The organism is Nostoc sp., assembly GCF_036917935.1.
GTDB lineage: Bacteria > Cyanobacteriota > Cyanobacteriia > Cyanobacteriales > Nostocaceae > Nostoc.
On record NZ_JBALEL010000058.1, the window covers coordinates 1 to 113,663 of the forward strand.

A 113,663-nucleotide genomic window follows, 5' to 3' on the forward strand; every position below is an offset into this window, starting at 1 on the left:
AGTATATTCTAAGTTCCCTTCATCTGGCACAACAGTAATTGCCAGTTCTGCCGAAACAGCGATCGCATTATCTAAGGTAATTGCGGGTTCTGCTGGAGCAGTATATTCTAAGTTCCCTTCATCTGGCACAACAGTAATTGCCAGTTCTGCCGAAACAGCGATCGCATTATCTAAGGTAATTGCGGGTTCTGCTGAGGCAGTATATTCTAAGTTCCCTTCATCTGGCACAACAAAGGTAGTAGGGTTGCTGTATTTAGTAATTGCCAGTTCTGCCGAAACAGCGATCGCATCATCTAAGGTAATTTCGGGTTCTGCTGGAGCAGTATATTCTAAGTTCCCTTCATCTGGCACAACAAAGTTAGTGGGGTTGCTGTATTTAGTAATTGCCAGTTCTGCCGAAACAGCGATTGCATTATCTAAGGTAATTTCGGGTTCTGCTGGAGCAGTATATTCCAAGTTCCCTTCATCTGGCACAACAAAGGTAGTGGGGTTGCTGTATTTAGTAATTGCCAGTTCTGCCGAAACAGCGATCGCATTATCTAAGGTAATTTCGGGTTCTGCTGGAACAGTATATTCCAAGTTTTCAGAAATAGTATCTGAGTGATCGGGTGAATTTTCTACATTCTCCCTCTGCTTCCGCTCTGCCACCAGGGAGAAGACTTGCAGTTGGACACTGTATTGCCAAGATTTACCGAGTAGCTCCGACATCAAATCGCCGGAACAGCGCAACTCCCAAGCTCCCGCCTGGAAGTAGGTAAAAGGAATTACCGCCATTAAGCCTTCTGAGTTAGTGCGACGCGATCGCTTGAAAATTCGCCGCGTTGGTTGAACTGACTCGGTTGAAGAGTGAGTTACCCGCACTTCCACGTCTGTATTATGAAGGTTAGAACGAGCCAAAACTCTATACTGCCCTTCCAAAATTTCCAAATTTGGCGATTCTAGGATATGCCATGAGCGAGCGCCTTGTTCCTGTATCAGAAATTGCCAGTGTTCCATTGTGAGTGATGCCCAGACCGACGAGCCGCTGAGTAATATTGTGTATTAACTTGCTTGCAAGTTTACCTCAGTATTTTGGAAATGCATCACTTAAATGGCTATCAAATTAACTCAGTTTTACTGACTTGACTCCTCTGGCTTTAACTAGTCACGTCAAGGTAATTTCAATGGGTCGCCGTCTTGCTTATGCATAAAGCTTTTGTTGTTTTCTGAATATTAAGTTTGACACACCGTAGTGCTAAATTAACAAGGATGCAATGGATACTGTTAGTTGTCTTTGCTCAACTTAGTGCAAATAATTTTGTATTATTTTTTACTAAAATTTCAACTTTGTAATAGACACAACTTACAATAAATTAAGATTCAGTTGAGAATTTTTATTGAATCGTAATTGCTCACATTTTTGCTACAAAGAGGTAGGATGTGGCTCTTAAGTGTCCTCTGCGATCGCCCAAGGTGGGCGCAAAGCCCATCGCAAATTACAACACTTAACCGCGCAAAACGCATCTAATCTATCTGAAGTGGCTCTTTAAAGCGCTACAAAACATGTCCTCCCCTGAGTGAAATGTGGGTTCACAATGAGGATTTACAGGAGGGATTCGATGCTAGTCATTTTAATGGACGAGCAAATCCTTGCCCCTGAGCAAGTTTGCCAGTCTTGTTTACTCGCTGATGGGAGCGGTCAACCCCGTTGGCGTGGGGGTCAACTGCGCTGTGGTCAAGCCATTCGCAAACTTACTCAACAGCAGCCAGACCAGTATGAATGCATGATGGGTTTTCGCATCGCCCATATAGAATAGGTGAATTTGTCAGCAAGACCTAGCAACTGCGTTATCCTAAGCTCAAGTAACTATTGAAATTTAACCACAGGAGAACGCATAATGTCTTGGCGCGGGTCTACAACGGTTTCAGATCGGATTTTTGCTTCCTTGCCTTATTTGCTTCCTCTGATTGAGGTTTTTGTATTTGGTAGATATTTGCTCTCAGAGTTTCCAGCGCTACAACTGCTGTTTCTGCCGCTTCTGCCATTATTAAAAATTTACTACGGCGTGCGTTATGCAGGAATGATTATTTTCTTTGCTTTATTTTTGCTGGTAGTGAGAAACGAAAAAATTAGTCACTTTATTCGTTTCAACACCATGCAAGCAATCCTTTTGGACATCATTATCTTTTTGTTTGGCATCCTAACTGATGTTGTGGGACTAGTTCCGGCTGGTGGTTTTGCAATTCAAACCCTATCCACAACAATTTTTATCGGCATAGTGGGAGCAGTTGCATATTCAGTCATCCAGTCTGTGAGCGGGCGTTATGCGGAAATTCCAGCAATTTCCGATGCAGTGTATATGCAAGTGCGTTAGAAGTTAACGGGTCGCTACGGTGTTTTCCAGGCGACCAATACCTTCAATTTCTACGCGGACGCGATCGCCTGGATGCAAAGCACTTACACCCTCCGGTGTACCTGTAAGCACCAAATCACCGGGTAGTAGCGTCATCACCTGACTGATATAGGCAACTAAAACATCGGGGGAAAATACCATCTGATCGATACAGGCAGATTGGACTGGATTAATGTCGTCATTTACAAAAGTCTGCAATCTCGCTCCTGGATTTAATTCCCGCACAATCCAAGGGCCCAAAGGACAGAAAGTATCAAAACCTTTAGCTCGCGTCCATTGACCATCTAGTTTTTGTAAATCCCGCGCTGTTACGTCATTCGCGATGGTGTAGCCCCAAATTTTGGTTTGGGCTACCTCTGGTGTACATTCAAAGGCGTAATCGCCAATTACTAGTGCTAACTCTCCTTCATAGTCAACTCTTTGCGACTGGGGAGGATACTTAATTTCCCTCTCAGATGGAATGATCGACGTGGGTGGCTTAAGAAAGATTAATGGCTCAGAAGGTACTGGAGTTCCCATTTCTGCTGCATGATCTGCATAATTTTTACCCACCGCCACAATTTTTGAGGGAGCGCAAGGAGCCAGAATTTGGTAATTTTCTGGTGTCAAAATTAAATCAGTGGGTTGTCCATCTAACCAGGGTGGAGCATCTAGCACCTGCACATTTAGGGATAGCTGTAGTAACCCATAGTAAATCTGTCCTTCTGGATTTTGAATTCGCACGTAGCGCTGCGCCATAACCTTGATGAATATCCTTTTATCTGGATTAGAAGCTGTGAGCAGGTAGCAATCGTCAGTTAGCTGTTTAGCAAACCGATTGAGCCTTGAGCAAAAAAGCGATCGCTATAGATGCCCTTAAAGAAAGATACCCTTTAGCGAAGCTGATAGCTTGATCAATCTTGTTAAAGAAATATCGGGGTTGCCTCCCAACCTAGTTTTCATTAGGGACATCCAAAAAATCCCAACTTCGGCGATTTGGCTAATGATTCAAATTGAAAACTGGTAAGATTATAGTTCCTTGTTGCTTCAGATGTTAATCGATACGGGTATTTTTAATTAAATTAAGGTATAAATTAACATCAGCAGCCACTTATGTCCATGAGGAAACTGAAAAATATGACTACAAATTACGAAACAATGTACATTCTGCGTCCTGACTTGGGAGACGAGCAGGCAGAGCTAGCAATTACTAAATATCAGAATTTGCTTCGCGATCAAGGCGCCCAGGAGATCCAAATTCAAAATCGTGGTAAGCGGCGTCTGGCTTACGAAATCAAAAAACACCGCGATGGCATCTACATCCAGTTAAACTACACTGCGCCTCCAACTGCGATCGCCCCTTTTGAACGCGCTATGCGCTTGAGTGAAGAAGTGATTCGCTATTTGACAATTAAGCAGGAAATTGAAGAGGAAAAACCCCCTAAAGAGGAAAAGGAAAAGCCAGCTAAAGTAGCTGCAACGGTCTAAGGGACTAGAGATTGGGGAAGGTGGGGCCCCCTCTGGGGATAAGGGGTAATGGGGACTAGGAACTAGTAATTAAGGAAGAAACTTAATGTCCAATCCCCAATCCCATTCAATAAAATTTTGTCTTTTTCTTTTCTTGTGACTTATCTGGGAATGCTAAATTAACAAATACTTGCCAAAGGTAGTACTCCCGCAGTTATACCTAAGAGTGGACAAGATTCTGAATGGGAGCTTTAAGCTACTGTGAGCCAATCTGATACACCCAATATTCAAGTTCTCTCGACGGAAGTATCGCAGCTACGCCAGGAGTTGCAACTTCGCGATCAATTAGTGCAACAACTATCTCAAGAACTCTTCCGACTGGTAAAGGGTAATACTAGTTTTATGCCCCAGCAGCCGGAGCTTGAGCGCGATCTGACCCAGTTACACGCTTTACAAGAACAACTCCAAGCTGTAGAGCAGCAGGTGGCGTTCTACCAAGAGCAAATTACAACTCGTGACTCCGAAATTTACCAATTGCGACAGTCAGTCCAAGAACTCACCGATCGCACTCGGATGTTGGAGCAAGTAGTACAAGAGTTGCCTCAAATTTACCGTCGGAAGTTTGAGGAGCGGATGACGCCAGTCAGAGAAAAGGTAGCAATGCTACAACGAGAAAACCGCCAACTGCAAGCAGAACTGCAAAGTGTGAGTTACCGTTTAGCACTCAAAACTCGCAATGCTAGTCACAGCGGTATTGATTTGCCAAATTTTCCTCGCCCAGAATCCGAACAAACTAATTTTTCGACTCCCCAGAATGCGTAAAGTTACCATTATGGTGGAATCTAAGAGGTAAGAAATTGGTGCGGCAAAGGATATTGGAGGCATCCAAGTAGTAGATAAAGGCAAAAATAACTATAGAGTTAGAAATAAGTAAAGGCTGATATTCTAACCTTTCTTACCTCCTGCTTCCTTTCAATAGTTAGGTTGGATATACAACAATTAGCTTAGATTAATTTAAAAACCCTGTATTTAAAAGGCTGGGGAGTGTTACAAACAATTGCATTTGCTTTGATCGATTTTGGTCATTTCTGACTTGACTGCTTTAGGTGGATGACTTTCAGCAAGCAGATTTATTGATCTGCCATTCATACTACCTAGCTCAAAACCATAAGTTTTCCTCAACATTCTTCTCTAAACAAAAAAGAAAATCAGTCTGCTAGCACCAGACTGTGATCTTAGAAAATATGAAAAAATGCAAATATTGCTTGACTCCACCATCCTTCTATAGGTAGATTTATTAGCTAGCCTGCTAGCACCAGACTGTTATCTTTGACGGTGGTAAAAATATCTTGGTAAGTGTGAAAAATTTCAAACACTGTATCGAGTTGGGTAAGTTCCAAAATTAACCGTACAGGAGCTTGCACGTTGCATAGAACCAAGCGGCAACCACTCTGACGTGCAGCTTTTAACCCTTTTACTAAAGGGACTAACCCAGAACTGTCCATGAAATTAACTTCTGCTAGGTCGATAACCCAGAGTTGATCGGCTTGAGGCACTACTTTAGCCATCTGTTCACTCAAAGCCTTACCGCCTTCCAAATCTATGCTTCCTTGGGGTTTAAACAAAATCACTTGAAATTCTTGTGTGAGAGCCATGAATTTAACAGGGTAATTGGAACACTTGACAAAAAATTGAAAAAGACATCAATACTTTTTCTCTTTCAACGGCAAAATGACTGTTTTACGCAAATATTTGGGCAATTGCAGTCTTACAGTTGAGATAGATTATTTCAGTATTCATGTCGTATAATTTGTGATAACTTTCATCAATATAGGCATAAGCGCCTAACAATTTCGGTATCAACCGTATCTTTTACAAGATTTTCACAATTTAAAGGGATATTTATAAATTTTCTATAAATTTTTTAATTTTTTTTTAATAAATATGAACTTGTGGTAAAAGTTCCAAAAATTGGATAATTAATAGTCAAAAATTAATAGTTACCATAGACTAGAAGCTATGGATTATTCAGTATTAAGCTAATGACTTAATGACTCTATGTATTGGTTTGATTGACACTCCACCCAAAAACAAGCAAAGATATAGTAAAAGTAAAAATTTGTAAAGACGGCGGTGCGGAATGTCTTTAGAGCTGATTTCCCTAGAAAATATCCAGGAAGTTGCTCATAATTACGGGTATTGGGCAATTTTTTTCGGAATTTTGCTAGAAAATTTAGGCATTCCCCTTCCTGGTGAAACCGTGACCTTAGTGGGCGGGTTTTTAGCTGGCAGCGATGAACTAAATTTCTGGCTGGTTCTCGGTGACGCAATCATGGGTGCTGTCATAGGTGGCACTTGTGGCTATTGGATTGGTAGAGTTAGTGGTTGGGCTTTTCTGGTAAAAGTTGGCAGCATATTTCGGATTTCGGAAGTGCGGCTGCTGAGTATTAAAGATCAATTTAGTCAAAATGCTGCTAAAGCGGTGTTTTTTGGACGTTTTTTGGCATTGTTACGAGTTTTTGCTGCACCACTAGCTGGTATAGCTGAAATGCCCTTTGGAAAATTCTTTTTATACAACTTGTTAGGAGCAGTTGCTTGGGCTAGTTTAATGGTGACATTAGCTTTTTTTGCTGGCAAAATTGTCTCTTTAGAACAGTTGGTTGCTTGGGTGGGTCAATTTGCGATCGCAGCATTACTAATCCTCGCTGCCTTAATTGTTGTCCCCCTGTGGTTGGAGTCTCGCCAAGTTAAGGGTGCAGCAGAAGAGTAAGTAATCGAAGTGGGGAGATGAGGGAGTCGGGAGAGATTCTGCCTCATCCCTTTCATCCCCCTTATCTTCCTAACCTCTAACCTGCTGTGACCAAATGCGAGTCGGTAGTCCCCAAACGTAAATAAAGCCTTCAGCGGCTTTGTGGTCAAATTTGTCTTCGGCTCCGTAGGTTGCCAAATCGGGAGTATAGAGGGAATGATCGCTCGAACGCCCAACTATCGTAGAGTTGCCCTTGAACAACTTCACTCGCACAGTTCCAGAGACTCGCTCTTGTGTCTTCTGAATAAAGGCATCCAGTGCAACTTTGAGTGGACTGTACCACAAACCGTTGTAAACGATTTGGCTGTAAGTTTCTTCAATCCCACGTTTGTAATGGGTGACATCTGCCGTTAAAGTCAAGCTTTCTAAATCCCTATGTGCCTGAATTAGCACCAACATCGCGGGTGATTCGTAGATTTCCCGCGATTTGATCCCCACCAGACGGTTTTCAATCATATCGATCCGGCCGATGCCGTGATTTCCTACTGCCTGATTGAGTTCTTCAATTAGCTCAACTGGCTTTTTGGCTATACCGTTGAAGGTTATGGGAATACCACCCTGGAAACCGATTTCGATGTACTCTGGCTCATTGGGAGTGTGAGCGATCGCTTTGGTCATCTCATAAATTTCTTCTGGTGGCTCAAATGACGGATCTTCGAGTAAACCAGCTTCAATACTACGACCGAGCAAATTCTTGTCAATACTATAGGGAGAAGATTTTTTGACTGGTGAGGGAATACCAAACTTTTCACCATAAGCGATCGTTTCCTCACGACTCATCCCCCATTCTCTAGCTGGTGCGAGGATCTTCAGGTTGGGGTTTAAGGCTGTGACAGAGACATCAAAGCGAACCTGATCGTTACCTTTGCCGGTGCAACCGTGAGCGATCGCATCAGCACCATATTTTTCGGCTGTTTCTACTAATACCTTGGCAATGAGTGGACGAGCCAGGGCGGTTCCTAGAGGATAACGATTTTCATAAAGGGCGTTGGCTTGAATCGCTCCAAAGGCGTAATCTTTAACAAAGCTGTCTTTGACATCTGCCACTAGGGATTCACTTGCACCCGATTTCAGAGCTTTTTCTCTGATTGGCTCTAATTCATCTCCCTGACCTAAATCTGCTGCTAGAGTAATCACCTCTTCCACACCCCACTCCTGTTTGAGGTAGGGGATGCAAACTGAGGTATCTACTCCGCCAGAATATGCCAGGACAACCTTTTTGGCGCGACCCATTAATTTCTCCAGTTAGGACAACAAAGAATGAGTCATTATTATATCTAAACTAATCCATGTATATTTTATTCATGCAACAACCTATAGGAGGATTTAGGAGTTAGGAGTCAGAATTACAGTTCACTCTCAATACGGTTCGGTTAAGCTCTAAGAGGATGTTTGAAAAGTCCTTAGTGATGTATCAAATACTCTTATATCCCCCTAAATCCCCCGATAAATTGGGGGACTTTGATTCCGTTTCCCCCCTTAAAAAGGGGGGCTAGGGGGGATCGATAAGTGCCTGATATCACAGCCGACCACTTTTCAAACAACCTCTAAGCAGTATTGAGTATAGAGAAAGAAAATTTTTCTAAAGCTTGCTACGCGTAGCATTGATCGTAGAAGAAGGCCCGATCATAAATGGTAAAAGGATTAGGGCGAGTTTACTTATGTAAGCTCGCCCTAACTTGTATTTAATGTTAACTTTGTATCGGAAGTTTTGAAGTCCTTGTACAGGCTAGGGTAGCGTGTAGAGAAAATAAGGAAAATCTTACCGAGCTAGGATTGAAATATTTAATGAGACTGCCTTACACTTTGCAACTTCTCATTCTTGCGCTTGCGTAGAAACATACCACCTACAGCTAGCATACCCAAAGTAACACCAGGCTCAGGAACAGACTTAGGGTCAAAACCTGTAAATTTGTCAGTTCCTAGATGGAAAGAATGATTGTCGCTTTCAAACCCACCACCACCAGCTTGGGTAATGACAATCTTGTTGAAAATATCGTTGCTACTATCTGAGTAGAAGTGAAGGTAGCCATTTCCTTCACCACCATGCTGTGACGCATGAATTGGAGCAACTGGGTTCACATCCTCAGTTGTAAATGATTTTATCAGAGTATCGCCATTGTAGAAGGAAAAAACGTTACCAGAACTAATAGCACCCCAGTCAATACCGAAATAATTGAGGGAACTTGCAAGGTTAATTGTGACGTTATCACCGTTGAAAACTGCCAAATACTTACCATTATTGACCTCACCATTTGCCCCAGCAGGTGCCCATACATCTGACCTAACACTGCTGCTTCCACTGTTGTTTTCAAATGAGTACTTAGCGAAACCAGTGGTTGGTGCTTGACCATTATTGAAGTTAACAGTTGTCGTACCGGGAAGTTGAGTAAACTCAGAAAAAGCACCTTGGTCAGTATCTCCATTAGGGGCTGCAATGCCAGTGGTTACTTTGAAGGAAATAGCCTGGGCAGAACCTGCATAGATAAATGATGAGATAGCAGATAAAGATAGAGCAGCGATACAAGCAATTTTTGTAAGAGACATAATTTGGAGATTCGGTATTTCTAGTTGTTGAAAAATTCGTTGTGCGATTTGAGTTCATTATGTAATGTCTTCCAGAAAAAAGAATAGGATGAAACTACTGGATTTGTATTTACTGAAAAATCCATATATTTGGTAAATAGCTTGCTCTATTCTCGAAGATAAACAAGTAGTTTTACTTGCCGAAAAAGTGGATAGAGGAGCTGTTCTTTATCTGAAGATAAAAAACTTGTAAAGTTAGATCATATATATTAAGAATTTGTATCTTCAGATGTTGTCCTGATTAAGGACTAATAAAGACAACACTGGCCATTGCTATTGGTTTTGATATTCTTCCCTTGCTCTATCTACTCGTCTTTCTCCAGCCAACTATGCCACCTGAGTTTTTTTGACATAGCTAGCAACATGAATTAAACTAAACTCTTGCAATCAACAAAAGAATCTCGATCGATGCATCCAACTGAAAAAGCTGCTGTCCCTACTCGCGTTATCGGTTTAATTAGTGGCACATCCGTAGATGGCATAGACGCTGCGTTGGTAGAGATTTCCGGCACAGAATTGGATCTCAAAGTTGAGTTACTAGCCGGGGCAACATATCCTTATCCAGCCGAACTCAGAGAAAGAATATTAGCAGTTGGTGCAGGCGTTGCCATCTCAATGGCAGAATTGGCAGAAATAGATGATGCGATCGCCGTTGTCTTTGCTCAAGCCGCTCAAAATATTCAAATTGGTCATCAGCCTGCCACTCTCATTGGCTCCCACGGTCAGACGGTTTATCATCGACCACCCAAAGGGGGAGCAGGGGAACAGGGGAACAGAGGGAGAGAAATGCTCACTCCTCACCAGCTAAACGTCCGGCTAACAGCATTGGGCACTCCCTTGGGTTACAGTCTTCAACTAGGGCGCGGTGCATTAATTGCCCATCTTACGGGCATTGCAACTGTGAGCAACTTCCGCGTTGCTGATATTGCTATAGGTGGTCATGGTGCGCCTCTCGTGCCCAGAGTCGATGCTTATTTACTCAGTCATCCTGAAGAGGGGCGTTGTATTCAAAACATTGGTGGTATTGGTAATGTTGCTTATATTCCGCCTCGGCATGGTGACTGGCTCTCAAAAATTCGGGCTTGGGATACTGGCCCAGGAAATAGTCTGTTGGATCTAGCGGTGGAGCATTTAAGCGCTGGTGCTAAAACTTATGATGAAAATGGCAATTGGGCAGCCAGTGGTACTCCTTGCGATCCATTAGTAGAAGAATGGCTCGACCAAGACTACTTTCATCTACCGCCGCCCAAATCCACTGGACGCGAGTTATTTGGTGTAGCTTACCTGCATGAGTGTTTAAAAGATGCTCAAGCATACCAACTCAGTGCTGCCGAGTTACTGGCAACTCTCACAGAACTTACCGCTGCTTCAATTGTTCACAGTTACCGCACTTTTTTGCCAGAAATGCCACAACGAGTACTATTATGTGGTGGTGGTAGTCGCAATCTCTATTTGAAAGAAAGGTTACAGCTGTTATTGACATCAATACCAGTCTGCACTACAGATGAAGTCGGCTTGAGTGCAGATTTTAAAGAAGCGATCGCCTTCGCGGTTTTAGCGTACTGGCGACATTTGGGTATTCCTGGCAACCTACCTACTGCCACAGGTGCACCTCAAGAAGTACTTTTGGGAGAAATTCACCAAGGTCAGTCCTGAGTTAGGAACAATAAACAAGATAAAAAATTTCTTCATTCTTCACTCGCAACTCAGCACAGGCTAAACGCCCCGCTATCGCTAACGCAACTTAGCACTGCTATAACTGTAGTCTTGGCGGCACTCGAGCAAGACAGGGAATAAAAGGTGGCTCATACTTTTTTATTGGAACCAGGACGGTGGGCAATGGAAGGAAATTGGCTGGAACGTAATGGTATGCCAATCAGCGTCAAGGGTATGACCTTGGTCGCTTGGAATCGAGATAACTGGTTCACTATGGCCACAAAACTGATATTCCCAGGTAGCGATCGCTCCGAAATCTCTCTTCAATACAAGGGGAGGTTGCATTATGGAGAGCGTCAGTATACTTTTTTACTAAAACATAATATTTTGGGGCAGGTTGAAGGCGAAGGCTGGATTGGTCTGGACACTATCGTACAGCGTTACTGGGTACTAGGCGATCCTCAGCGTCGTAGTGGCTTTGAAACCCTACACCGGATTTCCGAAGATACATACTACCTCAGTAGTGGTATCTTAGCTGGTCATTTTTTAACTAACACAATGGAAGCTAGCCTAGAGCGTCAGTCAACCTAAAGGCAGCGTTGCCTCACCGCTTTGCTGTTCTTCTAAACCAAAAGCCGCCGTTCAAAAACTTTGGCAATGCACTGGTTTCCCAAGGCCTAATATCTCCTGTCCAACTTTAACCAATCATTGTTTATTCTTATCGACCGACTGAGTTGTATAGTAAAAAAGAAATGATCAGATTATGGTCAGGATTTTAGCATTTTACCTAACCGTGTAGTCAGGAGTTGAGTTTCGTGAATCCTAAAGTCTCCGTTATTATCCCTGCTTACAATACTGAAACTTATATTGGGAAGGCAATAGAGTCAGCCTTAGAGCAAACACTCACTGACATTGAAGTTATCATGGTCGATGATGCTTCAAGTGATAAAACTGTAGAAGTCGCTAAAAGTTTTACCGATCAACGTCTCAAAGTGATAGTTAATCAGCAAAATCTTGGAGCGGCGGCTGCACGTAATCGCGCCTTCAGAGCAGCCCAAGGAGAATGGATTGCTGTGCTTGATTCAGATGATTGGTATGCTCCCGATAGATTGGAAAAGCTTGTATCTCTGGCAAATGAAATCAATGCAGACATGATTGTTGATGATGTTTATTTTATCAAAGACGGTGCAACATCTCCTTGGAGTACATTGATTCAAGAAAGTGGAGAACGTATAGATAAAATTCTCCAAATTGATATCGTTTATTTTGTAGAAACTGATGTCTTTGGGGAACCAGGATTGCATCTTGGCTTAAGCAAACCTCTATTCAAACGAGAATTTCTAGTTAAGCATGGCATTGAGTACGATGATGAAATTAGGATGGGTCAAGATTTTTGGCTTGATATGAAATGCTTAATCAAAGGAGCTAGGTTTTTTATTGAACCAAAACCCTATTATTTCTACCGTTCACGCCCTGGTTCTCTTGTATATCAAAGCCAATTACCACGTCTAAATCAATCTTGCAAAGCTGCTAATTCTTTCATGCAACAAGAGGTTGTGAAAAAAAATCCTGCTCTCATGCGTGCTCTATCTTATAATCTTGCAGTCTATAAGAAAAATCTAGCTTACCTTCAAGTTGTAGAACCTATAAAACAAGGAAAATGGTTAACAGCATTCACCGAAATAAGGAAAAATCCAGGCTTCTTTTATGATTTCATGTCCCGATTTAATAGTATTCTCGAACGTCGAATTCAATACTATGTAATGAATAATAAATCTAGTTTTGATATATATCCTAACCAACAGAGAAAACGAAAAACTACCACTTAGGCGATCACAGTTTTATCAATCAATAATGCATTCTTAATAGTAAAAATGAACCTGAAGGTTAAAAATATTGTTAGGTAATCAGAAAATGTTTTAAAAGTATTGGGCGAATATAATTCGCTATTACACAAGCAAAGTCTATCTCCGTGGACTAATGCAAATTCAAGGGTTTGTTAACCTGCAAAGGCAGATAAAGTCTCGTGTAGCCAAGCCAGCCCGGTCTTCTCCGAACACGAATGAGCGTCTCTAAGAGTTGGCGAGACGCCAAGGGTGATAGCGCATTAGTCAAAATTGGGCAAACTAAAACTACACCACAATTAAAGTGCAAAATGGTACAAAGCGTCATTATAAATTTACTCTTTCTGCTTGTTTGATTTGGTATATTGCACCAGTTGCAATAACCGTCTCGGTTGCAAACTGGCAGATCGTGGTTTCAATCTTCTAAAAGAGGACTGAAAAAAGCTAGTATAGCACCGCGTAAATAGACTAACTATTGGAAATCGCACAAAAGCCTAGCCTATAAGCTTTTTGCCTTTTGACTTCCATTTATCCCTTGCAGTACCAGCCGAGAAAGGACTTTCTAGGCGCAATAAATCAGATATCAGTTTGAATGCACTTGTCCTCCCAAACACTTACAACCTGCTTTTGGAGTCGAATTTTCTATGTCAGACCCCAACATTGGTCGCTTACTCAGCAAACGCTACCAACTCCAAGAGTTAATCGGTACTGGAGCAATGGGTCGGGTTTATCGTGCTAAAGATACATTGTTGGGAGGTGTACCTGTTGCGGTTAAGTTTCTGGCGCTATCAATCCAAAATGAAAAGATGCGATTGCAAGACCGCTTTGAACGAGAAGCAAAAACCTGTGCTTTACTAGGGCAAAAAAGCATCCACATTGTTCGAGTTATGGACTATGGCGTAGATGAGAATAACACCCCGTTCTACGTCATGGAATACCTACAAGGACAAAGCCTAAACAATATTATTCGCAAGCAACGATTGCCTTTACCAAGATTTCTCAGTATGGCGCGTCAACTCAGCCTGGGGTTACAGTGCGCCCATGATGGCATCCTGGTTGATGGCGCTATTTGCCCAATCATCCATCGCGATGTCAAGCCAAGCAATATGCTGGTGATTCAAGATCCCAGTTTTGGAGAATTGGTCAAGGTTCTGGATTTTGGTATTGCTAAGTTATTACAGTCAGATGGCGACCATACAAAATTCTATTTGGGGACATTGGCTTATTCTTCTCCCGAACAGATGGAGGGTAAGGAATTAGACAACCGTGCTGATATTTATAGTTTGGGCGTCATGATGTTTGAGATGCTCACAGGCAAAATGCCACTGGTGGCACCAACTCACTCTTTTGGAGCATGGTATAAAACACATCACTATCAAAAACCACGTTCTTTTGCTGAGGTTGTGCCTGGATTAGAACTACCAAAAGAAATCGAAAATTTGGTGATGAGTTGTCTAGCTAAAGTAGCACGCGATCGCCCTCAAAGTATCACTGAAATCCTCAGAGTTCTAGCATCTCTAGAAAAGCCTGAGCATACACGCAAAATTAAACAAGACAGCCATAGCCTAGTTCCTGCTACTACAGTTAGTCCTGAGTTTGAACAAAAGACAAAAGCCGATTTGCGGGTATCCTGGTCAAACGATGAAATCGCTCGTACCATTTCCTGGCCCCAAAATAAACCAATTGCTGATATTGTCTTTCCCCAGCCCATTCATACCAATGGGGAGGTTTTACCAGCTTTATGGGTGATGCTACCGCAAGAGGAAATTCAAAAACGCTTACTCTGTAATCGTTATAACCAATTTCTGTTCATCTCTATCCCCCATCCTATGCTGCTATGGATTACTGTCATCTACAACCGCAAGCATGGTGCTAAATGGCTGCCTTATTACCTTGACCTCAAAACCAGCCTTGGTCAAGAAATTACCCGGTTACTACAGCAGACAGGTTACTACCGCCTGTTATTCTTTGCCCGAGAAGCACCAAATCGCTGTACCCATATCTTAGTTTCCAGCGTCGCTTCTGCCCAGCGCCAACGACTGCAAGAGTGGGTCGCAATGAGCAATACGTTAATGTCCTCTGCCGACCCGCAAATCAGTAAAAGTTTACTCAAAAGCGAGTACGAAAAGATTAAGCCTCAAATTCTAACAAAACTGGAAAGTATTGATACAGATTCTCCATACGATCTTTCCAGCTAGGCATAATTTCTTAATGTTACGTATTTTATATGGAACTAAGGGGTGGACACTCAAAGAATGTAAACTTTTATAAACAAAGTATATATAAAGATGTAAGTTCTAGTTATATGTATAAAGAGTGAAGTCACTAGCTCCTTTAGCAGTGGGATAAAAATTCTCTCAGAATCTTCCTGTAGAAATATTCCAGTAGATTGTAAGTTTATGCAGGTGTGGTTCTCAGACTAGACTAAACAAAAAAAAGTTTGGCTAAAGCAAACAATGAATTTAGTGTACAAAGCTAAACTTAAGTCTAGACTCCAGCAGATATGCCGTAGACAGTGTTTACTCATTCTTAGTTAATTTCGGGAATTCAACTTTTTCGCTGCTCTTGTGGAATTACTTATCGAAGTTGACGCCCCGACATCCCCAGCTCTTTTCCTCCTTGGAACCAAGCAAGAGAAGGAGGTCGCCCACTGCGACATCAGAACGACTCTATGCCATAGTGGAACCGGAATCTAAGCCCCACTGGTGCTTAAGAAGCTCTTGATAGGTTGCCTCGCGCACGACCATTTGCTCATAGAGCTTGACTAAAAAGTCTTTAGCTTGATCGTGGCTCATATTTTGCACCTGAGTAGCAAATGAGCAGATACTGAATTGCTGTTCCAAGGATAGTTTCATTGGTTGATTCATAATTAACTCCGAAAAAACAACGCGTAAAGGTGATATCGCTCAGAGAAGTCCAAATGGGATAATATTTGGACTTATATCTGTCCACATTTGTTCCTCCGTATTACGAAAGATAACAATTGTTTGACAGATTGCCCACATCCAAAATGTGGAGTTTTTCTGCTCTGATATCTTGCACCTAATCCTACTGATATACCACCCAAGTCAGGTGAACCATATTCCAGAAAATAGGCTCTATTTGGACTCAAATAGGTATAACTACCTTCCTCATTCCTTCCTGCTTTGCACAACTCTCCTTTGAGGAGAAGATCAGGTGGTATGCTTAACCGTCTTAGTTTTTCTGTTTAAAAAACCTAAGATGCTATATCCTCCAGTATGGAGGAAGCTTCGGAGGGCAGAGATTTTAAGGAGGTTGGAGAATAAATGGTAATAAGCGTGAATTATAGTCGCTCTAGCTTATTACGTGCAAGATGTCAATTTACCAATTTATGCAAATTTAGCCTCTTTAGGTCATTTTAGAGGCTAAAAATATTTGTATCAAATTGTAAAAAGGAAAAATGCTCACGCTGAACAAATTACTGAGTATATTTACCGGATTATTTATTTGTCCTTTGTCCTTTGTCCTTGGACAACAAGCAATGACTAATGACTATTTTCTTCGAGTGAGACGATGACAACTGTGATGTTATCGTGCCCTCCGTGGTCTTTAGCAGACTCAACTAGAGAGATGGCGGCTTTATCAAGCCAAGGACTATCTTGGAGGCAGCTAGCAATCTTCTGTTCGACAAGTTCTTCTGTAAGACCATCACTACATAACAACAAGCGATCGCCAACTTTTACATCTAGTGGTTGTAAATCAATCTGATGCAAGTCTTCACGCCCCAGACAGCGCGATAATACATGACGAAAAGGATGTAATCGTGCTTCATCTAAGGTGATGTCACCGATTTTGATTGCTCGTGCTACCCAAGTGTGGTCTTCTGTTACCTGTTCTAAGTGCGACTCTCGGAAGCGATACAGCCGCGAATCGCCAACATGAGCGCACCAAGGCGACTCTGGGTAGCGAAAAATTACCGCCACAACCGTTGTACCCATATCGGCGCGTTCGGGATGACTTTGCTGATCGTGCAAAATTGCTTCATTGGCACCCCACAAAGCTTGCTCTAGCAACTCTTGGGAAGACTTAGAAGTTTCCCAATTTGCGACCAAATACGCCTGAATTTCTCCAGTGGCAATCCGACTAGCCTCCTCACCTCCGGCATGACCACCCATTCCATCAGCGACAACGAAAAACCGCCCTTCTGGGTCGATATAGTAAGCATCCTGATTATTAGAACGAATAAGTCCCGGATCGCTATAACCCGTGAAATTAAGTTTCATAAATTTTTTTGCAACAATTAATACATGCGATCGTAACGGTCGAGGCGTGAAAGTAGTCGGATCAGGATCACTGAAAGCCCTGCTGCAATTAAACCAGGCACTAGTGCCCACCATTCATGATTGCTAACCACTAAGATCGTAGCTGAAAGTGTGAAACCACAGATTAACAGAGCATAACTTATTGAGAGTTGAATACTGCTCTGTCGCCGCAGCAGGCGTTCCGTTTCTATAGATCGAACACGCAGGCGCATATCTCCCTGCTCTAGTTTCTCTAGTGTATCCTCTAATCTACGTGGCAGACCAAACGCAGTACTACTTACCTGAGCTGCTTGGCGACTTAATTCGTTCAGAAAGCTATTCCCCTCAGAACCATTCATATCGGTCATAAGTTGCATTGCATACGGTTTGGCAACTTCCATAAAGTTAAACTCTGGATCTAAGCCTTTGCCTACCCCTTCTAGGGTAGAAAAGGCTCGCATCACAAAAGTGAAAGTTGCTGGAAATCTAAATGGCTGATTATAAGCTATTTCGTAAAGGTCGTCACTGATTGCCGCGACTGATTGGTTTTCAAAGGGCTTATCCATGAAATTGTCCAGCATATACTGGACGGAACGCCGCACTGGCCCCATGTCATCGGTTGGGGCGATCGCGCCTAAATCGATTAGAGACTGAATAACGCGATCGCCATCTTTTTGGGCAATACCAAACAGTGTTTGCATCAATCCTTCGCGGACATTGGCTTTAATCCGCCCCATCATGCCGAAATCGTAGAATATTAAAGCACCACTTCCACTAACGGCAATATTACCTGGGTGAGGATCGGCGTGGAAAAAGCCACTATTGAGCAACTGAATTAAATAGGCTTGAGCGCCTTGACGAGCGATGACTTTTCGATCCAAACCCGCTGCTTCTAAAGCTTCGTATTGGCTAATTTTAATTCCAGGGAGATATTCTAAAGTCAGCACTCTAGAAGTGGCGTAACGCCAGTATATTCTGGGGACGTTCACCCAATCGTAGCCGCGAAAGTTCCGGCGAAAAGTATCGGCGTTACGACCTTCGTTAAGATAATCAATTTCTTCCCAAAGAATGCGACAACATTCTTCGTAAATACCTAACCAATCTCGCCCCCGTCCCCATTTAGGATGGTTTTGAAAGTAGCGGGTGATTCCCTTGAGAATCTGTAAATCTATTTCAAATAACTTCTTTAGTCCAGGACGTTGCACCTTGACAACAACCGATTCCCCAGAATGCAGCACAGCTTTGTGTACTTGTCCCAAGCTAGCAGCAGCTAAAGGAATAGGTTCAAAATTATGGAAGAGTTCAGGAATTTTCTTGCCTAGTTCTTTCTCAATGGTTGCTTCTACTTGCTCATAGCTAAATGCTGGCACTTTGTCTTGTAATTTGGCTAGTTCTTCTACATATTCACCAGGGAATATATCAGCACGGGTAGAAAACAGTTGCCCAACTTTGATGAAGGTTGGGCCTAAATCCAGTAGGGTATTGCGAATCCAAACCGCTTGGGTTTTGCGTCTTGCAGCTTGCTTTACTTCAGTCACACCACCCGAATAACTCCAAGGTTTCTTGTATAGCCAAAGTTTGAACAATAAGGTTAAGACAAAAGACCAAATGTCCACAAAACGCCGTCTGCTAGAGTATTTTTCCCGATTCCAACGGTATGCCTTATCTGAATAACCTTGTTCCATATACTTTGTGTACCGTTGGTTTGCAACCGAATCACTTGGAAGAAAAGACACTCTGAATTCCTAAACTGTTTTTTTCTTAAGTGTCCTTTGTCATTTGTCTTTTGTCATTCGTGAATAATTTTTGACTAATACTTCGACTGCGCTCAGGGCAAGTCGCTCAGTACGAGTGACTAATGACCAATGACTAATGACTAAAATTTATGCAGAAGTTCGGCGATAATGTTGCAATTCTGTTCGTAACAGGGCAATTTCTGCTCGTAATTCGTCAATATCTGCTTGCAAGTCACCGGAATCAGAACTGGCTTGCCCAGTACCTGCGGTAGCTTGACCAGCATTAGCTGATTCTGCTGCCCGATTTGCCCGCTCTAGGACTTCTTCTGTAAACTGGCGCAGCTGCTCTCTAGCTTCCGCATCAAATTTGCCCAGATCGCTCAAAGCATCGGTCAAGGCGACCTCTAAACGCTCATTAACTACTTCGGCTACCGCTCTGCCTACGAAAAAGGCTTGCACAAGGGGATTACTCATAAATTTTTGTTACGTTGCACCGCAAGAGAATTATAACTTGCCTGTATGCTTTGCGGCTTCTGTTGTTGAGCTAGAAATTTACAAGAGGCGATCGCTTTATTTATGACATTCCAGCAACTCTCGATAATATTGCTCTGGTGTACTCGGTAAATAAGTTGTCGTTTGCAAAGTTTGTTCCCTCAATTTGAAACCTTGGGTAATATTAATCCGGCTGAGGAAATCGATATCGTGGGAAATTACCCAAGTAGCTCTTTGGTAATCATTGATACCTACTACCGTTTGTTCAACAGTTTCAATATCCAGATTATTAGTTGGCTCATCGAGAATCAGCAGATCGATTTCTGAGATACTGATTATAGCGATGGCTAATCTTGCCAACTCACCCCCACTGAGCACAGAGGCGCTTTTGTGAACGTCATCATATTTAAAGAGAAAGTGTCCTAGTTGTTGACGCAAAAGCTGATAGTTGAGATTAGGATTGGCAGCTTGCATATTTTCCAAAAGTGTGTATTTTCGATTAACCAATTCGTAGGTTTGATCGAGATATACAGCTTTCATCGTTGGTGTGAGCAAAACCTCACCTGATTCTAAAACCGCTGTTTGGTTTTCCCTTCCCAAAATTGCTTTTACTAGACTCGATTTACCAGAACCGTTTGCGCCGATAATGGCTATGCGATCGCCAGATGATATATGCAGTTGAATATTTTGAATCAATAGACGCTCTGATATCCTAAGATTCGCACCCTGGATATTAATTAGATTTCGGCGCTTTTGATTTTTTTCTTCTAGCTGAATACTCATTACTTTGGTAGTTTTGACCTTTGTCTCTGCAACTTTTTGATTAGCCTTTGCTACTGCTGCTTCATGTTTCTTTTTCGCAGTTCCGGTAGACACCTCAGCTTTGGTTTTAATCAGCCCTGCTGCCATCCTATCGATACTACCATTAAGAAACTTGGCGCGACCGTTGCGACTAGATTGGGCTGCGCGTTGCTGCTCTTGCATAGCTGTGGCTTGGGTACGTTTGAGTTCCTTTCTGGCGGCTTCGCGTCTACACAATGCTGCCTCTAACTCTATTTCTTTCTGTTCTCGATAGTACGATAAATTACCACCATATATTTTCAAGCCAACAGATGTAAGTTCCCAAGTAATATCTGTCACTTGGTTTAGGAAAAAAGGCTTATGCGAGACAATTACAAAAGCACCTGCAAAATCTTGAAGAAACTGCTTTAAGCTTTCTAATGCTTGCAAATCCATCTGATTGGTTGGCTCATCAAGTAACAGCAAGTTTGGTTCTTGAGCTAAACCAATTGCCAAAAATAGTTTTGTCAGTTCTCCACCACTCAAGTTAGCAATTGGTAGAGAGAAGTCAAGATTTGTACCAAATTGTGTTTGCAAAATTTCCTCAATCTTCCACCATTCATCAGAGATGTAAATTAAAAAAATAAGTACTGAATCTGCTGTAATTTCTTGTCTGATAGTGCTGATTTGTGGCAAATAGTAGACAACACAATTACGCCAAGTGGAACCTGCACTGGGGTCTATTTGACCTGCAAGTATCTTTAATAGGGTTGATTTTCCTACCCCGTTGCGACCGACTAAAGCGATGCGATCGCCCGCGTCGATATTCAGATGAATCCCTTGAAACAAAGTTCTATCTACGCTGAGTTTATATGCTAAATTATCAGCTAATAATATTGATTTTTTCGGCATTATTCTCAAAGCTCAATTCGCAAACTTAACACCCGCGTATTTCCAAAAACTTCGGGTAGATTAGACACAAAAAACCAGCCTTAGACACTGGTCAAGCGGTTTTATGTAAATAGGAGTGATGACAATATTTTTAGTGCATGACTATGTGAAGTAACCCTGTCAAACTGGTTGCGTTTATTCTTTGTTGACATTTGTTGCTTTGGTGCAACAGGTGTTTGGTACTACTTCATTTCAGCTATCTCGCTGGAGTTGTGATGAGGTTTGATATTGACTACAGTGTAGCACGAAGGTATTTCGGAAAGGGAGGATGCGATCGCCTGTTTTTGCCAAGCGTTAATGTAGCGCGGTAAGCCATAGCTATGCCGTCAGACCGATCGCTAACTACGACAGTGGTAAAATAAATTAATAACTACTTGATGCCGTATCCATTCTATGACCATTGCTCAAGAATTAGATTCTCAAGAAGGCATCTGCCAAGATGTTATATTTCCCCCTGGTGATTTATATAGTGACGAACCTCCCTTGGAAAGCGAACTGCATTTACGGCAAATAATCCTACTTTTAACATGTCTGGAATGGTTGTGGCGAGATAGAAATGATTTCTATGCGGCGGGAAATCTAACTATCTACTACAGTCCCCGCCAACGCAAATCAGAATACTTCCGAGGGCCAGACTTTTTTGTTGTGCTGGGAACTGAACGTAAAACCCGCAAAAGTTGGGTAGTCTGGGAAGAAGATGGCAAATATCCGAATGTAATTCTAGAAATTTTGTCTAACTCAACAGCTAATACTGACAAAGGTTTAAAGAAAACAATTTATCAAGACACTTTCCGCACACCCGATTATTTTTGGTTTGACCCTTACACACAAGAATTTGCGGGATTTCATTTAGTAGATGGAGAATATCAACCTCTACAAGCAAGTGAACAAGGATATTTGTGGAGTCATCAGCTAGGGTTATATTTGGGAGTTTATGAAGGTTTATTGCGGTTTTTTACACGAGATGGGCAACTAGTACCAACACCGGAAGAAACGGTAGAACAGGTACAACAAAAAGCAGAACAAGCTGAACAAAAAGCAGAACAAGCCGAACAAAAGGCAGAACAGTCACAACAAAAGGCAGAACAGTCACAACAAAAAGCAGAACAAGCCGAACAAAAGGCAGAACGTTTAGCAGCAAAACTGCGGGAGTTAAATATCGATCCAGATACAATTTAGACCACAGCTATAGGAATCATATTTGATTTCTGAAAAAATCTCGGTAGTCTTGTAGTGAACTGTCATGAGTGTAGGTTGGGTGGAGCGGAGCGCAATCCAACATCCTGATATATGTTGGGTTACGCAAAGCCTCCACCCAACAAAAGTCTACGTCTAATGCACTATTAAAGCCTAGACAGTCCACTACGTGCATTTCAAAAATCAAATACTAGTCCTATATTTCATTTAGGATAGTGTTGCGCTAAAAACTCCTCAGCTTCAGTCTTATCTTTAATTACTCCATCTAAGGTAGCAGCAAGCATATCATCTAATATTTGCCGATACTGCGGCCCTGGTTTGTAACCAAGTTTCTTTAAATCATTGCCATTCAGTAGTGGCTGCACATTAGCCCAAACAGTTAAATATTCCCAAATTTGATGTCTAATCTCTTGCAGACTTTGCACCGCGATTAAAATCAGCATTGGTAAATCGTATTGTCGCAACAACTGCACTACCTGACTGGGACTTTGATACTTCGGCAAAGATTCCATTACCTCAGTTTGGGCAGAAGCCAAGTTTTGTAAGCGTTTAATGCTATCCTCTTGCAGTTGCAGATTCTTTACCACTTTTGCCCGATATTCTGGTGTTAGATGGGCGATTAACGCTTCTAAGCGCATTTCCCAATGGATGAGGGTTGGTTGCGGGTCAAATCGCCGCAAACAGCGTTCTAGCAAACGTAATTGTCGTAGGACTTCCACATCTAGCTTCAGAGTAGGATGGATGCATTGCAATGCCCCTAAATTATCGAGTAACTGTAAAGCTGATTTCCAGTAGGGGGCTTCTAGGATGTGTTTTAGTTCTGTTTTCAGTCGAGTTTGCAGGGCTGGAGTTCTGCTATTCTCTTGGGAAGTGCGATCGTAAACACCACTGTTAATGGCATAGCGGATAAACTCTTCAGTTTGCGGTTCAATCTCAAATCCGAAGCGCACTGCAAAGCGCACACCACGAAAAATGCGGGTGGGGTCTTCGATAAAGCTATTGGCGTGCAAAACCCGAATTTGCCTAGCTTGTAAATCTAGTAATCCACTAAAGAAATCGAGTAATTCACCAGCACGAGGAGAAGTCAGGCGCAAGGCGACGGCGTTGATGGTAAAATCTCGACGATACAAGTCTTGACGAATAGAACTCGCCTCAACTTCTGGATTTGCGGCTGGATAAGGATAGAATTCTGTTCTAGCGGTGGCAATATCTACCCATAGAGAATCTAATTCTGGGTCTTTGTGCCACAACAAAGCCGCAGTTTGAAAAGCCCCGTGGATTTCTAAGCGAGCCGTAGGGTAAAGTTGTTGGAGTGCCTTTGCTAATTCTACACCAGCACCCACATCTGCTGATTTATGAAAGCCATCAACTACGAGGTCAATATCTTTAATTATCAAGGTGTCCGCTACTGCTTCTGCTAATAGCAAATCCCGCACCGCACCGCCCACTAGATAAAGATGCCAACCCCGTTTTTCTGCCTCTTGCGATGCTGTGGTGAGTAATTGCCACAATTGAGGAGCAAGTTTATTCTGCAACTCCATCCTAAGTCCTAAGTGCTGGTTTGTGAGTAATGATTGAGACTCAGAGCTCAGCACTGGGAACGGGCTAAACGCCCCGTTACCGCTAACCGCACTGTTTTGATGTAATTCCCGTAAGACATCAGTACGGGTGACTATGCCCATTAACTGTTCATTTTCCAATACTGGTAAGCGTCCAATATCATAAGTCACCATCATCGACTCAATTTGTGGCAATGTCGTATCTGGTGTAATCGTTTTGAGATTCTTGGTCATGTAGCCCTTGACTGGTGCATGACTAAATCCGTGGTGTAAGGCGATATCAATATCCCGCCGCGAAATAATACCTACTAGTTGCCCTTGAGTATCGACTATAGATAAACCAGAGTGTCCATAGCGTAATAAAATGCGCTGGGCTTCGGCAATTGTGGTTTCAGGCAGAATCGTGCGGACAGGAGAAGACATCAAATCCCTAGCTGTGGGGGGATGGGGAATTTGTGCTTTTACCCCGTCAAGGAGTTGTTTTAATATTGCCTGCGAATCTACTTGGCGTAAGTTTAACGATGCGGCCTGCGAATGACCCCCGCCACCCAAGAGTTGGAATAATAGGTTAAGATTTGTCTTGGGAATTTGCGATCGCCCAATTACAGTTAAGCGTGAATCACTTTCACCCACAGCATATTCATTAGCCAACAGTAGGGCATCAATTTCGGTTAATTCCACGAGTTCGGATGCCAAACTCGATAACCCTGGTACAAAACCCTCAGTTTTTATAGTTACCCAAGCAAGCGTATATCCATGTAGGCAAAGATATTCTAAATTTTCCAGCGCCTTAGTTAATAGCTGCTGCAATTGCAAAGACAAGCCAGGGTCACGGTAGGTAGAAATTACTGATAAACTCGCACCTTGTTCCATCAACCAAGCCAAAGCTAAAGCATCCCGTGGTGTGGACTGGTCAAAGGTCAAGGAGCCAGTGTCAACGTGGATACCCAAAGCCATCACAGTTGCTTCAGCAGGAGTGAGAGAAATTTGCTGTTGTTGCAATCGCTCCACAATTAAAGTTGTTATAGCTCCTACTGCGGAAATATCCGATCGCGTGGCGGAAATATCTGATTCTTGTCCTAAGTGATGGTCATAAACTATAATCTCTTTTAGATTGGGTAAATCTAACCACTCAGCAGCTTTACCCAAGCGATCGCGCTTTTGTGTATCCACCACAGTCAAAGAGCGAATTTTTTCTGGATTCACCGAACGGCGTTCAATCAGCGGATATTCATCCCGATGCAATGCTAAAAAATCCCGTACAGGAGGATGAGAACCGCCAGTCAGCACAATCTTGCTTCCCGGTAGTAGGCGCGTTAACCCTACTGCTGCTCCTAATGCGTCAAAATCAGCTGTCGTGTGGCAAAGAATTAAATCCATAGTTAAGTAGTCATTAGTCATCGGTACTTAAACAAAGGACTAAAATGTTGTAATTTCTGGTAGCTTAAAAACAAGAAAAAAGTGTCAGTGTCGCCCTTTAGCTAAAATGGGCAGAAGCCTCACCCTTAAGCCCTGAGAGTCAGCACTTTAATTGTCAAATATTCTGAATATAGATGATCGGGGCGTTGTATGATTTAATTGGTTACTCGCCGCCACGGTCGTTGATACACCTCTAGACAGCCCTCTGGGAAACCTACGTGAAACGTTGGACAACGTGAAACGAGTAGGCATCCTTTCAAAGAATGCAAATTTACCATTGGTTGACACATCAGTGCAAAAGTCATAAGCAATTCATCCTGTGTCGTAAAATTTGTGGGGTACGAAAGGAAGAAAAAATCAAATTGTCTCCGTTGGGGTATCACGGGGACATAAAACTAAAGCTCAGGAAATGTCCTATGCGATCGCAGGAGTCACTGAGAAGCCTACACTGTACAGCTTACTGTTAATGTAGGACATATCACTATTTCGCTGTATTGGGAGAATCAAAAATGACCATAATATTCCAATTTGCCTTGATAGGTCTAGTCCTGTTGTCCTTTGTCCTAGTTGTGGGCGTTCCAGTTGCTTACGCCACTCCCCAAAATTGGGGTGAATCTAAAAAACTGCTCTGGGTTGGTTCTGGTGTCTGGATTGGTTTGGTATTTTTAGTTGGTTTGTTAAACTTTTTTGTCGTGTAGGCGACGGCTTCGCTCTGGCGCAGGCACATAATATAAGAACTAGAGGGGCAGAAAAGCCAAGGTCAAAGGTTAAGGGAAACAAGAGATTTTTTTCTTTTTCCTACTAACTTAATTTTGACCGCGCTTTCCTGCTCCTCTACATTTAAATAAGAAATGTATATTGGCCAGAAGTATAGTTGATAAAGAGGCAGTCATGGCAGTTTTCGAGGGAACTTTTACTCAAACGGAACCTTTGCGTTTTGCAGTGGTTATTGGTCGATTCAATGACCTCGTTACCGGAAAGCTGCTAGAGGGTTGTCAAGATTGTTTGAAACGCCACGGTGTAGATCCTAACCCGCAAGGTACTCAGGTGGACTATGTTTGGGTGCCAGGAAGTTTTGAAGTACCTTTAGTAGCTCGGCAACTAGCACTTTCCCATCGTTATGATGCTGTAATTTGTCTAGGTGCAGTTATTCGAGGACAAACACCGCACTTTGATTACGTATCCGCCGAAGTTTCTAAAGGCATTGCCGCCGCTAGCTTTCAAACTGGGGTGCCAGTAATTTTTGGCATTTTGACAGTAGATACTATGCAGCAAGCCTTAGAACGGGCAGGCATAAAAGGTAATCATGGTTGGGATTATGCCCTGAATGCCCTAGAAATGGCAAGCCTCATGCGGCAACTGCGTTCTAACCTGGCAGAGCCATATTCTCGTAATAGCCAGTCTTTGCCAGCCTCTTTTCAAAGTGCCAGCATCGGCAATTTAACTGCGGAGTCAGAAGAACTAGGCTAAGGCGTCATTAGTCATTTGTCCTTTGTTATTCACTAATGACCAATGACTAATGACCAATGACTAAAATAAATTAAGGGGTTGACAATAAGGGATAAATCTGAGATATTTGTGTATGGCAATTGATTGCGGGTGTGGCTCAGTGGTAGAGCGTCACCTTGCCAAGGTGAATGTCGCGCGTTCGAATCGCGTCACCCGCTTCCAACTAAAACCTCTTAGAGTTAAAAATTCTAAGGGGTTTAGTGTTTTTAGGGTGCATTTCAGTGTTTGTCGATTCACTCTCCACTCCTGTGGACAGATCGAGCAAACAAATCGTCTAATCTCCCAATTTGGATATTGCCCACTCAAATTGTGTTACCCACTTGCTAAGAAATATAAAACCCAGCTTCACATTAGTTTAGATATTCATTAGCTTGAGTACAATCTTTATAGGTGTAATCAATTTGTTTCGTATAGGGTGTATTACACTGGACTAAAGGTGGCTACTTCTAATGTTGTCAGGTGCAAAACGTCTTTTCGCAGTGAAGTTAGCCATAATCTATTTGGGCAAAGAGTCACACACGCTCTGGATGTTTTGGCAATTCCCGCTCTGGAAACGCTTGTAAACTGCAAGGAATAGAAATTGGACATAATCCCGATCTATCCTTGATAGCTGGATAGTAATATATAGTAACCCAAAGGAAAATCTGGGGTTTGTTGATGTCTGTTGTTTATGAGCGTAGCCTTCTCAAACGATTTGTTTTAGGAGCGATCGCCACGTATTCTTAAAATTGTACCAGGTGTGTCAGCATAATAAATGCCCAAAAACGCAACCACATTACCTTGAAAGCGACAGATGAAGAGAAGGAAATTTGTAAACAAGATTGCCAGCTACGGGGAAAGACTAAAAACAGATGACTCCGTAGTCAGATTAATTTACGATACTTAGATTTGGCTAAATATACTGTTTGCAATCATGTCGATGTTTGCATCGCCTGTCCAGGTATATAAAGAAAGAAGCCTTATCAGGGATTTACCAAGTGATTATATTCTCGCAGTTCGTGTAAAACACGCTCAAGTTATTAGAACGCTTGTGCAATCTCAAAAACCCGAAAGAATCGATTTCAATGCCGAATACCCCTGTCCCTGTCGTCGCCGGGGTCAGTTAATTCCGATTACGTTGACAGAAGCATTTGGTTGCGATCGCTGTCAGCAAATCTTTGTTGTAGAAGATAATGGTCATGTCCTAGAACAGCTTTCTACCACCTATCCCTACAAACGGGCTTGGCGTTGGATGGGAAATAGTTGGCATGTTGTCCATCCCCGCTTGGGAGAAAGCTATCTGCCTATAGCACTTGGCATTATTTTCGTGCTAGTGATTATATGGCTGCCATTAGCACTGCGATTAGCAAATGGTTCCAGCATTATTGCTTGGGCAATGGTGGCGGTGCTATTGGCTATTCTGCCAGCGCTAATGGTCTGGCTTACCTACAGACGTTAACTCAATGACTGTTGAAGTTTTGGATGACCACCCCGAACCGATTACTAGCGCCCAACGAGCCTATCAAGCTTCCCTAAAGTTGGGGATCACAAAGGGAGCAGACCGGAGTCGTGCAGTATTGGCGATGGCACAGGCGCTTGAGCGCTCATTTGACGACATTTTAGAAGCCAATACCTTGGATTTAGAAGCGAGTCGAGAAATGGCAGTGCCAGAGTTGATATTGGACTGGCTAAAGCTGACTCCCACCAGGCTAGAGATGACAGTAGACATTTTACAACGGTTGGGGGAATTATCAGATCCGCTGCGACGCGTCAGAACCGCTGATTATCAACTGGAAGATTCCCAGAGTTATACCCAGTTAATGCCTTTGGGAGTGATTGGATTTATTTATGAAGCGTTTCCCGATTTAGGGGCGATCGCAGCGGGTTTTTGTATTAAAACTGGCAATAGTATAATTCTCAAAGGCAGTACTGAAGCTAGCCATTCCAACGCCGCCATCGCTGAGGCATTGCAAAATGCGATCGCAGAAGTTGGACTCCCACCAGGTTGTGTAGAACTGATCACAGCCGAACATCGTGCTTCGATTCGGGATTTAGTTACCCAAGACCAGTACGTGAATTTAGTGATTCCCTACGGACGTTCTAGCTTAGTGCAGCAGGTAGTCCGACAGTCAACTTGCCCAGTTTTAAAGTCAGCGATGGGTAACTGTTACCTTTACTGGTCGCCCAATAGTAGCTTAGAAATGGTGCGCTGGATGATTCTTAATAGTCATCAAAGTGAACCAGACCAAGTTAATGCTATTGAAAAGGTACTCATTCATCGTCAAGCCTTGCCATCATCTTTAGCCGTTCTGTGGAACAGCTTGATGGAAAAAGGCTTTGAAATTAAAGGGGATGCAGAACTAGTAAAAGCCTTTCCCCAGTTGCAGCTGGTGAAGGAAGGCGAATGGGGAAACCCTTATTTAACCAGGACAGTAGCTTTTAAACTGGTGGATAGCTTAGAGGCTGCGATCGCTTGGATTAATGAACACAGCAGTGGTCATGCCGACTCCATCGTTACTGAATCCTACCAGGAAAGTCGGCAGTTTGCTTTGGGAGTTAACAGTGCCTCTACCTACATCAACACTTCCCCGCGTTTTTCCCGCAACCCTTCGCGGGGAGATTCAGTATTTCTCGGTATGTCTAACCAAAAAGGTCATCGTCGGGGATTTATCAGCCTGGAAACTTTGACCACCGTTAAGCACATTGTTCAGGGAAATGGTAGGTTTTAAATAATTCGTAATTTATAAGCATTCTGAAGTAAAACTATCTCAAATCACCGTGAAAAATTAAATTCCCCACACCTCAACAGTGCTGTCTCCACTCCAAACAAATAGTCTCTGTCCATCTGAGCTAATTGCAAGACCAGTAATTGACGATGAATGACTTGTGAGACTACAAAGTTCATGTCCTGTCCGAATGTTCCACACTTTAATGGTTCCATTTTCTCGACTACCACTAAGTAAAAAGCATTGATCGCAACTGACAGTAATTACAGGCATATACCCTGAAAGACTTAAGGTACAAATTACTTGTTGTGTTTGCCAATCCCATATTTTATATTTTTGGTCAAGGTCTTTTTCTTCAGTTACTAAAACTTGCGAATTTGAATAGATAAAATTATGACCTAGATCGGACATATAAATATAGGAAATTATACCTTTTACTTGTAGATCCCACAATTCAAAATTTTCTCCGTCAACAGCATTTAAAAATGATTGACCATCTGGGCTAAAGGCAATATACCAAAACCAATCTGAACGTCTATGTGTATTAAAGATTTTTTCCTTTGTTTTTATATCCCACACTTCAGCATAATCATTACAATTCCAAAGTCCTAAAACGCGATTGTTGGGTGCGATAGCGATTTGATCAAATTCCTTCGTTGCTTCTGGCTGGAATGTGCATATTACTTGTTGCGTTTTCATATTCCACACTTGAATTATGTTGTTATAATTACAAGTAACTAAGGTTTGCAACTCTTGGCTTATATCTACACAAGCTATACTGCGAACTTCATCTGTATACCTTTCAATAGTAAAAAGATACTCAAAAAATAAATATGGGTTGTATAGCTGTAATGCCAGTTTAGTTCTTGGCTCTGTACTTTCCTGAAGTAGCCAATAAGCTGATTCTTGAACATCAACCTCTGAGTTTTGTAAAGCTTGAATAATCAAGTTTAAGCCAGCTTCCCCATACTCAAAAGCATCTAGAAGGGCATCAATTTTTTGTTCAACCTTTCCATGCGCCAGCAATTGCTTAACTCTTTCAATCCCTCCCAAAACTGAATCGTTAACTGTCATAAATTCTTTACTATTTTGATGGTGCGTCTAAGAGGTTGTTTGAAAAGTCCTCTTGTCGGTATCAAAACATTTTAGATCCCCCTAAATCCCCCTTAAAAAAGGGGGACTTTGATTCTGGTTCCCCCCTTTTTAAGGGGGGTTAGGGGGGATCAAAGTGCCTAAAATCACAGCCAAATACTTTTCAAACATCCTCTAAATGCGCCACAAATTTCTCCCAGTTTCAATGCCCAATCCCCTAATTCAATTTTAAACTTAACAAAATCTTAATTTCTACTTGATCCTGGGTTGGTAGGTTCCTTGTGTTTGGTTGAGCAGCAATTGGGAAACAAGTCAAATCAAGCCATTATTTGTGCTTTTCACAACTGACCCTCCTAAAATTTGCCAACTGTATTTACATCTGGGAAGGGGTGAATATGGAACTTATGGATGGTACGCGCCTACTAGCAAATCGTTGCAGACGGCGGGATTTTTTGTTGGGTGCAGGATTCTTAACGGGGTTAACAGTAGCTAGCCAATTGCATCCAGTATTGGCTAGCTCAAGGTTTTCTGGCTATCCGTTCAGTCTTGGTATTGCCTCTGGCGATCCTTTGCCGGATGGTGTTGTTATCTGGACACGACTGGCTCCAAATCCACTCTCTGGAGGTGGAATGCCACTGGTAAATGTCCCAGTGCGGTGGCAAGTCGCCCTCGATGAAAACATGAAACGAGTTGTGCGGCGAGGAACAGTACTAGCGACACCAGAGTTAGCACACTCAGTCCACGTTGATGTCCGTGGACTAGACCCTGACCGTTGGTACTGGTATCAATTTCAAGTAAGTAAGGAAGTTAGCCCCATTGGACGGACTCGTACAGCACCAGCATTTTATAGCTATACCCAGCAACTGAACTTTGCTTTTGTCTCCTGTCAAGACTGGCAAAATGGCTACTATACGGCTTATCGGCATTTGGCTGAGGAAAATCTCGACCTTGTGGTTCATCTGGGTGATTACATCTACGAATACGGGCCACAGTCTGGTGGGCCGCGCCAGCATAACAGTCCAGAAATCATTACTCTTAAAGACTATCGCGATCGCCACGCTCTGTACAAAACTGACCCAAATCTCCAAGCTGCTCATGCGGCTTTTCCCTGGATTGTCACTTGGGACGATCATGAAGTTGACAACAACTATGCCAACTTAAGCCCCGAAGACAACCAAACCCAAGAGGCTTTTAGAAAACGGCGAGCTAATGCTTACCAAGCTTACTACGAACACATGCCTCTACGTCAGTCTTCATTGCCCAAGGGCCCAGACGCGCTGCTTTATCGGCGATTGACTTTCGGTAATTTAGCTGAGTTCAATGTACTAGACACGAGGCAGTACCGCACTAATCAACCTTGTGATGATGGACTTAAGCCTCGCTGTCCCCAAGCTTTTGATACAAATGCTACGATGACAGGCTCAGAACAAGAGCAGTGGCTGCGAAAAGGTTTAGATCAGTCGCGATCGCGCTGGAATGTGATTGCTCAACAGACTATGCTAGCCGAGTACAATTTCAATAGTAGTCCAGGTGTAGGTGTCTTCAATATGGATCAGTGGGATGGCTACGTGGCTGCACGTAATCGGCTCCTGAATTTTCTCAACCAACGTCAACCTTCTAATCCTGTGGTGATTAGCGGAGACATCCATTCTAGTTGGGTACACGACTTGAAGCTTGATTTCAGTAACCCAAACTCACCAACTGTAGGCACTGAGTTTGTCGGAACATCAATTACCTCTGACTTTCCCACCTCATTCATCGCTCCATCTCAAGCTGCCCTAACTAATAATCCCCATACTAAGTTCTTTGACGGTGCTTACCGAGGATACGTCCGCTGCAACCTGACCCCAAAACGCTGGCAAAGTGACTATCGCGTTGTATCAAGCATTGTTGACTTGAATGCCTCAGTCAAAACCCTAGCTTCCTTTGTAGTCCAAAACGGACAACCAGGGGCACATCTAAGTTAAGCAAATCTCACAACCAATCAAACAAACCCTCCAGATTCTATTTGGAGGGTTTCAATATAGTATTAAATATGATTTCGACCATAACAATATCCTAATTCAGATGTTTTTATCCCACATTTTGCGAATGTTCGGATATAGCAATGCTATCTGAGTTACCAAAACTGCAAAAGACTTAAAAAAGGCAGATAATATGAGAAATTCAGGTGGAGTGTAGACTATTCAAGTCGGAAGCGTAGGCATAGCCCGTCGTAGACATCGCCTGTTAAGGCTTATACTAGATTAATTTTTCTTTAGAGTTATTTTGGCATTTATTTGCAATACTTAACTAACCTCTAATTAACAAAAGTAAACATAGATTAAAAATAATACCTAACATCATAATTTATTAAGTTCATCAGACTAAATTGAGAGTATGCTGAATAGTTGAAGTCTAGTTGAAAGTTTAAGTAACTAAGTGCAAATAAACTTAAATATTTGTTTAGTTTTTTATCCTTGGTCATTTATTTGAGTGTTAAATACTAAAAAACAAAGTTTATTTGTGCCAACTTACTAACTAGGTTGTCGAGCAAGGCGGTGAAAATCCGACCAGAGCCAAGTACTAACAGCGAAAACAAAAGTAAACTTCACAAAAATTACGTAAGATGATCAGAAGAATTTTGCTGGCTGTATCGGGATTGGGACACGCAGAAGAAATGCTCAAAACCCTGAAAGAAATCCCTTCAATTCAATCTGCAAAAGTGACAATTTTGCATGTTGTTCATGCACAAAATGCTGCTGCTACCATGACGGCTAAATGGGAAAATGGTGGTAAAATTCTGGCGAATGCCATTCAAACTTTGAATTTAGATCCTAGCCAAGTTTCTTCAATTTTGCGTGAAGGCGACCCTAAAGATGTGGTTTGCCAAGTAGCTGATGAAATCGACGCTGACTTGATTATTATGGGTTCACGCGGACTGAAGCGACTGCAATCGATTTTATCGAACTCAGTCAGTCAGTATGTTTTCCAACTATCTTCTCGCCCCATGTTGCTGGTAAAAGATGACATTTATGTTAAAAAAATTAAGCGCATTATGGTGGCAATAGATAACTCTGACTCAGCAAAAAAATGCTTGAAATTGGCACTGTTTTTACTCCGAGATATTCAAGGTGGCGAGTTAATTTTGGCAAATATTAGTACAGATTTTGGCGGTAAAAAATCGGAAATAACTAAAGTTAATTCAGACAAAAATCCAGTTTTAGCAGCCGCAGTTGCAGAAGCTGAAAAACTAGGCATCCAATCTCGTTCTTATATCAGCAGTGGCAAACCTGGTGAAGAAATTTGTCGATTGGCAGAAGAGTTAAATATAGACTTATTATTGCTCGGTTCTCCAGATCGTCGTCCATCGATCGCTAAGAGTTTTGTTGACATAGACAGACTCATCGGTTCTTCCTTGTCTGACTATGTTCGAGTCAATGCCACTTGTCCGGTATTGTTGGCGCGGACAATCGCTTAAAGTAAACAGTACTGAGTATAATAATTGTTGTAATAGAAGAGTAAAGTAAGATTTGTCTTGTCTTTGCTACTCAGCGCTAAGTTGCTGGTTGATAAATAAAAACCCCTACACTATTGGTGCAGGGGTTATTTATTTTATACACAAACTCTTAACTATCTTTTCCACCTTCGCGGCTAGCAGTTTGGATGTACAGAATTAGTAAAAACACAGCGGGGACAAGTACGAACAAAATGCTCGCTATGAACCCCAGGTCATTAACTTGCATGGCAAGAAAGCCTCTCTTAAATATTCCAGTCAACAACATTAGGATAGCATCATCGATGACCTAGTTATACCAATTCAAAATTCTTGCATTCAAAATTCAAAATGTTCGCATAGCGTCTCGTAGAGAGAAAACTTAATTTTGGTAAGTATTTTGACTACTGACTGGATACAAATTGAAGCAATGGCAGATTTGACAACTTAAGGCTTCGTGACTAGGCTGACTGAGCCATTCACTAAAGTTTGACAGGCAAGACGGTAATTTTCCGGCTTTTTTTTGAATTTCCGGTTTTCTACGTCTGTGCGGGGGGAAAGATTTTCTAGTCCTTCGACTATCTCCACAACACAAGTACCACACTGGCCATTACCACCGCAATTGGTCATCTTGCCAATCAATGTATATATATCAATACCATTTTGTATCGCTTTGAGCCGAAGATTTGCACCATCCGCCGCCACTACTTCTTTATTTTCTTTAACGAATTTGATATTACCCATAACTGATTCCTCCTTGACTGTAAGCTTGGCTTTCAAGGCTTCATATTGACATGGACTGATTAACATCTTATTTATTATAATAATTCATTGCAAAATATTAATAAATATTAACTTTATAAAACATGGCGCTACAAAAAAATAGGACAGGTAGAGTACCTGTCCTAGAAATTGAAAAATAAATTAACTTACCTAAATCCCACGGCTGCTTGCCAAACGAAAGCAAGCAACAAGAAGAATACGGGGATAACTGGGAGAACGTCTACCAAAGGATCGAAGATTTGGTAAGCTTCAGGCAGTTTTGCTAATAAAAGTGCTGCTTCCATGTTTGTTTAAATCCACCTATCCAACATAGCTTTCATAATTGAGAAGTATCTTAACATGGTTTGGGTCTCGAGCATTGGTCAATAGTCATTTCTAATTTCACCCTCATCTGGTGCTGATTCAGATGAGTTGAGCCAGTGACCAAATTCTGCGACAAAACGATCGCTTAATATTGCTTCTCTAATTTTTTGCGTAAAGCGAATTAGTTCGGTAATGTTGTGAATGCTTAACAAGGTATAAGCCAAAATTTCCTGCGATCGCACTAAATGAGATATATAAGCACGGCTAAAATTTTGACAAGTGTAGCAAGGACAAGTTTCGTCTAAGGGCGTAAAATCTTCACGAAACTTAGCATTTTTTAAATTCCAGCGTCCGCCTTGGACTATTGCCGTCCCATGTCTGGCCCAACGGGTGGGAATTACGCAATCAAATAAATCTATACCAGATGCGATCGCGATCGCCATTTCCCGATAAGTACCCACACCCATTAAGTAACGCGGCTTATCGGGTGGAAGAAGTGGCGCTGTCACTTTTACAATCTCAGCCATCAATTCTGGCGGTTCTCCCACACTCACGCCACCAATGGCATATCCGGGCAAATCCAACTTAGCCAAAGCTTCCGCCGCACGGCAACGCAAATCAAAATATACGCCCCCTTGCACAATCCCAAACAAAGCCTGCTCACTGTGTTGATGAGCCGTTATACAGCGTTCTAACCAGCGGTAAGTACGCTCAGTTGCAGTTTCTACCTCTTGGCGAGTCGCTGGGTACGGCGGACACTCATCAAAGGCCATGATCACATCTGCCCCTAAAGTATTTTGAATCTCAATGGATAGCTCTGGTGTTAAATTAATAATTTGTCCATCATGGGGTGAACGAAAAGTTACGCCTTCTTCAGTAATTTTTCGCATCTCGCTTAAGCTGAAGACCTGAAACCCACCCGAATCTGTGAGCATTGGGCCGTTCCAACCCATAAATTTGTGCAAGCCACCACCTCCAGCCACGATCGCTTCTCCTGGTTGGAGGTGAAGATGATAAGTATTAGATAAAATCATTTGCGCCCCAGTATCTCGTAGCTGGGCTGGGGTAATAGTTTTGACATTTGCCAGCGTTCCCACGGGCATAAATCTGGGGGTTTCGACAACACCGTGAGGGGTGAAAAACACCCCGGCTCTAGCTTTTGTCTGACTACAGCAAGCAAGACATTCAAAAGAAAAATTCGCACTCATGCCATTTTGGATTTTAGATTTTAGATTTTGGATTGTGAAACACTAATTGGTGAAGAGTTTCAGAAATCCATAACTAGCAGCCATAAAACCAAATGGTATTAGGGCAAAATTAATATTATTTGGCTAAATTATGGACAAAAATAAAAACTGGTAATTGAGTTTTAGCGAATACTTAAGCATTCACTACTAACCTAGTTACCAACTTTACGAGTATATACTGGAATAATTGTTATTTAGAAAGAATCAGAACAGTCATCGTCAATTTCTGCATCCCATCTGGCTGAGAGAACTTGCTCCATCATCGCTTCTATGGCGCTGACATTGAAGGTTCGCTCTCGTCGCTCTTGTAGGGGCGTTGAGCGGGGAATCAACCGCAGACACACTCCTTCTTGCATCAAATCGAAGTAGGTTTCTTGTTGCGACGACTGTTTTAGTTCCAAGTAATCAAAACTACAAACATTCAGATATAGTGCGCGGTTAGCCACTAAGGTAGACCTTTGCGGATTGGCAAAAACTTCCATCACATCCCCTTCACCCTCGCTCAGTACCTTATCTTCTTGGGTGTAGATGTAGTGGACTCGACCTAAATCTGCCAGCAATCGCCGGATGTCGAGCTTATTCACAATGATGCCCGTGTTAATAATGCACGGAGCTGGTATCCTGGTGTCGGGTAGATGGTGACTCATAGGAAAATAGCGATTGAGCTAAGGAGAGCGACAACATAGCTAAACTGTCAGAATTGAATAGCTTGTTTACTCCCTACATTTAAAAAAATATCAATTTTGTGGGGCAATCGTCTAATAATTTGCAGTAAGTTTTTAGTTAAGGAATACAAAATACAAATTTTGCTCCCTGATGGAATTTTAACTTCCTAAATCATTCGCTTTTTGTATAAAAAGTACTCAATATTACTTACTTACCACTTAGACCAGGATAACAAAATTTTCAAGGAGAATGTCTGATAGAAGTAAATCTTATCTAAACTTTTAAAGTCTGGTCATGTCGGTTGTACCGAAATCAAGGCTATTATCCAGCAGTTTACCAAATATTAATGTAATTCAGATGACGAAACAGCAACAGTGGTGGAAAAAGCTGCTGTTAAAGCTGGCAGCTAGTATTATATTTTACACTAGTATTCCACTACCGTATTTAAACGGATTGGACTTTCGGGAAGTGGCACGTCTTGCTTCGCTTGTCGGGTTGATAATTGGGGGCATTTTAGGGTTGCTGGATACGGGGATGGATTATATTGGTATGCCCGTACTAACTCGTAGTGCATTGGTAGTAAGTGTTTGGATTGCCATCACTGGAGGATTGCACTTAGATGGGGCAATGGATACTGCCGATGGTTTAGCAGTGGGAGACCCAGATCGGCGATTGGAGGTGATGGCAGATAGTGCTACAGGTGCTTTTGGGGCAATGGCAGCGATCGCCTTGGTGATACTAAAAATAACAGCTTTGACGGATCTGCCAGAAAACCGTTGGTTATTGCTGATGGCTGCTTGTGGCTGGGGACGTTGGGGACAGCAACTAGCGATCGCCCGATATCCTTATCTGAAAGCAACTGGTAAAGGTGCATTTCACAAACAAGCCATTCGTTCTTACAAAGATTTGTTACCGGGATTGTTGTTGTTGTTTGGTTTGAGTGGTTTACTTGTGCTGATAGACAAACAGCAAGTATTTCTCGCACTGACAATGATAGTTGTTGGAAGTGCGATCGCCACTTTAACTAGTGCATGGTTCAACCACAAACTAGGCGGACACACTGGAGATACTTACGGCGCAGTCGTTGAGTGGACTGAAGCCTTATTTCTCTGCATATTGACTGTCTTTTAAGAAATGGGAAGTAAGGAGTGGGGATGAGGGAGATCAGGGAGAGAAGGAGAATAACCCATACCCCATACCCCATACCCATTACCCCTTATCCCCAGAGGGGGCCCCACCTGACCCAATCCCGACTTCATTTAATCGGTTGCAACTTTGTCACTTTGAGTTTAAAAGCCCCAACCCCAGTTTCCCCAAAAGACCGGACACGAATAACATAATTCCCTGTCTCTACGATGCGAGTAAATAGTAAGGAATTGCTACTACCATCAGGGCCATCATCATTTTCTGCCAAAGTCGAACCATCAGGTGCCAGCAGTGTGATGATACTGTCAAAGTTTTCCGATGATAGGTCAACTGCTAAATTCTCGCCCTTCTGCAACTTCACAGTGTAATCACGGGCAAATCCACCTTGACCTGTAGGAATGTCTTTGTCTGAGAGGGTATCGGAAAGTTCAGTACTGTTAGATAAAGGGATTGGACTATACAACTTATTTTGAGCAAAAGCTGCACTTGTACTTATGCCTATTGCCAGCAACGTGGCAGGAATGATGATGAGTTGTTTTAAACCCGCTGCAAAAGCTTTATTCATAACACTTCAAGGAATTTTTTCCAAAAATACGGTAAATTGGTCAATTCATCCACTTTTAAGCCAAAGCTTGCCATTAATTCTTGAACTATCCGTCTTTGACGGCAGTGGCTACAGCTACTAATCCTAAGACCACAATTCCATACTGACGAAGTGTTTGCACAGCAGACCTGGCAGTAGCACCAGTAGTATAAATGTCGTCCACTAACAGCACTGGGACATTTGGGGGACAATGGCGAAATTCTTGCCCAATAGCAAAAGCTTTGTCCAAGTTTTTTTGTCGTTTAGATACCGACAAACCAAACTGCGCTTCCGTTTCTCGCACTCTTGCTAAACCGTTTAGTTTCAATTTTAATCCGGTTATTTCGCAGAAGCTTTCTGCTATCAGTGCGGCTTGATTGTATTTACGTTGTTTTTGTTTGCTAGCGTGGAGTGGGATGGGAACTACTACAGGTTGGCTATCCCGCATCGGTGAATTTAACAACCATGCTTCTCCTAACCATTGACCCAAAGGACGAGCTATTTGGGGTTGATTGTCATATTTCATCGCCGCGATCGCTCGTTTCACCGGGCCACCATACTCCCCCCAGCCAAACACTGGTATAGGCCCTTGCCATAGAGAAATCGGGTCTTTACGTTGACATTTTTGCAGTTGTTTGGTGCAGTTATGACAGAATTCTTGAGAAGTTGCGCGTTGACATAGGGGGCAATGGGATTGGAGAAAAAGATTGAGTAAGCCTGTGAGATTTTTAATCCAAGTGTGCATTTAAGGCTGGTTGAAGAATTTAACATACACGCGATCGCACCTTGTTGTTTCTACTCCCGTTGCTGGAGTATAGCCGTTGCTTTCATACAGCTTGACTGCTTCCACCAAAACGCTGGCGGTTTCAATCCAAATTTGCTGAAAACCACGCTTTGCGATCGCTGCTTCTAGCTGTTGTAACAAATATTTCCCTAATCCCAAACCCCTGATGCTGGGCAAAAGATACATTTTGCGGATTTCAACAGCTTTTTCGCCTCGACGTATGGGGTAGTATGCTCCAGTACCTACTAACTGACTTTGGTGTTCAATTACCCAAAACTCTCCCCCAGTAGCTAAATAACATTCCTCTACTCGCACCACATCTCGGTCAGCACCCTTTGGTTCCCAACCCAGTCCGTATTCTGATAATACATAACTGATCACTTCGGCGGCTCTTGTGCGATCGCTTTCCACCCAATCACGAATTAAAAAATCTTGATAATAGTTTTTCATTACCATTTGCTGGTCAAGTTTACACAGAAAAATTTTCCGCATCTATATCCCAATTTAGCCAGCAAATAGCAATTCTGGCAGAGTCCATTTCCGGCTGTACTCTCAAGGCGTGAATTGTGCCAGTACTGAGAAAAGTCATCTTTAACAAAGAAATCGGCTCTACATCTACCTATCTCATCAATGCACAACTAGGTGTATTCTTGCCAACTATTACTGATTGACAAATTGTTTATGACCTTAACCCGTCAAGAATGGTACATAACAGCAACTATATTGTGCGATTTATTACATTCCTTTTTCCGAACATAGCGAGGTAACTTGATGATGTATTTCCTCAATACCCGTATAAGCCGGAATTTGCTTTTTGTCAGTAATTATGAGATATTTTGTTTGAGATTAAAAATAAGTAGGTAGGCACAAATAAACCTAACTATGTAACGAAAAGTAAAAGCGGTGAAAACCTTGCGATTGCTTGTCTACGACACGCTACGCGAACACTCCACTCCGTTGCGTACCCTGCGGGAACGCCAAGGGCGAACGCAATGACATAGTTATAAATTTTCCCGCCCACCTACTTACTGTATTCCTATATATTTACTGATAATCCTACTAAGTAGCAGGATGTATAAACTTTTTGAGATGAATTTAAGTTTTTTGAGAAAGCATCCACTGTTGTTTGTCATCATCATTTTCTTTGGGCTTTTTTTCAGTAGTACAGTAGTTGCTGCAAAGTTAAAATTATATTTCGCTGCCCAGAACTCTGGGTCAGTAAAATTAGTAAATCCCCAAGCTATTACGGGGGCAGAAGAACAAAGACCTGTAGATAAATTACTAAAATTGATCCAACAGCGATTGTTAATTGCACATGATGTAGCCCGTTGGAAATGGAATCAAAAACGTCCGATTGAGGATCGAAAGCGCGAACAAGAGTTACTATTAAAGGTTAGGCAACAAGCTACAACCCATAGTCTAGAACCCGATAGAGTTGCAGGATTTTTTCAAGCACAAATAGAAGCAGGAAAACTCATCCAAACCGCTGATTTTCAAAATTGGCAAAAGCAAGGCATTAAATCTTTTGCTAACGTGCCAGACTTAAACCAGACATTGCGACCATCGTTAGATAAATTAAACACAGAATTTCTCTTTGCTTTAACAGAACTGACTTCTGTTCTAGGTTGCCCACAGATACAGGAATTAATTCAGTCACGTTCCCAAGTGATTATTCAGGGAGATGGGATTGATCAGCAAGTGCAGAACCTAGCAATTTCACCGCTGCTGCAATTTAAAAGCGCTTCTTGCAAAGTGGTTTCCTTCCCTAAACGATCAATTCGATAATTATTCTAAAAATTAGATTTTAGAACTTACGCACTGTACAAATGCATCGTGATGTGCATTAACTAAAATAGGTTATTTCAGGCTTTTCTTAATTATCCTGCGATCGTAAATAGACCATGCTGTAGGGGCACAGAAAAAGCTCATTGGTGTCAACTTAAGCTGAAACTCCTTTAAAACCTCGTTTCCAGCCAGAGGCTGGAAATGCTGCTCCTGGTGGCTCTGCCGCCAGCAAGGGAGGCAGAGCCTCTAGGACGGCATTCCCAGCCAGAGGCTGGGAACGAGACAATATCTAAAAGCTGGTTCTAGGCTGGCTTTCACGTTAAGTTGACACCAATGAGCTTTTTCTGTGCCCTTACAAAAGATGTGGTTTTTAAACTTATTCATATTTAGTATTTCTTGTCAATGCGTAAGTCCTAGATTTATGTAAAAAATAGTTCAAAATGATTTAAGATATCTCCGACAATGAATGTAGAGACGTTATATTTAACGTCTCTACAAGGGTTTCAGGTAACGCATCATTAATTTCACCAGATGTCTATTGAGCTAAAGTAACCGCGCCGAACACCTAGCGAAGTCCACCCGATATGTACAGCGTTTCGCCGGTGATCCATGCTGAATCAGAGGATGCGAGGAAGACGACGGCAGGTGCGATGTCCTCTGGCTGTCCAATGCGGCCAAGGGGGGTTTGCGCTTCAGTCTGTTGGCGGCCTTCGCTCTTGGCTACGGTTATTCCTGCTGTGTGCGTGCCCTCCGTTTCCACCATACCAGGATTGATGGAATTGACACGGATGTTGCGTGAACCCAGTTCTTTGGCTAGCGACTTCGTGACGGCATCGACAGCCGCTTTAGTGGCGCTATAGACCGAGCCGTTAGCGGGCGCAAGGGTGCTAACGATTGAACTGATATTGATGATGCTGCCGCCCGCCGCTCCGAAGTGCTTTACTCCTTGTTGTGAGGTGAGGATTAATCCCAGCACATTCAGATCGAACTGCTTGTGGAAATGCTCTTCAGTGATGTCTTCGATTGGGGAAAATTCATAAATTCCGGCATTGTTGACCAAGATATCCAGCTTGCCAAATACCTGCTGCGTCTCTGCAAAAAGATGTTCGATCTCTGCCTTTTTTGCAACATTTGCCTGTACTGCGATCGCCTTACCGCCCTCGCTGAGAATCTCGGCGACAATGCGATCGGCTCCTTCTTTGCTAGATGAATAGTTGACGACAACTGCTGCACCTTCGGCTGCCAGATGTTTGGCAATAGAGGCACCAATTCCTTTGGATGCACCCGTAACGACTGCAATTTTTCCTTCTAGTTTTTTCATGATTATGAGTGCCGTAGTTGTTGAGTTTGAAAAAGTTGTCCGAAACGGGCTGCGAAAAAACGAGAACGCACCTGTTCGGATCTTCGACATTGATGTTTTAAATTGGTGGCTCGGTGTCACCCCTTGAGGAACGACAACAGGTCTGCGTTGAGCCTGTCTGCATGAGTATTAGTGAGACCGTGTGGTGCGCCCTCATAGACTTCTAAACGGGTATTCTTGACGATCTTGGCTGAAGCCAGCCCCGCAGCCCCGATTGGCACGATCTGGTCATCGTCACCGTGGATAATCAGGGTTGGCACATCAAACCGTTTGAGATCCTCCGTGAAGTCCGTCTCAGAGAACGCTTTGATGCAGTCGAGTGCGTTCTTGTGTCCCGACTGTAGCCCCTGGAACCAGAAAGAATCGATTAGACCTTGGGAGACTTTAGCACCTGGTCGGTTGAAGCCAAAGAACGGGCCGCTGGCGAGATCCTTATATAGCTGCGAGCGATCGGCGAGGGAACCAGCACGAAGCTTATCGAAGACCTCGATCGGCAGTCCGCCGGGATTGGACTCCGTTTTCAGCATCAGCGGCGGGACTGCGGAAATCAGCCCTGCTTTGGCTACCCGTGCTGTGCCGTGGCGACCGATATAGCGGGCGACTTCACCGCCACCTGTGGAAAAGCCGATCAGAATAATACCATTCAAGTCGAGTGTTTCGATCAGCGTAGCGAGGTCGGCGGCATAGGTATCCATCTCGTTACCATTCCAGGACTGGCTCGATCTGCCATGACCACGGCGATCGTGGGCGATGACGCGATAGCCGTGCGATGCCAAGAACAGCGCTTGGATTTCCCAGCTGTCAGCGTTAAGCGGCCAGCCGTGCGAGAGGATGACTGTGGGCCCTGTTCCCCAGTCCTTGTAGTATATCTGCGTACCGTCCTTGGTAGTGATTGTACTCATTTGACTCCTATGTATATTGAGAGCTAAGACAGCTGCTTAAAAGCGATCGCCCATATTGAGTTTGTTGAAAATTACAATAGGCAGTTTTTGCTTCCATAATTAAAAGCTTCTGTGATTGGGTTAGTGATGTTGGTTATGCTTCATTCTTCAGCAAGACTCAATCCAGAACACTCAAGTTATTTGAGTTAAGTGAAGAGTCAGAAACCCGACGGGCAAATTTCCAATAGAATTGGGACAATGCTGTGGATGCGTTAGTGTGTTATGGTCGCAAGACAGAACTGGCGAGGCTTGGAGGCTATCTAGAACATCGAAGCAAAACACCAATTGGCATCTAGGTCTTGTGGCAAGGATTGACCTTTCACAGTATTTGGAAAATCTTGATATTAAACAATCGATCGCAACAGAATTTAATAAATAAATAAATAAATAAATAAGAGGGGTAAAGGGTAAAGGGTTGATAATAGTCGCCCACCATACGAGCAATAGCTTTTTACCCTTCCCCTTGCCCCTTACCATTCCTTATAAATAACTCATGATACACTTCCTGCTCCTACCTTCTTGTATTAGGGCAATGTCGCTTCAGAAATGCTCAAAGTGTTGTTGGCGTCAGCTTTCGAGGACTCGTTTGCTGGAGGAGATGCAGTTATCTCCCCAGTGGCACTGTCGCTTGTCTCGCGATTAGGACGCAAGGCACTTAAAGCAGTCTTAATTACAACAGCGGTAGGTACTGCCACAATTACACCCAACAGTCCACCAATTCTTGCCCCTGTTAAGACCGAAATTAAAATCCAAACTGGATTTAAACCAGTAAAACTGCCTAAAATTCGGGGGGCAATTAAGTTTTCAAGAATTTGCTGTACAATTACTGCTGCTATCAAGACTCTCACACCCATTGAAAAATCTTGCAACGCTACCAATAGTGTAGTCAGGGCGATGCCTACAGAACCGCCAAAGGGGACGAGAGCCATCAGACCAATAGTGAGACCGAATAGCAGACCAAATGGCACCTTCAGCCACAAAAAGGTAGGAATGAGGGCTGAAGCCATACAGGTAGATAAAATCAACTGGGTGATGAAGAAATTTTGGAAGCTGAGGCGGACTGTTTTGGAGAAAGGATCGCGAAATTTATTAGGTAGCCATTCGACTAAACTTTGCCAGAGTTCACCCCCATGCTGTAAAAGATAAAAAGTCAAAACCATCGTCAAGAGAATATCTAGCAGACTAGTAACTGTGAGTACAGCCAGATTTAAAACTTGTCCAGCGATCGCTTGTAATTGTCCCTTGACGCGATCGTTGATTTGCACTACCAGAGCATCGAGGTTAATCGGTAAGCCAAAAGTCTCAGCTTTTTCGTTTAATATCATTAACTGAGAGCGTCCAGAGTCGATCAACTCTGGTAAACGAGCCACCAGTTGTTCAGCTTGGGTAAGAGCCAGGGGAAAAAGTGTCACACCCAAGGCCAATAAAATCGATAAAGCCAAGAGAAATACTAAAATAGCGACTTGCTCTCGCCTAGCACCATGATGCTCCATCCAGCTCACGGGGTAGTTGAGCAGAAATGCTAGCACTGAGGCTCCGACTAAAATGACTATGAGAGAATGGAAATAATCAAAAAATACCGAAATTGCCCAACCATTGATAACTAGCAGCGGAGCGAATAGCGCGATCGCCCCGATTCGCGCTATTGGAGTGAATGTTTGCCACCAGTCGAGTAGCTTACGTGTCTGCATTTTGAGCTGATTGCGGAATAGAACTAAATGAAATTTTTCTTTACAGCTTATTATCTCTAACTATATGAGTCTTATTCATCCTTCTAGTTTAGGAGTTAGACTAACCTCAATGGAGAATTTTGAACCGAAAGAGAGTGAAGACTGGGGACTGGGGGCCCCACCTGACCCATTATCTCTTATCCCCAGAGGGGGCCCCACCTTCCCCAATGCCCCATGCTCAATGCCCAAAATACAATTGCTTTTAAATTTAGTTCCGATCATCGGCTTTTTTCCATCGTTGTGGACGCTCTATCGGGGCCAGGGTAGTCGGGAACAACTTGCTATTAGCCGTCTGTCTATTACTTTGGCACTTACTTGGCTGTTGAGTTATTTATTATTGGCTACCGGAGCAGCAACTTCAGATTTTTTTCCGCTACGTCTATTTATCCTGAATAGCTTTCTCACTTCGGGTTACTTTTTAGTAAGTGTCTGGTTGATTTGGCGTCTGATGCAGGGCAAATCTGGTCGTTTATCAGGGTTTAGTACTCTAGCAGAACGAGTGCTTGGCAAGTATTTATCTTAATTGTTTCGGATGATAATTTGTCGGTGTTTTTACTGATTTTATGGAAATTTAAGGCTAATTTATCCATATATCTAGTCAAATCCAGTTTATTATTGCCATACTTCAGTAAAACATCTCCAGGTTGCCCAAAAGAAGAATAAATGCTGCTATAAGTGTTGTGGTTGACACTACATTAAAAAAGTTAGCACCGATAATTAAGAGTTAGTTATTATGGGTTGATTTGTTTGCATGTTTTTAGTCTGCAAAATTACCGAATTTGATTAGTGAGTAAGTGTGAGGAAGTCTGTGACCATTCAAAGAAGTTCGGCGGAAGAAAACCAGTCGGGAAAAGCCTTAAAGTCCAGTAAAAAAATTTCCCAGAACTCGACATCAGGACGTTGGCTGTGGTTTTGGGTAGGTATGAGTGGTATTGCAATGGTGTCAGCAACAGCAGGGGCGCTTTTGGCGGTGTCTTTGACTAGTACGCCTTTGCAACAAGCCCAGCTAACTCCAAAGGATGAGGCGGCCTTTGATAGCGATCGCATTTCTGGAGGTGTGTTGCGATTTTCAGAATTAACTCGTCCGGTGAATCTTTTGGTGATGGGAATGAGCGTACTTCCCCCAGATATCCAAAACCCTCCAGAAGAAACCAAAAATCTCAAATACTTGCCCCAAGTCAACTCTTTTGATGGTCTTTCTGATGTGATGCTCTTGGTCAAATTTGATCCAGAGACGAAAAAAATAAATATGCTCTCCATTCCCAGAGATACCCGCACCCAAATAGAGGGGTATGGAGTAAAAAAAATTAATGCTGCCAATGTTGACGGTGGGCCAGCTTTGACTGCTAGAACCGTCAGTAATCTCTTAGGTGGGGCGGGGATTGATCGCTATATCCGAATTAACGTTCTAGGAGTTGCCAAGCTGATTAATGCTTTGGGTGGCGTGACTGTCTACGTCCCTAAAGATATGAAATACCAAGATGATTCTCAGCATTTGTACATCAATTTGAAGGCGGGTAAACAGCATCTTAACGGCGATCAGGTACTGCAATTGCTGCGTTTTCGCCATGACGAACTCGGTGATATTGGTCGGATTCAGCGGCAGCAAATGGTCATCCGTGCTTTGATGGAGCAAACACTCAACCCGGCTACTGTTGCTCAATTACCTAAAGTTCTTGATGTAGTGAAAGAACACATTGATACTAACTTGACGGTTGAAGAGTTAGTGGCGCTAATGGGTTTTGGGGTGCGGACAAATCGCTCTAATATGCAAATGTTAATGCTGCCTGGTCGCTTTAGCGAGAAAGGCGAGTTTGATGCTAGCTATTGGTTGCCCAACAAAAATGGTATTGCAAAACTGATGGCTCAACACTTTGGTTTGGACTCAGAACAGGAACAACTGGCGACTACGACTGATCCACGCTCTTTGCGTGTAGCAATTCAAGATAGTACAGGTGGCGATCGCTCTAACCTCCAACCGTTAATTAGAGCCTTGGAAAAATCTGGATATCGCAACATCTATGTGGCTAAGGCATGGGGTGAACCTTTAGATGTAACTCACATTGTTGCCCAACAAGGAGATGGTGACAGTGCCGAATCAATTCGCAACACTCTCGGATTTGGAGAAGTGCGTGTGGAAAGTACTGGCAACCTTGGCTCAGATATCAGTATCCAAGTAGGTCAGGATTGGTTGCAACAAAAATCTATTTTGGAGAAGTCGCTGACAAAATAATTCCTAATTCGTAATTAATTAACGTAAATTCGACTGCTTATATAGTGTCCGTCTAATTAGCCCAATTAAAAGACCTTTCCCTGATTTTACTACGTAAAACCGTCCCTCTCCGAGTCGGAGAGGGAAAGACTTGAACTTTAGTTCAAGGCAGAGAGAGGTTCATAAAACTCACGTTATTACCGGAATTAATGGGTTTAAAGCCCCGCCGTTCTAGGGCGGCTTTGAAAATTGAGCTATACATTTTCTAAGAACATCAGACATTCCCACGCCTTGTTTTTCTGCTTCTTTCTTCAGCTGCTGAAGTTCATACTCAGACAATCTAACTTTAATCGATTTTTCTCTAGACATGGGGCACATTTGAGGGTACAATATTAATTATGCCATAGGTAGAATAACCGCGCTTCTCAAATGGATAACCAACCCCAAAACGACTGGCTAGGAAAAAATAATGGATAGTGGGTAGCGAGTAAACCACGATAAACATAGCATGGATGCCAACGCGCATCTAAACCAGTAAACCTAAAATTTTGAGGAAATTAAACGTATCGTGGGGCGCACGAGAACGAGAGAATAAATTCTCTAACGCTTAGGGAGATGAAGCCCACTGGGGTCAGCTAAATTAAACTAGAAGCTTTGTTTTATAAACGGGTTTCAGGTTTAAGTATTGCCGAAAGGATAGATGATTTTAAGGCGCGTCTATGAACTAAGAATCCTTGGCATTTATGCCGAGGAGCGTCAATACCTGTCTCAGTTCTTGGAGTTTAGCTGCTACTACACCATTGGTTAATAATTCTTCTGCTTTAGCTAAACCCTCTGCCATATTTGGACAAATACCACTCCGCCATAGATAAAATCCGCCATTCCACAAGGCTGTTTGCATCAATTCACCTGGTTTACCTGCCAAAACCTCTTGAATATCCGCCACCAGTTCTTCAGTAGTTCCAAGGGGTACGTTCTTGGTAGTAAAGCCGTAATCACGCGGTACGAGGTGCAATCGCTCTACCTCTTGCGATGCTACGGATGAAGATAAGCTGATGATTGCAGTGCGATCGCGCGGTAAGTCGCAACTACCTTCTAATCCTTTGACAAATGTAAATTTTGTTACTCCTCGCAGTTCTAGAGCTATCTGAAACATCCCTTCTGTCGGCGGATGGACAAACCCAGCAATTACGTGAGCATCCCCAGCATAAGGACACCAAATTAGCTCCATTGTCGCCAAGGGCGGACGTTTGCCAAGCTGGTCGCGGTACTCCCAAATACTTGTAGTTAAGGGAAAATGCTGAGGTAGATAAATAAAGCCGATTGCCGTTTGCTCAAACACTTGTTGGGTTTTTGCTAGTGGTAAGGTAGTCCAATCGACTCCTAAACCCTGCCAAATATCTATCAGGGGTAAGCCGTACTTCGTTGGTAGGCGATCGCCACCGTGCATTACCACTGGTTGTCCGACTGCGGCGAGTAGTAAAGCTGTTACCGGACTAATTGGTGCTGTGCGTATTCTGCCATCATAAGGTATGCCAAGAGCGATCGCTGGTCGCCCAGAGACTATTGGTTGCAGTTTTGGCCCCAGTTCCTCATAAGCATCCAACATTCCCGCCAACTCTTCCCCTGTAGGGCGCTTGATTCGATGAGCAATCAAAAACGCTCCGATTTGGGCTGGTGTCGCTTCACCCAGCAGCATCATTTTAGTAGCGGTGGCTGCTTGGGCGCGAGTTAAATTCTCGGCGGTGTGGTTTCCGCTGCCTACTTTTTGCAGGAATTCCCGAAATACATTGCTCATTTGTCATTGGTCATTGGTCAATTCTCAAATAAGGTTTTTACTACACAACATATACAGTAAAGTTAACTAGGTTATCCTGACCAAATCGCAGTGAATCACCGTTTAACAGGCGATATTGCATACCAGGAGTTAGAGGATTATTGTTTAAATAAATACCATTTGTACTCATATCAACAATCATATATGAGTTTTGCGACCAGTCCCAATCGACTCGCGCATGACGACGAGAGACTATTCCCTCACTAGGAATGCCAGTCAAGTCGATTTCTGGCGGCGCTATTCCTGGACTCTGACTGCGGCGACCAATATAACCTCCTTCCCCAACAAGGTTAAATTCTCTGCCGGTGCTATGAATCAGCTTTAAGGCTGGCGCTCTTTGAGACGGGGGGGTATAAACAGGCGGCGTTGGTTGATAGGAAACTCGTGGCTGATAGACTGTTGAATAATCAACGGGAGTTTGTTGGGGAACCTGGTAATTAGATTGGTCTGTTGCTGGCCGCTGATACTGAACAGGCGGTTGTTGATTGGGCGATTGTTGATTGGGCGATTGTTGATTGGGCGGTTGTTGATTGGGCGATTGTTGATTGGGCGGTTGTTGATTGGGTGGTTGTTGATTGGGTGGTTGTGGTGTAGGAGAAACTACATTACCCACAGGAGTGGAACACCAGGGACAAACCTTAGCATTGTTAGGCAGGGCGCGGTTAAAATATTCGCAACTGGGATTAGGGCACCGATTTGCAGGCATAGGAATTTATATCATCAGGCATAGGTTGTAAAGCTACAAGACCTACTTTACTAAGTAAACACTGACCCTGACGAGTAGTTAGCATCTGGGCAAATGTAGAACCACCAGGCAGGCGGCTGCTGTCTTTAGGGTACACTACAAAAATAGGGTATCCCAGAGGGTAGCTTTGGAAAGTTGTGACATCAACATAATAATCATCATGCTGACACAAGTCATCTGAGGGATTAATTGAGCGGCGATCGCGTCTTTGAAATAAAGGTTGAATCGCTGACTTTTTACCATCTGCGATCGCTAGGGGATAGCCAGTACACTGACTCGAAGTTTTACTGATAATGCCAAAACTGATAATACCAGTGCTTCGCCCTTCTAAAGTCTCACTGCGTATCAGGTTTTGGGTTTTTGTTGTATCAAGTTTAGTAACTTTTGCTGCAAATAAAGCTTCGTCTTGAGGGGCATTTTTCAGAACTATTTCTTGAAATTTACTGATTGCTTCCGGTTCAGTTGGGGCAAAAGGTTTCACAGGCAGATTGGGAAGTTTGGGACTAATTTGCTGCCAATTAGTAATTTTGCCTGTGTAAATTTGACGCAATTGTTCAAGATTGATTTGCCCCCCAAGAGCATTAGCAAGATTTGAGTCTCTTTTATTAAATGCTACAAAAACAAGTAACCCGTCATTAGCAACTGGTTTTTTAGCAAGTTTATCTGTGATGTTGTCTACCAAACTAGTAATTGCAAAATCTTTTTTGCTTGCTTGGACTTCTTCAATACTTTTAATCGGATTATTTACATTAGATGACAAAACAGATTTATAGTCAAATGTTGCTGTTGCATCTGATTTTGGTCGGGTCAATAAATCTCCTAAACGACTGTTGTCTACAGGTTGCGTTAAAACATAACTCCATGTACTGTCTTTTTCTCCCGTGTAAGTAAATTGTCCAGAAGGAACGTTGGAGACTTCTGAAAAATTCCGCACAAGTCTAGACCATAGTATATATTGATTAGGACTATCTGTTTTTCTGCCCCAAAGCCAATACCAAATTCCCCCACCAAGTAGTAATAAAACCAGAATTAATAGCAAAAGTAAGGGCATTGGCAAAGACTTTTTTATTTCTTGAGAACCTGGCGATCGCACTGAACTTGAACTTTTGCCACGATCTTCTTTAGGAAGTTCTAGCAGTGCTTGACGAGCCGCTTCTGCACTCTCAAAAGGATTTTCCAGCCCAATTAAACGATAAATAAACTGCTTTAAATGGCTATCGGTATCTGGCCATTGTTGATTATCTCTAGGATCGAGAGGCTGGTTAGATAAAAAATTAGTTGTCCGCCCTACCCATAAAGAAAAGGCTAGCAATCCTAATGATTCTAAATCTTGCTCAGGTCTGGCGGGGGCGGGTTGAGCAATATTTGGTGGAATAAATAAGTTTTCCCAGATAGCTAAATCACAAAAGTATATAGAAAACTTTTGATTATTTTCTACCTTAATTAAGGTACTATCTAAATTGATGTTCCCGTGAGTTATACCCAGTTGTGTTTGATTGGAGGGAAAACGCAGCTTTTGGGTGTGGAGAAACTGGAGAGTTTGTAAACCTTGATTAAGTACCTCACGCACATCAGGAGATGTCATTGCTCCCTTTTCTATGAGATACTTACCTAAAGTTTGGGATGACTCTATTCCTTGAGTAATTAAATAACAGCGTTCTCCTTTTTCATCTGCGATCGCTTCTTTCGTTTCCACAAGACGGAAATTTTGAATTCGACTATCGGCTAAACTTACCCCACCCACCCGTTTAAAAGCATCTTTCCGCTTTTGAGTCTCGGTTTCATTAAAACAACGATTGGGTAGTAGGTATTCTTTGATGATTACAGGTTGTTTGTCCTTAAGTTGGATACCTGAGTATAAGCGGCCTAAACCCCGCACACCAACAAAACTAGCTATTTGATAAGTCCCCTGATTTCCTTTAATCTCAGCTTCCTGCGGTAAAGTTGCTGGAAAACCACATTCCAAACAAAACTTAGCGCCCTTGATTTGCTGTGCCGTTTGGAAGGGGCGATCGCAATTTAAGGGAGAATTGTACGAGCAGGGGTATTGTTGATAAAAAGATTCAAATGAAGGCATATACAAAGAGTTTTGTGAATTGCGCCGATTACTTCCCTGGCGCTCAAGCGTGAACTAATCCTAACTTCAGGGCAGCCACAATCGCTTGAGTCCGGCTAGTAACCTTCAATTTTTCAAAAATACTGGTGAGATGCGCCTTAACAGTAGCAACTGTTACATATAAATGTTTAGCTATTTCTTCATTAGAAGCTCCTTGAGTTAACCAGTATAAAACTTCTTGCTCTCTTTCGGTTAAATGCACCTCATGACATGCTTTCACACAAGAGTCTGAATAAGCCTGAAAAAACCGAAAAAATCGACTAGCAACTTCTGAAGGTAGATAAATTTCCGACTTTGTAACAGTGTCGATAGCTTCACATAGTTGTGTCGCTACGCGATTTTTAAACACATAACCTGCGGCTCCCGCCTGCATTGCTCTAAAAATCCAGTCGTCTTCTTGATGAGCCGACAATACTAAAACTTTGCCAGTGTAAGCAGCTTCTTTCAGACGTGTCAGAACTGTAATTCCATCACATCCTTTCAATTGCATATCCAGCAAAATTAAATCTGGACACTTCTGGGCTGTAAACTTTAAAACCTGCTCAACAGAATCTGCATCACCCATAACTTCTATAGGTAATGCAGAATTAATACTATAAAAATTCAGGAGAGTACGTAACCCTTGACGAAAGCGTTCTTCGTCATCTACCAGCAAAACTGAAAGTTTTTTATTATCATTAATCATCTTATTAATTATGAATTACGTTAGCGTAACGGGGGGTAGCCCATTACGAATTACTTATCCATTCCTTCGTCGAGGTAAAATTATAGAAAATTGTGCCCCACTTTCTGGCAAAACTTGCGCCCAGATACTTCCTTGATGATCCAGAATAATTTTTTTAGCAATAGTTAAACCCAGTCCTGTGCCTCCTTTACGCCGAGAATAAAATGGAGTAAATACTTTTTTTAAATCTTCTTGAGACAATCCTGGCCCTTGATCGGAGATTTTAATTAAAACTTCATCTTGAAAAATTTGCCAGCTACAGGTAATAGTTCCTAAATGAGGACTAAAATGAACAGCATTACTGAGGATATTATCAAATACTTGCTTCATTTGCAATCTGTCTATCTTCAGTATTGTTGATGTATCAGGAATCAATATTTTAAGTTTTTTCTGATTAATTAGAGGTTTTAAATTTGTGATACTTTCAACTACCAAACTTCTTAAATCTTGAAGTGTTACCCTTAATTTTGCACTTTGACCGCAATCAATCAGTTCATTTAAATTAGTATCTAAATCTTGTATACTTTCGCCGATGATTGTTGCTTGCTCTTGCCAAGGGCTATCCTCTAAACCTAAGCAGAGATTATGTGCATACAATCCTATAAGTCCTAGAGAGTTACGCAATTGATGGCCTATTCGATGTAGGATATCTTCTAGGAGTTGAATTTCAGTTTTTTGTCTTCCATAGTCCAAGTAAATATCTACATACTTACTCAGGAGCATAGCAGAGCGTTTTACGTATAGTTGTAAACTCGATGAGAGAGGTTCATGAGTAATGATTTGAATGTATTCAGGTTTTTGATTTCTATAGGATATAGGGCAAATGTAAGAAATGGATGAAAAATCCTTAAGTTTAAATTCGTGTAAAGTCAAAGCAGGCGGAAAATCTGTCAGCCATGTTTCTGAGCGCAAATAAGCTAAAGTTTTTGGAGAAAAAGGAGCTTGGTCTTGACCATAATTTATAACCTCTTGATTAGCTCTCAATAATGAATCATGATAGACAATCCGAGCGAAAAAAATTGGATACTGACTAGCTAACTGCTCAGACTCTAGCTGACAAAAGCTTTGGATGTCTGAGGAACTCAAATAATTCGAGCCATTCTCTAGTTTTTGTATAGAAAAGCCTAGTGTCATAGCTTCACTCGCTTTTTGTAACCAAATGTTTTTACTATTCTGCTGATCAGTATAAAATTATGCAGTCTCAGTAATGTTTATTTTTTTGTTAAGTTATCTTGATTAGATAATTCATACAAAGAATTATTAAAATTATTAAGCTTATATTTACAGTTTCTTATCACTCCCCTAAGTATATATAAGTATGTGATAGATTTTATTTGTAACACTTAAACGAGTAATGCTCTAGCAAGGCAATAATGCTTGGTTCGTAGTGAGCGCTACCCTACGGAAATCCATCACACTTCACAAGAAAAAATCTAGTGCGTCCAATTAAAAACTACTCCAGACTTATCTACAAACTGAAGTTACTGCTTTTCGGATTATTGAAAATATAATATCTTCCAGCCCTTTCGCTCATGATTCTGGGGGAGATGAGTAGGACAAGGAGAATAACCATGCCGAATGCCCCATCGAAAAATATCGACAAAAGTCTAATTAACTTTAGAAGACTGATACATATACTCTAGATGCATCTGGATTAGCTACCAGCAGAACACCTTCATGCTTATCTTCGTTCTTCAAACTTTAGCCGAAATTCTCGCTGGAGGAACCTCACTTACCAGTACAGAGCAAATTGACTTTAGCCATCCTGGTAATCGAAGGGAAGAGGGAGCAGGCCCGACTCTCAATTTATACATTTTTGATATACGTGAGAGTAAGCAGGTACAACATTCTGGTAGGCAAGTTGAACGCAAGCTAACACGCGCTCTACAACCTGCTACTGTAAATTGGGCACCCGCTTGGTTTGATGTTTCGCTGCTATTAACAGCCTGGGATAGAACAGCTTTAGGTGAGCATCACTTTATCAGTGAGGCGTTGACTGTGCTGTTGCGCCACCGCACCTTAGAAGAGGAGTTTTTGGTTCCTGAATTACGGGGCTATGGTAATTTGAACATGACAGTTGCGCTAGAGCCGCCAATTGAGATTGGCTCTTTATGGAGCGCTCTGAATGTGCCATTGCGTTCAGCCTTATATTTGACAGTTACAATCCCCTTCGAGCCACAACCTACTCCAGTGCCTTTAGTTTGGGAGCGAATTTTCAATTTGCGAAATCAATTGTCTCGCGATAGTGACAGTCTAGTATTAACCAGGCGAGTTGCGATCGCGGGTATTGTCAAAAGTGCGGTGACAAATCTGCCGTTGGTAGCGACAGAAGTAGCTGTGAGGGGAACTGAAAAGTCTCTATTAACCACTAAAGAAGGGCTGTTCTTCTTTGAAGACCTTCATTTAGGTAATTATGTTTTGATTCTGAATCATCCTGGCTATTTACCCCAAAACGTCAACGCATTGGTAGATAACCAAAGTAATACTTTCAAAGAAATATTTCTAACTCCTGAATAATTAGATTTTTACTGACTTGGAGAGACTTTCATGGCTAGACTTGATTACTTTGCTCCTGGTGTCTACATTGAAGAAATTGACCGAGGTAGCCGACCGATTGAAGGTGTTAGCACGGCAGTTGCCGGATTTGTCGGCTTTACAGAAGACGTTCGCGGTGGGGCTGAACTATATAAGCCCGTGCTAGTAACCAATTGGACGCAATATCTCAATTACTTTGCCCGTCTCAATTCTGATGGGTTCACCGACTTCAACGCCTATTTACCCTTTTCAGTCTACGGCTACTTTATGAATGGTGGCGGTCGCTGTTGGGTGACAAGCATCGGTACTCAGTTACCAGGCGCACCCAAACCCACGACTCCAGAACCCGCTAACTTACGAATCAACGCTCGAGGCAATCGTCCAGCCCTGCGCTTTACTTTGCGCCCTGAGCAAGCAGCAGGCGGATTAGTAAATCTCATCATTATTGATGGTTCGCCCCGCGCCTTACCTGAAGGTACTGAAGGAGAAGCGCCTCCAAATACAGGCGAATACTTCACAATTCAAATTCGTCGGGGAGATGAGCTTTTAGAGGAATATGAAAATTTGACGATGAACCGCGAGCCTGGTGCTCAAGCCGCAACTTATGCGCTGGCGGCATTGAGAAATTCGATGTATGTCACTGTAGAAGACATAACTCAAAGTGGACAGCCTTTAGCTCGTCGTCCGGTTAATGGTCAATATGAACTAGCACCGCCCATTGTCGCCACTCCACCCGATAGATTTTCGCAAAATTTAGAAGGGGTTCGAGACGATCGCACCGGGGTACGCGGTATCTTTGAAGTTGATGAAATCACAATGCTAGCCTGTCCTGATGTGATGCGGGCTTATCAAGAGCAAGTACTGAATTTAGATCAAGTCCACGGCATCATCGAACTGATGATTAGTATGTGCGAGGGTTCTGCCAGTGGCGATATTCCCAATCCGCCTAACCGCATGGTTGTACTTGATTCGCCACCGGAAGCCGTTAAACCGCAGCAAGTAGTGGAATGGTTGAATAGATTTAACCGTCGTTCGATGTTTGCGGCCCTTTATTATCCTTGGATCAAAGTACCGAATCCACGCGATCGCGGTAATCCAATTTTAGTACCTCCTTGTGGTCATGTGATGGGTGTTTGGGCCCGCACCGACGAAACCAGAGGAGTTTACAAAGCCCCTGCAAATGAAGTTCCCAGAGGCGTAATTGGTTTGGGCTATGACACAAACTTCCGCGAACAAGAACTATTAAACCCCCTGGGGATAAATTGTATTCGCAGCTTCCCTAACCGAGGTATCCGCATTTGGGGGGCACGCACTTTAGTTGAACCAGATAAAACAGAGTGGCGTTACATCAGTGTGCGTAGACTAATTAGCTATATCGAAAAATCCTTAGAACTGGGGACTCAGTGGGTAGTTTTTGAACCGAACGACCAAGATTTATGGGCGCGTGTAACCCGCACCGTCAGTAACTTCTTAGAGCGCATCTGGCGTGAAGGTGCTTTGTTTGGGGCATCTCCAGCCCAAGCATTCTATGTGAAGTGTGATGAAGAATTGAACCCACCAGAAACCAGGATTTTAGGACGTTTATACATCGAAGTCGGTGTTTGTCCCGTCAGACCAGCGGAGTTTGTTGTTTTCCGCATCAGCCAATGGAATGGCATTGAAGATAGCGAGTAGGGCATTGGGCATTGGGCATTGGGCATTGGGCATTGGGCATGATTATTCTCCCCCCAGTCCCCATTCCCCAAATTAATCACACACAAAGGAGTCTAAAAGTATGGCAGGCGAATTTTTAACCTCTTGTAAATTTTACTTTGAGGCTGATGGAATTACTGATAAATTTATCAAAGAAATTAGCGGGCTAGGTGTTGAGAATACACCAGCACAAGAAGTTCACGGTTCATCAAAGGGCGCTAAACTAATGCGTCAAGCTACACCAACTGTTGTAAAATTTACCAACATCACAGTAAAAGTCATCGCCACTGATGATATAGACCTTTATAAATGGTATCAAGATTGTAACGAAGATATGGGCGATCCTCGTAAGTGGTCACAAAATCGTAAGACTGGTTCGGTGGTTGCTTACGACCAACAAGGCTCGGAAAAAGCACGCTGGAACATTGTCAATTGTTATCCTTGTAAATACACTGGGCCTACCTTAACAGCCTCTGGTGGTGATATGGCAAATGAGACGGTTGAATTGGTTCACGAAGGAATTAAACGGATTAAATAATTAGCTTATCCAGTAATTAACAGTGGTACAATCCGCAAGCCGAATTCCAGAAGTTCTTACAGCCCATCGGTTCTATTTAGAACTGAAACTAGAAGGTCAAAACGATGCCAATTGCTTTTTTTTGGAGTGTCAAGGCTTCAAAAGAACACAAGAGGTAATTGAAATTTGTGAAGTTACTTCTCAAACCTGGGGTACAAAAGGGCAGTCAAAAGGTCAGGTGGTGAGAACTAAGCTTCCTAGCAATCCCAAGAGTGGTAATCTCATTCTGCGTAGAGGTACCACCAAATCTATGGATTTTTGGAAGTGGTTTGAAAAAGTCCAACAAGGTAATTGGTCTGAGCAACGTAGACTTGTTGCTTTGTCTATTTATAATCAGGCAAGTGAAGAAGTAGCTAGATTTGAATTAGCCGGTGCTTGGCCCGCAAGTTACAAAATTGCCGATGTCAGCGCCCGCAGCCATGACATTGAAATTGAGGAAGTGGAGGTCGCTTTTGAGGAATTTAAGCGCGTGAAATAATTAGGAGGATTATGTTTCCTACAGAGTTTGAATTTATACTGCCAAAGGGGTATCTAGACTCTGAAGGCAACCTCCACCGCAAAGGTATAATGCGGTTATCAACGGCGATAGACGAGATTGCACCCTTGCGTGACCCACGCGTTAAAGCTAATCCTGTCTATGCCACAATTATTATCTTGTCGCGAGTGATTACGCACTTGGGTGCTTTATCAGAAGTGACTCCTGCAATCGTGGAAAACTTTTTTGCCCAAGATTTAAATTATCTCCAAGATTTTTACCGTCGAATCAATGGATTGGAAGGCGAAACTTCCATAGCGGAAGATACAGTAAATTCTCCCGAAGCACTTCTTCATAATTGAGTCGAGCATTGGGCATTGTGCATGGGGAATGGGAAGCAGGAAGCAGGAGAGCAGAGAGCAAAAACTCATTAATGGAGTTCAAAGACTCATCCCCTATTCTCAATGCCCAATACCGAATGGCACTAACAAAAGCCCAAAAGCCTGTGTAATCTCGTTCCCAGCCTCTAGGCTGGGAATGTATTCCGAGAGGTTCTACCTCTCGTCAAGAAATAGGAGGCGGAGCCTCGCAGAATGGGTTCCCAGCCTGAAGGCTGGGAACCAGTCAGAGACTCATGCCCAATGCCCAAATAAAATTAACCTATGCGCCGTAAGAAAGATACTCTCTGCACAGAATTTGCCTTCACTCTTCCTAGAGGGTTGAGTGATAGTGAACACCGAATACATCGTCATGGGGTGATGCGTTTAGCCACCGCCAAAGATGAAATTTTGGTGCAACAAGAGCGCAAAGTTCAGGAAAATCCAGCTTACGGCGTATTGGTGATGCTTGCACGGGTTATTACACGCTTGGGCAGTTTCAACTCTGTTAGTCCTGATTTACTTGAAGAACTGCTCCTACATGACATTGCCTATCTCCGAGAGTTTTACAATCGAATCAATCAGCAAGGCAATGTACACATTTCGACACAATGTCCCCACTGTAATACTCAATTTTCAGTGGAGCTAGAACTAGCGGGGGAGTCGTAAGCTACCCCTCTGATGCTTTATATGAGGAGGTAGCTTTTATTGCTTATCATTTCCACTGGTCACAAGATGATATTTTAAATTTAGAACATACTACCCGTCAGCGCTGGGTGGCAGAAATCAATAAAATTAACCAAAAAATAATATGAAAGTAAAAGTTAGCTACTCACCAAATCTAAGTGAAGTCAATGAAGTTGACCTTAGCATAGAAAATACAACGAGAGGAGAATGGCTAATAGGTCGTTCTCCTGATTCTGATTTAGTCCTAGACAGCCCTGATATCAGTCGGGTACATGCTAAGTTTTTTGTTAAAAGTGGAAATTACTACTTCTGTGACCTTGGCAGTAGAAATGGCTCAATATTTAACGGGAAACAAGCTGAAAAAGATCGACTATATTCTTTGAGCGATGGAGATGTTATCAGGATTGCAGATTACGTTTTGATTTTGGAAGCGGTTGCTCCCGCTTATCAGCAAGCAGAGACAGTCTTTAGAATTATAGATCCTTCACTGTTTTCTCGATCGCGATCGCCTGAAAATGTCAGCGCTGCCAATGTTGTTAATCCAGCCCCAGAGGTAGTAAACGAAGTTCCAACGCCAATTAGTCAAGAAGTAGAAACACCTGAAATTAATTCTCCTTCCCCAGAAATCAGCGAAATCTCAGAAGTTGTTTCGACTCAACCTGATGATGTCATACCGGTTGTTGAGATAATCGCCCCTGAAAACATCATTCAGCCACCAGAAGCAGTTAGCGAAGTTTCACACGATACTCGCGATGAAATTGTGGATTTGCCTACATTAGTTACAGCAGAAGTCAGCGAAGCCTCAGAAGTTTCTTTCACTGAAGCTGATGACGCAATAGCCGCACCTGAAAACATCATTGAAACTCCTGAAGAAGAAAGTGTCCTTCCAGAAGCTAACCACGATGAGGCTGTAGGCTTTGAAGCAGCACTGGCTACAGAATCTACTTTCGTACAGCAGCGTGACATAAGCGCTATTCCCAAAACTACCGACGACGAGTATGCAGAGTTAGAAGCAGCACTTGAAGCAGAAGTCACCTTTGTACAGCCGCGTGATATTTTCAACGAAGTTCCTGCACAGAATGCCATTCCAGAAGCTACCGACGATGAGTATGCAGAGTTGGAAGCAGCACTAGCAGCAGAAGTCACCTTCGTACAGCCGCGCGATATTTTCCACCAAGTATCTGAGGAGGAGAGTGAGATTCCCGAAGCTACTCATGATGAAGTAGTAGATTTGGATACGCCAGTCGCAGAAGAAGTCAGTGAAGTTGTTGAAGACGCACAGATTCAGCCGCAAGAAACATTGAACCAAGTTACACAAGATATCACTGATGAAGCGGTAGATTGGGATATGTCAGTTACAGCAAAAGACAGCGCAGATGTTAACGAAGTAGAACCTAGTTCTGCTGTTGATGAAACAGTCAATGAAGTTCCTGAAACATTGACTGCGCCTGATGAGAACATTGCAGAAATTTTCAGCAGTCAAGATATTGATTTGAGCAATACCAGGACTGAAGAAGTCAGTGTAGATGTTGATGATGTTTCTTTTCAAGTAAGTGAAGTTTCTGACTCAGCTGATATTCAATCTTTGGAAACAACAGAAACGGAATATCCTGAAAGCCTCAGTCAAACTATTGAAGAAGTTTCGGAAGTAGAAGCAACTCAACCTGATGAAATTCCAGAAGAAACAAATGTCAGTGAGCCTCCTCAAACTATCATTGAAAGAAATATAGTACTCATCGCTCACGAAAGCAAGAAATCAGAACTTGCTGAATTTGTTTCTCAGCATCAAGAATTTTTTGCAGAAAGCTTTACAATTACCTGGCCATCTGTTAGCGAAGTCTTACATCAACAGGCAGGAATAACTATTAGTCAACAAACCCCCGCACCAACTTCTGGAGGATATCAAACAATTGCGTCATTGGTTGGAGCCGGAGAAATTGTAGCCGTTATTTTCCTGCGAGATTTGCTGCAATCTCAGCCTGGTCAAGCAAATGAAGAAGCACTGCTGAGATTATGCACTATTAATCAAGTTCTATTGGCTACTAATTTGCCAACAGCAGAGGCGATTGTGCATTATCTGAAACATATATAGCAATTCTAAATTAGTTATGAACAAAAAGATACCCGACTTCTTAAAGAAGTCGGGTATCTGAGCATTTCGGTGTTTGCAAGTAAAATATGATTGCTATATTTTTGGAAAAGTTGCAAATTACGTAGAATAATTTCAATAATAAAAATTAATCTAAAAATATACGTATATTTTAAAGTAAAATCTATTTAAGAAAATGGTTGTAAATTTTAAAAGTTTATTTAGACAGCCAGTTATTCTTTCAAGTGCGATCGCTACAATTTTACTAGTAGGCATTCAAAAACTTGGGGTTTTCGAGCCTCTGGAAATGAAAGTCTACGACCAAATGATGCAATTACGTGCCGACTCAGGCCCAGACTCCCGTCTGTTGATTGTTGCTTTAAGTGAAAAAGATATCCAAAAATGGAATTGGCCCCTATCTAGTGAACTTCTAGACCGACTGTTAGGCAAACTTGAAGAATATCAACCGCGAGCCATTGGTCTAGATATTTTTCGTGACTTACCAGTACAGCCAGGTCATGAGAAGCTACTGCAACGCCTACAACAGAGCGATATCATCATTCCTATCTGCAAACATTCTGGTTCTAACAATCCGGGAATAGCGCCCCCAAAGGGCGTTGAAGCAGAGCGAGTCGGATTTAATGATGTCGTAGAAGATACTGATGCTACAATTCGCCGCAATCTATTATTAGTAAGTTCAGAGGAGTCTGATTCTTGTCAAAGTACTTATTCCTTTAGCTTACAACTAGCACTTAAATACTTAGAAGTTGGAGGTATCCAACTAGAATTTACCCCTAAAAAGGAACTACGACTACGTAATACTATATTTAAACCCCTGCAAAGTAGCGCTGGCGGTTATCAGAAAGCGGATACAAATGGCTACCAAATCCTGCTTAACTACCGTTCTGGTCATCAGGTCGCCCAGCAGGTAACTATTACAGAAGTACTTGCAAATCAGGTTAAACCAGATTTGGTAAAAGACCGCATCGTTTTGATTGGTTCAACAGCTAATAGTTTAAATGATATTTTTAATACGCCCTTTGCTAGTGGTAAGTCAGATAATTCTGGCAAGATGGCCGGAATTGAAATTCATGCCCACAGCGTTAGTCAAATTCTCAGTGCTGTTCTGAACAAACAGCCTCTATTTTGGTTTTTGCCTGAGTGGGGTCAAGTTCTTTGGATATGGGGATGGACTGTAGTTGGTGGGTTGCTGGTATGGCGGATTCAACATCCACTAGTCTTAGGATTGGCAGCAGCAACAACCCTTGCAGTATTATTTGGAGCTAATTTTATCATTTTTACCCAAGCTGGATGGTTCCCAGTCATACCTCCGGCATTGGGGTTTGTATTTACCGTCGGCAGTGTCCTTGCCTATAGTGCTTATCAAACCAAGCAAGAGCAAAAAGAAATTACCCAACGGGTTCAAGAACATCAACAATTAATTGTGGAATTGCAAGGTCTTTTACGGCAGCGTGGCAATGCCTCAAACGAAGCACCAACGGTAATTGCTGATTTCATCGGGCAAGAAATTGCACTAGGGACGGTACTAAACAACCGCTACAAAATTACTCAACCCTTGGGTTCTGGAGGATTTAGTAATACTTATTTGGCTGACGATATCCAGCGTCCTGGTAATCCGCAGTGTGTGGTTAAACAGTTGCGACCTCCTCGCCAAGATACAGAATATTTAAATGTTGTCAGACGCCTATTTGACGCGGAAGCAGAAATTTTAGAAATTTTGGGTAAGCATCCACAAATTCCTCAACTGCTAGCTTTTTTTGAAGAAAATCGCCAATTTTCTTTAGTGCAAGAATTTGTTCGAGGGCACGCTATGGATAAAGAGCTAACCTCTGGTAAGCGACTCAAACAAGCTGAAGTTGTGGAGATGCTCAAAGAAGTTTTAAACGTGCTTGTTTTTGTTCACAGCTATGGCGTAATCCATCGAGATATCAAACCTAGTAACTTGATTAGGCGAGAATCAGATCAGCACATTGTTTTAATTGACTTTGGCGCTGTTAAGCAAATTCAACCTCAGCAGCAAGAAGCTCAGACCATTGCAATTGGTACTCCTAGTTATGCACCTTCTGAACAAATGAGCGGGTTGCCAAAACTCAACAGCGATATTTATGCATTGGGAATTATGGGGATACAAGGTTTAACTGGAGTAGATCCCAGAGAATTTAGTAGAGATACAAATAGTGGTGAAATAATTATCCAAGGTGAATCTGATGCTAATCACCAGTTTTGGCAACATTGGCGCGAATTAGCTGACGCTACAAATGAGTTAGTTATGATTTTAAATAGAATGGTACATTTCGACTTCACTCAACGATATCAGTCGGCAGCAGAGGTGCTGAAAACTCTCGAAAATCTCTAGTACTTTTTTCTCAGCACTTTAGTGTTGAGAAAAAAGCCTGGTCACTCGCATGACCAATTCAATTGTAATAAACCAATAAATCTGCTGTTGAAGGGGATAGCGCAGAAATGCGATGCCTACAACTGAGTAACAGCGCTGCATAAATTTTTAGATAACCTCAGTTAAATACATATCTGTTCAAGTTTGTCTTGAACTTAGCCCCCGATTTATTAATCAACACAGCATCAGTGATGAAACTGTTTCCCTCACTGAATTTTGCACACATTGTTGATTCTAGTGTCCTACCTAGAATCGCTAGGACTCAAATAGCAACTCATGGCAAGAGTTGCAAAACAGTCAACACAGCTATCAAATCGAATACTTTACGCAACTATTCCACAAATATCAATTACCTCAAACCCTTTGATACTGATGTTCTTGCTTATCAGATGATGGATCTTAGAGGATGTTTTAAAAGTATTTGGCTGTGATTTTAGGCACTTTGATCCCCCCTAACCCACGCCAGTCGCTCATGGGGGAAACCCCCAAGACCGCGCTGGCTCCCCTTAAAAAGGGGGGAACCGGAATCAAAGTCCCCCAATTTATCGGGGGATTTAGGGGGATCTAAAATGTTTTGATACCGACAAGAGGACTTTTAAAACATCCTCTTAGCAACTTTGAATTATCCATAGGATGCGCTCAATTAGCTCACCCGAATGGGTGAGGAGCAAATCAACCGTTCAGGTGAACTGAGTGCAGGAAGTTGAACCTGATAAAAAATAAGACTCTATTACTCAAGAACACTAATTGCACTTTACTCTAACTAAGGATAATCCGATGAAACTCTCTGTCTTGATAGATTCTGTACTGATTGTTGCTTCTATTGCTTTATTGCCTGTAATCGATGGCGCTCAAACAGCTACTCACAATAGTGGCGAACCTATAGCTATCAACTCTAACATTCGACAAGACTATAGCGGTTCTCGCTTGAGTGAGATACAAGAACCCCACCCCCAACCCCCTAAGAGCAAGCGATGAGGGGACTATAATGTACCTTATATGATTAGGAAACGCTATAGTAATTTATCTCACTAAACATAGCGTTGCAGAGGTTCGGAACGGATTTATGAAATGCTGTACTATCATCTCGTTGCTTTGATAAGAGAATTCATCACAAAGGAGGAAAAGCTGCTATATTCCACTAATCTCCATCCCATTACCGAAAATTACTTTAACCCCTCCAACACCTTGGAGGGGTTTTTAGTTGGTGCTACGGTTGCTACTTGCTCTAGCGTCGCCCCCTTGCCCTAAAACACCTTTTCGAGAGGAAAGCGGGGAGAAAGTGCGATCGCGGAATCTACAGTAGCACTGGAATGCTTTCTGCTACCACTAAGGTGCGTAGGCGTAGCCCGTTGAAAACATCGCTTCCACAATGGCATAGGCTATCACACTCTTAGAAAAAAGGGTTGGGTAATAAATTATTTACTGTTCTATCCAATTAACGTTGTTAAGTTACTCAGCAGGTGTAGTTTTCACCTCCAGGCTGTGTTAAATATTGTGACGCGAAACAGGAGTATAGATACGTTGCTAAAGCTTTCTCCAGAATCTCCTCTATTTATTGTGTTAATCATTATTAGTTTTCTAGTAGTAACTTTGTCAACTTGGTTGTCATCTAAACCATTTGTTTTAAAACCATTTGGGGTTAATGATATTGTCCAATTGCTCACATTACAATTATTCATTTCTTTGTTATTAGAGCGTTCTTTAGAAGTTTTTATAACTACTTGGCGGGGCCCATTCGTCGAACAATTAGATATTAGTATTCAGCAAAAAAAGGATCTACTGTCTGAGAAGATAAGACTTATGGAAGTACAACAGAACCAATTCACTTCTTTAGAATCCAATCAAATCAGTGGACTCCCACCTGAAGGAATGAGTTTAGAACAGCAAATCATCCAAAATTTTACGCAAAACCAACAAGAACCATTAAAAATATTCAAGCCACAAATTGATGATATAAATGAAAAAGAGCGCCAAAGAGCAGCCTATAAATCTGATACACGAACAATTGCTCTATGGACATCCCTTTTATTCGGTCTTTTAATGAGCGCAATAGGTATTCGCTCAATTGAACCACTTGTAATTATTGATTTAGATAATCCCATACAAGTAGTTATTTTTCGTTGTTTAGATGCATTGCTGACAGGAGGTTTAATTGCCGGAGGTAGCGAGGGAATTCATAAGCTCATAAAAGTTTTTATCGACTTTATGGAAGCTACATCTAAACAAATCAAAAATCAGGGATCATCTTGATGAAACCCGGAATGCAGGATAATATTGCAAATCTTATGAAAATTACAGTAAGTAGGTGGGAAAATTTACAAGTATGTCATTGCGAGTGAAACGGAGTGTAACGTTCGCGTAGCGTCTCGTAGAGAAGCAATCACAAGGACTTTGACGGTTTTAGATTTTGTTACATAGTTAGAGGATGTTTTAAAAGTTCTTTGGTCGGTAACAAAACGTTTTAGATCCCCCTAAATCCCCCGATAAATTGGGGGACTTTGATTCCGGTTCCCCCCTTGTTAAGGGGGGTTAGGGGGGATCTAGAAGTGCCTAAAATTACATCTGACCACTTTTAAAACATCCTCTTAGATTAATTCGTGCCTACCTACTTAATATCTATTCTAAATATAGAGTCCCATCTTCCCAGAGATAATCTTTAATAGCTACAAAATTTTTGTTGAAGTTTCTCAATAAATCTGCCTCAGAGAAAACCTTAATCCCTTCATTTTCTAACTTATTTTGTTGTTGGCTCACATAAGTTATCAAATAACCTTTAGAGTCTAATATTCTATGTACCGGATAATCAGCAGCCGAAGTTTTTTTCAGGTATATAGGAATAGCTCTTAGATAGCTATTATCTACTCCTATACCTTTGATTATCTCTTTATATGTAACTATTTTTCCACTGGGGATTTTGATAATAAAATTTAGAAATCGTTTATATGGATTTTCAGATAATGGTGGAAATTCATTGGCTTTAACTTGAAAGTTACTACCAACCTGGATTTGACCTGATTTAATAACTACACCTAAAATTCCTCTTTTATCTTGGATGCTTTTTAATGATTCTAGCAAGTGGGCTATTCGCTTACATGGTTCGCAGTGAAAAGTTAGCCGAATTGCTGCACCACTTTCAAAGGTTAGCAGAGAGCCAGGGATAAAATTATCAAATTCTATACCTTTAACTAGAATATTTTCTCGCAATTCTCCTGGTTTAATTGATAAGTCAAAAATATCTTCGTACCTAACAATTAAAACTTGCCTGGGACTTATAGGATCGGCATTAATATCTCCTTCTATACCATAATTTACCTTTAAATTTAATGTCTTAAGCTCTACCATCGCCGAGCCTAGTTTTACTTTGGTGAAAAGATGCATGATTGAGAGAGCCATATTCATTCAGTGGCGCGAGCAATTTCAAATTGAAGAGGTAAAGTCAGGTAAATCATGAGATTTCCTAAGAATGAATAAGCTTCCATCTCCTCCACGTCCAATTCTTAAGGTTTCATCTAAGTAGGTAATGTCTAATGTAGCAGTTCTGCTAGTAGGATTATTAGCTGGGACAACCTTAAATGGGTTGAGTTGGGGGGTATTAATGCCAACAATCTTCTGAATCGATAGGTAGCGTTTATCAAAATAGACGTTGATACGTTTGTTCTGTAGAGGCTCTAAATCTTCTTTGGCTGGCTCAAAGCTAGCTGTCACTTTCACATATCCCGATACTATCCCCAGAGAATGTTTAACTTTAGCTAGATTAAAAAACAATTTATTTGCAACATCAATTACTTGATAAACTTTACCCAGTTTTAATCCCAATGGGAGGGAAACTAAAGAACGTATTTCTCTGGCTGTGGAGTATTGCAGCTGCCAAGCTCCCTCCAGTAAAGAAGTAGCGTAGAGAAGAGGATTGAGATTGGGATTGACGCTCTCTAGTTCCGTCGTCAATTGTTCAATTTCTGCGGCTAAAATTTTGTCTAGCTGTAAATCGGTAATAGGAGAGCCATCGCTCTTGCTTTGAATATCCTCAAGCTTTGCTTGTAATTTTTCCTTAATTAAAAGTTGATTATTCAATGGTTAAAGATTTTCCTTTATATATCCTATTTATTTAGTTCAACTTTTATGCACTTACCGCATAAAAGTTGAATTATCTAGATGAGATTAGTCAATGAGTTGTGGGGTAGGAATTTGCGTATCGATATCCGCTTGGGAAAAAGTAGGGAGAAGCCAGCTACTCTCACCCGCCTTAAATACTTTCGCAGGTTCAACATTCAATTCAATTGCACCAGTGGCTAGATTGGTTCTAGCAAGAGACTGTGTGCCATCGACAAACTTAACGGCGATGGGTTGAGTCAGTTCTTGTGGTTGAGCATTCGGGCCTAAAACTACTTGAGAACCTGCGGGTAAGTAAATGCCATCGCAATCCCAATCATCATCCGTGATTGTTCCTGCGCCCAGAAAGTAGAGTTGGGTTGGGGATTTTTTTGGTTTATTGGCATAGACAGCCAACGTCTTTCCAGTTTCATTGCGGCACTGTGCCCGCTTTCTAGCTGTTTCTATGACATTTTTCTGAGACTGCAATTGTGCCAGTCGCTGCTGGAACTGCTGAGGTGTATAGCCAGCTTGCTCAGGTGTATCCTTTACAGTTAGAAGTTGATTGAGCGCCTGAGTTACCTCAGCATAGTCAGCCCCCTTAGTAAAATCCTTGCCTGCCCAAGAGGGTTGAGCAATTAGCAGGTTCACCATCAACACGAGAGCGACAAGAACAATTTTGAGAAACTGCATATTGTTCTCCTTTTTTTGAAATTAATGTTCAGTACCTCTGAAAACTTTACCAGATTTCAAATCCTTGAAAATTTTGATCGCGATCGCAACAATAGCCATAAGATTAATTAATAGCCCTACATGCTCTCCTCAATATCCACTAAACAGTGGTAGCAGTTAACTAGTAATATCATGTCCGCTTAATAACTTACGATAGTCGTTGCGAGTGCAACGAAGTGGAACGTTCGCAATGACAACTAATCAGCCGGACATGATATAACTGATGGCTGATATCAAACTCTTAACTGGGTGACGGCGATATTGCCGGAAAAGCATACATCCACATCACTACCAGGAATGCGATCGCGTTTGCCATATTCCCCTACATAATAAAAATTATCGCCTTCAATTCGATAGTTCACGGGCAAAGGTTTGGTACAGGATTGGCAAAACACCACTTGCGGATCTGGTTCTCCTGGTTGCAGATGCGGCAGATTCACATTCCAGAAGCTTCCCGGTTCTAGGGGACGCTTGAGTAAATCCGCTAAAACTTCAGCTGTGAATTTGGCGGCCAGATCCCAATCAAAATTCTGCTTGGCTTTGCGATACTGGGAAATGGCAACTCCCGGAATACCGTGCATTGCGGCTTCTCGCACGGCGGCCACTGTGCCAGAAATGTAGGCATCGACTCCCAAGTTACCTCCAGCATTGATACCTGAAAGTACAAGTTTGACATCTGCGGCAATTTGTGTAATTGCAATTCTCACACAATCAGCGGGAGTACCTGCGATCGCATACTCAGTCTGAGAACGTCGCTGGAGGTTAATAGCACGAGTGGTAGTAACTTGATGTCCACAGCCAGACTGATGATCGGCAGGAGCAGCGATAATAGTATTTTTGCCGTTTACAGCTTTCAGCAGCGCTCGGATACCGGGGGCATCAATGCCATCGTCGTTAGTTAAAATTATGGTCATGTATATATTATTGATATAGATTTAGCTAAAATGTCAGAAAAATGCAGATATCACCCATCAAGAGACATCTCTATAAATTAAATATGCATTATCCAGAAACCTTGTAGAAAGGTAGCATTGTAACGTCTTTACATTCTTTTTCACTCAGATATCTAATGGGTACGGCAGGAAAAGCTGCTTGCAGATATGAAAACATATACTTGATTCTGCCAAAAATATTGATCGTGCGATATGATTTCTAGATGGTTTGCAAATTCCGCCCTAAGCATTTGGGTTAATTCCCAAAATGGGCGGTGTTTCTTGCGACTAGTAAGGGCTTTAGCGTCAGTTTAATGCTTGCAGTCGCCCTCAGAACAAGTTTGTGCAATCAAAAATCCAGTACAATACATATTTGCTGGGAATATCAGAAATTTCACACTGGAGAAAATCGGGAAAGAGGTGATTTTTGCAGTGGTTCTGTAGTATTTTTGGTGCAAGTCTGTCTTAGGGATCACACGATGAAACATCTCCTCAAACAAGTTTTTAGCGGTCAAAAACACCTCATCCGGCTAATTCTACCTTTGGTGACGGTTATTTTCGCAGCCTCGCTGTTTGCCACACCTGCTTTAGCCACAGGTGTGTATCAAATACCCAATCTCATACCGGGGAATACCTGGGTTTTGGATCAAGGTGAAGTCATCAGCCGTCTGAATGAAGGCAAGATTAGCAGCACTTTTAAGGATTTGGCAAAGCAAACAGATAATGAAGTAAGAATTGTTACTGTTCGCCGACTCGACTACGGTGAAACACCAGAAAGCTTTACTAAAGAACTGTTTGAAAAATGGTTTCCGACAAAAGCAGCCCAAGCTAATCAAACCTTATTGGTTCTTGATACAGTTACCAATGGTACCGCCATTATTACTGGGGATCAAGTCAAGCCAATACTTACTGACTCTATTGCCGAGAGTGTAGCTACTGAAACAGTAAGTGTACCGTTACGTAATGGTGACAAATACAACCAGGCATTTCTCGATGCAAGCGATCGCCTTGTCGCCGTTCTCTCTGGCAAAACCGATCCAGGGCCACCCAAAATAATTGACAATGTGCAGGTTGGAGGCACTTTCAAGAAAGCAGAAGAAACCAACCAAGGTAATGCTACTGCTTGGGTAGTAGGATTGTTAATCGCTGCCACCGTTATTCCAATGGCAACTTACTATATCTATCAGATAAATCAGCCTTCATCTAATGGGTGATGGAAGTGGGGAGTGGGGAGTGGGGAGTGGGGAGTTAGGAATTTTAACTTTTAACTCCTCACTCCTAACTTTAATCTTGAACATACTCTTGCTTTGTGACTAAAGCCACCTCAGCCCGAACAAATTCTCGACCCAAATAAGCTGCATGATCTAATAGAGTTATTGGAGGGGGCTGAGTTTCTTCAAAAATCTTCACGCAAAGTTCTTTCGCCGTCCTCGCGCTAAAAACTGTTGTGTAAGTTCGTTCTACCTTTTCTCGCGCCGGAATTACCTTTCCTGTTTCGGGATCGACAGCTAAACCGCGATCGTCAATCACATTTGTAAAATGCTTGGCATAAATTAACCCTGCATCCCGATCCAAGTAAATAATAAAATATCCACCGGGATCAAGGTCAATATGACGCTGGGAAAGTTTATCATCAATTGCCGTTAAATTTTCAACCATCAAATCCATAAGCATTCTAAAAAGGAAATTTCTTTTTTGAGGGTTTTTACCGAAAAATTGGGTTTAAAGCCCCGTCGTTCTACGACGGCTTTCTTTCAATTAATTAGTGTACCAATATACTATACTAATGATAGTGGAAAGGTAATCAACCACTTAAAAAACCTAGCTGTCGAAAGACAAAGCACTGAACCTTGACAATTAAATCTATGCGGTTCTACTGCATTGTTCTAGTTTCCTCCTAGCAGTAGGTAAAAGATTTATAGGAGCTAGACGACTCAGATTTTTGGAACTATTTGTTTCAAACTAAACAGGACTTGCACGGCAGTTGCAACAAGAGTGGCTCGCCGCCCAACGCACTGCCTCAGCAATGCAACTAGGGTAGGGCATACCCAAAGTTAACGCCTGGGGAGAGTCCCACCTCTGGGCTAGGTAACGCAAGGAACCTAGTTTAAGTGGTCTCATTGAACCAAGAATCCCCGTCGATTTATCGTGGGGAGTGTCAAACTCTATATCAAGTGTAATTCCTCTCTTCCTTAGTATTATTGATACAGCACTTTCGGCGGCTATGAGGTACATCCTCAAAGCTGAAAGCTATGATAGGAAAGGGGTAAGAGGAAAACTGTATTGCATAATAGCCGGAAGCGCTGTATCTTTCAGATATTTTTGATTCCTTTTACTTAAAAGCTAATTTCTCTGATTTGCTATAAATTGTACTTTGCTCATCAAATGACATCTCGATCGCCAACAGTATAATTTCACAATTTTGAAAATAAGGAAAATTTGCATCTGTTTGCCGAATAAAGCTTAATTATTCGGCAAACTATGCTATGAAAGTAGTTCATTTTCTTCAAGCATTTTTCTCACTAAATGGCAACTCTGCATTAATTGCCTCAATCTGCTGCTGTTCGAGTTGATTCACTTCCTTAATATAGGGACGGATAATTTGTCCTAAACGATTATTGTAAAAGCGGTGCAGACTGTGATTGGGCATAGCGGGGAAACCGCGCCGTTTTTTGTGACGCCCGCCCGCGCCAGGGTCAAAAATTTGGATGCCGTTAGCGATCGCCCACTCAATCGGTGCATAATAGCAAGCATCAAAATGTAAGCAATCTATTTCTTGAAAACTCCCCCAATAGCGTCCATAGAGTTTGTCACCTTTAAACAAACAAAAGGACATTCCTAAAGGATGAGAGTTATCTTGTTCGCTATATGCGGCAATAAACAAGACTCGATGGCGATAATCGGTGTGTAGCTGCTCAAAAAACCTCCGTGTGAGATACTTGCTACCCCACCAGCCAAACTTATCACAGGTGTCTGCATAGAATTGGTGCATCAAAGGAAATAAAGACTGAGGAATTTGATCGCCACTGAGCGGTTGCAATCGTAAACCTGCTTTCTCCACAGCTTTGCGTTCCCGCTTGATATTGCGGCGCTGATTGGCGTTAAACACCTTCAAGTAGTCATCAAAAGTTGTAAAGCCAGCATTTTCCCAGACGTAGCTGTGGTGTAGCCAAGTTGTAAAGCCATGCCGTTCCAGCATCGGACGCCATTGAGGATCGACGTAGAGAAAATGACACCCAGAAATTCCATTTTTGGAGCAAAAAGTGTCAATTTCATGCACCATCATCGCTGTGATTTCATCCTCATCTTCTCCTGGGGCGATTAAGAAGCGATAACCTTCAGCTGGAGTAAATGGTGTCATTCCCAGCAATTTTGGGTAATATTGGACTCCGATGCGATCGGCTAACTCTGCCCATTGGTGATCGAAAATAAATTCACCAGAACTATGTCCTTTAAGATAAAGTGGCGCAGCAGCAATCAGCGTTCTATCTCGCCACAATGTCAAGTGATTTGGCAACCAACCAGTTTTAGCCGTAGCACTCTGGGAGGTTTCGATATTGTTCAGCCACTCCCATTCTAAAAATGGCGTTTTGAGTGGCATTGCCAAAGCATTCCAGGCATTTTGGGGTACTTCAGCGATTTTGTTCGTCCAAACGACAGAATAGCGAGGCTTAGGTTGTTCCACTTTTTAGGGGGACTGGGGATTAGGGATTGGGGACTAGGGACTGGGTATTGGGGACTGGGGTATGAGGGAGACAAGGTGGACAAGGAGAATAACCCATACCCAATGCCCAATGCCCAATAACTTAACTTAGCGTAATCTAATCTGTCGGTCGTTGCAGGCGATAGTGCAAAAACACTTCTTGCTCAATTGTATGAACTTCTAAAAGTTGCAACTTGGGAGCCAAATCGGGTAAAAATCCTTTCCCTTCGACGGGTGTGGGTGCGGTATTACCACCTAAAATCAGCGGACAGACAGTCAGCCATAATTCATCAATTAAATCTAGTTCCAGCAAGGAAGCGACTAATTCACCTCCACCCAAGACCACCAAGCGTGTTATATGTAGAGTTGCTAGTTGCTTCAAAGCTGTGAGAATGTCAATTTCTCGCGTTGGTGTTTCAAAAACCAAAATCTGCTCAAATTCTGGAGGGTACTCCTGTACTCCGGTTCCCAGAGTTGAGGGAAGCGTCTGTAAGCGTCTTTTCCACGAAAATTCTCCTGCTGTTGTGGTGAGTAGCCAACGTCTAACTGGTTGCTTAAAAAAGTGAATTTCCGGATTAAGGTTTGCAGAGTTTGTAATCACTATATACACTGGTTGCGGAGGCTTCCCTTCTTGCGCCCGAAGTTGCACTAGAGTTGGATCAGTTACGGTAAGTGTTGTTCCGTAGGCGTTCAGAGTACCAGCACCGAATAAAACGGCATCAGAGGCAGCAATTTGTTTTTCTAAGTGTGCTTTATCAACCCTTGAGCCAAACCTAGCAGGCGATCGCTTAAAATCTGCTATCTTGCCATCTGCACTCATTGCTAAAACAACTGTAGTATGAGGACGATGTTGCAACATTAAATTGATTTGATAGTTTTAAGATTTTCTTTAGTCGTGTGTAAATTCTCAAAATAAACCATACCTGCAAGCTACTGTTTTATAATTTCACCACTGTATTGATATGCAACAAAAATCGCTTCTACATCTAGCATATACGAGTTTTGGTATACCACGTTTCTTTTTGAATTATAGCAATTTGTTATTTTTAAACATTGAAAATAAAATTCTGATAATTTAATAAAATGTCTCATCAAGCTGGTCTAATTGCATATCTTTGGTGTTGTAGTTTGCAGGTGCAAAGTGAGACACTCGATGACTAATTCCCGCCAATCTTCATTTCGTAGAATTTTAGTAACGAGAATATTGCTGCTGTTTGTTCCAGTTTTACTTGTAGGCGAAATTGTTGCCTTAAATAAGGTACGTTCTAGTATATTGGGAACTGCACGGCAAAATTTAACAGAAAGCGCCATCAGTAAAGGGGAGAGAATTGGAGATGCGATCGCAATCTTAAAAGCTAATTTGCTAAGTGTAAGTAAAACAACGGTTATTCCGTCGGGTTCGTCTATACAAGAGCAAGAAATTATCACGCAGTTAAGGCAACAACTTCCAGCCAGTATTGAGTGCATCCAACTAACAAATCTCCTAAACCACAAGATAATTGCTAGTAGCTGTGGGGAGCAAGCAATTGGAGAATTGAGATTACCTTTGCCTAGTGACGGAATTGATGTCAAAACAATCTTCCCGCCAAAGGCAGGAATGACTGGAAAAAGAAATGCCCAAAATCAACTGCAAATAGTTTTATCTACACCAGTTTCCGATAGTAGAAAAAATTTAATTTACAGCTTAAGTATTCAGTCTGCATTGTACCAACAAACCAGAAATCCGCCGGGATCGCTCACAGGCGCTATGGTAGTGATTGCTGAAGATGGCAGAATTTTGGCACACCCATTCACCGATTGGGTAGGAACTAATATCGATCAGCACCCTCATGCTTCCCAAATCAAGAGCATAATTAAAAATGCAATTACGGGAAAAAACGATTCGATAAATTTATCTTTTACAGAGGGAAAAGAATTAGTCGCTGGCTATACAGCTATTGCAAATCCACTCACCCAACAGCAGCAGCAAAAATGGATAGTTTTAGCTGTTACTAGTGTTGATAATGCGCTTTTCGGGTTAGAGGAAATCAAGCTAATTCTCATCGTTTTGACAGTTGGTTTGATTGGCGCAAGTTTGTTAGCATCCCTATATTTAGCTCCTTACTTGGCCCGTCCTGTGGAAGAATTGCGAGACTACGCTCTCAATATTCACTCTCACCATGCCGCACAACCAGTTCCGCACAATTTTCAAATTCGGGAATTCAATCAACTGGCCCAAGCATTAGACCAAATGGTAGAACGGCTGAAAGCTGGATCGGAAGAACTAGAAATAGCTTGGAAAGAAGCAAAAACCGCTAACCAGATTAAAAGCCAATTTTTGGCTACGACTTCCCATGAATTGAGAAACCCATTAAATATTATTATTAACTGTATTCGCCTGGTTGAAGAGGGCTTATGTGATGACCGGGAAGAAGAAATGGAGTTTCTCAAACGTGCCGATGAAACAACGATTCACTTGCTAGGTATTATTAATGATTTGCTTGACATTTCTAAAATTGAAGCAGGTAAGCTTTCGGTCGTCTCCACACCTATTGACCTGCGACAAATATTGTTAGAGGTGATTAATTTACAATCAGTTAATGTTCAACAAAAGGGCTTGCAATTGAAATGTGAATTAGATCCCCAAGCGATACCAATTAAGGCAGACGCGGGAAAACTAAAGCAAGTACTGATTAATGTTATCGGCAACGCCACCAAGTTCACTGACACCGGAAGCATTACCATTACTACAGAAATTCAATCTAGTAGTGGTAAATCTCAGGTGGTAGTAGCTGTCAAAGATACAGGTATAGGCATTGATCCGACTCAACAGCACAAACTATTTCGCCCCTTTGTAATGGTGAATGGCACTACGACGCGCCAGTTTGAAGGTACTGGACTGGGACTAGCGATTTCACGAAACTTAATCGAACTCATGGGAGGTAGCATTACTCTTGAGAGTATGGGACTTCATCAAGGTACGACACTGAAAATTACCTTACCTTTGATTGATATCTCGCTGTTAGCTGTTCCAAATAAAGAAGTAAATGTCGGCGATCTGGGATTTTCTTCTGGGAATGAGGGGGTAAAGGCAAGCCGCTACCCCAGCTTACAGGAGTCTGGGGGAAGTTCCTCTTTGGGGATCAACAAATCTGTGAAAATAGAAGTAGACAAAGAAAATTTCCCGAAGTCCCAGTTACTATTTGGAAATGAGACTTGCGAGATTCGCCTTTCGCCGCTGCAAACTATCTTGGTAAGTCTTCCAAAAGGAGGAGTTTGTGCAAATGGGACTTTCAAGAGGTAATCCTTGTTAGACTCCAATTCAAAATTCAAAAAAATAAATTTGAATCCTCACTCCTCACTCCTAACGGCTATGGTTTTGACCCTGATTTAGAAGTGTTGCTCTTCAAACACTAAACCCAAGCCATTATTAGCGAGAGTATAAGCGCTGGCTGGGGTTCCAGAATTATCTTCTGGCAATGTTAGGGCTTTTTGGAAGGCGGTAACTGCTGCATCTAACTTCTCCTGCCGACTCAGCGCAACGCCGAGATTACTGTAAGCATAAGCATTGTTTGGGTTGAGTTGAATCGCTTTTTGGTAGGCGGCAATGGCGGCATCTAATTTCTTCTGCTCATAAAGCGCATTGCCGAGATTGCTATAAGCATAAGCATTGTTTGGGTTGAGTTGAATTGCTTTTTGGTAGGCGGCAACTGCGGCATCTAATTTATTCTGTCCACATAGCACATTACCTAGACCGTTGTAAGCAATAGCCAAGTTAGGGTTGAGTTGCAAGGCTTTGTGGTAAAGTGCGATCGCCTCCTCTTGTTTACCTTGAGCATTTAGCACGTTCCCTATACCAACATAAGCTTCGGCATCATTAGGGTTGAGTTGTAACGCTTTCTGGTGCGCGGCTAATGCTTCCTCTAGTTTCCTAATCAGATGAGGTGCATCATAGCCCCCTCTCGAAGAGCGGGGAGGGGGTTGGGGGTGGGGTTCTTCTACCTCACTCAACTGAGAACCGCTATACAAACTGGGGTGTCGTAGCCAGAAATAGAGTTAAAAATAAAGTAGTAAATATACGGTTGTGCATAATCATGCTCATACGTTGGCTGATTTTATCAGGACTTACCCGAAAATCGCTAAAAACCGGATTAATTTTTGATAAATACTTGTGAATGAGGCTTTGAACTCCATTAATGAACCTCAGAGCTTCGTGAATGAGGCTTTGAACTCCATTAATGAACCTCAGAGCTTCGTGAATGAGGCTTTGAACTCCGTTAATGAACCTCAGAGCTTCGTGAATGAGGCTTTGAACTCCGTTAATGAACCTCAGAGCTTCGTGAATGAGTCTTTGAACTCCGTTGATGAACCTCAGAGCTTCGTGAATGAGTCTTTGAACTCCGTTGATGAACCTCAGAGCTTCGTGGACTATAGTATAAAGGTGTAGTTGGGAAAACTTTGGATAAGTTTTATCAGAAAATTACGGTTGAGAGCAGTTGGTAAGAAAAACAGGTTTACCGCCTTGCCCAAGAGATACTGTTAGAGCAGCAAGAATTTCTACTAATTCAGTGCCTACCCAGCCAGACGAAACCTCTGAGGGAGTATTGTTGAGAATAGAGACAATAAAGGAGGAACAAACCCGCCCCAATGGTTCGCCTGTTTCTAATTCCAGCGCTATCTGCCTTTGATTCACAGGAATAAATTGATTGCCCTGCTGTTCAAACTCACCATTCAGTAGGGTGAGAGGTGATGATAGTGACATTTCATCAAAAATCAAACTACCAAGGCTACCTACAATCCCCAGCCGTCGCTGTTTATCAGAATTCAGCCAGCACAGATGAATATAAGCTTGAAAGCCATCTGGGTATGTCAGTGTCAGCCATACTAGGTCAGCTAATCCCTGCTCCTCACATCCCTGTAGCCACACCGTACCCGTTGCTTGTACTTGCACAGGAATTTGACCCAGCCAAGCGTTAAAGATCGCAATATCGTGAATAGCTAAGTCCCACAGCGCATCAACATCTTGCCGGACAGGCCCCAAATGGGTGCGGGTAGCGTAGCCATAGCGTAAATCTCCTAATTTACCCGCTTGTACTACAGTTTTTCCTCGCTCAACTGCTGGGTGAAATAAATAAGTATGGTCAACCGTCAGTATCAAATGATGCTGTTCTGCTAAATGGCAAAGTTCCCGACATTCTGCTGGGTTGAGAGTTAGGGGTTTTTCTGCAAAAACATGGTATCCCTGATGGAGAGCGTCTTTAATTAAAGCATAGTGGGTGGTAGCAGGAGTTGCGATCGCCACTCCTGTCAACCCTGGCACTCTCTTTAAATCGTCCCACTGGGTTGTTAATAAAACATTTTCATCTAAGTCAAACTGCTGCTTTACCGCCGCTAATCGTTCGGGATGGGGGTCTACTACAGCAACTACATTCACTTGGGGATGTGCTAAGAAATTCCGCAGCAGATGCACTCCCCAACGCCCAACTCCGATGACAGCAATTTTAATTTTATTTGTCATTAGTTATTAGTTATTAGTCATTTGTCATTTGTCATTAGTTATTTGTATACAAAGGACGAGGGACAAACCACCACTGACAATCAACTGATTATGACTAATCCCCCTTATTTTAAGCTCAGGGTATTTGCGGATTAGAAATTGCTAAAAAAGCTACCTTAGCTGCGGCTTGTTCTGCGGTTTTGATCGAGCGTCCCTTACCAACTCCTAGCATATTTCCGTGCAGCCACACTTCAGCCACGAAACGTTCTTGATTGCGGTGCGGTTGAGTCAGTTCCACAACCCGATATTCTGGTAAAACTTTAAATTGCGCCTGAGTCCATTCTTGAAGAGCAGCTTTGTAATTAAGTCTGGCAGGATCGAGGCGAATTTCTGTCGTTAGTTCTTGGAAATGAGGATCTAGCCAAGAGCGGATCAATTCCAGATTTTGAGTACTTAAGTAAAGCGCACCCAAAACTGCTTCAAAAGCATCTGCTAGTCGTGACTCTAGACCAACTTTATCAGCGGTAGCACTGCCGGCAACTAGTAAGTATAACTCCAAACCATAAACTCTGGCCAATTGGGCAAGGATGCGATCGCTCACCAACACCGAACGAATTGCCGCAAAATCCCCTACTGGACAATCGGGATAATTTTCCCATAACACAACAGCCGACACTAGCCGCACCACTGCATCGCCAACAAACTCTAGCTGTTCATAATTTGCCGAATCAGAGACAGTGGGATGAGTGAGCGCTAAATCTAGCAGTTCCCACTTTATAGGTGCTTCTAGCGACAAACCAAATTTTTGGACTAAACTTTCGAGTTGCCGCTGACGGCGTGGATAGGCAAGGGGCATTACGTGACAAGGGGAAGGGGGTAGGGGGAGCAGGAGGAAACTAATATACACTCCTAACTGCTAACTTTTAACTCAGTACTAAAATAGGGGGAGAAAGCAGGACATAAATACTAGCTATCTATTCTAATAGTTCTCGAAGTAATACTCTAACAACTTTTAACTACTTCCCTTTATTTCTATTTAGCCTCTCTTGGATAGCTTCTCTACAGAATTCAGGAGGGTTATCTTGTTGCTGCACTTCCTCTTTCATAGATTTTGTCATGCGTAAATTCATCTTCTCAGTCAGAGGTTCTTCCCTGCCAGTCTTGAAACCATAATTTTTAATATCTGGATTACCGCGATTATCTTTAGACACTTTACGTTACTTAATAAAGCTGTACTAATGTGGAAGCGTATTGAATAACGATTAATTGGCGGATGAAACTTTCTGAGGGTATGCATCCACCGATTCCCACTTTTACGAGTCGTGATGCGTAAAGCCCCCGTCATTCATGCGGGGGATATAAGCGAATAACCGAATTTATTCGGTCTTGGAAGATTGGATATTTCTGGTTTAGGCAGGGTTGAAATAGATTTTCTGACTACATCAGACATTGAAACCCCTTGCTTCTCTGACTCTAATTTCAATTGTTCGTATTCGTAGTCAGAAACCCTGATTCTTAGCATTCTTTGTCTTGACATATTGCTACATTTGTTGCTACAATTTAATCATACCACAGGTAGAGTAACCGCTAGCACAAATGGATAACCAATCCCAAAACGACTGGCTAGGAAAAAATAATGGTAAGTGGGTAGTGAATAAACCATCTTTTTACAAACATAACTAGGCTGCCAACGCGCATCCATACCAGTAAACCTAAATTTTTGAGGAAGTTAAAACGTATCGTGGGGCACACGATAACAAGAGGATTTATTCTCTAACGCTTAGGGAGATGACGCCCACTGGGGTTGTTTAAATTAGACTCGGCACTTTGTTCTATTGAACGGGTATCAGGTTTAAACACTGCCGCAAGGATAGACAATTTTAAGGCACGTCGATGAACTAAGAATCCCCGTCAATTTATTGCGGGGAGTGTCAAACGCACAGAATTAGAACTTAAATAATGAATTAGCGATCGCATAAAACCCGTACAAAAAATAATAGAGTACAAACCGTTAAAGGTTCATACTCCATTAAAGGGGAGAGAGCAGGACATAAGCCGGGTTCTGTTCTCTTGCGAGGGCAGTTATCTATCTGGGACGCTTGTTACCAAACGCCTCTAGCGGCTCTCATTGAGCGGAACTGGTAAAAGACCAACCGTAGTTCCTATCGCCTTGCTCCCAACCGGGGTTTACCGAGCCAGCACCTCTCGATACTGCTGGTGCGCTCTTACCGCACCTTTGCACCCTTACCAAACAATTTTGGATTTTGGATTTTGGATTTTAGATTCAATCCCTTCGGGTTCAGCAGTCACTCATGGGGGAAACCCCCAAGACCGCGCTGCTTCACCAAAATTTAAAATCTAAAATCTAAAATTGTTTTGGCGGTATCTTTCTGTGGCACTATCCTCACGATCGCTCGCACTGGACGTTATCCAGCAAGTTTGGTCTTTCGGGAGTCCGGACTTTCCTCAAACCAGTGACTATGACTGATCTGCAACCGCCTGCGACTACTCTCTCCTTAGATCCAGTGTAATCTTGGATGGCATTGTGTGTCTGGTTGCTATTGCTTTTTTTTATTCCAAGGTAGAGCGTAAGTCCAAGGTAGCTTTCTGACTGTGAAAGGACAATTGATAATACTAATGGCAGGAAAATCACGACCTGGGGCTAGACCTAAACGCACCTCAGATATCCTGAGTACCAGTTGTAGGGAAAAGTCCAACTCCTTTCTTCTGTTAATAAAATCGTTGTACAACTTTTTTTGCCCTTTTTGTAGCCCGTTGATATCAATTAGTGGTTTTTTTGCTGAATAGGTTCCAGCTACTTGATCGCGCTCGAAAACATCTTCTGCTGTCACCGTTTCAGAAAGTGTTTTCTTGGGAGCAATCAGACTAGGACTTTGGGGTACTGCTAAGTCGCGGGTTAAGTCTGGTGATTTCCGAATTACACGACGCGATTGCTTGCTATGTTCAACTACTAAAGAACTGTTGTCCCAGTCAACGTATACAGCAACATTCTCAGATTTATTTTCAATACTAATTCCTAAATCTTTCAAATCGTCAATTGGATATGAGGATTTGAGTTTAAAGGAAACTCCAATTTTATCATCGAGATTTTGTTCTTTGAGTTGCTCGTCAACGATTCCTTTTTTAAACTCAAATTTAACTTGGTCATCGATGGATTCAACCATGCGGTTAAACACATAAGAAACACCGATAATATAAATCGTCAAAACTACTAAATTCTGGTCGCTACTCCTCATAACTCAGAATCTTAACTCCCGGTGCTAATGAATGTATATTTTACTCATCGCTGTTCTGCATTTTTTAATTGCGCTTGATTACTACAGAATTTTGCAGCCAGCCTCGTCGCCAAAAAAAGAATAGTAACCCAAATGCGATCGCTAACATCACTGCCCAGCAAATAGGGTAGCCCCAATACGAATTCAACTCAGGCATATTATATGGCGATTTTTCAGTATTGAAATTCATACCATATATTCCGGCCACAAAAGTCAGTGGAATAAAAATTGTTGAAACTATTGTTAGCACCTTCATGATTTCATTCATTTTGTTACCCACTGCTGAGAGGTACACATCCATTAATCCAGATGCTAGTTCTCGGTAAGTTTCCACCATATCCATTACTTGCACCGTATGGTCATAACAATCTCGCAGGTAGATTCGCACTTCTTCACTAATCAAATCGGGAGCATCTCGAATTAAGGCATTAATTGCATCTCGTTGGGGCCAGATAGCACGACGTAGTTGCAGTAATTCTCGCCTAATTTGATAAATATTTTGTAGTGTTTGTGGGGTAGGTCTGACTATTACCTCCTCTTCTAACTCTTCGATTCGCTCCCCATAAAGCTCAAGTACCGGGAAAAAGCCATCAATAATTGCATCTAACAGAGCATAAGCTAAATAATCCGCTCCCTGTTTACGAATGATACCTTTGTTTTTTTCAATTCGCGATCGCACCGCTTCAAAGCAATCATGTTCTGGTTCCTCTTGTACTGTCAGCAAATAATTTTTCCCTAATATCAAACTCACTTGTTCGCTGTAAAAACCACATGTTCTTTCCTTTGCTACTACCATGCGGCTAATGAATAGTAATTGGTCTTCATAATCCTCTGTTTTCGGACGCTCCGGTACATTGACTACATCTTCTAAAACTAGAGGATGTAACTTAAAAACGTTACCCAATCGTTGTAATATGTCTTGACTACCTAAACCTTGTACGTCTACCCAAGAAATCGATTCCGCATTAAGATAGGGGATACACTCCTCTGGAGTTGCGATTTGTTCGCGGATGAAATTGGTTTGGTTATAGTCAATTAAAAAAATTATCGGTAGTGGAGCATCTGCATCAATAAAAATGGTTCCAGGTATAGTCCCTGGTTGGTGATAAAACTCATCTTCATACGGCTTGGTGACTATTTTGGGAACGCGACGCAGTTTTCGTGCCATGCAATATTACCTAATAGTGATTAGTAATTTGTCCTTTGTTATTCACAAATGACATAAGGATAACTTACACGTCATTTTACAAAAATTAATATAAAGATGGTAATTTCTAAATTAAGCAATTATTTAGGTTGCTAATTTGGTCATCAGCATTTTGTTGGTAGTCAGTTGTATTTAGAACTAACCACTGAAAAGTTTCATAATTACAGCTATTTTCAGTTGTCGGGGCACAGCAATGCTAATGCGTGTCAACTTAAGCCAAAACCCTTTTAAAATCTCGTTTCCAGCCTCTGGCTGGAAATGCTGCTCATTGCGGCTCTGCCGCCAGCAAGAGAGGCGGAGCCTCTAGGACGACATTCCCAGTCGGAGACTGGGAACGAGATAATATCTAAAAGCTTGTACTAGGCTGGCTTTCACCTTAAGTTGACACCAATGAGCTTTTTCTGTGCCCCTACGATACTTGTGGTTTTAATAGATGAAAACTGCTGTAAGTTTATTTACGTTCAATGAGTTACCAGCAATACAGATAACATATTGCCTCTGAATCAGCAATACTATAAAAAACAGTTTGCCTTGGCAAGACAAACTGCTAAAAAAATATTTTTCTGGGTGAGCAAAAATTAGAACATACCCATACCGCCCATGCCGCCCATGCCACCCATGCCGCCCATACCGCCCATACCGCCCATATCAGGGGCAGCAGCAGCAGATTTCTTCTCTGGCTTTTCAACAACGATCGCTTCGGTGGTTAAGACCAAACCAGCAATGGAACCAGCGTTTTGCAAAGCTGAACGCACGACTTTGGCAGGGTCGATAATACCAGCAGCAATCAAGTCTTCAAATTCGCCAGTAGCGGCGTTGTAGCCAATGTTGAAGTCGCTATCGCGGACTTTCGAGACGATCACAGAACCTTCAGCACCAGCGTTGTCTGCTATTTGGCGCAAGGGGGCTTCTAGCGCTCGTGCGACAATATCAGCCCCAATTCTTTCTTCATCATTTTGTAGGGTTTTTTTAATCGCTTCTACCTTCTTAGCTAAGTGAATTAGAGTTGTGCCACCACCAGGAACAATACCTTCTTCCACAGCAGCTTTAGTCGCATTTAGCGCGTCTTCAATCCGCAGTTTGCGGTCTTTGAGTTCGGTTTCGGTTGCTGCACCCACTTTAATCACTGCCACCCCGCCAGCGAGCTTGGCGATGCGTTCTTGCAGTTTTTCTTGATCGTAGTCAGAATCGGTTTCTTCCAACTGTTTGCGAATTTGAGCAATCCGCTTTTGTACCTCTGGCTTAGTGACACTGCCAGCGACAATTGTGGTGGTTTCTTTGTCAATGGTGATTTTGCGGGCAGTTCCCAGCGCTTCTAGAGAAGCCGTATCCAAACTTAAGCCGATTTCTTCAGAAATCAACTGTCCATCGGTGAGAATAGCAATATCCTCTAACAAAGCTTTGCGGCGATCGCCAAACCCAGGCGCTTTAATTGCAGCCACGGCTAGTACACCCCGCGCTTTGTTCACTACCAAAGTTGCCAAAGCATCACCTTCGACATCTTCAGCGATGATTAGCAAAGGCTGACCAGAACGGGCGACTTTTTCCAAAATCGGCACTAAATCTTGGATGCTGCTGATTTTTTTATCTGTAACCAAGATCCGGGCGTTTTCAAATTCGACGATTTGCCGCTCGTTGTTGGTGACGAAGTAGGGTGAAATGTAACCCCTGTCAATCTGCATCCCCTCAACTACTTCTAGTTCGGTGGTTAGGGATTTGGATTCTTCAACGGTAATTACACCATCTTTGGTGACTTTTTCCATTGCTTGAGCTAACATTTGGCCAACTTCTTCATCGTTACCAGCAGAGACAGTGGCAACTTGAGCGATCGCACTTCCTTCTACTGGCTTGGCTATCCTGGCGATTTCTTGTACCAGTGCCTCAATAGTTTTGTCGATCCCGCGTCTCAAGCTAACTGGGTTACTACCCGCCGCGACGTTCTTCAAACCTTCCCGAATTAAGGCCTGTGCTAAAACTGTGGCGGTGGTTGTACCATCCCCAGCGACATCTTTAGTTTTTGAGGCCACTTCCTGGATGAGTCTTGCACCAGTATTTTCCAAAGGATCTTCTAATTCAATTTCCTTGGCAACAGTGATACCATCGTTGACAATTTGAGGTGCGCCAAATTTTTTCTCTAAAAGGACATTCCGACCTTTGGGACCCAAGGTGATTTTTACGGCATCAGCAAGGGCGTTAACACCCCTTTCTAGAGCTCGCCGAGATTCCTCGTTAAATGCAATAATTTTCGCCATGTTTGATTTCTCCAGCGCTTCCATTAGACAATTTAGCACTCACAGCGCCAGAGTGCTAATCTCTCAAGCGGCTCAAGTTACAAATGGAAATAAAAAAAATTGATTAATATACAGGTGATGCTCATATTAGATACTGGCAGTAATGCTTGAATTGGGAGATGAATCTAGACAACTCCCTTAAGTACCTTGGTATTGCCGACCCTAGCGGCACCGGCTGGTTGGCAGTAGTATTTACGTTCCTCTTGGCTTGGGTTGTAACTTGGCGTTTAATTCCGACAGTACGCAAATTCGCCTTGCGGGTAGGTTGGGCTGACCAACCCAACGCACGGCGACTCAACCGAGAACCTTTACCCAATGCAGGGGGGCTGGCTATCTACGCAGGTGTGATTGCCGCGCTGGTATTAGCTAGCCTTTTACGACCGATCGAACTCCAAAACGTATTGGCTCAAGTGCTAACTATTTTGTTGGGGGGTTCGATATTAGTCCTTGTGGGCTTTATCGATGATCAGTTCGGCTTACCGCCCTCTGTTCGATTGTGGGCACAAATTGTCACAGCGCTGTTGCTGGTAGCTAATGGCATCAGCGTCAAAGTGATGTTTGGCACCCCCATCGACTCGCTGCTGTCTATGTCGCTAACAGTACTATGGGTAGTAGGGATTACCAACGCCATCAACTTGATGGATGGTATGGATGGCTTGGCAGGAGGAATCAGCTTTATTACCGCCATGAGTTTGTTGGCAGTTGCAGCCCAATTTAACAATCGTGCAGCAGCAATCTTGGTACTCGCAGCCTTGGCAGGTGCTGCACTGGGTTTTTTGCGCCATAACTTCCATCCATCACGAATTATTATGGGTGATGCCGGAGCGTACTTTTTCGGCTATGTGCTGGCAGCAACTAGTATTTTAGGTAAACTGCAACAAAACACAGTTTATGCGCTAATTCCTACGGTTTTATTTCTGTTGTTACCAGTACTAGATACGACTCAAGTATTTGTGCGGCGGCTACTAGCAGGAAATAACCCTCTCAGTACTCCTGGCAAAGACCACCTGCACCACCGCTTACTTGATTGGGGACTCTCCCAGCGCAATGCTGCATTCACGCTTTGGTCAATTACCTTAGTTTTCAACTTGCTGGCGATGAGAATACAAGGTATGAGTTTGGCTGTGATGGCAGCTACCGCCAGTAGTATTATCATGCTTTTGGGCTTTACTGTCTGGCAAAGGATACGCCAACAGCCTTAGTTGCTTGTAGGGTGGGCATTGCAATGCTAGCCCTACTATGTTTTATTTCTCCGTATGGAAGCGATGTCTACGAGGGGCTGTGACGCTCGTTCGCCCTTGGCGTCTCCCTTCGTCTCCCTTTGGGAGATGACTTGCTCTAAGCGATCGCGTCGCGTCTCGTAGAGAAGCGAGAAGACTCGCTAAGTCTTCCCGTAGGGTATTGCTCCTACCGCGTGTAGTTTTGCGTAATATCATGTCCGCTTGATTACTTATTAAACCCGAAGAACCCACCCCGCCAAAGCTACGCTTTGTCTCCCCTCCCCGATTGCGGGGCGGGGATTGAGGGGTGGGGTGCAATGACTGTGGGAATCACAACTAGTTAATTATGCGGACATGATATAGCATTTCCTAATCATATTAGGTACATCTTAGCCCCCTCTCGAAGAGCGGGGAGGGGGTTGGGGGTGGGGTTCTTGTACATCACTTGGGCCGAGAACTCGCTATATAAGTCCTATATTCTTTGGAAGCCTCTTATTATGTAGATTTTCTAAGAAATTATGTATGAAGTAGGTACTAGCACTATACTATAAGGTTGATAAAGCTTATCGGCTTGATGTGATTATTAATACTAATACTTAAATAGCTAGAAATTATTGTAAAAATTATACTTTCAGCTAGAAAGTGATTTGTCTTAGATATCTCAAGCTGAAGCTTGGACTAAAGCCCCAGTATTAACTTTTCTTCATCCATAAGTCCTATTTACTTATACATAACCGATGAAAAAAACAACTGTAAAGCTAATTGCTGCTGTTGTGCTGTTGTCAACACTAGGAAGTCCGGCGCAAGCGCAATTCAATCTTAACGAGTCCTGGACGCAGAATCCTTACTACGGTAGTCGGGGAACATTCTTTGCCGATGTTACTGGCGATGGCAGGGCTGATGCCATTGTGGTTAACGACGACAAAGTAACTGTCCGACGCTCCAACGGTTCTAGTTTTACTCTTAACGAGTCCTGGACACAGAATCCTTACTACGGAAGCCGGGGAACATTCTTCGCCGATGTTACTGGCGATGGCAGGGCTGATGCCATTGTGGTTAACGACGACAAAATAACTGTCCGACGCTCCAACGGTTCTAGTTTTAATCCTAACGAGTCTTGGACGCAGAATCCCTACTACGGTAGTCGGGGAACATTCTTCGCCGATGTTAACGGCGATGGCAAGGCTGATGCCATTGTGGTTAACGACGACAAAGTAACTGTCCGACGCTCCAACGGTTCTAGTTTTACTGCTAACGAGTCCTGGACGCAGAATCCTTACTACGGAAGCCGGGGAACATTCTTCGCCGATGTTACTGGCGATGGCAGGGCTGATGCCATTGTGGTTAACGACGACAAAGTAACTGTCCGACGCTCCAACGGTTCTAGTTTTAATCCTAACGAGTCCTGGACGCAGAATCCCTACTACGGTAGTCGGGGAACATTCTTCGCCAATGTTATCGGGAATGGCAGGGCTGATGCCATTGTGGTTAACGACGACAAAGTAACTGGTCGGCGTTCCAACGGTGTTAGGTTTACTGCTAACGAGTCCTTGACGCAGAATCCCTACTATGGAAGCCGGGGAACATTCTTTGCCGATGTTACCGGCGATGGCAGGGCTGATGCCATCGTGGTTAACAACGACAAAGTAACTGTTAGAAGGGCATTTTAGAGGTGTTTGATATCAAAATTTGAAGTCAGGCACAGATCAAATCGGTGCGTTAGGCCGTAGGCTAAGACACCCTACAAAACTCAGGTTCTCAATTGCATGGAATACAGGCTTTGTTGGGTTGAGGAGCGAAACCCAATATTATCGAGGCTTTGTTGGGTAACGCTTACGCTCTACCCAACCTACTATTCTTCTTAACCCAAGCGTATTGCTATTTAAGCCATTACCATGCCGCCATCGACATTAAAAACTTGTCCAGTGACGTAGGCGGCGGCGGGATCGGCGGCGAGGAAGCGCACCATCCCAGCGACTTCTTCAGGCTGACCGAAGCGACCAAGTGGGATGTATTTGAGAATATCTTCGGGGTTGTTGAGATTGCTGGTCATGTCGGTGGCAATGAAGCCAGGGGCGACGGCGTTAACGGTGATCCCGCGAGTAGCTAATTCTTTGGCAACACTTTTGGTGAAGCCGATTACACCTGCTTTGGCGGCGCTGTAGTTGGATTGACCTGGGTTGCCGATTTGCCCAGCTACGGAGGTAATGTTAATAATCCGCCCCGATCGCTGTTTAAGCATAATTTTACTGGCGGCGCGTGTACAAAAGAAAACACCAGTGAGATTAAGGTCTATCACTGCTTGCCAATCTTCTGGCTTCAAACGCAAAAGCAGTGTGTCGCGGGTAATACCTGCGTTGTTGACTAAGATATCCACACGGCTGAACTTTTGCATGACGGCGTTAACTAGTGCGTCTACTTGATCAATTTTAGAAACGTCAGCTTGGATAGCGATCGCCTGACCTCCTGCTTCTGTAATTTCTGCAACAACTGCCTCAGCAGCAGTACTAGAACTGGCATAATTGACAACTGCGATCGCTCCCTGTGTGGCTAATTCAATTGCGATCGCGCGGCCAATTCCTCGCGATGCACCTGTGACAATTGCGACTTTATCTTGTAATAGTGTCATTTAATGTTCCTCAATCTGAGAAATACTGCGCTAATTATCTTATGGTGATTTCGGGAACATCTGAAATATTAGACTTCTTGCATAAATCAAAAAAGGAACCCCACCCCGCCTTTGACTTACGTCAAAGTCTCCCCTCCCGAAGTGCGGGGAGGGGCTGGGGGTGGGGTGTTAAGGGACTTTTGCAAGAGGTCTATTGTCTCGATAAAATCTAACTACTGCGGGGTGACAATCGTGTTGATCGGTTTCAGCTTAAATAATGGTTGAGCTTGGTAGTTCTGTGACAGGTGGTTCTCCCCAAGTTTCAATTTGATTCAAAGTATGACGGCTCAAAGGATAAAAGCGGATACTAGCTTCTGATGATTTTATTTGTTTATTGAGTCTTTTCCGTAGTTCATTATATTTACTTTGATTGAGAATACATTCAAATACTCAATATTCAACTCGTTGACCATATCCTTCTAATAAATCTGATACTTTTTTGCGTCTTTTATCACAAGAAATATCATCTACTATTACATAAAATAGCATATAGCGGTTCTCGGTTGAGTGAGGTACAAGAACCCCACCCCCAAGCCCTCCCCGCAAGCGAAGAGGGGGCTAAGATGCACCTCATGTGATTAGGAAACGCTATAATTTAACGGATCTGATAAGAGTCTCTGAGTTGATAAAATGGATTACTCGTGGATTCTTTTTAGATGACTATGTTAAAAATAGCAGCATTAGTGAGAAGATAACTATTTTAAAAAAGCTAATTTTTCCTGTCAATAGATTTAATGTTAATACAGATAAAGATTTGGAAATTACAAACAAAAATTTTGCATTGATTGCTTGGTTAAAAAGTATAGATAATAATTTTATAGATTGGCATTTATTAAGATGGTGTTGTAGTAGAAGAGATGCTGATGATGATCTGCGTAACCAGTTAATCCACAATTTGCATGGAGTAAAAGATAGTGAAGTAATTGACTATTTATTGGCATATAAAGAATAAGTTTAAAGACATATCTCATTCAAATGCACAAATTAAAGTAATATACGTATTTTATTATAATTATTTAAGATTGCTGGCTAGAAAATTAGTCTATATTAACTAATATAATCTTTTCCCAACAAAAACCTATGAACCTATACCGATTTTATTTTCTAAGAATTACCATTGAAACAAACAATTGAAAATCGGTGTGTGTCATATTATGGCAACTAAAAAGGAATTTAACAGCTTTGAAGAGATGCTGTCTGCTTCTGATGTACCTGTATTAGTAGATTTTTACGCTGACTGGTGTGGTCCCTGTCAGATGATGGTACCAATTTTAGAGCAAGTCAATGCCCAACTTAGCGATCGCCTACGGATTGTCAAAATCGACACAGAAAAATACACAGATTTGGCTACTCAGTATAAAATTGCCTCTCTCCCAACCTTAGTACTGTTTAAGCAGGGTCAACCTGTGGAGCGGATAGAGGGAGTGATGCAAGCACCGCAGTTGGTGCAATATCTACAAACAAAGATTTAAGCTAACACTTAGAATTTTGATTTTGGTTCTTAGAGGCGCGAAATATCGTGTCTCTTTCAGTAAAGAGTAATACGCCGTAGGTAACACAGCTAGCTGTGCTACCTACGAATCAAATCGCTGTTTGATTGAAATTCTAGTAGATTAAACCTTAAGTAAATATTAAGCATATTTACTTATACGTCTAGAGAAAGTAGTTTAGAAATTAATAAGACTATATTGTATAGATATAAAAAATATCTTGAGAATTTAAGCAATGTATGAATAGCAAACACCAACAAGGATCTGACAAAGCCTATATTTGGGTGAATATTGATTTTGATAAGGTTAAACATAGAATCAATGCGGTGACTTGCCAGATTGAGCGGGTTATACAAAAGCACCAACTTTCAAATCAAACTGGTAAATCAGGCAAAAGAAATAATTAGGTTATCTGTAGGGTGATGTCTACGATGAGCTACATCTACGCAGTTTATTTTTAGTGTAGAGCCGCCGTAGGCATAGCACCAATTTTGCAAAGCACATTTTAGCAAAATTAACAATCTCTTACAGTAAGTAGTATTTTTAACAAAACATTTGTAACTACCCTTGCAGTTTATTTACCCACCGCCTGTTATTCTTATAGTTACTTCGGTCTGTCATAGCAGATAGATTATCCTCGATAATGTTTTTATTTATGAGCGCTCATATACCATCCTGGTAATGTGGGTGCTTTTACTTTATGGCTCATGGCAAATAATTTTGAGGCGATGTCTGGTGTTTGGTAGACTAAGCTGACACTGAAGCTTTAACTTGACCAAAACGGCGATCGCGTCTTTGGTAGCTCAACAAAGCCTGATGAAATGCTTCTCGATTAAAATCAGGCCAAAGAATATCGGTGAAATACATCTCTGTATAGGCCATTTGCCACAAGAGAAAATTACTCAACCGCATCTCACCGCTGGTACGAATCAGCAAATCGGGTTCTGGAGTATCTGCTGTGTAGAGATGTTGTTCTAGAAGACTTTCATTCACTTCTTGGGCACTGAGTTCGCCCTGTTGCACGAGTTGAGCTACTTGACGACAAACTCTGGTAATTTCGTTGCGGCTGCCGTAATTGACTGCAACAGTAAAGTGTATTGCTTGATTGTTCAATGTCTCCGCCATCGAACGCTCCATTTCAGTCTGTAGAGACTTGGGTAAAGCCGATAAATCTCCAATAAATGAGATTCGCACTCCTTCCCGATGTATTTGAGCCAACTCGCGGTGTAGTAATCGCTCAAACAAATGCATCAAAAAATTCACTTCTTCAACGGGACGCTGCCAATTCTCTGTTGAGAAAGCGTAGGCTGTCAGCGCTTTGATTCCCCAATCCTTGCAGCAACGCAATAGTTCTTTGAGTGTTTTTGCTCCTTGGCGATGTCCAGCTATGCGCGGTAATCCTCGACTGGTTGCCCATCGGCCGTTACCATCCATGATCACGGCGATATGTTGGGGTATTTTTTCGGGATTTAAATCGGTGGGTAATGTTGATTTGTCATTTGTCATTTGTCATTTGTCCTTTGTTTTTACTAATGAGTTGTTTCAAATAAATTTTGTAAGTACTTTGGTGTGAGGGTATTGTTCCAACTCCACAAGCGATGCATTGTGTAGGTGAAGGTGAAGAGGAGAGTTGTTTTGTTAGTCAATGACCAAGCATTCCAGTTGAGGGTAGCCATCATACGGTGGAGGGTACGCATGAGGTTGTTACGCTGATAGTTTGGCGTTCGCGTTTTGATGAGTGTGCGTCCAATTCGCATCAACCCAGTATCAGGGAAAGTCCAGACCCCAAACCCCCAGAATTTGGTCGTATGGTTGATTTCATCCTGTGCTAGTTCTTCTAGAACATCCTGGAGTGCGCCAGTAGTGTGAGCCATCAGCCAAATATAAAGACAGGTAGCACCGTATTCTGTGGCAATGCGGTGTAAGCCGTGGCGATATAAGTCTTCGTTGGCGTCATCTGTGGGGAGATAGCTTCTAACAGTCCGAAGTTTTGGGGTAATTTTCTCGCCTGTTAATTGGGTGTAGATTTTGATTAATGCAGGTGTGTGCTGACGTTCTTCCTTTTCCCACAAACCAAGTTCCAGCAGTTCGCCATCTTCACCGACTGTTCCACCAACAAACCGAGCCATCTGAGGATGCAATTTTTCCAAATACTGCCGACTGGTTTGGGTATAGCCGCGAATGGGGGCTTCTGTATCCATCGCACCTATCAATATAGATACAAATACCTCTGCGTCTAAGCCGATAATTTGATTGCGGTTAATCGTCTGCCAGTCAATGAGTTTCCAGGGACGCGGTTGGGGATTGGCAAACTGTATCGGTAAATCTTGCAGGCGATCGTGTAGTTTTTCAACTGCAATATATCTGTCTATGAGCGAACGAATGCGGTGCTGTGTTTGCAAATAATGAGGACTAGGATAGCTTTGACCTGCTAAGTCTTCTGTGAGTGGGCTGAGAGTGTTAAGCATTTTTTTATACTTTAATTTTTATCTCTATGCTCAATAGCCTAAGCGATCGCACTTTGTTTTGTCAGTCGGCTGAAGTCGGTAGTTTTGTATAATTTAGTTGGAAGAGTCGGGGAAAACGTCGGATTTGATTGATGGGTTACGTTAGCGAAGAGTCCCGTAGAGAAAAGGTGATCGCGCTTGAAAAAAAATTTAGCGCAATCTAAAAGTTAACCATAGTGTGCTTTTCTATGGCAATTAGGACATACAGCAATAGCATTATCCACCGTATCGTCCCCTCCTTGGGCTAAGAGCTTTTTATGATGAACTTCCAAGTAAGGCGTACCATCAGAAGCGCGAATAAAAGGCGCTGGACTTCTACAGGCTTCACAGATTCCATTTGCTCTATCTAAAACTTCAGCAATAACATCAGGATTTCTCTTGAATACTATTTGATTAATTTGAATAGTTTCAGGTATTTTATGAGCTTTTTCAAGTCGTTCTCTTCTTTCTGACTTACTAATTTTTTGAGAATATCTAACTTTTTCTTCTAATTCTTGTAAATATCCATTTTTCTCTTTGCTGGAATTAGCAATCCAGAAATCACTCAACCTTTTTTTGACCCGGCTTTTCTGAATTGAATCACGAGGGCTAGAAATTCCATAGTTCAGAATTTTTTCTGAGGCCTTAGCGTAAGATTTCCATATATCACTATTCTCAATGATTATTGAAACTATGTCGAAACAATCAGCGTATGCCCAAATTAGTGGAGCTTCATACTTTAGAGTTGATTTAACAGGTCGATAGTCTAATCCATAGACTTTTGGTGGGTATTGATCTACTAAGAGCCATATACCTTCTCTTAAATGAACTGCTGCCAAAAAAATTCCACCTATAACAAGACTGATAACTTCTTTATGAATACCAAACCATGCTTGCTCAGGATAACATGTATTAATAAAAGCATATTCAAAAAAAGTAATAAAATCTTGTTCTAAATTTGATTGAATATTTTTTTTGTGTTTAGATAACCATTCTTTGACTTCTTTTTCCCATTGATAATTGTTCATATTGATATGATTTTCACTTCGAAAAATGTACATTTTATGGTTAAAATTAACTTTTTATCAAAGACATAAATTACATAGAATATAAATTACAATTAACCTTAATATTTTTTAATAGATAGCCAAATTATATAGCGATCGCACTGCTCAACCCTCTGATAGTTCCCCAAATTGCTGACGATAACGCTCAAGTTGTTTTTGCGCTAATTCAAGCTGTTCTTCTGGAGTTTGATAGCGCTTTCCTTGTTCGTCATACCAATACAAAACTTGACGCTGGATATTACCAGATATGTATTGCCCTCTACCGATTCCCAAACCAATTTCTGGCATCCAAAAGGGTTCACCAATTTGCAATTGATAGCTACCATCTACTAAACGATAAACTTCAAAAGGTTGGTGGCGATCTCTTTGCCAATACTCTGGATTATAAATAATGTAGTACAGTACCTCTAACTTGGCATAAATATCTAATTTTTTGTCATATTCTCCACCCGGAGTTAAGGAGACAATTTCTAAAGCCAGGATAGGTACAATGTTATTTTCTTCCCAAACAACATAGCTTTTACGGGATTTACCTTCCTTGCGGCGTTCTACACCTAAGCTCAAAAATCCGTCTGGTACAATCGGCACAAGTGGACTAACCCCTGTGGTATGGTAAACGCCCATATCCACACTGAAAAACCAGTCATTACGGTTTGCCCAAATATATTGCAGCAAGAAGAGAAGCAGGTTAGGAATAAAGTTTTGGTCTTCGTTATCCACAGGGGTATCGTCTGAACAAGGAAGTTCAGCACTGCTAGGCAATTGACGGGGGTCTGATTTCACCATAAGTAATGATGGTGGTGGAGTGACCTAATGAGTTTTATTTTATCAGGAAAGGCAGAGGACAGAAGGAATTTATCTCTGTACCTTCCTTTTGACGACCACAAGAAGGATAATAAAGGCGATCGCCGAGGATTAAATTTATCTCAAAGAGTTTAGGCGCTGGTTTATGAAATATCGCCATTAATATAACGCTGATATGTTTCCTCGCATATTCTTGAAACTGCTACTCCTTTTCGGGTAATTGAATTTGCAAGATAATCTCTTGCCATATACTTGACATCAAGCAAACAGTTAATTTCTTCATTTATAATATCCCAAGCATTTTCCTTCTCCACAAAGTAAGCTGCTTCATACCAATCTGCTCCATGCAAAATTAGGTTAGTCAAATTGTGGTAACGCAGTGAATAGTCATTACATTCTGAGTCGTATATGCGTATGATGCTATTTGTCTGTACATTAGGCACAACTGTATACAAAACACCGCCGTTACACCAAAGCTGGAAAACAGGGAAACTATGTTCAAACCAGTATGCTTCTTCTCGCTCGTGATAGCGAATTTCACCCATTTGCTCGCGGTAAGCACTTACAGCTGCATTCAAAGACATAAATTCATAATTTTCAAATAGGAAATTATATCCTGATGAACCATTACGCCATTGATACAGTTCGTAAACCTCTTCAGGTAATTTAAATGGCAGAAATCTAGTACTTTGTTCAATATCTTCACGCGAAAGTCCTGGAGCTAGACAAGAAATTTGCTCAGGTCTATTTTTGGTAAACCATGTATGAATTCGTTTCAGTCCTTCAGTTAGTTCTGACATTTTACGCTCAAACTTTCCCAAACTAAATAATCTAGTTTATATGCAGAACAATTTGTAGGTTTTCAACACCAATTGTGCAACTTCTTTCCCATTTTGGCACGGTGACACTTAGAAGAGTTTCGCTAGAGGCTTCCAGCCAATGTCGAAAAAGTCGGGAAAAAAGTCGGATTTACAGAATCTTATCCGAAAACTTTAACAACATAACTGTAAAGTGATTTATAGTTGTCCCTAAAATCTGAACTCCCTCGTCGTTACACAATGGACGCTGAAGCAGCATTAGCATGGTTAGACGCCACAATTCCCCCGCAGACTGGGGAACGGTTGAGCGATTTGCAAAAAGTGATTCTTGTGCAAGTTTGGTTGGGTAGAAAATACTTAGATATAGCTCATTCTTACGGTTGTACGGAAGGACACGCCAAGGATGCTGGTTCTCAGTTATGGAAGCTGCTTTCTAAAGTATTGCGAGAAAAGATTACCAAAAGTAATTGTCGCGCTGCTTTGGAGCGAGTTTTGAGAAAAACTACTGCGATATCCAGTTTGATTGATTACTCGCGATCGCCCCAAAATCTTACCCCAAAATTAGAGGATACCAATTTTATTGGACGAACAGCAGCGATCGCTCACCTGAATACTTTGGTAAATCAAGGCTCAAAAGTCATTGTCATCCAAGGTGAGGGAGGTTTGGGCAAAACCACTCTAGCGCAGCAATATCTGCAAACTCAGGGGTTTGACTTGGTTTTGGAACTGCTGATGGCGAAGGAAACGCAGAATATTACCCCCGCCGAACGAGTAGTAGAGGAATGGCTCAAACAAGATTTTGCTCAAGAACCTGGGGTAGAATTTGGGGTTACATTGGGACGACTCAAGCGCCAACTTCACAATCGGCGGATTGGGGTGTTAATTGACAATCTAGAACCTGCATTAGATCAACAAGGTGGGTTGATTGCTTCTCACCGCAACTATGTAGAACTATTGCGGGTTTTGGCTGATGCTAGGGTGCAATCTGTTACCTTGATTACTAGTCGCGATCGCCTTTGTGAACCTGGGCTAAATGTGAATCACTATCGGCTTCCTGGTTTGGATCAAAGCGCATGGCAACAGTTTTTTAGCAACCGGGGATTAGCCATCAACTCGCCAACTTTGCAAATCATGCATCGCACTTATGGCGGTAATGCTAAAGCAATGGGAATTCTTTGTGGTTCGATTCAGGAAGATTTTGACGGTGACATGGTTCTTTATTGGCAAGAAAATCATGCCGATCCGCTAGCAGCAACCGACTTAAAAAATTTAGCGGTTAGTCAAATCAATCGTCTGCAAACCCTCGACCCCCAAGCCTATCGCTTGCTTTGCCGTTTGGGATGTTATCGTTACCAAGATATACCCACCATCTCATCTCAAGGGTTGTTTTGTTTGCTCTGGGATGTCCCACCTGATCAACATCGCCAAATCATTGCCTCCCTGAGAAATCGGTCTTTGGTGGAGTGCGATAAAGGTGAATATTGGCTGCATCCGGTGATTCGGAAAGAAGCGATCGCGCGTTTACGCCCCAGCGATGAATGGGAAATTGCCAACCACAAAGCCGCAGAATTTTGGACAACTAGTGTTAAACAAATTGAAACCTTTAAAGATGCTTTGCAAGCTCTGGAAGCGTATTATCATTATATAGAAATTCATAAATTTGAGTTGGCTGGAAAGGTGATTTTAAAAAGCCGAAATAATCAATGGCAGCAGTTTTTGCCTCTTGGTAGTACGTTGTATCGTATGGGTTTAATTCAACCGATACTTGCGGCAATTAATCAAGTTGTTAACAATCTGGAAAATGACCAAAATCTCAGCGAACTTTACAATATACTGGGTGATTTATATTGGATAACAGGTAAGATTAATCAAGCGATCGCCTGTCAAGAAAAAACTATTACTCTGGCAACGCAAGCACTCAAATCACTTGTACCTCAGTCAGAAAATAAACATCCAGTTTACTATCTGAGGATGCTAGAGGTAGATTCTTTATTAAGTATTGGTCTTTATAAGATAGATTTGTGGGAACTAGAGGCAGCCGCAAAGCTATTTCAGCAAGTAATTTATCTGGCTCAAAATACCGAGCATCATCGCTGGGCAGAGAAAGCTTCAGTTTGTTTAGCTTTGGTGTATTCTTATTTAGGCTTGCGTGATGCTTCATCTGCATTAGCAAATGTAGCTTATCAAAATATTACGAACGAAAAATTGGTGGAACAGACTGGAAGATTTGTCTATTTCATGCAAATTTTAGGTCAAACATACGTCAATTTAGGAGAATTTCCCCAGGCAAATCAAATATTTCATCAAGCTTTGATTTTTGCTGAAGAAAGTCACTATATGCAGGTAAAAGCAAAAACACTCAATGGTTTAGCAGAAATTCATCGACAACAAACAGATTTTGCATTAGCTCTTGTTAATCATACAGAAGCAATCGAACTTTTGGATAAAATAGGTGCAAAGTGCGATCTCGCTGAAGCTTATTTTCAATTGGGTTTAACTAATCAACAAATGGTAAAGTCTGATGAAAGTCAAATGAATTTTAATCGAGCAATTCAGCTATTTACTGAAATCAAAGCACCGAAACAAGTTGAAAAAATTTTAAAATGTGCTACTCAAATCTGTGTCACCAGTCGGAGATTGGAAACGATATAAAAATCTTTGATTTAGTAGACGGCTTTGCAAACAAATCAAAGTAAATAATTAAAAGTTGACTTAGAGGTTGTTTGAAAAGTGGTCAGCTGTGATATTAGGCACTTATTGATCCCCCCTAGCCCACGCCAGTCGCTCCACTTGGGGAGACCCCATCGCGCAGCGTCTCGTAGAGAAGACCGCGCTGGCTCCCCTTAAAAAGGGGGGAAACGGAATCAAAGTCCCCCAATTTATCGGGGGATTTAGGGGGATCTAAAAGTATTTGATACATCACCAAGGACTTTTCAAACATCCTCTTAGGGACTTGGTGCAGTCCATTGAGAAGCGGTTTGATCGTACTTCCCTTTTATGGTTGCAGCGCGAGGACGAGCTGCTGCTAAAGCCGCTAGCTCATCGTCTTCTGAGGTATAGTCTCCAAAATCTACACCTAATAAACCACCATTACCTAAAATTCCGATGTTCTTCAAATGATCCTCAATATTATCTAAATCAAGAATGTCAGAGTCATCATTACTTAAAGTTCCCATCCACATTATCCAAATATCTTTTTCTATTTGATCGACTCCAGGCTTAGTAGGGTCATAAGCCGAAATAGAATTACTAAAGCTACTCATCGCAGTTGTTTTTTGTCTCAATTCGTTAAAGACACTTGTCATTCCATTAATGCGATCAATCATGATATTAGTTGCTGTTAGTATATCTGCCGCCGAGTGTTCCGATGCTCCACCAGCGATTTGTACCCTTATCTCTGCAACTAATCGCTCAAGAATAACGGTATTCTTATGTAAGTTTGCTAATACTCCATTGGTTTGCAATGCACCACGATACATAGATGCAACGTGCTGCCAGATATTACTTCGCAGCACATCGGGTGAAAGCCCACCAGGTTGTAAATCACTGCCTCGCGTTGTCATGGCATCTGATAAAGCAAGAGCTATTGTGGAAGATGCAGCTGCTTGTAAAAATGAAGAACCAGCTGCTGTACCTGCATCCGCTAGAGTGAGAGCAAACCATGCACCTGCGGTAGAAGGAGCAATATAGGCGGCGGCAAGACCGGCTAAAATACCCGTTCCTATCCCTAAAAATATGCCTCTCCAAAGAGTTTGATTTTGTGCTTCTGCTCTTCCTTGACCAATTACTCTTGAGTAATTGCTGTAAGCCATATCGTAATTTAGGGAGAAAATTCTTAATTTTGTACTGATTAAATCAGTATTTACCACAGATAAATCTACATAAATACTACCTAAATTATAATAAGCATCTATTAATCTTGCGTTGGCTTGCGTAACTGGCAGTTTTGTCGAAAGTTCTGTAACTATTTGTTTTTTTGGCGTTCTCTGCAACACATCTCTACGCAATACTCCACCTTTCTGTTGCACTACATGGGTCAACTCATGCGCCATCAACTCATTATTCCCTGGCGACTTCCCTTGCCCAAAGTAAACATCGCTGCCATGAGTAAAGGCCTGCGCCTCCAAATCCTGATTCATCTGCACGGCCGCACCATCCGTATGCACCCGCACTTGACTAAAATCGGCATCAAAGCGGGGTTCCATGAAGCCTCGCACCTCATCGGCTAACGGACTTCCCCCACCTTTACTACTATTCAGGCGACTCTCAATATTTTCACCAGGCTGCAAGCTGCCATTTGTAGCCCGTTGCAATGAAGGTTTGGTTTGTACTTCTTCCTCTTGAGTCTGTTCTTCTTGTGTCATCTCCGGTTGCACAGCAGTATTAGGCATTGACATGACTCGATTAGCCACCCTATCGGCTTCCTGCTCATACTGGTCTCCTGGTTCTCCAACCGTGAGTTTTGCCTGTGGATGACGCAACACCATACAACTAATGTCGTGAACGGGCTTTTTTTCGATAGCTTGTGATTCGCAGGATTGTTCGCCAGCAGATTGTGCAGCTTGCAGGTCGATTGATACCTCAGAGGATGTTTGGATTGAAGCTTTATTTGCGATGTCAAAGCCGCGCACTGGATTTGCCAGCGTTGGAGTTGTTGCTGAGACCAGCGACGGATTTGCCAAAGTGGATGTACCTGCTTTTTTAGGCCCAAATATGCGCTCGCTCATCTCACATCCTCATAGCATATTTTTGAATCAAATTATACAATTTGTTTAGTGGCGATCGCTATCGACTTAAGTAGAAATTATTCTGTGCCAGCAGTGACTCTGTGTGAGCGAGACTTATAATCGTAGAAAGCTGGGATGAAAAATTGAGGCGTTCGCGTCTCTGAAAGAGAAGCCATCGCTTTTGAAGGTGAATGAATTGGCTTAAGTTAGATTTATCTTGTCAAAAGAGAAATTATTATGTCTTCTGCTCAAGATTTAGGAATAATTTTAGAAGACACACCAGAAGATGTTATATTTCCTCCTGGTGATTTATACAGTGATGAACCACCTTTGGAAACAGAACTTCACTTGCGGCAAATACTGCTGTTGATTCAGTGTTTGGAATGGTTGTGGCAGGAACGTCAAGATTTCTACGCTTGCGGTAACATGACGATTTATTACAGTCCGCGTCAACGCAAGTCTGAGCAATTTAGAGGCCCCGACTTCTTTGTAGTTTTAAATACCCAACGCCAAATACGCAAAAGCTGGGTAGTTTGGGAAGAAGATGGCAAATACCCAAATGTGATTGTAGAGATTCTTTCTGACAAAACAGCTGCTACTGATAGAGGGTTGAAAAAGGAAATCTATCAAGATATTTGGCGGACTCCTGATTATTTTTGGTTTGACCCGGTAAGTTTAGAATTTAAAGGATTTCATTTATTAGATGGTCGTTATCAAGAACTGCAAGCAAATGAAGCAGGTTGGTTATGGAGTCAGCAATTGCAGTTATATTTGGGAATTTATCAATCGAAGTTGCGCTTTTTCACTCCCGATGGACAACTGACACCCACGCCAGAAGAAGTAGCACACCAAGAACAGCAACAGCGTCAACAAGCCGAACAGCAACTTGCCCAAATGGAGTCCATGCTTGCTCGCTATCGGGAAAGATTTGGTGAATTACCAGAGTAATTTTGTTTGCTATGGTAGTTGGCGTAGGTATAGCCTGTCCGAGACATCGCTCACAAATTTTACAACCTATCTAGTTACCAGCATTTTCTACTAAGGTCAAAATTGTCAAATCACATCCATCCTCCAACTTCCGCATCAGTCAAGGGTTTTTCCAACTTACTATATTCGGTCTGAGCCGCCCGCAATACATGTTTCATCTGCACTGCTTCCCCGGCATCGGCAGCCAAAAAAGCTGCATTTAAAGCTATGTTACGAATATTCCCCCCAGCCACATTTAGCCGTGCCAGTTGCAGAGCATTTAAATCTGCGGTTGGTGTGTCAGCTGGAAAAACACGTCGCCAAATCTCGGCTCGTTGCATTGTATCGGGGAAAGGGAACTGGACAACAAAGCGAATCCGCCGCAGGAAGGCTGTATCAATTGCACTCTTCAAGTTTGTAGTCAAGACTGCTAAACCTGGGTAACTTTCCATGCGTTGCAATAGGTAGCTAACTTCTATATTGGCATAGCGATCGCGGGCATCTTTAACTTCACTCCGTTTCCCAAATAAAGCATCAGCTTCATCAAACAACAAAATCACCCCGCCTTGCTCTGCGGCATCGAATACCCGACGCAAATTCTTCTCTGTCTCCCCAATATATTTGCTAACTACCGATGATAGATCAATCCGATAGAGGTCGAGGCGCAATTTCTGTGCCAGTACTTCTGCCCCCAAGGTTTTACCAGTGCCGCTAGCACCTGCAAATAGAGCGCTGATTCCCAATCCCCTAGCACTCTTCGCCCCAAAACCCCAATTGTTATATACAGTACTACGTTGATGCACATGAGCCGCAATTTCCCGGAGAATTAGTTTCTGTGCCTCTGGTAATACCAAGTCCTCCCAATCTCCAGATGGCTCAATGCGCTGGGCGAGTTCATCCAAGCGCGGACGTGCTTGCACACGGCAGGCATCCCATAAAATGCTAGTGGTATCGGTTTTTGGTGTTTGTGCCAACTGTCCTGCGGCTTCTGCACAAGCAGCGCGAATGGTTGCGGCACTTAGGTTAAACTGATCCACTAGGGTTTTAACTTGCCCGTTCATTTGCGATGCCATCGTACCTAGTGCATCTTGCCAAACTGCACCTTGTTCTTTGCTAGTTGGTTGATGTACGTCAAAATTAACTACTAGGCGTTGTGATAAGCCGATCCTTTCCCGACTGGTGAGTATTAAAAAACCCTTTGTGCGTTCGATGAAACGAGCGATCGCATTCAGCCGCGCTGTATCATTAGTATCCAATTGGTTGCAGTCTATGAGTAAGGCACTCTTGCTTAAAATCGTCTCGCGAGTCCACAGGCGAATCAGATTATCCAACTCGCCAGGTGCTAAGGGAATGACTTGTGCAGGCATTACCCACAGGTTTAAACCCTGAAGTTGACAAATTGTGGCGGCTATGGCACGTTGGCTAGCAGTTTCGGTACTACATAACTGGACAACTGGCAAGCTATTAACCTTGTAAGCTTGCAACCAAACTGCTGCGACTCGCTCTGCTAAATCTTGGTGCGAGGGTACTAAATCACTAACCTCTTGTAATGGTTCAATAATGCCAGCTAGACGTTCGTCCAGATATTGAATACCCGTCAAATAATGCAAAATCCGCTCGTCAATTCTTATCGGACTAAGGGTAAGGGCATGACCATCACCAATTTGAATTAACCGCCAATGACGTAAGGGAGCATTTGGAGCGATCGCATCCCAGTGGACATTAGGTAAAGCAGCTAGAGCTAAACTTAAGGTTGGGTAAGCCCGTTGTGAATCTCCGTGGATTATAGCACACAATTTGGCAAAATCTCCATTCAATTCCATCGCTGCACACAACAGCAACAAATCACGTTCAAAGGATGAGAGGCTAAACATTTTGCATACTCTATCCAATGCCGATGGTGCAGGCATAGCAGTAGCAGCTTCCTGTAACGCTTGCTGTAAATGTTCTTGGTCTTTCTCCTCTGGTTGATTTTGCTCCCTTGTCGTGTGATTTTCTAAAATACTACGTACTACGGCTAGGGCTGCTGATAGATAGCGCTGGTTTGCTTCATCCCAATTGCGATTAATCGCTGTAGCATTCATAAAATTGTCACCTGTGGCAAATCATAAGCTCCAGACTGATTTTTATGCAGTGGACTTTGGGCCCCATCTACCTGCACGCGGACAAAATAAGTTCCTGGCTTGACATTTTTCACCGGAATCATGATTGCATCAGTGTCTTCGGTAGGTGGTGCAACCAAGAAAGAGTAAGCTCCCGGACTATCATCTGACGCCTCATTAAGTAGCAAAACTACCCGCTGTGCCTTACCTACTTTGGGCTGGAATTTAACGGTAATTTCTGCTGTGCGTAAATTGTCGCCGCTATTTTCCACTTGAGCGACGAATGCTGTAATTGTTGGATGGAGGACAAAAGCCGCAACGTTTGATTCCACTAGATGATTCGTTTGCCCTGCATTGCCCATTGTTAGATGTACAACTTGGACACCCTGGACGCTTGCGTATAAATCTGGCGGGACTAACAAGCTGATTTGCGTTTCTTTTACTTCCTGAGGTACTAGTAATGTCTCCGTATTACCGAAACGAACTCGTGTGATCTCACCGCGTAACCGTTTACCACGAATTACTAATGTTGTGCCTGCAACAATCATTGGCTCAGTCTTTGCCGGAGCTATAACTTGCTCTATATTCGGTTGAGACAAGGGCATTATGTAGAAACCTTCAGAGTTGTCATTGCTACTTTCAATCAATACCATTGATGCCAGATAGTTAGCTGAAGGTCGATAGTGTGTTTGTAAAGCAGACCATAACTTAGAAGTTTCTTCCATATTAAAAAACTCTGGAGTCAGTTTGATCTGTCCAATTTGTTCAGCTAAAGCGGATACAGACACACTTGCTACGGCTTGCGAAAAAGCACTTGAGGTATTGGTTGTAGATGCATTTATCAAAGTATTTTCAATAATATCAGATGTGATAGCTGGTGTTTTGTGTAATAAATGCATTGCATAGCCCAGTAAAAGCTCCGCCTGAAAATCCTTGGCTCCGTAGGCTGTTAGTAAGTAGTGGAGATCAAGAGCTAGTGGTGGAGTCGGAGAGCGCGGGTTTCCATTAATACGTGAGTGCCTACTCCGAAATTCTTGAGATACCCAATCGACATTGCGATTCTGCGTCACTTGATAGAGAAAGAGGTTGATTTGGGCACGTTCGTCAGCTTCAACTGAAATTCGATCCGGTGGTAGGGCAGTTACAATCACATCACCAACACTAGCAGCGATCGGATCACTGACTAAACCATTTTCCAGCAAGACTTTTAGTACTGCTGTCACTGCGGCTATAGAGAGCACATTACTCATCCTGATTCCTCATGGCAATAGCACATATTAATCATGTACGCCAGAGCAAATTGACAGAATATATTTTGCAAAACTTTAAATATTCTCTAGCGGAGACTATCAGCACGCCATACAGAATTTACTGGCTACTGGGTATAAAATATTTTAGTTTAAGTATATGAATCTCTCACCAAATTCTTCCAATTCCCAATCTCCACTCCCTTGCTCTGCGTAAAAAAGAATCCCGCTGACGACGCTCGTCGAATTTGCGTTAACTTAACATCAGGAACAAATTTCAACTCTCAACAAGTCTTAATTTTAAACATTTTATCAAATTGCTAGCATTACTTTGATGTTAAGCTGAGTATACTTAGAGAAGTCCATAGTAACATATATTACTAATGCTTATCTAATTTACTAAGCAAGCACTCATATTTGTAATACTAGTACTATCTCGGACTAAAATTAACACTTTAACGTAACTTAGGATGGGTTCCCCCAGATGAAATCCCCACCTTCTTCAAATTCTTGGAATGGTCGCTTCGTAGGTGATAACCAGCGATACCGTTTAGACAGCCGATTAGGCGGGGGTGGCATGGGAGAAGTCTTCCTAGCAACGGATACCCGTGTCGGTCAGCAGGTAGCGTTGAAGTTGCTCAAAGATACGCTGGTGGCATCACTCGAAATGAGAAAGCGTTTTGAGCGGGAGGTAGCAGTTTGTGCTGCTTTGCAAAGTGACCACATTGTTAAGATTAGTGATTGTGGTGTAACCCCGGAAGGTTTTCCCTTTTACGTAATGGAATATTTGCGGGGGCAAACACTGGGACAACTGCTGCTGCGCGAAAAGCGGCTATCTGTTGAGCGGACGGTGAAAATTATGGCGCAAGTTTGCAAGGGTCTACAGCTTGCCCATCAAGGAGTGACTGTCCAACGGGAAGGCGGCAAAACCACTGAACACATTCAGGTAGTTCATCGCGACCTGAAACCAGATAATATATTTCTAGTGCCGACAGATTTGGGAGAGTGGGTCAAGGTTTTGGATTTTGGTGTTGCCAAAATTCGTAGTGAATCTTCAGAGAATTCCAATATTACAAATATAACGAGTACATTTATCGGTACATTTCGTTACGCACCTCCTGAACAAATCCAAAGCGATCAAAACCTGGACGCTAGAGGTGATATTTACAGTTTAGGGATTATCCTTTATGAAATGCTGAGTGCAGCCGACCCATTTGGAATCAGCATTAAGGGTAGTCATATCAGTGAGGCTTCTTGGGTATTAGCTCATGCTTATGAGCCACCGAAACCACTGCGATCGCAACCAGGGTGTGAGCATTTACCCGTACAATTGGAAGCGGTGGTGATGAAATGCCTCCACAAGAACCCAGCCAACCGATTTGCAACGGTAGAAGAACTGAATCAGGCTTTGCAAGCTGCTGCCAAATTTGCCACAGAATCTAGTGTACCCGGACAAATTACTGAGCGATCGCAACCTTCTTTTAATCAAGGTTCAAATAACGAAACTGTTCCGAGACAATCGAACGACGACACGATTCTGCGCCCTCCATCTGCATACAATCAAGGTTCAAATCACGAAACTATTCCGAGACAATCAAACGACGACACGATTCTGCGTCCTCCATCTGCATACAATCAAGGTTCAAATCACGAAACTGTTCCAAGACCATTTAACCCGATTAAGCAAAACCAATCTGAGCAAAGCGTTCCTCCCATTCAGGCTGGACACAACCAAGGTTCAAATCACGAAACCGTTCCGAGACCATTTAACCCAGTTGAGCAAAATCAACACAATCCTGTGAATAATCCGAACGCCAGCAAACCGGATGTGACGTTGTATCAACCGCGACCTGGGTCTAATCAAGGCGGGCAACAAGTACCACCAGATAAGACCTTTTATCAACCACGACCGGGGTCTAATCAAGGCGGGCAACAAGTACCACCAGATAAGACGTTGTATCAACCGCGACCTGGGTCTAATCAAGGCGGGCAACAAGTACCACCAGATAAGACGTTGTATCAACCGCGACCTGGGTCTAATCAAGGCGGGCAACAAGTGCCACCAGATAAGACGTTGTATCAACCGCGACCTGGGTCTAATCAAGGCGGGCAACAAATGCCACCAGATAAGACGTTGTATCAACCGCGACCTGCGCCTAATCAAAGCAGACCACAAGCGCGAACGGATGACACTATTTACCAACCAAGGCTAAGTGAGCAGCTAACTACGAGAATTACTCCCAATTTTTTGCGAATCGTGGGAGTGGTGTTGGCGATTGGGCTGACTTTAGGATTAGTAACCTATATGTATACTCAACTGCAATCTGGTAAACAGCCAAGCAACCAACAAGATTTACCTAATAAAGGGCGGATTCAGAACTAAAGGGGCAGTCAGAAACCACGTTTACAGGAGGCTTTACCCGCCTCCGTGGGTTTCAAACGCTCAATTTTTTTGAGCCAGACGCAGAGAGAAGTTTGAGCGGACTTAGTTTGTATAGCTGCGAATTCTCTAGCGGTTCTCAATTGCATGAAATACAGACCACTCCTCCTTTACTGGCGGCAGAGCCGCAATGAGCAGCATTTCCAGCCAGAGGCTGGAAACGAGGTTTGAAAAGGGTTTTGGCTTAAGTTGACACCAATCAGCATTGTTGTGCCCCTAGCATCTGTTGCAAACGATATTCCTTAACTATATTCATCCCAAACCACGGGAAAGGAATAATCTGAAAACGCGGAGAAATCATGATTTTCGCTGCGGGTTTCTTCATCCAGAACTTTGACAACTTTGTTATAAATGTCTTGTGCTTGTTGCGGGGAATCACCGATGCTAGTTAATCCCAACTTGCCAAACTGCGAAAGGCAACCCATAAGATGAAACACTGTACCCGTTTCTGTACCACTGTCAAAGTGTAGTCTCTGGTGAGCGATGATATCCATCAAATCATTCGGTAATAATCCCTGATAGCGCTCTTTTTGGAGATTATCAGTGGCAATATAGTATTTTGGACGACCTTGTTGACTATAAAATAAACCCGTGGAAAGGTCATAGCGACCATTTGTTAATAATTTCAAGGTCATGAATGGATGAGTTGTACCGCCTTTACGCAAGTTAATTTCGATCGCCTGAATATCCCAATCTCCGTTACCATTGTCAACGGCAATAAAATCTACACCAAATCGCTCTAAAGTGCCTTTCTCTGCTAGCTTTCTGCCAACTTGAAGTCCTAATTGCTGTAATTGCAATCGATATCTTTCATCAGCAGGAAAGCTACAACCAAGATAAATCTGACCGTCTGGGCCTCCGAGAATTTGGTCGTGGGTTGAAAGGATTTCTACTTCGCCATTGGGTGTGATCCGTCCTTGGACGCTGGGCGATCGCTTAATTTTCCCTTCCACAAATGCTTCGGTGATTGCCCCTAATTCTGGGATTCTTCCGGAAAAATTATCCCAAGTCTCTTGTTTTGCTTGAAAGCGCATTGTTGAGAAGCGATCGCTAATTGCTGCTACCCTTTCGGCATGAGTACCAATGTTTGGTGCTAAATTCGCAATCGGTCTCAGATCCAGCAGTGCATTTCCCTCTCCAGAAATGCCTTCGTTAAGTTTTACCACTACCCGTTTTAATGTCGGTTGGCGTTCCCATAAATCAACGGTAGCTTCTGCCAAATCTGTGTGGTTCCAAACTTTTTCGCTGCCATCTGGATGCGGTACTCCGCTTTGGGCGAAGATTTGCCGACTGCCACTTTTTGTCCCCCAAATCTGTAAATCTGGTGCAGCAGCATACAGAGGTACACCTAATTTTAAAGACAATTCGCCTTCCCAGTGCGAAGAGTTGTAGCAGATCATAAATGATTTGTCTAGCCTCAAAGATTGATGAATCCGCTCTAGCAAGCGGGGGCGTTCTAAAATCTTTTGGCTAAGAGGCTTAAGGGAGGAATCGTAAGTAGAAAGTAGCAGTAAGCGATTGCGAGCATGAGAAAAGGGAATTCCTGGCAACAGTTGTAGATAATAATCAATGATACTAGGATGCAACGGTACTGATGTTACATAAATCAGCCGAGTCCGGGGATTCTGCAACCGAATTAAGGAAAATAGTAATCTTTCTTCATAATGCTCACAGCCTTCGATCTTTTGGAGTTCGCGCTGGTCAAGACTCAAGGAGGGAATAATTAAAATATCCGCTTCACTATTGTCAAATAGTTCGCTCGTTTTCCAGCGATCGCGTAGGGTTAATTGTAACTGGCGAAACTTTTCAACCTGTTCTAACTCGGAAATATTTAGTGTTGCCATAACCCCTGCCCTCTAATGATCTCAATGTAGCGTACCATGCAGCCTTTTGGACGATGTATCGTCGCCGTGTCAGGATTCAGCTAGTTTTGCCAAAAAATTAAGCAAGTCCGCAAGGATAAATCAAACTATAGCAACCCGCAGATCGCCGACTTCTTTAATTTATTTTCCGTCTTAAGGTTGAGCTAATTGCAGCTTACTTTCCCTCTAGGGAGCGATAAACTACAGCAACATAATAGTTAACTTGTAAGCAGATGAAAAAGATAAATTATTCATCAGATGAGAGTTGTCTACTTATTTTTCATGGTCAGTTCTGAGGATAAATAATCTAATTTGCGTACAGTTGCTAGGAATAAGTAAGTTTGGCAAACATCCCGGATCTAAATGCCTAAAATTGCAAATGGCTAGTGAGAGTCAAAGCAAGAAATAAACCTTGGGTTGAATTTTCGATCCAAGGTTTAGTTTTGAAATGGGGAATGGGAGAGATCAGAAAGATGGGGTATAACCAATACCCAATTCAATATTCAATTACCAAGGCAAAACAGATGGCTAAATCAAAAGAGCAAAAAGAGAAAAAAGAGCAAAAATTACAACCGCCACAGGAACAAGAAGCCCCAGGTGTTGAATCAGAAATGACACCAAAACCCAAAGCAGATGATGCTCAATATCGGGGTAGTGGTAAGTTACAAGATAAAGTAGCATTGATTACGGGTGCAGATAGTGGTATTGGTCGTGCTGTTGCGATCGCATTTGCAAAAGAAGGTGCAGATGTAGCGATCCTTTACCTTAACGAACACGACGATGCTAAAGAAACAAAACATTTGGTAGAAAAACAAGGGCGTCGTGCAATAACCATCGCAGGTGATATTGGTGATGAAAGTTTTTGCCAGCAAGCCATAGAGCAAACAGTTGGTGAATTTGGCAAACTCGATATTCTCATCAACAACGCCGCCGAACAACATCCGAAAGATAGTATCGAGGAAATCACCGAAGAACAACTAGTGCGGACTTTCCGCACTAATATATTCTCGATGTTTTTCATGACTAAAGCTGCACTCAAGCATTTGCAAGCGGGTAGTTCGATCATCAATACCACATCGGTAACAGCTTATAAAGGTAACGCACAACTACTAGATTACTCGTCTACAAAAGGTGCGATCGTTGCTTTTACTCGTTCCTTATCACAAAATTTGGTATCAAAAGGAATTCGCGTTAATGCTGTCGCGCCAGGGCCAATTTGGACACCTTTAATTCCCTCAACTTTTCCGGAAGAGAAAGTTGAAACTTTTGGTAAACAAGTACCAATGGAACGAGCCGGACAACCAGAAGAAGTTGCTCCTAGCTACGTATATTTAGCCTCTGATGATGGTTCTTATGTCTCTGGACAAGTGTTACATGTCAATGGTGGAGATGTTGTCAATGGGTAAGTAGAATAGTTAGGAATTATTCAATTTGGGATTTTAGATTTGGGATTTTAGATTTTTCTTTTAATCCAAAATTCAAAATCCCAAATTGCTAGAATTTAGAATCATAAATTTTTACTTATTCATTCTTAAGTCTACCCTCATTGTCTTCCATTGGAGGGATGATTCAATGTTGAAATATTGATAGTCTATCTAACAGCAAACATTTAATAAATAATAACTACGTCTATGGCATCTCCGACACCACTGTATGGCACAGAATTAGTAGATTGTGCTAGAGCAAATGCCAAGCAAGGAATTGAAACTGCTGCTTATCAATGTGGCTATGGTCAAGACCTCAACCAATTTGCCAAAGAACTCAGACAAGCTTGTGAAGGAATGAACCTACAAGTTAAAGAACTCAGCGGATTGATTACTGACCAGGACATGATACTGGAATTGGGTACTGGCGAAATTGTTGCTCCAGATACAGAATCAGAGTTGTAAACAGTTAGTCATTTGTCATTTGTAGTTTGTTATTTACTAATGACTAATGACTATTTTCATAACTTTAAAATTAACCGCGCCAAATTAAAATAAATCAAAACGCCTACTACATCAACTGCTGTGGTGATGAATGGTGCTGACATTAATGCCGGATCTAAACGGAGATAGCGAAATAGAAACGGCAGTGCTGAACCGGAGATCGAAGCTAAAAGAGAAATAGCTACCAAACTAGTGCCTACAGCGATCGCTACTTCTAATCGTCCTTGCAGAAAATAAGCCCAGACAGTAGCGATCGCACCTAACATTCCTCCCAATAATGCTCCAGCGTAGACGCAAAGCGGCTTGTCGTCAGACATCGCTTCCGGGCCGATCACCTGTAATGCGCCAAGCGATCGGATTTCATCAGTGTTCATCCTGCGAATCACCACTGTGGAAGATTGGGCCCCCACATCACCACCAGTACCAGTTAGCAAAGGGATGAACGCCGTCTGTGTCACCACTTTTGCCAAAAGATCGTCTTGCGACTTAATAATCGTTCCTGTGATGGTATTGGTTACAAGTAAAACCAATAACCATACAACCCGCTTCCGAGCAATTTCCAGTAAATTCATCTGAAAATAGTTGTCGCCCCCTGACTGCACACCACCACCCAAGGCATAGATATCCTCGGTGGTTTCTTGTTGGAGAATATCAATCACATCATCGACCGTGACAATACCTACTAGACGCTGTTCTCGATCAACCACAGGCACAGCCAGAAAGTCATATCTTTGGATTAATCTGGTAACTTCTTCCTCGTCTGTATCAGTGTGGACAAACACCACATCACGGGTCATAATTTCGCCAATAATTTGCTCAGGCTGAGAAGTCACCAACTCCCGCAACGTTGTCTAGGGGAAAGTGGGAATGTGGAACAGACCTCATGCATAAATCAAAAATAAAGAACCCCACCCCGCATTTGAGTAAAGCAAACGCTCCCCTCCCCGCTTGCGGGGAGGGGTTGGGGGTGGGGTGTTATGGACTTTTGCAAGAGGTCTAACGTCAAACTTGTAATTTTTCTGACTTGGAGTAAATTGAAAACTTTGGTAAATAAATGAAATAGTAAGGGTTTTAGACACTGACAATTCTTTGCGAAGAGCGATATCCGGGCGTCTCGTTGGCGCAGCCTCTCGTAAAGAAGAGAAACTGTCGCCTAGCGATTCGCGGGATAATCCACCGACAACAGGGTTACTCGAAAAATATCGATCATCTCTTAATTCCAGCGGATTGTGTTCCTAGCTTAAATTCATCACTGATGAGGCTTTTGCAAAATTTTTTGCTCCATTGACTTTAGGTTGGTACTATATTTTTGCTGGTTCTCGTAACAAAGAGATGAATTGATAGGCAAGATGAAGCATAGATAAATATCAATTTTTCAAATCTTTAAATATTCAAATTTTTCTTTATCTAATTTTTATATATAGGAATAATTCTGTAGATAAAAAACATTAAATTATCCAGGATGTTGGCAATTTTTATTTAAAGCTCATCAAAACTTTGATATTCCTTTAAGAAAGGATATCTTAATGTGAATATTTAAACAAAGTTATATAAAAAAGATAGACATAACACCGTGATCTATTGTCAAATATGTAATTGATTGAATCTAGAAGAATACTTAAGTAAGAGATGTAAATTTATTAGCTTGGAATGATTACGTATATATCTGCTCTGATTGGGCGTTGCTAATCTCACTGATATACACCTGCACATCAGTGAGATGAGAACTCAGAAATTTGTTGAAAGAAAATAGAGATTAATAAAGACTAATATGTTCTTCAATTAATCTTTAGTATTTCGTGCAATACACATTTTTCTATATATCTACTTTTAGAGAATATATAGAAAGATATGTCACGTCATACTATTTCATGTTGATCCAAATAGCCAGCACATGAGTAAAACAAATGAGCAAAGGAGCATAGATAAAAAATAATTTGCATCAGCAATTGAGTGAGATAGTAGCAGAATTACTAAATATATTAATAGGCAAATAAATGATGAGCTTATCAATATGTTTATATCAAGCTTTATCACGCATTTTTGGTTGGAAATATTCAATATAAAACTAATCCTGAAACATGAATTATGGCATCAGATCAAAAGTTATCAACATCTGTAAGTTCAGTAATTGCTACTAAATCATCTCTAGAAAGCATTGATCAGGGACAAACCAGCGTTTCCGCTCGGTCTAGCCTGGTCTCTCAGGGAGATGGACTCAAAGCAGAGTACTACGACAACATCGACTTCACCAACCTGAAGGTAACTCGCACAGATCCAACAGTGAACTTTATCTGGGGCGCTGGTTCTCCAGATCCGTCCATTGGTGCAGATACCTTCTCAGCGCGTTGGACAGGTCAGGTAGAAGCCAAGTACAGCGAAACTTAC

Annotated in this window: 100 protein-coding genes, 1 tRNA gene, 1 other RNA gene and 2 pseudogenes; 46 read left to right on the plus strand and 58 right to left on the minus strand. The window is 42.3% G+C overall.

What is annotated here, in order from left to right; genetic code table 11:
* A pseudogene (locus V7K62_RS24325) lies at positions 1-996 on the minus strand (hypothetical protein); the annotation flags it as partial.
* A gap of 602 nt (positions 997-1,598) precedes the next feature.
* Here V7K62_RS24325 and V7K62_RS24330 point away from each other — a divergent pair.
* Both V7K62_RS24330 and V7K62_RS24335 read left to right on the plus strand, forming a co-directional pair.
* Complete coding sequence (locus V7K62_RS24330) at positions 1,599-1,796, plus strand: hypothetical protein (RefSeq protein WP_094348028.1); 198 nt, start codon at positions 1,599-1,601, stop codon at positions 1,794-1,796.
* 81 nt (positions 1,797-1,877) lie between these two features.
* A complete protein-coding gene (locus V7K62_RS24335; protein WP_334868601.1) occupies positions 1,878-2,354 on the plus strand; it encodes a Tic20 family protein in 477 nt (158 codons plus the stop codon).
* A gap of 3 nt (positions 2,355-2,357) precedes the next feature.
* Here the strand turns inward: V7K62_RS24335 and V7K62_RS24340 are convergent, their stop codons facing one another.
* A complete protein-coding gene (locus tag V7K62_RS24340) occupies positions 2,358-3,131 on the minus strand; it encodes a fumarylacetoacetate hydrolase family protein (protein ID WP_334868603.1) in 774 nt (257 codons plus the stop codon).
* 378 nt (positions 3,132-3,509) lie between these two features.
* Between V7K62_RS24340 and rpsF the strand changes: the two genes are divergently transcribed.
* Positions 3,510-3,860, plus strand: coding sequence for a 30S ribosomal protein S6 (rpsF, locus tag V7K62_RS24345; protein WP_334868605.1), 351 nt, complete (start codon positions 3,510-3,512; stop codon positions 3,858-3,860).
* Positions 3,861-4,100: 240 nt separating this feature from the next.
* Positions 4,101-4,661, plus strand: coding sequence for an Npun_F5560 family protein (locus V7K62_RS24350; protein WP_334868607.1), 561 nt, complete (start codon positions 4,101-4,103; stop codon positions 4,659-4,661).
* A gap of 479 nt (positions 4,662-5,140) precedes the next feature.
* Here V7K62_RS24350 and V7K62_RS24355 read toward each other — a convergent pair whose 3' ends face one another.
* A complete protein-coding gene (locus V7K62_RS24355) occupies positions 5,141-5,494 on the minus strand; it encodes an STAS domain-containing protein (RefSeq protein ID WP_334868609.1) in 354 nt (117 codons plus the stop codon).
* A gap of 485 nt (positions 5,495-5,979) precedes the next feature.
* On the opposite strand from V7K62_RS24355, the gene V7K62_RS24360 reads away from it, so the two are divergent.
* The gene (locus V7K62_RS24360; RefSeq protein WP_334868611.1) at positions 5,980-6,609 is read left to right on the plus strand and encodes a DedA family protein; all 630 of its coding nucleotides are present in this window, start codon (positions 5,980-5,982) and stop codon (positions 6,607-6,609) included.
* Between the two features lie 69 nt (positions 6,610-6,678).
* Here V7K62_RS24360 and V7K62_RS24365 read toward each other — a convergent pair whose 3' ends face one another.
* Positions 6,679-7,881 (minus strand): argininosuccinate synthase, encoded by a 1,203-nt coding sequence (locus V7K62_RS24365; RefSeq protein ID WP_334868613.1) that lies wholly within the window; start codon positions 7,879-7,881, stop codon positions 6,679-6,681.
* A gap of 552 nt (positions 7,882-8,433) precedes the next feature.
* Positions 8,434-9,195, minus strand: coding sequence for an Npun_F0296 family exosortase-dependent surface protein (locus V7K62_RS24370; RefSeq protein WP_334868615.1), 762 nt, complete (start codon positions 9,193-9,195; stop codon positions 8,434-8,436).
* A gap of 447 nt (positions 9,196-9,642) precedes the next feature.
* Here V7K62_RS24370 and V7K62_RS24375 point away from each other — a divergent pair, with 447 nt between their 5' ends.
* From V7K62_RS24375 to V7K62_RS24390, 4 genes are all read left to right on the plus strand, one after another.
* Positions 9,643-10,890 (plus strand): anhydro-N-acetylmuramic acid kinase, encoded by a 1,248-nt coding sequence (locus V7K62_RS24375; protein ID WP_334868617.1) that lies wholly within the window; start codon positions 9,643-9,645, stop codon positions 10,888-10,890.
* 144 nt (positions 10,891-11,034) lie between these two features.
* Positions 11,035-11,481: a hypothetical protein gene (locus V7K62_RS24380; protein ID WP_334868619.1), complete on the plus strand. Its 447-nt coding sequence runs from the start codon at positions 11,035-11,037 to the stop codon at positions 11,479-11,481.
* A gap of 224 nt (positions 11,482-11,705) precedes the next feature.
* On the plus strand, positions 11,706-12,719 hold the full coding sequence (locus V7K62_RS24385) for a glycosyltransferase family 2 protein (protein ID WP_334868621.1): 1,014 nt from the start codon (positions 11,706-11,708) through the stop codon (positions 12,717-12,719).
* Between the two features lie 659 nt (positions 12,720-13,378).
* Entirely contained in the window at positions 13,379-14,932 is a 1,554-nt protein-coding gene (locus V7K62_RS24390; RefSeq protein ID WP_334868623.1) for a serine/threonine-protein kinase, read from the plus strand.
* A 471-nt stretch (positions 14,933-15,403) separates the two neighbouring features.
* On the opposite strand, the gene V7K62_RS24395 is transcribed toward V7K62_RS24390, so the two are convergent.
* The 5 genes from V7K62_RS24395 to abc-f all read right to left on the minus strand — a co-directional run bounded on the left by V7K62_RS24395 (position 15,404) and on the right by abc-f (position 20,916).
* Positions 15,404-15,601 carry an NblA/ycf18 family protein gene (locus V7K62_RS24395; RefSeq protein ID WP_041565841.1) on the minus strand — a complete coding sequence of 66 codons (198 nt, stop codon included), beginning with the start codon at positions 15,599-15,601 and terminating at the stop codon, positions 15,404-15,406.
* 639 nt (positions 15,602-16,240) lie between these two features.
* Positions 16,241-16,978, minus strand: coding sequence for a PP2C family protein-serine/threonine phosphatase (locus V7K62_RS24400; RefSeq protein ID WP_334868625.1), 738 nt, complete (start codon positions 16,976-16,978; stop codon positions 16,241-16,243).
* Positions 16,979-16,995: 17 nt separating this feature from the next.
* Positions 16,996-18,681 (minus strand): ABC1 kinase family protein, encoded by a 1,686-nt coding sequence (locus tag V7K62_RS24405; protein ID WP_334868770.1) that lies wholly within the window; start codon positions 18,679-18,681, stop codon positions 16,996-16,998.
* 198 nt (positions 18,682-18,879) lie between these two features.
* Positions 18,880-19,206 (minus strand): DUF6825 family protein, encoded by a 327-nt coding sequence (locus V7K62_RS24410; RefSeq protein WP_334868627.1) that lies wholly within the window; start codon positions 19,204-19,206, stop codon positions 18,880-18,882.
* A gap of 96 nt (positions 19,207-19,302) precedes the next feature.
* Entirely contained in the window at positions 19,303-20,916 is a 1,614-nt protein-coding gene (abc-f, locus tag V7K62_RS24415) for a ribosomal protection-like ABC-F family protein (protein ID WP_334868629.1), read from the minus strand.
* 432 nt (positions 20,917-21,348) lie between these two features.
* Here abc-f and V7K62_RS24420 point away from each other — a divergent pair, with 432 nt between their 5' ends.
* Complete coding sequence (locus V7K62_RS24420; RefSeq protein ID WP_334868631.1) at positions 21,349-22,134, plus strand: Uma2 family endonuclease; 786 nt, start codon at positions 21,349-21,351, stop codon at positions 22,132-22,134.
* 221 nt (positions 22,135-22,355) lie between these two features.
* Here V7K62_RS24420 and V7K62_RS24425 read toward each other — a convergent pair whose 3' ends face one another.
* Complete coding sequence (locus tag V7K62_RS24425) at positions 22,356-25,091, minus strand: CBS domain-containing protein (protein WP_334868772.1); 2,736 nt, start codon at positions 25,089-25,091, stop codon at positions 22,356-22,358.
* A gap of 548 nt (positions 25,092-25,639) precedes the next feature.
* Between V7K62_RS24425 and psbZ the strand changes: the two genes are divergently transcribed.
* From psbZ to V7K62_RS24450, 5 genes are all read left to right on the plus strand, one after another.
* Positions 25,640-25,828, plus strand: a complete 189-nt coding sequence (gene psbZ, locus V7K62_RS24430) for a photosystem II reaction center protein PsbZ (protein WP_179068007.1) — start codon at positions 25,640-25,642, stop codon at positions 25,826-25,828.
* Positions 25,829-26,021: 193 nt separating this feature from the next.
* The gene (gene ribH / locus V7K62_RS24435; protein WP_334868633.1) at positions 26,022-26,600 is read left to right on the plus strand and encodes a 6,7-dimethyl-8-ribityllumazine synthase; all 579 of its coding nucleotides are present in this window, start codon (positions 26,022-26,024) and stop codon (positions 26,598-26,600) included.
* A gap of 125 nt (positions 26,601-26,725) precedes the next feature.
* Positions 26,726-26,797 (plus strand) — tRNA-Gly (locus V7K62_RS24440).
* An 872-nt stretch (positions 26,798-27,669) separates the two neighbouring features.
* Positions 27,670-28,077, plus strand: a complete 408-nt coding sequence (locus tag V7K62_RS24445) for a hypothetical protein (RefSeq protein ID WP_334868774.1) — start codon at positions 27,670-27,672, stop codon at positions 28,075-28,077.
* Between the two features lie 4 nt (positions 28,078-28,081).
* Positions 28,082-29,347: a glutamate-5-semialdehyde dehydrogenase gene (locus tag V7K62_RS24450; protein ID WP_334868635.1), complete on the plus strand. Its 1,266-nt coding sequence runs from the start codon at positions 28,082-28,084 to the stop codon at positions 29,345-29,347.
* Positions 29,348-29,404: 57 nt separating this feature from the next.
* Here V7K62_RS24450 and V7K62_RS24455 read toward each other — a convergent pair whose 3' ends face one another.
* Positions 29,405-30,418, minus strand: coding sequence for a WD40 repeat domain-containing protein (locus V7K62_RS24455; protein WP_334868637.1), 1,014 nt, complete (start codon positions 30,416-30,418; stop codon positions 29,405-29,407).
* 413 nt (positions 30,419-30,831) lie between these two features.
* Between V7K62_RS24455 and V7K62_RS24460 the strand changes: the two genes are divergently transcribed.
* Both V7K62_RS24460 and V7K62_RS24465 read left to right on the plus strand, forming a co-directional pair.
* Positions 30,832-32,403: an alkaline phosphatase D family protein gene (locus V7K62_RS24460; RefSeq protein ID WP_334868639.1), complete on the plus strand. Its 1,572-nt coding sequence runs from the start codon at positions 30,832-30,834 to the stop codon at positions 32,401-32,403.
* 641 nt (positions 32,404-33,044) lie between these two features.
* Complete coding sequence (locus V7K62_RS24465; RefSeq protein WP_334868641.1) at positions 33,045-33,896, plus strand: universal stress protein; 852 nt, start codon at positions 33,045-33,047, stop codon at positions 33,894-33,896.
* Positions 33,897-34,044: 148 nt separating this feature from the next.
* Here V7K62_RS24465 and psbM read toward each other — a convergent pair whose 3' ends face one another.
* The 5 genes from psbM to V7K62_RS24490 form a co-directional block, all read right to left on the minus strand.
* The gene (psbM, locus tag V7K62_RS24470; protein WP_084227279.1) at positions 34,045-34,161 is read right to left on the minus strand and encodes a photosystem II reaction center protein PsbM; all 117 of its coding nucleotides are present in this window, start codon (positions 34,159-34,161) and stop codon (positions 34,045-34,047) included.
* A 197-nt stretch (positions 34,162-34,358) separates the two neighbouring features.
* Entirely contained in the window at positions 34,359-34,655 is a 297-nt protein-coding gene (locus tag V7K62_RS24475; RefSeq protein ID WP_334868643.1) for a 2Fe-2S iron-sulfur cluster-binding protein, read from the minus strand.
* Positions 34,656-34,840: 185 nt separating this feature from the next.
* Complete coding sequence (locus V7K62_RS24480; RefSeq protein ID WP_006195022.1) at positions 34,841-34,978, minus strand: photosystem II reaction center protein K; 138 nt, start codon at positions 34,976-34,978, stop codon at positions 34,841-34,843.
* A 78-nt stretch (positions 34,979-35,056) separates the two neighbouring features.
* The gene (gene tgt, locus V7K62_RS24485) at positions 35,057-36,205 is read right to left on the minus strand and encodes a tRNA guanosine(34) transglycosylase Tgt (protein ID WP_334868645.1); all 1,149 of its coding nucleotides are present in this window, start codon (positions 36,203-36,205) and stop codon (positions 35,057-35,059) included.
* A 233-nt stretch (positions 36,206-36,438) separates the two neighbouring features.
* Positions 36,439-36,891, minus strand: coding sequence for a hypothetical protein (locus tag V7K62_RS24490; protein WP_334868647.1), 453 nt, complete (start codon positions 36,889-36,891; stop codon positions 36,439-36,441).
* Positions 36,892-37,267: 376 nt separating this feature from the next.
* Here V7K62_RS24490 and cobS point away from each other — a divergent pair, with 376 nt between their 5' ends.
* Positions 37,268-38,041: an adenosylcobinamide-GDP ribazoletransferase gene (gene cobS / locus V7K62_RS24495; protein ID WP_334868776.1), complete on the plus strand. Its 774-nt coding sequence runs from the start codon at positions 37,268-37,270 to the stop codon at positions 38,039-38,041.
* A 124-nt stretch (positions 38,042-38,165) separates the two neighbouring features.
* Here the strand turns inward: cobS and V7K62_RS24500 are convergent, their stop codons facing one another.
* From V7K62_RS24500 to V7K62_RS24510, 3 genes are all read right to left on the minus strand, one after another.
* A complete protein-coding gene (locus V7K62_RS24500; RefSeq protein WP_334868649.1) occupies positions 38,166-38,621 on the minus strand; it encodes a PPC domain-containing protein in 456 nt (151 codons plus the stop codon).
* An 85-nt stretch (positions 38,622-38,706) separates the two neighbouring features.
* On the minus strand, positions 38,707-39,384 hold the full coding sequence (locus tag V7K62_RS24505; RefSeq protein WP_334868651.1) for a ComF family protein: 678 nt from the start codon (positions 39,382-39,384) through the stop codon (positions 38,707-38,709).
* Positions 39,385-39,873 carry a GNAT family N-acetyltransferase gene (locus V7K62_RS24510; RefSeq protein ID WP_334868653.1) on the minus strand — a complete coding sequence of 163 codons (489 nt, stop codon included), beginning with the start codon at positions 39,871-39,873 and terminating at the stop codon, positions 39,385-39,387. It lies immediately after the preceding gene.
* A gap of 639 nt (positions 39,874-40,512) precedes the next feature.
* Here V7K62_RS24510 and aroQ point away from each other — a divergent pair.
* Positions 40,513-41,208, plus strand: coding sequence for a gamma subclass chorismate mutase AroQ (gene aroQ / locus V7K62_RS24515; protein ID WP_334868655.1), 696 nt, complete (start codon positions 40,513-40,515; stop codon positions 41,206-41,208).
* A 154-nt stretch (positions 41,209-41,362) separates the two neighbouring features.
* Here the strand turns inward: aroQ and V7K62_RS24520 are convergent, their stop codons facing one another.
* The 4 genes from V7K62_RS24520 to V7K62_RS24535 all read right to left on the minus strand — a co-directional run bounded on the left by V7K62_RS24520 (position 41,363) and on the right by V7K62_RS24535 (position 45,200).
* On the minus strand, positions 41,363-41,494 hold the full coding sequence (locus tag V7K62_RS24520) for a hypothetical protein (RefSeq protein WP_334868657.1): 132 nt from the start codon (positions 41,492-41,494) through the stop codon (positions 41,363-41,365).
* A 279-nt stretch (positions 41,495-41,773) separates the two neighbouring features.
* Positions 41,774-42,529, minus strand: coding sequence for an SDR family NAD(P)-dependent oxidoreductase (locus V7K62_RS24525; RefSeq protein ID WP_334868659.1), 756 nt, complete (start codon positions 42,527-42,529; stop codon positions 41,774-41,776).
* Between the two features lie 116 nt (positions 42,530-42,645).
* A complete protein-coding gene (locus V7K62_RS24530; RefSeq protein WP_334868661.1) occupies positions 42,646-43,470 on the minus strand; it encodes an alpha/beta fold hydrolase in 825 nt (274 codons plus the stop codon).
* A 563-nt stretch (positions 43,471-44,033) separates the two neighbouring features.
* Positions 44,034-45,200 carry an AI-2E family transporter gene (locus tag V7K62_RS24535; protein WP_334868663.1) on the minus strand — a complete coding sequence of 389 codons (1,167 nt, stop codon included), beginning with the start codon at positions 45,198-45,200 and terminating at the stop codon, positions 44,034-44,036.
* Between the two features lie 220 nt (positions 45,201-45,420).
* Here V7K62_RS24535 and V7K62_RS24540 point away from each other — a divergent pair, with 220 nt between their 5' ends.
* Both V7K62_RS24540 and V7K62_RS24545 read left to right on the plus strand, forming a co-directional pair.
* On the plus strand, positions 45,421-45,762 hold the full coding sequence (locus V7K62_RS24540; protein WP_334868665.1) for a hypothetical protein: 342 nt from the start codon (positions 45,421-45,423) through the stop codon (positions 45,760-45,762).
* A 285-nt stretch (positions 45,763-46,047) separates the two neighbouring features.
* The gene (locus V7K62_RS24545) at positions 46,048-47,472 is read left to right on the plus strand and encodes an LCP family protein (protein ID WP_334868667.1); all 1,425 of its coding nucleotides are present in this window, start codon (positions 46,048-46,050) and stop codon (positions 47,470-47,472) included.
* Between the two features lie 210 nt (positions 47,473-47,682).
* Here V7K62_RS24545 and V7K62_RS31645 read toward each other — a convergent pair whose 3' ends face one another.
* The 6 genes from V7K62_RS31645 to V7K62_RS24570 all read right to left on the minus strand — a co-directional run bounded on the left by V7K62_RS31645 (position 47,683) and on the right by V7K62_RS24570 (position 53,857).
* Positions 47,683-47,829 (minus strand): plasmid mobilization protein, encoded by a 147-nt coding sequence (locus V7K62_RS31645; RefSeq protein ID WP_442937332.1) that lies wholly within the window; start codon positions 47,827-47,829, stop codon positions 47,683-47,685.
* A gap of 346 nt (positions 47,830-48,175) precedes the next feature.
* Positions 48,176-49,249 (minus strand): anthranilate phosphoribosyltransferase family protein, encoded by a 1,074-nt coding sequence (locus V7K62_RS24550; protein ID WP_334868669.1) that lies wholly within the window; start codon positions 49,247-49,249, stop codon positions 48,176-48,178.
* Between the two features lie 40 nt (positions 49,250-49,289).
* Positions 49,290-49,994: an FHA domain-containing protein gene (locus tag V7K62_RS24555; protein ID WP_334868671.1), complete on the minus strand. Its 705-nt coding sequence runs from the start codon at positions 49,992-49,994 to the stop codon at positions 49,290-49,292.
* Entirely contained in the window at positions 49,972-52,110 is a 2,139-nt protein-coding gene (locus tag V7K62_RS24560; protein WP_334868673.1) for a substrate-binding domain-containing protein, read from the minus strand. The genes V7K62_RS24555 and V7K62_RS24560 overlap by 23 nt, the downstream gene beginning before the upstream one ends.
* A 43-nt stretch (positions 52,111-52,153) precedes the next feature.
* Positions 52,154-52,834 (minus strand): response regulator transcription factor, encoded by a 681-nt coding sequence (locus V7K62_RS24565; RefSeq protein WP_334868675.1) that lies wholly within the window; start codon positions 52,832-52,834, stop codon positions 52,154-52,156.
* 54 nt (positions 52,835-52,888) lie between these two features.
* Entirely contained in the window at positions 52,889-53,857 is a 969-nt protein-coding gene (locus tag V7K62_RS24570; RefSeq protein ID WP_334868677.1) for a sensor histidine kinase, read from the minus strand.
* Positions 53,858-54,550: 693 nt separating this feature from the next.
* Here V7K62_RS24570 and V7K62_RS24575 point away from each other — a divergent pair.
* The 11 genes from V7K62_RS24575 to V7K62_RS24625 all read left to right on the plus strand — a co-directional run bounded on the left by V7K62_RS24575 (position 54,551) and on the right by V7K62_RS24625 (position 65,974).
* A complete protein-coding gene (locus V7K62_RS24575; RefSeq protein WP_334868679.1) occupies positions 54,551-55,390 on the plus strand; it encodes a Pvc16 family protein in 840 nt (279 codons plus the stop codon).
* A gap of 30 nt (positions 55,391-55,420) precedes the next feature.
* A complete protein-coding gene (locus V7K62_RS24580) occupies positions 55,421-57,082 on the plus strand; it encodes a phage tail sheath family protein (RefSeq protein ID WP_334868681.1) in 1,662 nt (553 codons plus the stop codon).
* Between the two features lie 100 nt (positions 57,083-57,182).
* Entirely contained in the window at positions 57,183-57,638 is a 456-nt protein-coding gene (locus tag V7K62_RS24585; protein WP_094347975.1) for a phage tail protein, read from the plus strand.
* A 22-nt stretch (positions 57,639-57,660) separates the two neighbouring features.
* Positions 57,661-58,155, plus strand: a complete 495-nt coding sequence (locus tag V7K62_RS24590) for a phage tail protein (RefSeq protein ID WP_334868683.1) — start codon at positions 57,661-57,663, stop codon at positions 58,153-58,155.
* 11 nt (positions 58,156-58,166) lie between these two features.
* The gene (locus V7K62_RS24595) at positions 58,167-58,514 is read left to right on the plus strand and encodes a hypothetical protein (protein WP_334868685.1); all 348 of its coding nucleotides are present in this window, start codon (positions 58,167-58,169) and stop codon (positions 58,512-58,514) included.
* Between the two features lie 300 nt (positions 58,515-58,814).
* On the plus strand, positions 58,815-59,198 hold the full coding sequence (locus V7K62_RS24600) for a phage tail assembly protein (RefSeq protein ID WP_334868687.1): 384 nt from the start codon (positions 58,815-58,817) through the stop codon (positions 59,196-59,198).
* Positions 59,162-59,344 carry a DUF6760 family protein gene (locus V7K62_RS24605; protein ID WP_334868778.1) on the plus strand — a complete coding sequence of 61 codons (183 nt, stop codon included), beginning with the start codon at positions 59,162-59,164 and terminating at the stop codon, positions 59,342-59,344. Before V7K62_RS24600 ends, V7K62_RS24605 begins: the two co-directional genes overlap by 37 nt.
* The gene (locus V7K62_RS24610; RefSeq protein WP_334868689.1) at positions 59,341-61,308 is read left to right on the plus strand and encodes an FHA domain-containing protein; all 1,968 of its coding nucleotides are present in this window, start codon (positions 59,341-59,343) and stop codon (positions 61,306-61,308) included. Before V7K62_RS24605 ends, V7K62_RS24610 begins: the two co-directional genes overlap by 4 nt.
* A gap of 193 nt (positions 61,309-61,501) precedes the next feature.
* Positions 61,502-63,682: a CHASE2 domain-containing serine/threonine-protein kinase gene (locus tag V7K62_RS24615; protein ID WP_334868691.1), complete on the plus strand. Its 2,181-nt coding sequence runs from the start codon at positions 61,502-61,504 to the stop codon at positions 63,680-63,682.
* A gap of 816 nt (positions 63,683-64,498) precedes the next feature.
* The gene (locus V7K62_RS24620; protein ID WP_334868693.1) at positions 64,499-64,699 is read left to right on the plus strand and encodes a hypothetical protein; all 201 of its coding nucleotides are present in this window, start codon (positions 64,499-64,501) and stop codon (positions 64,697-64,699) included.
* 546 nt (positions 64,700-65,245) lie between these two features.
* Positions 65,246-65,974 carry a hypothetical protein gene (locus V7K62_RS24625; RefSeq protein ID WP_334868695.1) on the plus strand — a complete coding sequence of 243 codons (729 nt, stop codon included), beginning with the start codon at positions 65,246-65,248 and terminating at the stop codon, positions 65,972-65,974.
* Between the two features lie 366 nt (positions 65,975-66,340).
* On the opposite strand, the gene V7K62_RS24630 is transcribed toward V7K62_RS24625, so the two are convergent.
* The 4 genes from V7K62_RS24630 to surE all read right to left on the minus strand — a co-directional run bounded on the left by V7K62_RS24630 (position 66,341) and on the right by surE (position 69,459).
* Entirely contained in the window at positions 66,341-67,117 is a 777-nt protein-coding gene (locus V7K62_RS24630) for an MGMT family protein (RefSeq protein WP_334868697.1), read from the minus strand.
* A 24-nt stretch (positions 67,118-67,141) separates the two neighbouring features.
* Positions 67,142-67,795 (minus strand): PAP/fibrillin family protein, encoded by a 654-nt coding sequence (locus tag V7K62_RS24635; RefSeq protein WP_334868699.1) that lies wholly within the window; start codon positions 67,793-67,795, stop codon positions 67,142-67,144.
* 87 nt (positions 67,796-67,882) lie between these two features.
* Entirely contained in the window at positions 67,883-68,506 is a 624-nt protein-coding gene (locus V7K62_RS24640; RefSeq protein WP_334868701.1) for a hypothetical protein, read from the minus strand.
* A gap of 272 nt (positions 68,507-68,778) precedes the next feature.
* The gene (gene surE / locus V7K62_RS24645; RefSeq protein ID WP_334868703.1) at positions 68,779-69,459 is read right to left on the minus strand and encodes a 5'/3'-nucleotidase SurE; all 681 of its coding nucleotides are present in this window, start codon (positions 69,457-69,459) and stop codon (positions 68,779-68,781) included.
* Positions 69,460-69,956: 497 nt separating this feature from the next.
* Between surE and psb32 the strand changes: the two genes are divergently transcribed.
* Positions 69,957-70,691 (plus strand): photosystem II repair protein Psb32, encoded by a 735-nt coding sequence (gene psb32, locus V7K62_RS24650; protein WP_334868705.1) that lies wholly within the window; start codon positions 69,957-69,959, stop codon positions 70,689-70,691.
* Positions 70,692-70,761: 70 nt separating this feature from the next.
* On the opposite strand, the gene V7K62_RS24655 is transcribed toward psb32, so the two are convergent.
* The 3 genes from V7K62_RS24655 to V7K62_RS24665 all read right to left on the minus strand — a co-directional run bounded on the left by V7K62_RS24655 (position 70,762) and on the right by V7K62_RS24665 (position 74,039).
* Positions 70,762-71,145, minus strand: a complete 384-nt coding sequence (locus V7K62_RS24655) for a DUF4346 domain-containing protein (RefSeq protein ID WP_334868707.1) — start codon at positions 71,143-71,145, stop codon at positions 70,762-70,764.
* A gap of 838 nt (positions 71,146-71,983) precedes the next feature.
* Entirely contained in the window at positions 71,984-73,162 is a 1,179-nt protein-coding gene (locus V7K62_RS24660; protein WP_334868709.1) for a GNAT family N-acetyltransferase, read from the minus strand.
* A gap of 136 nt (positions 73,163-73,298) precedes the next feature.
* Positions 73,299-74,039 (minus strand): RibD family protein, encoded by a 741-nt coding sequence (locus V7K62_RS24665; RefSeq protein ID WP_334868711.1) that lies wholly within the window; start codon positions 74,037-74,039, stop codon positions 73,299-73,301.
* A gap of 294 nt (positions 74,040-74,333) precedes the next feature.
* On the opposite strand from V7K62_RS24665, the gene V7K62_RS24670 reads away from it, so the two are divergent.
* Entirely contained in the window at positions 74,334-76,463 is a 2,130-nt protein-coding gene (locus V7K62_RS24670; protein WP_334868713.1) for an ATP-binding protein, read from the plus strand.
* Between the two features lie 86 nt (positions 76,464-76,549).
* Here the strand turns inward: V7K62_RS24670 and V7K62_RS24675 are convergent, their stop codons facing one another.
* The 8 genes from V7K62_RS24675 to groL all read right to left on the minus strand — a co-directional run bounded on the left by V7K62_RS24675 (position 76,550) and on the right by groL (position 85,411).
* Entirely contained in the window at positions 76,550-77,170 is a 621-nt protein-coding gene (locus tag V7K62_RS24675; protein WP_334868715.1) for a tetratricopeptide repeat protein, read from the minus strand.
* A 469-nt stretch (positions 77,171-77,639) separates the two neighbouring features.
* Positions 77,640-78,677: a Gfo/Idh/MocA family protein gene (locus V7K62_RS24680; protein ID WP_334868717.1), complete on the minus strand. Its 1,038-nt coding sequence runs from the start codon at positions 78,675-78,677 to the stop codon at positions 77,640-77,642.
* Between the two features lie 115 nt (positions 78,678-78,792).
* Positions 78,793-79,512: a ribonuclease III gene (rnc, locus tag V7K62_RS24685; RefSeq protein WP_334868719.1), complete on the minus strand. Its 720-nt coding sequence runs from the start codon at positions 79,510-79,512 to the stop codon at positions 78,793-78,795.
* A 160-nt stretch (positions 79,513-79,672) separates the two neighbouring features.
* Entirely contained in the window at positions 79,673-79,867 is a 195-nt protein-coding gene (locus V7K62_RS24690) for a hypothetical protein (RefSeq protein ID WP_334868721.1), read from the minus strand.
* A gap of 824 nt (positions 79,868-80,691) precedes the next feature.
* An RNA gene (gene rnpB, locus V7K62_RS24695) (RNase P RNA component class A) lies at positions 80,692-81,169 on the minus strand.
* A 45-nt stretch (positions 81,170-81,214) separates the two neighbouring features.
* Positions 81,215-81,913, minus strand: a complete 699-nt coding sequence (locus V7K62_RS24700; protein ID WP_334868723.1) for a hypothetical protein — start codon at positions 81,911-81,913, stop codon at positions 81,215-81,217.
* A 64-nt stretch (positions 81,914-81,977) separates the two neighbouring features.
* Positions 81,978-83,120, minus strand: a complete 1,143-nt coding sequence (gene corA, locus V7K62_RS24705; protein ID WP_334868725.1) for a magnesium/cobalt transporter CorA — start codon at positions 83,118-83,120, stop codon at positions 81,978-81,980.
* 617 nt (positions 83,121-83,737) lie between these two features.
* The gene (gene groL, locus V7K62_RS24710; protein ID WP_334868727.1) at positions 83,738-85,411 is read right to left on the minus strand and encodes a chaperonin GroEL; all 1,674 of its coding nucleotides are present in this window, start codon (positions 85,409-85,411) and stop codon (positions 83,738-83,740) included.
* A gap of 158 nt (positions 85,412-85,569) precedes the next feature.
* On the opposite strand from groL, the gene V7K62_RS24715 reads away from it, so the two are divergent.
* Entirely contained in the window at positions 85,570-86,652 is a 1,083-nt protein-coding gene (locus V7K62_RS24715; protein WP_334868729.1) for an MraY family glycosyltransferase, read from the plus strand.
* A 42-nt stretch (positions 86,653-86,694) separates the two neighbouring features.
* Here the strand turns inward: V7K62_RS24715 and V7K62_RS24720 are convergent, their stop codons facing one another.
* Positions 86,695-86,886 (minus strand): hypothetical protein, encoded by a 192-nt coding sequence (locus V7K62_RS24720; protein WP_334868731.1) that lies wholly within the window; start codon positions 86,884-86,886, stop codon positions 86,695-86,697.
* A gap of 521 nt (positions 86,887-87,407) precedes the next feature.
* Between V7K62_RS24720 and V7K62_RS24725 the strand changes: the two genes are divergently transcribed.
* Complete coding sequence (locus tag V7K62_RS24725; protein WP_334868733.1) at positions 87,408-88,340, plus strand: FG-GAP repeat domain-containing protein; 933 nt, start codon at positions 87,408-87,410, stop codon at positions 88,338-88,340.
* A gap of 212 nt (positions 88,341-88,552) precedes the next feature.
* On the opposite strand, the gene fabG is transcribed toward V7K62_RS24725, so the two are convergent.
* Entirely contained in the window at positions 88,553-89,299 is a 747-nt protein-coding gene (fabG, locus tag V7K62_RS24730) for a 3-oxoacyl-[acyl-carrier-protein] reductase (protein ID WP_334868735.1), read from the minus strand.
* A 249-nt stretch (positions 89,300-89,548) separates the two neighbouring features.
* Positions 89,549-89,716 carry a CRISPR-associated endonuclease Cas2 gene (locus tag V7K62_RS24735; protein WP_334868779.1) on the minus strand — a complete coding sequence of 56 codons (168 nt, stop codon included), beginning with the start codon at positions 89,714-89,716 and terminating at the stop codon, positions 89,549-89,551.
* 244 nt (positions 89,717-89,960) lie between these two features.
* On the opposite strand from V7K62_RS24735, the gene V7K62_RS24740 reads away from it, so the two are divergent.
* From V7K62_RS24740 to V7K62_RS24750, 3 genes are all read left to right on the plus strand, one after another.
* Positions 89,961-90,290, plus strand: a complete 330-nt coding sequence (locus V7K62_RS24740; RefSeq protein WP_334868737.1) for a hypothetical protein — start codon at positions 89,961-89,963, stop codon at positions 90,288-90,290.
* 202 nt (positions 90,291-90,492) lie between these two features.
* Positions 90,493-90,810 carry a thioredoxin gene (gene trxA, locus V7K62_RS24745; RefSeq protein WP_292791451.1) on the plus strand — a complete coding sequence of 106 codons (318 nt, stop codon included), beginning with the start codon at positions 90,493-90,495 and terminating at the stop codon, positions 90,808-90,810.
* Positions 90,811-91,067: 257 nt separating this feature from the next.
* Entirely contained in the window at positions 91,068-91,235 is a 168-nt protein-coding gene (locus V7K62_RS24750; RefSeq protein ID WP_334868739.1) for a hypothetical protein, read from the plus strand.
* A 340-nt stretch (positions 91,236-91,575) separates the two neighbouring features.
* On the opposite strand, the gene V7K62_RS24755 is transcribed toward V7K62_RS24750, so the two are convergent.
* From V7K62_RS24755 to V7K62_RS24770, 4 genes are all read right to left on the minus strand, one after another.
* Positions 91,576-92,334, minus strand: a complete 759-nt coding sequence (locus V7K62_RS24755; RefSeq protein ID WP_334868741.1) for an isoprenyl transferase — start codon at positions 92,332-92,334, stop codon at positions 91,576-91,578.
* Positions 92,335-92,357: 23 nt separating this feature from the next.
* Entirely contained in the window at positions 92,358-93,296 is a 939-nt protein-coding gene (locus V7K62_RS24760; protein ID WP_334868743.1) for a ferritin-like domain-containing protein, read from the minus strand.
* 206 nt (positions 93,297-93,502) lie between these two features.
* Positions 93,503-94,342: an HNH endonuclease gene (locus V7K62_RS24765; protein ID WP_334868745.1), complete on the minus strand. Its 840-nt coding sequence runs from the start codon at positions 94,340-94,342 to the stop codon at positions 93,503-93,505.
* 144 nt (positions 94,343-94,486) lie between these two features.
* Positions 94,487-95,167 carry a Uma2 family endonuclease gene (locus V7K62_RS24770; protein ID WP_334868747.1) on the minus strand — a complete coding sequence of 227 codons (681 nt, stop codon included), beginning with the start codon at positions 95,165-95,167 and terminating at the stop codon, positions 94,487-94,489.
* A 27-nt stretch (positions 95,168-95,194) separates the two neighbouring features.
* Here V7K62_RS24770 and V7K62_RS24775 point away from each other — a divergent pair, with 27 nt between their 5' ends.
* Positions 95,195-95,320: a hypothetical protein gene (locus tag V7K62_RS24775; RefSeq protein WP_334868749.1), complete on the plus strand. Its 126-nt coding sequence runs from the start codon at positions 95,195-95,197 to the stop codon at positions 95,318-95,320.
* Positions 95,321-95,328: 8 nt separating this feature from the next.
* Here the strand turns inward: V7K62_RS24775 and V7K62_RS24780 are convergent, their stop codons facing one another.
* Positions 95,329-95,985, minus strand: a complete 657-nt coding sequence (locus V7K62_RS24780; protein ID WP_334868750.1) for an SMI1/KNR4 family protein — start codon at positions 95,983-95,985, stop codon at positions 95,329-95,331.
* A 258-nt stretch (positions 95,986-96,243) separates the two neighbouring features.
* Between V7K62_RS24780 and V7K62_RS24785 the strand changes: the two genes are divergently transcribed.
* Complete coding sequence (locus V7K62_RS24785; RefSeq protein ID WP_334868781.1) at positions 96,244-98,655, plus strand: tetratricopeptide repeat protein; 2,412 nt, start codon at positions 96,244-96,246, stop codon at positions 98,653-98,655.
* A 293-nt stretch (positions 98,656-98,948) separates the two neighbouring features.
* On the opposite strand, the gene V7K62_RS24790 is transcribed toward V7K62_RS24785, so the two are convergent.
* Entirely contained in the window at positions 98,949-100,730 is a 1,782-nt protein-coding gene (locus tag V7K62_RS24790) for an eCIS core domain-containing protein (RefSeq protein WP_334868752.1), read from the minus strand.
* Between the two features lie 237 nt (positions 100,731-100,967).
* Between V7K62_RS24790 and V7K62_RS24795 the strand changes: the two genes are divergently transcribed.
* Positions 100,968-101,678, plus strand: a complete 711-nt coding sequence (locus V7K62_RS24795; RefSeq protein WP_334868754.1) for a Uma2 family endonuclease — start codon at positions 100,968-100,970, stop codon at positions 101,676-101,678.
* 110 nt (positions 101,679-101,788) lie between these two features.
* Here V7K62_RS24795 and V7K62_RS24800 read toward each other — a convergent pair whose 3' ends face one another.
* Both V7K62_RS24800 and V7K62_RS24805 read right to left on the minus strand, forming a co-directional pair.
* The gene (locus V7K62_RS24800) at positions 101,789-103,780 is read right to left on the minus strand and encodes an ATP-binding protein (RefSeq protein WP_334868756.1); all 1,992 of its coding nucleotides are present in this window, start codon (positions 103,778-103,780) and stop codon (positions 101,789-101,791) included.
* Positions 103,777-105,048 carry a DUF4255 domain-containing protein gene (locus V7K62_RS24805; protein WP_334868758.1) on the minus strand — a complete coding sequence of 424 codons (1,272 nt, stop codon included), beginning with the start codon at positions 105,046-105,048 and terminating at the stop codon, positions 103,777-103,779. Before V7K62_RS24805 ends, V7K62_RS24800 begins: the two co-directional genes overlap by 4 nt.
* 481 nt (positions 105,049-105,529) lie before the next feature.
* On the opposite strand from V7K62_RS24805, the gene V7K62_RS24810 reads away from it, so the two are divergent.
* Positions 105,530-107,428 carry a protein kinase domain-containing protein gene (locus tag V7K62_RS24810; RefSeq protein WP_334868760.1) on the plus strand — a complete coding sequence of 633 codons (1,899 nt, stop codon included), beginning with the start codon at positions 105,530-105,532 and terminating at the stop codon, positions 107,426-107,428.
* Positions 107,429-107,727: 299 nt separating this feature from the next.
* Here the strand turns inward: V7K62_RS24810 and V7K62_RS24815 are convergent, their stop codons facing one another.
* Entirely contained in the window at positions 107,728-109,329 is a 1,602-nt protein-coding gene (locus V7K62_RS24815; protein ID WP_334868762.1) for a peptide ligase PGM1-related protein, read from the minus strand.
* Positions 109,330-109,871: 542 nt separating this feature from the next.
* Here V7K62_RS24815 and V7K62_RS24820 point away from each other — a divergent pair.
* A complete protein-coding gene (locus V7K62_RS24820; RefSeq protein ID WP_334868764.1) occupies positions 109,872-110,753 on the plus strand; it encodes an SDR family oxidoreductase in 882 nt (293 codons plus the stop codon).
* Positions 110,754-110,978: 225 nt separating this feature from the next.
* On the plus strand, positions 110,979-111,236 hold the full coding sequence (locus tag V7K62_RS24825) for a hypothetical protein (RefSeq protein WP_334868766.1): 258 nt from the start codon (positions 110,979-110,981) through the stop codon (positions 111,234-111,236).
* A 56-nt stretch (positions 111,237-111,292) separates the two neighbouring features.
* On the opposite strand, the pseudogene mgtE reads toward V7K62_RS24825, so the two are convergent.
* Positions 111,293-112,123 (minus strand): annotated as a pseudogene (mgtE, locus tag V7K62_RS24830) (magnesium transporter); the annotation flags it as partial.
* Positions 112,124-113,363: 1,240 nt separating this feature from the next.
* Between mgtE and V7K62_RS24835 the strand changes: the two are divergent.
* Positions 113,364-113,663: PA14 domain-containing protein (locus V7K62_RS24835; RefSeq protein ID WP_334868768.1), on the plus strand; the 300-nt coding region annotated here is incomplete at its 3' end.

What these genes read in the sequence shown, in the direction of transcription:
- V7K62_RS24330 (WP_094348028.1), top strand. Translation starts at nt 1,599, where the DNA reads ATGCTAGTCATTTTAATGGACGAGCAAATCCTTGCCCCTGAGCAAGTT.
- V7K62_RS24335 (WP_334868601.1), top strand. Translation starts at nt 1,878, where the DNA reads ATGTCTTGGCGCGGGTCTACAACGGTTTCAGATCGGATTTTTGCTTCC.
- V7K62_RS24340 (WP_334868603.1), bottom strand. Translation starts at nt 3,131, where the DNA reads ATGGCGCAGCGCTACGTGCGAATTCAAAATCCAGAAGGACAGATTTAC.
- rpsF (WP_334868605.1), top strand. Translation starts at nt 3,510, where the DNA reads ATGACTACAAATTACGAAACAATGTACATTCTGCGTCCTGACTTGGGA.
- V7K62_RS24355 (WP_334868609.1), bottom strand. Translation starts at nt 5,494, where the DNA reads ATGGCTCTCACACAAGAATTTCAAGTGATTTTGTTTAAACCCCAAGGA.
- V7K62_RS24360 (WP_334868611.1), top strand. Translation starts at nt 5,980, where the DNA reads ATGTCTTTAGAGCTGATTTCCCTAGAAAATATCCAGGAAGTTGCTCAT.
- V7K62_RS24365 (WP_334868613.1), bottom strand. Translation starts at nt 7,881, where the DNA reads ATGGGTCGCGCCAAAAAGGTTGTCCTGGCATATTCTGGCGGAGTAGAT.
- V7K62_RS24370 (WP_334868615.1), bottom strand. Translation starts at nt 9,195, where the DNA reads ATGTCTCTTACAAAAATTGCTTGTATCGCTGCTCTATCTTTATCTGCT.
- V7K62_RS24375 (WP_334868617.1), top strand. Translation starts at nt 9,643, where the DNA reads ATGCATCCAACTGAAAAAGCTGCTGTCCCTACTCGCGTTATCGGTTTA.
- V7K62_RS24390 (WP_334868623.1), top strand. Translation starts at nt 13,379, where the DNA reads ATGTCAGACCCCAACATTGGTCGCTTACTCAGCAAACGCTACCAACTC.
- V7K62_RS24395 (WP_041565841.1), bottom strand. Translation starts at nt 15,601, where the DNA reads ATGAATCAACCAATGAAACTATCCTTGGAACAGCAATTCAGTATCTGC.
- V7K62_RS24400 (WP_334868625.1), bottom strand. Translation starts at nt 16,978, where the DNA reads ATGAAACTTAATTTCACGGGTTATAGCGATCCGGGACTTATTCGTTCT.
- V7K62_RS24405 (WP_334868770.1), bottom strand. Translation starts at nt 18,681, where the DNA reads ATGGAACAAGGTTATTCAGATAAGGCATACCGTTGGAATCGGGAAAAA.
- V7K62_RS24410 (WP_334868627.1), bottom strand. Translation starts at nt 19,206, where the DNA reads ATGAGTAATCCCCTTGTGCAAGCCTTTTTCGTAGGCAGAGCGGTAGCC.
- abc-f (WP_334868629.1), bottom strand. Translation starts at nt 20,916, where the DNA reads ATGCCGAAAAAATCAATATTATTAGCTGATAATTTAGCATATAAACTC.
- V7K62_RS24420 (WP_334868631.1), top strand. Translation starts at nt 21,349, where the DNA reads ATGACCATTGCTCAAGAATTAGATTCTCAAGAAGGCATCTGCCAAGAT.
- V7K62_RS24425 (WP_334868772.1), bottom strand. Translation starts at nt 25,091, where the DNA reads ATGGATTTAATTCTTTGCCACACGACAGCTGATTTTGACGCATTAGGA.
- psbZ (WP_179068007.1), top strand. Translation starts at nt 25,640, where the DNA reads ATGACCATAATATTCCAATTTGCCTTGATAGGTCTAGTCCTGTTGTCC.
- ribH (WP_334868633.1), top strand. Translation starts at nt 26,022, where the DNA reads ATGGCAGTTTTCGAGGGAACTTTTACTCAAACGGAACCTTTGCGTTTT.
- V7K62_RS24450 (WP_334868635.1), top strand. Translation starts at nt 28,082, where the DNA reads ATGACTGTTGAAGTTTTGGATGACCACCCCGAACCGATTACTAGCGCC.
- V7K62_RS24455 (WP_334868637.1), bottom strand. Translation starts at nt 30,418, where the DNA reads ATGACAGTTAACGATTCAGTTTTGGGAGGGATTGAAAGAGTTAAGCAA.
- V7K62_RS24460 (WP_334868639.1), top strand. Translation starts at nt 30,832, where the DNA reads ATGGAACTTATGGATGGTACGCGCCTACTAGCAAATCGTTGCAGACGG.
- V7K62_RS24465 (WP_334868641.1), top strand. Translation starts at nt 33,045, where the DNA reads ATGATCAGAAGAATTTTGCTGGCTGTATCGGGATTGGGACACGCAGAA.
- psbM (WP_084227279.1), bottom strand. Translation starts at nt 34,161, where the DNA reads ATGCAAGTTAATGACCTGGGGTTCATAGCGAGCATTTTGTTCGTACTT.
- V7K62_RS24475 (WP_334868643.1), bottom strand. Translation starts at nt 34,655, where the DNA reads ATGGGTAATATCAAATTCGTTAAAGAAAATAAAGAAGTAGTGGCGGCG.
- V7K62_RS24480 (WP_006195022.1), bottom strand. Translation starts at nt 34,978, where the DNA reads ATGGAAGCAGCACTTTTATTAGCAAAACTGCCTGAAGCTTACCAAATC.
- tgt (WP_334868645.1), bottom strand. Translation starts at nt 36,205, where the DNA reads ATGAGTGCGAATTTTTCTTTTGAATGTCTTGCTTGCTGTAGTCAGACA.
- V7K62_RS24490 (WP_334868647.1), bottom strand. Translation starts at nt 36,891, where the DNA reads ATGAGTCACCATCTACCCGACACCAGGATACCAGCTCCGTGCATTATT.
- cobS (WP_334868776.1), top strand. Translation starts at nt 37,268, where the DNA reads ATGACGAAACAGCAACAGTGGTGGAAAAAGCTGCTGTTAAAGCTGGCA.
- V7K62_RS24500 (WP_334868649.1), bottom strand. Translation starts at nt 38,621, where the DNA reads ATGAATAAAGCTTTTGCAGCGGGTTTAAAACAACTCATCATCATTCCT.
- V7K62_RS24505 (WP_334868651.1), bottom strand. Translation starts at nt 39,384, where the DNA reads ATGCACACTTGGATTAAAAATCTCACAGGCTTACTCAATCTTTTTCTC.
- V7K62_RS24510 (WP_334868653.1), bottom strand. Translation starts at nt 39,873, where the DNA reads ATGAAAAACTATTATCAAGATTTTTTAATTCGTGATTGGGTGGAAAGC.
- aroQ (WP_334868655.1), top strand. Translation starts at nt 40,513, where the DNA reads ATGAATTTAAGTTTTTTGAGAAAGCATCCACTGTTGTTTGTCATCATC.
- V7K62_RS24525 (WP_334868659.1), bottom strand. Translation starts at nt 42,529, where the DNA reads ATGAAAAAACTAGAAGGAAAAATTGCAGTCGTTACGGGTGCATCCAAA.
- V7K62_RS24530 (WP_334868661.1), bottom strand. Translation starts at nt 43,470, where the DNA reads ATGAGTACAATCACTACCAAGGACGGTACGCAGATATACTACAAGGAC.
- V7K62_RS24535 (WP_334868663.1), bottom strand. Translation starts at nt 45,200, where the DNA reads ATGCAGACACGTAAGCTACTCGACTGGTGGCAAACATTCACTCCAATA.
- V7K62_RS24540 (WP_334868665.1), top strand. Translation starts at nt 45,421, where the DNA reads ATGCCCAAAATACAATTGCTTTTAAATTTAGTTCCGATCATCGGCTTT.
- V7K62_RS31645 (WP_442937332.1), bottom strand. Translation starts at nt 47,829, where the DNA reads ATGTGCCCCATGTCTAGAGAAAAATCGATTAAAGTTAGATTGTCTGAG.
- V7K62_RS24550 (WP_334868669.1), bottom strand. Translation starts at nt 49,249, where the DNA reads ATGAGCAATGTATTTCGGGAATTCCTGCAAAAAGTAGGCAGCGGAAAC.
- V7K62_RS24555 (WP_334868671.1), bottom strand. Translation starts at nt 49,994, where the DNA reads ATGCCTGCAAATCGGTGCCCTAATCCCAGTTGCGAATATTTTAACCGC.
- V7K62_RS24560 (WP_334868673.1), bottom strand. Translation starts at nt 52,110, where the DNA reads ATGCCTTCATTTGAATCTTTTTATCAACAATACCCCTGCTCGTACAAT.
- V7K62_RS24565 (WP_334868675.1), bottom strand. Translation starts at nt 52,834, where the DNA reads ATGATTAATGATAATAAAAAACTTTCAGTTTTGCTGGTAGATGACGAA.
- V7K62_RS24575 (WP_334868679.1), top strand. Translation starts at nt 54,551, where the DNA reads ATGCTTATCTTCGTTCTTCAAACTTTAGCCGAAATTCTCGCTGGAGGA.
- V7K62_RS24580 (WP_334868681.1), top strand. Translation starts at nt 55,421, where the DNA reads ATGGCTAGACTTGATTACTTTGCTCCTGGTGTCTACATTGAAGAAATT.
- V7K62_RS24585 (WP_094347975.1), top strand. Translation starts at nt 57,183, where the DNA reads ATGGCAGGCGAATTTTTAACCTCTTGTAAATTTTACTTTGAGGCTGAT.
- V7K62_RS24595 (WP_334868685.1), top strand. Translation starts at nt 58,167, where the DNA reads ATGTTTCCTACAGAGTTTGAATTTATACTGCCAAAGGGGTATCTAGAC.
- V7K62_RS24600 (WP_334868687.1), top strand. Translation starts at nt 58,815, where the DNA reads ATGCGCCGTAAGAAAGATACTCTCTGCACAGAATTTGCCTTCACTCTT.
- V7K62_RS24610 (WP_334868689.1), top strand. Translation starts at nt 59,341, where the DNA reads ATGAAAGTAAAAGTTAGCTACTCACCAAATCTAAGTGAAGTCAATGAA.
- V7K62_RS24615 (WP_334868691.1), top strand. Translation starts at nt 61,502, where the DNA reads ATGGTTGTAAATTTTAAAAGTTTATTTAGACAGCCAGTTATTCTTTCA.
- V7K62_RS24620 (WP_334868693.1), top strand. Translation starts at nt 64,499, where the DNA reads ATGAAACTCTCTGTCTTGATAGATTCTGTACTGATTGTTGCTTCTATT.
- V7K62_RS24630 (WP_334868697.1), bottom strand. Translation starts at nt 67,117, where the DNA reads ATGGCTCTCTCAATCATGCATCTTTTCACCAAAGTAAAACTAGGCTCG.
- V7K62_RS24640 (WP_334868701.1), bottom strand. Translation starts at nt 68,506, where the DNA reads ATGCAGTTTCTCAAAATTGTTCTTGTCGCTCTCGTGTTGATGGTGAAC.
- surE (WP_334868703.1), bottom strand. Translation starts at nt 69,459, where the DNA reads ATGACCATAATTTTAACTAACGACGATGGCATTGATGCCCCCGGTATC.
- psb32 (WP_334868705.1), top strand. Translation starts at nt 69,957, where the DNA reads ATGAAACATCTCCTCAAACAAGTTTTTAGCGGTCAAAAACACCTCATC.
- V7K62_RS24655 (WP_334868707.1), bottom strand. Translation starts at nt 71,145, where the DNA reads ATGGATTTGATGGTTGAAAATTTAACGGCAATTGATGATAAACTTTCC.
- V7K62_RS24665 (WP_334868711.1), bottom strand. Translation starts at nt 74,039, where the DNA reads ATGTTGCAACATCGTCCTCATACTACAGTTGTTTTAGCAATGAGTGCA.
- V7K62_RS24670 (WP_334868713.1), top strand. Translation starts at nt 74,334, where the DNA reads ATGACTAATTCCCGCCAATCTTCATTTCGTAGAATTTTAGTAACGAGA.
- V7K62_RS24680 (WP_334868717.1), bottom strand. Translation starts at nt 78,677, where the DNA reads ATGACAAATAAAATTAAAATTGCTGTCATCGGAGTTGGGCGTTGGGGA.
- rnc (WP_334868719.1), bottom strand. Translation starts at nt 79,512, where the DNA reads ATGCCCCTTGCCTATCCACGCCGTCAGCGGCAACTCGAAAGTTTAGTC.
- V7K62_RS24700 (WP_334868723.1), bottom strand. Translation starts at nt 81,913, where the DNA reads ATGAGGAGTAGCGACCAGAATTTAGTAGTTTTGACGATTTATATTATC.
- corA (WP_334868725.1), bottom strand. Translation starts at nt 83,120, where the DNA reads ATGGCACGAAAACTGCGTCGCGTTCCCAAAATAGTCACCAAGCCGTAT.
- groL (WP_334868727.1), bottom strand. Translation starts at nt 85,411, where the DNA reads ATGGCGAAAATTATTGCATTTAACGAGGAATCTCGGCGAGCTCTAGAA.
- V7K62_RS24715 (WP_334868729.1), top strand. Translation starts at nt 85,570, where the DNA reads ATGAATCTAGACAACTCCCTTAAGTACCTTGGTATTGCCGACCCTAGC.
- V7K62_RS24720 (WP_334868731.1), bottom strand. Translation starts at nt 86,886, where the DNA reads ATGATATTACGCAAAACTACACGCGGTAGGAGCAATACCCTACGGGAA.
- V7K62_RS24725 (WP_334868733.1), top strand. Translation starts at nt 87,408, where the DNA reads ATGAAAAAAACAACTGTAAAGCTAATTGCTGCTGTTGTGCTGTTGTCA.
- fabG (WP_334868735.1), bottom strand. Translation starts at nt 89,299, where the DNA reads ATGACACTATTACAAGATAAAGTCGCAATTGTCACAGGTGCATCGCGA.
- trxA (WP_292791451.1), top strand. Translation starts at nt 90,493, where the DNA reads ATGGCAACTAAAAAGGAATTTAACAGCTTTGAAGAGATGCTGTCTGCT.
- V7K62_RS24750 (WP_334868739.1), top strand. Translation starts at nt 91,068, where the DNA reads ATGAATAGCAAACACCAACAAGGATCTGACAAAGCCTATATTTGGGTG.
- V7K62_RS24755 (WP_334868741.1), bottom strand. Translation starts at nt 92,334, where the DNA reads ATGACAAATGACAAATCAACATTACCCACCGATTTAAATCCCGAAAAA.
- V7K62_RS24760 (WP_334868743.1), bottom strand. Translation starts at nt 93,296, where the DNA reads ATGCTTAACACTCTCAGCCCACTCACAGAAGACTTAGCAGGTCAAAGC.
- V7K62_RS24765 (WP_334868745.1), bottom strand. Translation starts at nt 94,342, where the DNA reads ATGAACAATTATCAATGGGAAAAAGAAGTCAAAGAATGGTTATCTAAA.
- V7K62_RS24770 (WP_334868747.1), bottom strand. Translation starts at nt 95,167, where the DNA reads ATGGTGAAATCAGACCCCCGTCAATTGCCTAGCAGTGCTGAACTTCCT.
- V7K62_RS24775 (WP_334868749.1), top strand. Translation starts at nt 95,195, where the DNA reads ATGAGTTTTATTTTATCAGGAAAGGCAGAGGACAGAAGGAATTTATCT.
- V7K62_RS24780 (WP_334868750.1), bottom strand. Translation starts at nt 95,985, where the DNA reads ATGTCAGAACTAACTGAAGGACTGAAACGAATTCATACATGGTTTACC.
- V7K62_RS24785 (WP_334868781.1), top strand. Translation starts at nt 96,244, where the DNA reads ATGGACGCTGAAGCAGCATTAGCATGGTTAGACGCCACAATTCCCCCG.
- V7K62_RS24790 (WP_334868752.1), bottom strand. Translation starts at nt 100,730, where the DNA reads ATGAGCGAGCGCATATTTGGGCCTAAAAAAGCAGGTACATCCACTTTG.
- V7K62_RS24795 (WP_334868754.1), top strand. Translation starts at nt 100,968, where the DNA reads ATGTCTTCTGCTCAAGATTTAGGAATAATTTTAGAAGACACACCAGAA.
- V7K62_RS24800 (WP_334868756.1), bottom strand. Translation starts at nt 103,780, where the DNA reads ATGAATGCTACAGCGATTAATCGCAATTGGGATGAAGCAAACCAGCGC.
- V7K62_RS24805 (WP_334868758.1), bottom strand. Translation starts at nt 105,048, where the DNA reads ATGAGTAATGTGCTCTCTATAGCCGCAGTGACAGCAGTACTAAAAGTC.
- V7K62_RS24810 (WP_334868760.1), top strand. Translation starts at nt 105,530, where the DNA reads ATGAAATCCCCACCTTCTTCAAATTCTTGGAATGGTCGCTTCGTAGGT.
- V7K62_RS24815 (WP_334868762.1), bottom strand. Translation starts at nt 109,329, where the DNA reads ATGGCAACACTAAATATTTCCGAGTTAGAACAGGTTGAAAAGTTTCGC.
- V7K62_RS24820 (WP_334868764.1), top strand. Translation starts at nt 109,872, where the DNA reads ATGGCTAAATCAAAAGAGCAAAAAGAGAAAAAAGAGCAAAAATTACAA.
- V7K62_RS24825 (WP_334868766.1), top strand. Translation starts at nt 110,979, where the DNA reads ATGGCATCTCCGACACCACTGTATGGCACAGAATTAGTAGATTGTGCT.